The organism is Bacillus rugosus (assembly GCF_023238245.1).
GTDB lineage: Bacteria > Bacillota > Bacilli > Bacillales > Bacillaceae > Bacillus > Bacillus rugosus.
In genome coordinates this window covers 3167843-3283185 of the sequence record NZ_CP096590.1, presented here as the reverse complement: position 1 = coordinate 3283185, position 115343 = coordinate 3167843, and the positions used below count along the sequence as shown (strand labels likewise).

Annotated in this window: 124 protein-coding genes, 2 pseudogenes and 2 riboswitches (2 of these 128 running past the window's edge); of the genes and pseudogenes, 89 read left to right on the top strand and 37 right to left on the bottom strand. The window is 45.9% G+C overall.

The annotated features are described in order from the left end of the window. A protein-coding gene (locus M0696_RS16730; RefSeq protein WP_166848526.1) for an SMP-30/gluconolactonase/LRE family protein crosses the window boundary here: on the top strand, window positions 1-306 show its 3' portion. Its footprint begins 573 nt before the window's first position; 306 of the gene's 879 nt are visible here — the last part of the coding sequence; its start codon lies off the left edge, out of view; the stop codon is at window positions 304-306. A 35-nt stretch (window positions 307-341) separates the two neighbouring features. On the opposite strand, the gene M0696_RS16725 is transcribed toward M0696_RS16730, so the two are convergent. Further along, window positions 342-1133, bottom strand: a complete 792-nt coding sequence (locus M0696_RS16725; protein WP_166848529.1) for an SDR family NAD(P)-dependent oxidoreductase — start codon at window positions 1131-1133, stop codon at window positions 342-344. A 150-nt stretch (window positions 1134-1283) separates the two neighbouring features. Beyond that, window positions 1284-1423, top strand: a riboswitch (cobalamin riboswitch). A gap of 105 nt (window positions 1424-1528) precedes the next feature. On the opposite strand from M0696_RS16725, the gene M0696_RS16720 reads away from it, so the two are divergent. The 11 genes from M0696_RS16720 to liaR all read left to right on the top strand — a co-directional run bounded on the left by M0696_RS16720 (window position 1529) and on the right by liaR (window position 11542). After that, window positions 1529-2473: an ABC transporter substrate-binding protein gene (locus M0696_RS16720; RefSeq protein ID WP_166848532.1), complete on the top strand. Its 945-nt coding sequence runs from the start codon at window positions 1529-1531 to the stop codon at window positions 2471-2473. Continuing rightward, window positions 2436-3497: a FecCD family ABC transporter permease gene (locus tag M0696_RS16715; RefSeq protein ID WP_166848535.1), complete on the top strand. Its 1062-nt coding sequence runs from the start codon at window positions 2436-2438 to the stop codon at window positions 3495-3497. Before M0696_RS16720 ends, M0696_RS16715 begins: the two co-directional genes overlap by 38 nt. Next, window positions 3497-4822 (top strand): ABC transporter ATP-binding protein, encoded by a 1326-nt coding sequence (locus tag M0696_RS16710; protein WP_222142450.1) that lies wholly within the window; start codon window positions 3497-3499, stop codon window positions 4820-4822. Before M0696_RS16715 ends, M0696_RS16710 begins: the two co-directional genes overlap by 1 nt. A 21-nt stretch (window positions 4823-4843) precedes the next feature. Further along, the gene (locus M0696_RS16705; RefSeq protein WP_222142007.1) at window positions 4844-5425 is read left to right on the top strand and encodes a cob(I)yrinic acid a,c-diamide adenosyltransferase; all 582 of its coding nucleotides are present in this window, start codon (window positions 4844-4846) and stop codon (window positions 5423-5425) included. A 175-nt stretch (window positions 5426-5600) separates the two neighbouring features. Continuing rightward, the gene (locus tag M0696_RS16700) at window positions 5601-6869 is read left to right on the top strand and encodes an MFS transporter (RefSeq protein ID WP_166848540.1); all 1269 of its coding nucleotides are present in this window, start codon (window positions 5601-5603) and stop codon (window positions 6867-6869) included. Between the two features lie 161 nt (window positions 6870-7030). Then, window positions 7031-7411, top strand: coding sequence for a cell envelope stress-induced membrane anchor protein LiaI (gene liaI / locus M0696_RS16695; protein WP_248602188.1), 381 nt, complete (start codon window positions 7031-7033; stop codon window positions 7409-7411). A gap of 26 nt (window positions 7412-7437) precedes the next feature. Then, window positions 7438-8118, top strand: coding sequence for a stress responsive protein LiaH (liaH, locus tag M0696_RS16690; RefSeq protein ID WP_248602187.1), 681 nt, complete (start codon window positions 7438-7440; stop codon window positions 8116-8118). Between the two features lie 100 nt (window positions 8119-8218). Further along, complete coding sequence (gene liaG, locus M0696_RS16685; RefSeq protein WP_248602186.1) at window positions 8219-9091, top strand: LiaG family protein; 873 nt, start codon at window positions 8219-8221, stop codon at window positions 9089-9091. Window positions 9092-9124: 33 nt separating this feature from the next. Next, entirely contained in the window at window positions 9125-9850 is a 726-nt protein-coding gene (liaF, locus tag M0696_RS16680) for a LiaRS two-component regulatory system accessory protein LiaF (RefSeq protein WP_248602185.1), read from the top strand. Continuing rightward, complete coding sequence (gene liaS, locus M0696_RS16675; RefSeq protein ID WP_222142002.1) at window positions 9847-10932, top strand: two-component system sensor histidine kinase LiaS; 1086 nt, start codon at window positions 9847-9849, stop codon at window positions 10930-10932. The genes liaF and liaS overlap by 4 nt, the downstream gene beginning before the upstream one ends. Next, entirely contained in the window at window positions 10907-11542 is a 636-nt protein-coding gene (gene liaR / locus M0696_RS16670; RefSeq protein ID WP_003240766.1) for a two-component system response regulator LiaR, read from the top strand. The genes liaS and liaR overlap by 26 nt, the downstream gene beginning before the upstream one ends. Window positions 11543-11549: 7 nt before the next feature. Here liaR and gerAC read toward each other — a convergent pair whose 3' ends face one another. From gerAC to gerAA, 3 genes are read right to left on the bottom strand one after another with little or no spacing between them, the layout of a single operon-like run. After that, entirely contained in the window at window positions 11550-12671 is a 1122-nt protein-coding gene (gene gerAC / locus M0696_RS16665) for a spore germination receptor protein GerAC (RefSeq protein ID WP_248602184.1), read from the bottom strand. Further along, complete coding sequence (gene gerAB / locus M0696_RS16660) at window positions 12668-13765, bottom strand: spore germination receptor protein GerAB (protein ID WP_166848562.1); 1098 nt, start codon at window positions 13763-13765, stop codon at window positions 12668-12670. The genes gerAC and gerAB overlap by 4 nt, the downstream gene beginning before the upstream one ends. Continuing rightward, window positions 13734-15182 (bottom strand): spore germination receptor protein GerAA, encoded by a 1449-nt coding sequence (gene gerAA / locus M0696_RS16655; RefSeq protein ID WP_222142000.1) that lies wholly within the window; start codon window positions 15180-15182, stop codon window positions 13734-13736. The genes gerAB and gerAA overlap by 32 nt, the downstream gene beginning before the upstream one ends. 116 nt (window positions 15183-15298) lie before the next feature. Here gerAA and M0696_RS16650 point away from each other — a divergent pair, with 116 nt between their 5' ends. Next, the gene (locus M0696_RS16650) at window positions 15299-15484 is read left to right on the top strand and encodes a YvzF family protein (RefSeq protein ID WP_248602183.1); all 186 of its coding nucleotides are present in this window, start codon (window positions 15299-15301) and stop codon (window positions 15482-15484) included. Window positions 15485-15550: 66 nt separating this feature from the next. Beyond that, on the top strand, window positions 15551-16939 hold the full coding sequence (gene fumC, locus M0696_RS16645; protein ID WP_014115108.1) for a class II fumarate hydratase: 1389 nt from the start codon (window positions 15551-15553) through the stop codon (window positions 16937-16939). A 39-nt stretch (window positions 16940-16978) separates the two neighbouring features. Here the strand turns inward: fumC and M0696_RS16640 are convergent, their stop codons facing one another. After that, window positions 16979-17854 carry a TetR/AcrR family transcriptional regulator gene (locus M0696_RS16640; protein ID WP_166848574.1) on the bottom strand — a complete coding sequence of 292 codons (876 nt, stop codon included), beginning with the start codon at window positions 17852-17854 and terminating at the stop codon, window positions 16979-16981. 168 nt (window positions 17855-18022) lie between these two features. Here M0696_RS16640 and spxO point away from each other — a divergent pair, with 168 nt between their 5' ends. Next, window positions 18023-18187: an anti-adapter protein SpxO gene (gene spxO, locus M0696_RS16635; protein WP_003221681.1), complete on the top strand. Its 165-nt coding sequence runs from the start codon at window positions 18023-18025 to the stop codon at window positions 18185-18187. A 27-nt stretch (window positions 18188-18214) separates the two neighbouring features. Here the strand turns inward: spxO and cssS are convergent, their stop codons facing one another. Next, a complete protein-coding gene (cssS, locus tag M0696_RS16630) occupies window positions 18215-19570 on the bottom strand; it encodes a two-component system sensor histidine kinase CssS (protein WP_166848577.1) in 1356 nt (451 codons plus the stop codon). Next, window positions 19567-20244, bottom strand: coding sequence for a two-component system response regulator CssR (gene cssR / locus M0696_RS16625; protein WP_166848580.1), 678 nt, complete (start codon window positions 20242-20244; stop codon window positions 19567-19569). The genes cssS and cssR overlap by 4 nt, the downstream gene beginning before the upstream one ends. Window positions 20245-20521: 277 nt before the next feature. Here cssR and M0696_RS16620 point away from each other — a divergent pair, with 277 nt between their 5' ends. Beyond that, window positions 20522-21895, top strand: coding sequence for a S1C family serine protease (locus M0696_RS16620; protein ID WP_222141998.1), 1374 nt, complete (start codon window positions 20522-20524; stop codon window positions 21893-21895). Between the two features lie 42 nt (window positions 21896-21937). On the opposite strand, the gene mrgA is transcribed toward M0696_RS16620, so the two are convergent. Continuing rightward, complete coding sequence (mrgA, locus tag M0696_RS16615; RefSeq protein ID WP_166848603.1) at window positions 21938-22399, bottom strand: metalloregulation DNA-binding stress protein MgrA; 462 nt, start codon at window positions 22397-22399, stop codon at window positions 21938-21940. 76 nt (window positions 22400-22475) lie between these two features. Further along, a complete protein-coding gene (locus M0696_RS16610) occupies window positions 22476-23330 on the bottom strand; it encodes an oxidoreductase (protein WP_248602182.1) in 855 nt (284 codons plus the stop codon). A gap of 133 nt (window positions 23331-23463) precedes the next feature. On the opposite strand from M0696_RS16610, the gene M0696_RS16605 reads away from it, so the two are divergent. The 4 genes from M0696_RS16605 (at window position 23464) to M0696_RS16590 (ending at window position 27320) form a co-directional block, all read left to right on the top strand. Continuing rightward, a complete protein-coding gene (locus tag M0696_RS16605; RefSeq protein WP_248602782.1) occupies window positions 23464-25272 on the top strand; it encodes a M3 family oligoendopeptidase in 1809 nt (602 codons plus the stop codon). Between the two features lie 251 nt (window positions 25273-25523). Continuing rightward, complete coding sequence (locus M0696_RS16600; protein ID WP_166848605.1) at window positions 25524-25961, top strand: YusW family protein; 438 nt, start codon at window positions 25524-25526, stop codon at window positions 25959-25961. Window positions 25962-26177: 216 nt separating this feature from the next. After that, the gene (locus M0696_RS16595; RefSeq protein ID WP_166848608.1) at window positions 26178-27005 is read left to right on the top strand and encodes an ABC transporter ATP-binding protein; all 828 of its coding nucleotides are present in this window, start codon (window positions 26178-26180) and stop codon (window positions 27003-27005) included. A 69-nt stretch (window positions 27006-27074) separates the two neighbouring features. Beyond that, window positions 27075-27320: a YusU family protein gene (locus tag M0696_RS16590; protein WP_166848610.1), complete on the top strand. Its 246-nt coding sequence runs from the start codon at window positions 27075-27077 to the stop codon at window positions 27318-27320. Window positions 27321-27340: 20 nt separating this feature from the next. Here the strand turns inward: M0696_RS16590 and M0696_RS16585 are convergent, their stop codons facing one another. After that, the gene (locus M0696_RS16585) at window positions 27341-28228 is read right to left on the bottom strand and encodes a LysR family transcriptional regulator (protein WP_222141997.1); all 888 of its coding nucleotides are present in this window, start codon (window positions 28226-28228) and stop codon (window positions 27341-27343) included. Window positions 28229-28360: 132 nt separating this feature from the next. Between M0696_RS16585 and M0696_RS16580 the strand changes: the two genes are divergently transcribed. Both M0696_RS16580 and M0696_RS16575 read left to right on the top strand, forming a co-directional pair. Then, a complete protein-coding gene (locus M0696_RS16580; protein WP_248602181.1) occupies window positions 28361-29101 on the top strand; it encodes an SDR family NAD(P)-dependent oxidoreductase in 741 nt (246 codons plus the stop codon). Window positions 29102-29119: 18 nt separating this feature from the next. Next, window positions 29120-29503 carry a tautomerase family protein gene (locus M0696_RS16575; RefSeq protein ID WP_248602180.1) on the top strand — a complete coding sequence of 128 codons (384 nt, stop codon included), beginning with the start codon at window positions 29120-29122 and terminating at the stop codon, window positions 29501-29503. Window positions 29504-29539: 36 nt separating this feature from the next. Here M0696_RS16575 and mdtP read toward each other — a convergent pair whose 3' ends face one another. The 4 genes from mdtP to M0696_RS16555 form a co-directional block, all read right to left on the bottom strand. Then, window positions 29540-31156 (bottom strand): multidrug efflux MFS transporter MdtP, encoded by a 1617-nt coding sequence (gene mdtP / locus M0696_RS16570; RefSeq protein ID WP_222141995.1) that lies wholly within the window; start codon window positions 31154-31156, stop codon window positions 29540-29542. A 1-nt stretch (window position 31157) separates the two neighbouring features. Further along, window positions 31158-31628, bottom strand: coding sequence for a MarR family transcriptional regulator MdtR (gene mdtR / locus M0696_RS16565; RefSeq protein WP_222141994.1), 471 nt, complete (start codon window positions 31626-31628; stop codon window positions 31158-31160). Window positions 31629-31787: 159 nt separating this feature from the next. Then, on the bottom strand, window positions 31788-32120 hold the full coding sequence (locus M0696_RS16560; protein ID WP_166848625.1) for a spore coat protein: 333 nt from the start codon (window positions 32118-32120) through the stop codon (window positions 31788-31790). 12 nt (window positions 32121-32132) lie between these two features. Beyond that, entirely contained in the window at window positions 32133-32378 is a 246-nt protein-coding gene (locus M0696_RS16555; protein ID WP_003222768.1) for a hypothetical protein, read from the bottom strand. 94 nt (window positions 32379-32472) lie between these two features. Between M0696_RS16555 and M0696_RS16550 the strand changes: the two genes are divergently transcribed. Then, window positions 32473-33381 carry a proline dehydrogenase family protein gene (locus tag M0696_RS16550; protein ID WP_248602179.1) on the top strand — a complete coding sequence of 303 codons (909 nt, stop codon included), beginning with the start codon at window positions 32473-32475 and terminating at the stop codon, window positions 33379-33381. 24 nt (window positions 33382-33405) lie between these two features. Here the strand turns inward: M0696_RS16550 and M0696_RS16545 are convergent, their stop codons facing one another. Beyond that, window positions 33406-33552, bottom strand: a complete 147-nt coding sequence (locus M0696_RS16545; protein WP_003240817.1) for a YuzL family protein — start codon at window positions 33550-33552, stop codon at window positions 33406-33408. Between the two features lie 174 nt (window positions 33553-33726). On the opposite strand from M0696_RS16545, the gene M0696_RS16540 reads away from it, so the two are divergent. The 19 genes from M0696_RS16540 to sufB all read left to right on the top strand — a co-directional run bounded on the left by M0696_RS16540 (window position 33727) and on the right by sufB (window position 50526). Then, window positions 33727-36096 carry a 3-hydroxyacyl-CoA dehydrogenase/enoyl-CoA hydratase family protein gene (locus tag M0696_RS16540; RefSeq protein ID WP_248602178.1) on the top strand — a complete coding sequence of 790 codons (2370 nt, stop codon included), beginning with the start codon at window positions 33727-33729 and terminating at the stop codon, window positions 36094-36096. Window positions 36097-36106: 10 nt separating this feature from the next. Continuing rightward, window positions 36107-37282: an acetyl-CoA C-acetyltransferase gene (locus M0696_RS16535; protein WP_248602177.1), complete on the top strand. Its 1176-nt coding sequence runs from the start codon at window positions 36107-36109 to the stop codon at window positions 37280-37282. Window positions 37283-37296: 14 nt separating this feature from the next. Further along, window positions 37297-39081, top strand: a complete 1785-nt coding sequence (gene fadE / locus M0696_RS16530; RefSeq protein ID WP_248602176.1) for an acyl-CoA dehydrogenase FadE — start codon at window positions 37297-37299, stop codon at window positions 39079-39081. Between the two features lie 108 nt (window positions 39082-39189). Further along, window positions 39190-39546, top strand: coding sequence for an arsenate reductase family protein (locus tag M0696_RS16525; protein ID WP_166848637.1), 357 nt, complete (start codon window positions 39190-39192; stop codon window positions 39544-39546). A 66-nt stretch (window positions 39547-39612) separates the two neighbouring features. Next, on the top strand, window positions 39613-39996 hold the full coding sequence (gene gcvH, locus M0696_RS16520) for a glycine cleavage system protein GcvH (protein ID WP_166848640.1): 384 nt from the start codon (window positions 39613-39615) through the stop codon (window positions 39994-39996). A 55-nt stretch (window positions 39997-40051) separates the two neighbouring features. Further along, complete coding sequence (locus tag M0696_RS16515; protein ID WP_166848642.1) at window positions 40052-40288, top strand: YusG family protein; 237 nt, start codon at window positions 40052-40054, stop codon at window positions 40286-40288. A gap of 77 nt (window positions 40289-40365) precedes the next feature. Further along, window positions 40366-40728 carry a toprim domain-containing protein gene (locus M0696_RS16510; RefSeq protein ID WP_014115086.1) on the top strand — a complete coding sequence of 121 codons (363 nt, stop codon included), beginning with the start codon at window positions 40366-40368 and terminating at the stop codon, window positions 40726-40728. A 1-nt stretch (window position 40729) separates the two neighbouring features. Next, complete coding sequence (locus M0696_RS16505) at window positions 40730-41050, top strand: thioredoxin family protein (protein WP_003222787.1); 321 nt, start codon at window positions 40730-40732, stop codon at window positions 41048-41050. Window positions 41051-41155: 105 nt separating this feature from the next. Further along, window positions 41156-41500 (top strand): SCP2 sterol-binding domain-containing protein, encoded by a 345-nt coding sequence (locus M0696_RS16500; protein ID WP_166848644.1) that lies wholly within the window; start codon window positions 41156-41158, stop codon window positions 41498-41500. 114 nt (window positions 41501-41614) lie between these two features. Continuing rightward, window positions 41615-41721: riboswitch (SAM riboswitch) on the top strand. Between the two features lie 107 nt (window positions 41722-41828). Further along, entirely contained in the window at window positions 41829-42854 is a 1026-nt protein-coding gene (metN, locus tag M0696_RS16495) for a methionine ABC transporter ATP-binding protein MetN (protein WP_166848646.1), read from the top strand. After that, window positions 42847-43515, top strand: coding sequence for a methionine ABC transporter permease MetP (metP, locus tag M0696_RS16490; RefSeq protein WP_064816396.1), 669 nt, complete (start codon window positions 42847-42849; stop codon window positions 43513-43515). The genes metN and metP overlap by 8 nt, the downstream gene beginning before the upstream one ends. Window positions 43516-43528: 13 nt before the next feature. Continuing rightward, a complete protein-coding gene (gene metQ / locus M0696_RS16485; RefSeq protein WP_166848649.1) occupies window positions 43529-44353 on the top strand; it encodes a methionine ABC transporter substrate-binding lipoprotein MetQ in 825 nt (274 codons plus the stop codon). Between the two features lie 84 nt (window positions 44354-44437). Next, window positions 44438-44815 carry a carboxymuconolactone decarboxylase family protein gene (locus M0696_RS16480; RefSeq protein ID WP_166848651.1) on the top strand — a complete coding sequence of 126 codons (378 nt, stop codon included), beginning with the start codon at window positions 44438-44440 and terminating at the stop codon, window positions 44813-44815. A gap of 192 nt (window positions 44816-45007) precedes the next feature. Further along, the gene (locus M0696_RS16475; protein ID WP_003228600.1) at window positions 45008-45145 is read left to right on the top strand and encodes a YuzK family famiily protein; all 138 of its coding nucleotides are present in this window, start codon (window positions 45008-45010) and stop codon (window positions 45143-45145) included. A gap of 193 nt (window positions 45146-45338) precedes the next feature. Continuing rightward, complete coding sequence (gene sufC / locus M0696_RS16470; protein WP_003222801.1) at window positions 45339-46124, top strand: Fe-S cluster assembly ATPase SufC; 786 nt, start codon at window positions 45339-45341, stop codon at window positions 46122-46124. Window positions 46125-46141: 17 nt separating this feature from the next. Further along, complete coding sequence (gene sufD, locus M0696_RS16465) at window positions 46142-47455, top strand: Fe-S cluster assembly protein SufD (RefSeq protein ID WP_166848654.1); 1314 nt, start codon at window positions 46142-46144, stop codon at window positions 47453-47455. Then, window positions 47455-48675, top strand: coding sequence for a cysteine desulfurase SufS (gene sufS, locus M0696_RS16460; protein ID WP_248602175.1), 1221 nt, complete (start codon window positions 47455-47457; stop codon window positions 48673-48675). Before sufD ends, sufS begins: the two co-directional genes overlap by 1 nt. After that, the gene (sufU, locus tag M0696_RS16455) at window positions 48665-49108 is read left to right on the top strand and encodes a Fe-S cluster assembly sulfur transfer protein SufU (protein ID WP_248602174.1); all 444 of its coding nucleotides are present in this window, start codon (window positions 48665-48667) and stop codon (window positions 49106-49108) included. Before sufS ends, sufU begins: the two co-directional genes overlap by 11 nt. A 20-nt stretch (window positions 49109-49128) precedes the next feature. After that, a complete protein-coding gene (gene sufB / locus M0696_RS16450) occupies window positions 49129-50526 on the top strand; it encodes a Fe-S cluster assembly protein SufB (protein WP_003222811.1) in 1398 nt (465 codons plus the stop codon). 87 nt (window positions 50527-50613) lie between these two features. Here sufB and M0696_RS16445 read toward each other — a convergent pair whose 3' ends face one another. Both M0696_RS16445 and M0696_RS16440 read right to left on the bottom strand, forming a co-directional pair. Next, complete coding sequence (locus M0696_RS16445; protein ID WP_248602173.1) at window positions 50614-50886, bottom strand: hypothetical protein; 273 nt, start codon at window positions 50884-50886, stop codon at window positions 50614-50616. Beyond that, entirely contained in the window at window positions 50886-51035 is a 150-nt protein-coding gene (locus M0696_RS16440) for a spore protein (RefSeq protein WP_166848661.1), read from the bottom strand. Before M0696_RS16440 ends, M0696_RS16445 begins: the two co-directional genes overlap by 1 nt. A 158-nt stretch (window positions 51036-51193) precedes the next feature. Between M0696_RS16440 and M0696_RS16435 the strand changes: the two genes are divergently transcribed. From M0696_RS16435 to M0696_RS16405, 7 genes are all read left to right on the top strand, one after another. Continuing rightward, on the top strand, window positions 51194-52318 hold the full coding sequence (locus tag M0696_RS16435) for an NAD(P)/FAD-dependent oxidoreductase (protein WP_248602172.1): 1125 nt from the start codon (window positions 51194-51196) through the stop codon (window positions 52316-52318). A 94-nt stretch (window positions 52319-52412) separates the two neighbouring features. Then, a complete protein-coding gene (locus tag M0696_RS16430; protein WP_166848666.1) occupies window positions 52413-52787 on the top strand; it encodes a nucleotide excision repair endonuclease in 375 nt (124 codons plus the stop codon). 215 nt (window positions 52788-53002) lie between these two features. Next, window positions 53003-53989, top strand: a complete 987-nt coding sequence (gene frlB / locus M0696_RS16425) for a fructosamine deglycase FrlB (RefSeq protein WP_166848669.1) — start codon at window positions 53003-53005, stop codon at window positions 53987-53989. Between the two features lie 80 nt (window positions 53990-54069). Beyond that, on the top strand, window positions 54070-55338 hold the full coding sequence (locus tag M0696_RS16420; protein ID WP_248602171.1) for an ABC transporter substrate-binding protein: 1269 nt from the start codon (window positions 54070-54072) through the stop codon (window positions 55336-55338). Window positions 55339-55395: 57 nt separating this feature from the next. Next, window positions 55396-56274, top strand: a complete 879-nt coding sequence (locus M0696_RS16415) for a carbohydrate ABC transporter permease (protein ID WP_166848674.1) — start codon at window positions 55396-55398, stop codon at window positions 56272-56274. A gap of 3 nt (window positions 56275-56277) precedes the next feature. Next, window positions 56278-57180 (top strand): carbohydrate ABC transporter permease, encoded by a 903-nt coding sequence (locus M0696_RS16410; protein ID WP_222141988.1) that lies wholly within the window; start codon window positions 56278-56280, stop codon window positions 57178-57180. Between the two features lie 13 nt (window positions 57181-57193). Next, window positions 57194-58048 carry a fructoselysine 6-kinase gene (locus M0696_RS16405; RefSeq protein WP_222141987.1) on the top strand — a complete coding sequence of 285 codons (855 nt, stop codon included), beginning with the start codon at window positions 57194-57196 and terminating at the stop codon, window positions 58046-58048. A 24-nt stretch (window positions 58049-58072) separates the two neighbouring features. Here the strand turns inward: M0696_RS16405 and frlR are convergent, their stop codons facing one another. Next, window positions 58073-58801 (bottom strand): transcriptional regulator FrlR, encoded by a 729-nt coding sequence (gene frlR / locus M0696_RS16400; protein WP_248602170.1) that lies wholly within the window; start codon window positions 58799-58801, stop codon window positions 58073-58075. A gap of 180 nt (window positions 58802-58981) precedes the next feature. Between frlR and M0696_RS16395 the strand changes: the two genes are divergently transcribed. Continuing rightward, window positions 58982-60085 (top strand): ABC transporter ATP-binding protein, encoded by a 1104-nt coding sequence (locus M0696_RS16395; RefSeq protein ID WP_166848686.1) that lies wholly within the window; start codon window positions 58982-58984, stop codon window positions 60083-60085. A gap of 32 nt (window positions 60086-60117) precedes the next feature. On the opposite strand, the gene M0696_RS16390 is transcribed toward M0696_RS16395, so the two are convergent. Then, window positions 60118-60984, bottom strand: coding sequence for an endonuclease I family protein (locus tag M0696_RS16390; protein ID WP_166848689.1), 867 nt, complete (start codon window positions 60982-60984; stop codon window positions 60118-60120). 81 nt (window positions 60985-61065) lie between these two features. After that, window positions 61066-61137: pseudogene (locus M0696_RS16385) on the bottom strand (hypothetical protein); the annotation flags it as partial. A gap of 491 nt (window positions 61138-61628) precedes the next feature. Here M0696_RS16385 and allC point away from each other — a divergent pair. The 7 genes from allC to pucE all read left to right on the top strand — a co-directional run bounded on the left by allC (window position 61629) and on the right by pucE (window position 69754). Further along, window positions 61629-62867: an allantoate deiminase gene (gene allC / locus M0696_RS16380; protein WP_166848691.1), complete on the top strand. Its 1239-nt coding sequence runs from the start codon at window positions 61629-61631 to the stop codon at window positions 62865-62867. A 16-nt stretch (window positions 62868-62883) separates the two neighbouring features. Continuing rightward, window positions 62884-64134, top strand: coding sequence for a (S)-ureidoglycine--glyoxylate transaminase (gene pucG, locus M0696_RS16375; RefSeq protein ID WP_166848694.1), 1251 nt, complete (start codon window positions 62884-62886; stop codon window positions 64132-64134). A 433-nt stretch (window positions 64135-64567) separates the two neighbouring features. Beyond that, entirely contained in the window at window positions 64568-65560 is a 993-nt protein-coding gene (locus M0696_RS16370; protein WP_248602169.1) for an XdhC family protein, read from the top strand. After that, complete coding sequence (gene pucB / locus M0696_RS16365; protein WP_222141984.1) at window positions 65557-66174, top strand: xanthine dehydrogenase accessory protein PucB; 618 nt, start codon at window positions 65557-65559, stop codon at window positions 66172-66174. Before M0696_RS16370 ends, pucB begins: the two co-directional genes overlap by 4 nt. Next, entirely contained in the window at window positions 66171-67004 is an 834-nt protein-coding gene (gene pucC / locus M0696_RS16360) for a xanthine dehydrogenase subunit C (protein ID WP_222141983.1), read from the top strand. The genes pucB and pucC overlap by 4 nt, the downstream gene beginning before the upstream one ends. Then, window positions 67005-69242: a xanthine dehydrogenase subunit D gene (pucD, locus tag M0696_RS16355; RefSeq protein ID WP_248602168.1), complete on the top strand. Its 2238-nt coding sequence runs from the start codon at window positions 67005-67007 to the stop codon at window positions 69240-69242. Continuing rightward, the gene (gene pucE / locus M0696_RS16350) at window positions 69233-69754 is read left to right on the top strand and encodes a xanthine dehydrogenase subunit E (RefSeq protein WP_166848709.1); all 522 of its coding nucleotides are present in this window, start codon (window positions 69233-69235) and stop codon (window positions 69752-69754) included. The genes pucD and pucE overlap by 10 nt, the downstream gene beginning before the upstream one ends. A 290-nt stretch (window positions 69755-70044) precedes the next feature. Here pucE and M0696_RS16345 read toward each other — a convergent pair whose 3' ends face one another. The 7 genes from M0696_RS16345 to pucR all read right to left on the bottom strand — a co-directional run bounded on the left by M0696_RS16345 (window position 70045) and on the right by pucR (window position 77198). Then, window positions 70045-70143 carry a YjcZ family sporulation protein gene (locus M0696_RS16345; RefSeq protein WP_032732263.1) on the bottom strand — a complete coding sequence of 33 codons (99 nt, stop codon included), beginning with the start codon at window positions 70141-70143 and terminating at the stop codon, window positions 70045-70047. A 397-nt stretch (window positions 70144-70540) separates the two neighbouring features. Then, window positions 70541-70657, bottom strand: coding sequence for a YjcZ family sporulation protein (locus tag M0696_RS16340; RefSeq protein ID WP_166848712.1), 117 nt, complete (start codon window positions 70655-70657; stop codon window positions 70541-70543). A gap of 305 nt (window positions 70658-70962) precedes the next feature. Beyond that, window positions 70963-71313, bottom strand: coding sequence for a hydroxyisourate hydrolase (gene uraH, locus M0696_RS16335; protein ID WP_248602167.1), 351 nt, complete (start codon window positions 71311-71313; stop codon window positions 70963-70965). Beyond that, window positions 71313-72797 carry a factor-independent urate hydroxylase gene (gene pucL / locus M0696_RS16330; RefSeq protein WP_248602166.1) on the bottom strand — a complete coding sequence of 495 codons (1485 nt, stop codon included), beginning with the start codon at window positions 72795-72797 and terminating at the stop codon, window positions 71313-71315. Before pucL ends, uraH begins: the two co-directional genes overlap by 1 nt. 20 nt (window positions 72798-72817) lie before the next feature. After that, the gene (locus M0696_RS16325; protein WP_248602165.1) at window positions 72818-74101 is read right to left on the bottom strand and encodes a nucleobase:cation symporter-2 family protein; all 1284 of its coding nucleotides are present in this window, start codon (window positions 74099-74101) and stop codon (window positions 72818-72820) included. Between the two features lie 5 nt (window positions 74102-74106). Beyond that, window positions 74107-75456: a nucleobase:cation symporter-2 family protein gene (locus tag M0696_RS16320; RefSeq protein WP_248602781.1), complete on the bottom strand. Its 1350-nt coding sequence runs from the start codon at window positions 75454-75456 to the stop codon at window positions 74107-74109. Between the two features lie 146 nt (window positions 75457-75602). After that, window positions 75603-77198, bottom strand: coding sequence for a purine catabolism transcriptional regulator PucR (pucR, locus tag M0696_RS16315; protein WP_248602164.1), 1596 nt, complete (start codon window positions 77196-77198; stop codon window positions 75603-75605). A gap of 176 nt (window positions 77199-77374) precedes the next feature. Between pucR and M0696_RS16310 the strand changes: the two genes are divergently transcribed. Beyond that, on the top strand, window positions 77375-78718 hold the full coding sequence (locus M0696_RS16310) for an allantoinase (protein WP_248602163.1): 1344 nt from the start codon (window positions 77375-77377) through the stop codon (window positions 78716-78718). Window positions 78719-78732: 14 nt separating this feature from the next. On the opposite strand, the gene M0696_RS16305 is transcribed toward M0696_RS16310, so the two are convergent. Next, window positions 78733-79998, bottom strand: a complete 1266-nt coding sequence (locus M0696_RS16305) for a glycosyltransferase (RefSeq protein ID WP_248602162.1) — start codon at window positions 79996-79998, stop codon at window positions 78733-78735. A gap of 114 nt (window positions 79999-80112) precedes the next feature. Between M0696_RS16305 and M0696_RS16300 the strand changes: the two genes are divergently transcribed. From M0696_RS16300 to yunB, 6 genes are all read left to right on the top strand, one after another. After that, complete coding sequence (locus tag M0696_RS16300) at window positions 80113-80460, top strand: YunG family protein (protein ID WP_248602161.1); 348 nt, start codon at window positions 80113-80115, stop codon at window positions 80458-80460. A 37-nt stretch (window positions 80461-80497) separates the two neighbouring features. Further along, window positions 80498-81346, top strand: a complete 849-nt coding sequence (locus M0696_RS16295) for a DUF72 domain-containing protein (protein WP_222142447.1) — start codon at window positions 80498-80500, stop codon at window positions 81344-81346. Between the two features lie 17 nt (window positions 81347-81363). Continuing rightward, complete coding sequence (locus M0696_RS16290) at window positions 81364-82185, top strand: sulfite exporter TauE/SafE family protein (protein WP_222141975.1); 822 nt, start codon at window positions 81364-81366, stop codon at window positions 82183-82185. A gap of 19 nt (window positions 82186-82204) precedes the next feature. Continuing rightward, window positions 82205-83593: a bifunctional metallophosphatase/5'-nucleotidase gene (locus M0696_RS16285; RefSeq protein ID WP_222141974.1), complete on the top strand. Its 1389-nt coding sequence runs from the start codon at window positions 82205-82207 to the stop codon at window positions 83591-83593. A gap of 63 nt (window positions 83594-83656) precedes the next feature. Then, complete coding sequence (locus M0696_RS16280) at window positions 83657-83962, top strand: YunC family protein (RefSeq protein ID WP_166848738.1); 306 nt, start codon at window positions 83657-83659, stop codon at window positions 83960-83962. A gap of 71 nt (window positions 83963-84033) precedes the next feature. Continuing rightward, window positions 84034-84801: a sporulation protein YunB gene (yunB, locus tag M0696_RS16275; protein WP_222141973.1), complete on the top strand. Its 768-nt coding sequence runs from the start codon at window positions 84034-84036 to the stop codon at window positions 84799-84801. Window positions 84802-84828: 27 nt separating this feature from the next. Here the strand turns inward: yunB and lytH are convergent, their stop codons facing one another. Then, window positions 84829-85809 carry an L-Ala--D-Glu endopeptidase gene (gene lytH / locus M0696_RS16270; protein WP_166848743.1) on the bottom strand — a complete coding sequence of 327 codons (981 nt, stop codon included), beginning with the start codon at window positions 85807-85809 and terminating at the stop codon, window positions 84829-84831. 234 nt (window positions 85810-86043) lie between these two features. Between lytH and lipA the strand changes: the two genes are divergently transcribed. Further along, window positions 86044-86940 carry a lipoyl synthase gene (lipA, locus tag M0696_RS16265; RefSeq protein WP_003222888.1) on the top strand — a complete coding sequence of 299 codons (897 nt, stop codon included), beginning with the start codon at window positions 86044-86046 and terminating at the stop codon, window positions 86938-86940. A gap of 15 nt (window positions 86941-86955) precedes the next feature. On the opposite strand, the gene M0696_RS16260 is transcribed toward lipA, so the two are convergent. Continuing rightward, window positions 86956-87591 (bottom strand): YhcN/YlaJ family sporulation lipoprotein, encoded by a 636-nt coding sequence (locus tag M0696_RS16260; protein WP_166848746.1) that lies wholly within the window; start codon window positions 87589-87591, stop codon window positions 86956-86958. 111 nt (window positions 87592-87702) lie between these two features. On the opposite strand from M0696_RS16260, the gene M0696_RS16255 reads away from it, so the two are divergent. From M0696_RS16255 to nucF, 3 genes are read left to right on the top strand one after another with little or no spacing between them, the layout of a single operon-like run. Beyond that, window positions 87703-87978 carry a YutD family protein gene (locus M0696_RS16255; RefSeq protein WP_003228682.1) on the top strand — a complete coding sequence of 92 codons (276 nt, stop codon included), beginning with the start codon at window positions 87703-87705 and terminating at the stop codon, window positions 87976-87978. Between the two features lie 24 nt (window positions 87979-88002). Next, window positions 88003-88437 carry a DUF86 domain-containing protein gene (locus M0696_RS16250; RefSeq protein ID WP_222141972.1) on the top strand — a complete coding sequence of 145 codons (435 nt, stop codon included), beginning with the start codon at window positions 88003-88005 and terminating at the stop codon, window positions 88435-88437. 28 nt (window positions 88438-88465) lie between these two features. Then, on the top strand, window positions 88466-89236 hold the full coding sequence (gene nucF / locus M0696_RS16245; protein ID WP_248602160.1) for a 5' nucleotidase NucF: 771 nt from the start codon (window positions 88466-88468) through the stop codon (window positions 89234-89236). Between the two features lie 23 nt (window positions 89237-89259). On the opposite strand, the gene M0696_RS16240 is transcribed toward nucF, so the two are convergent. Continuing rightward, window positions 89260-89760: a phosphatidylglycerophosphatase A family protein gene (locus tag M0696_RS16240; protein WP_222141970.1), complete on the bottom strand. Its 501-nt coding sequence runs from the start codon at window positions 89758-89760 to the stop codon at window positions 89260-89262. Between the two features lie 152 nt (window positions 89761-89912). On the opposite strand from M0696_RS16240, the gene cotNH reads away from it, so the two are divergent. From cotNH to M0696_RS16215, 5 genes and pseudogenes are all read left to right on the top strand, one after another. Further along, window positions 89913-90932, top strand: a complete 1020-nt coding sequence (cotNH, locus tag M0696_RS16235; protein WP_166854598.1) for a spore coat-associated protein CotNH — start codon at window positions 89913-89915, stop codon at window positions 90930-90932. A 200-nt stretch (window positions 90933-91132) separates the two neighbouring features. Next, window positions 91133-92434 carry a homoserine dehydrogenase gene (locus M0696_RS16230; RefSeq protein WP_166848757.1) on the top strand — a complete coding sequence of 434 codons (1302 nt, stop codon included), beginning with the start codon at window positions 91133-91135 and terminating at the stop codon, window positions 92432-92434. Continuing rightward, window positions 92434-93492, top strand: a complete 1059-nt coding sequence (gene thrC, locus M0696_RS16225; RefSeq protein ID WP_166854599.1) for a threonine synthase — start codon at window positions 92434-92436, stop codon at window positions 93490-93492. The genes M0696_RS16230 and thrC overlap by 1 nt, the downstream gene beginning before the upstream one ends. Further along, window positions 93489-94418 (top strand): homoserine kinase, encoded by a 930-nt coding sequence (gene thrB, locus M0696_RS16220; protein ID WP_166848760.1) that lies wholly within the window; start codon window positions 93489-93491, stop codon window positions 94416-94418. The genes thrC and thrB overlap by 4 nt, the downstream gene beginning before the upstream one ends. A 108-nt stretch (window positions 94419-94526) precedes the next feature. Beyond that, window positions 94527-96498, top strand: a pseudogene (locus M0696_RS16215) (S9 family peptidase). Window positions 96499-96539: 41 nt separating this feature from the next. Here M0696_RS16215 and M0696_RS16210 read toward each other — a convergent pair. Further along, the gene (locus tag M0696_RS16210; RefSeq protein WP_010886606.1) at window positions 96540-96875 is read right to left on the bottom strand and encodes a NifU family protein; all 336 of its coding nucleotides are present in this window, start codon (window positions 96873-96875) and stop codon (window positions 96540-96542) included. 99 nt (window positions 96876-96974) lie between these two features. Between M0696_RS16210 and M0696_RS16205 the strand changes: the two genes are divergently transcribed. Then, on the top strand, window positions 96975-97301 hold the full coding sequence (locus M0696_RS16205; RefSeq protein WP_102702869.1) for a YuzD family protein: 327 nt from the start codon (window positions 96975-96977) through the stop codon (window positions 97299-97301). 25 nt (window positions 97302-97326) lie between these two features. Here M0696_RS16205 and M0696_RS16200 read toward each other — a convergent pair whose 3' ends face one another. Continuing rightward, window positions 97327-98394 carry an NAD(P)/FAD-dependent oxidoreductase gene (locus M0696_RS16200; protein ID WP_222141967.1) on the bottom strand — a complete coding sequence of 356 codons (1068 nt, stop codon included), beginning with the start codon at window positions 98392-98394 and terminating at the stop codon, window positions 97327-97329. A gap of 262 nt (window positions 98395-98656) precedes the next feature. On the opposite strand from M0696_RS16200, the gene M0696_RS16195 reads away from it, so the two are divergent. The 4 genes from M0696_RS16195 to M0696_RS16180 all read left to right on the top strand — a co-directional run bounded on the left by M0696_RS16195 (window position 98657) and on the right by M0696_RS16180 (window position 101664). Further along, on the top strand, window positions 98657-98893 hold the full coding sequence (locus tag M0696_RS16195) for a YuzB family protein (protein ID WP_003222913.1): 237 nt from the start codon (window positions 98657-98659) through the stop codon (window positions 98891-98893). A gap of 138 nt (window positions 98894-99031) precedes the next feature. Beyond that, on the top strand, window positions 99032-100246 hold the full coding sequence (locus tag M0696_RS16190) for a NupC/NupG family nucleoside CNT transporter (RefSeq protein WP_166848772.1): 1215 nt from the start codon (window positions 99032-99034) through the stop codon (window positions 100244-100246). A gap of 122 nt (window positions 100247-100368) precedes the next feature. Further along, window positions 100369-101223, top strand: coding sequence for a diaminopimelate epimerase (gene dapF / locus M0696_RS16185; RefSeq protein WP_166848775.1), 855 nt, complete (start codon window positions 100369-100371; stop codon window positions 101221-101223). A 78-nt stretch (window positions 101224-101301) separates the two neighbouring features. After that, a complete protein-coding gene (locus tag M0696_RS16180; protein WP_166848776.1) occupies window positions 101302-101664 on the top strand; it encodes a HesB/IscA family protein in 363 nt (120 codons plus the stop codon). A gap of 54 nt (window positions 101665-101718) precedes the next feature. On the opposite strand, the gene guaC is transcribed toward M0696_RS16180, so the two are convergent. Further along, window positions 101719-102699 (bottom strand): GMP reductase, encoded by a 981-nt coding sequence (guaC, locus tag M0696_RS16175; protein WP_248602780.1) that lies wholly within the window; start codon window positions 102697-102699, stop codon window positions 101719-101721. 277 nt (window positions 102700-102976) lie between these two features. Here guaC and M0696_RS16170 point away from each other — a divergent pair, with 277 nt between their 5' ends. After that, window positions 102977-103117: a hypothetical protein gene (locus M0696_RS16170; protein WP_019715591.1), complete on the top strand. Its 141-nt coding sequence runs from the start codon at window positions 102977-102979 to the stop codon at window positions 103115-103117. A gap of 41 nt (window positions 103118-103158) precedes the next feature. On the opposite strand, the gene yumC is transcribed toward M0696_RS16170, so the two are convergent. Beyond that, window positions 103159-104157 carry a ferredoxin--NADP reductase 2 gene (gene yumC / locus M0696_RS16165; RefSeq protein WP_010329948.1) on the bottom strand — a complete coding sequence of 333 codons (999 nt, stop codon included), beginning with the start codon at window positions 104155-104157 and terminating at the stop codon, window positions 103159-103161. 331 nt (window positions 104158-104488) lie between these two features. Here yumC and M0696_RS16160 point away from each other — a divergent pair, with 331 nt between their 5' ends. The 4 genes from M0696_RS16160 (at window position 104489) to spsC (ending at window position 107158) form a co-directional block, all read left to right on the top strand. Continuing rightward, the gene (locus M0696_RS16160; protein ID WP_248602159.1) at window positions 104489-105709 is read left to right on the top strand and encodes an NAD(P)/FAD-dependent oxidoreductase; all 1221 of its coding nucleotides are present in this window, start codon (window positions 104489-104491) and stop codon (window positions 105707-105709) included. A gap of 172 nt (window positions 105710-105881) precedes the next feature. Continuing rightward, window positions 105882-106025, top strand: a complete 144-nt coding sequence (locus M0696_RS16155) for a YuiA family protein (protein WP_166848785.1) — start codon at window positions 105882-105884, stop codon at window positions 106023-106025. A 52-nt stretch (window positions 106026-106077) separates the two neighbouring features. Further along, window positions 106078-106398, top strand: coding sequence for a YuiB family protein (locus tag M0696_RS16150; protein ID WP_166848788.1), 321 nt, complete (start codon window positions 106078-106080; stop codon window positions 106396-106398). A 103-nt stretch (window positions 106399-106501) separates the two neighbouring features. Then, window positions 106502-107158 carry a stationary phase survival protein SpsC gene (gene spsC, locus M0696_RS16145; RefSeq protein WP_166848791.1) on the top strand — a complete coding sequence of 219 codons (657 nt, stop codon included), beginning with the start codon at window positions 106502-106504 and terminating at the stop codon, window positions 107156-107158. Window positions 107159-107186: 28 nt separating this feature from the next. On the opposite strand, the gene M0696_RS16140 is transcribed toward spsC, so the two are convergent. Further along, window positions 107187-107663, bottom strand: a complete 477-nt coding sequence (locus M0696_RS16140) for a divergent PAP2 family protein (RefSeq protein WP_166848794.1) — start codon at window positions 107661-107663, stop codon at window positions 107187-107189. 157 nt (window positions 107664-107820) lie between these two features. Here M0696_RS16140 and M0696_RS16135 point away from each other — a divergent pair, with 157 nt between their 5' ends. Further along, entirely contained in the window at window positions 107821-109323 is a 1503-nt protein-coding gene (locus M0696_RS16135; protein ID WP_248602158.1) for a leucyl aminopeptidase, read from the top strand. A 143-nt stretch (window positions 109324-109466) separates the two neighbouring features. Beyond that, entirely contained in the window at window positions 109467-110795 is a 1329-nt protein-coding gene (locus M0696_RS16130; RefSeq protein WP_166848800.1) for a Na+/H+ antiporter family protein, read from the top strand. Window positions 110796-110865: 70 nt separating this feature from the next. On the opposite strand, the gene M0696_RS16125 is transcribed toward M0696_RS16130, so the two are convergent. Continuing rightward, complete coding sequence (locus M0696_RS16125; protein ID WP_222141961.1) at window positions 110866-111468, bottom strand: biotin transporter BioY; 603 nt, start codon at window positions 111466-111468, stop codon at window positions 110866-110868. Between the two features lie 101 nt (window positions 111469-111569). Here M0696_RS16125 and M0696_RS16120 point away from each other — a divergent pair, with 101 nt between their 5' ends. From M0696_RS16120 to dhbC, 4 genes are all read left to right on the top strand, one after another. Next, entirely contained in the window at window positions 111570-112166 is a 597-nt protein-coding gene (locus M0696_RS16120; protein WP_222141960.1) for a sulfite oxidase-like oxidoreductase, read from the top strand. 212 nt (window positions 112167-112378) lie between these two features. Beyond that, window positions 112379-113245 (top strand): ferri-bacillibactin esterase BesA, encoded by an 867-nt coding sequence (gene besA, locus M0696_RS16115; RefSeq protein WP_166848809.1) that lies wholly within the window; start codon window positions 112379-112381, stop codon window positions 113243-113245. 201 nt (window positions 113246-113446) lie between these two features. Further along, complete coding sequence (locus M0696_RS16110) at window positions 113447-114232, top strand: 2,3-dihydro-2,3-dihydroxybenzoate dehydrogenase (RefSeq protein WP_222142446.1); 786 nt, start codon at window positions 113447-113449, stop codon at window positions 114230-114232. Between the two features lie 25 nt (window positions 114233-114257). Further along, window positions 114258-115343, top strand: the 5' portion of a protein-coding gene (gene dhbC / locus M0696_RS16105) for an isochorismate synthase DhbC (RefSeq protein ID WP_222141959.1). The gene runs 111 nt beyond the window's last position; 1086 of the gene's 1197 nt are visible here — the first part of the coding sequence; its start codon is at window positions 114258-114260; its stop codon lies off the right edge, out of view.

Sequence of the window (115343 nt, the reverse complement as noted above, 5' to 3'; positions counted from 1 at the left end):
GAAGGATTGCCGGACGGCATGACAATCGACCAAAATGGCATGCTGTGGGTGGCGCTGTTTGGCGGCAGCCGTGTGGTTCAGATTGACCCGTTTCAGAAAAAAGAAATCGATTCAATCAGCGTGCCGGCTAAATATGTCACGTGCTGTGCGTTCGGCGGCAGAGACTTAAAAACCCTTTACATCACAACGGCAACTGAAAAAATGACAGAAAAGGAAAGATACGAGCAGCCTCACGCGGGAGGACTGTTTTCAGCAAAGTTGGAAACAGGCGGTTATCAGCCGGTTCCATTCGCTGGAAATGTATAAAAAAACGCATCCGAAACGGATGCGTTTTTTGCATATTAGAGAGAGCGGATAATGCCGCCTTCCACACGCTGTGCCGTGCCGTTGATGGCGGATGCGGCGTCGGATGCGAGGAATACGATCGTGTTGGCGACTTCTTCTGCTGTCGCGTATCGCTGAATAAGAGAAGTCGGCTCATTGACTTTAAAATAGTCTTTAATGAATGTATCTGTATCCTGTCCGGCTGCTTTTGCGGCACCTTCCATGTAGGATGCCACGCCCTCTGTCCAAGTAGGTCCCGGAAGCACTGAGTTTACTGTTACATTCGTGCCTTTCGTCATTTCAGCCATCCCTCTTGAAAGGCTGATCAGCGCCGTTTTTGTCATGGAGTATGGAATCATTGTTGGAAGCGGTTTGATGCCTGCTTCACTTGCGATATTTAAAATGCGGCCGCTGTTTTTGGCAAGCATTTTTGGAAGGAAGTAACGGCTTGTCCGAACCGCGCTCATCACGTTCACTTCAAAATATTGATTCCACTCATCATCTGTCACATCGGCAAAATCCTTTACCTCGAAGAAACCAAGGTTGTTGACAAGGATATCGATATCGCCGATTTCGTTTACTTTTTCAATAAAAGCTGCTGCTTCATCTGTTTTTGACAAATCGGCAGCCGCGCCGTGCACCGTTCCGTATCCAGAAAGCTCTTCAATCGTGCGATCGACAGTCTCCTGTTTGCGTCCGTTGACAATCACTGCCGCTCCCTCTTGCAGAAAGCTTTTTGCCGCGGCTTTCCCGATGCCGGAAGTCGAGCCGGTGATTAAGACGAGTTTGTCTTTTAGCTTTAAATCCATAAGATCATTCCTTTTTATTGATGATGGTATTAAGTATACAAGAACAAAATTAGTGTTTACGAGGATTTTGCTCCCATACATCAACGGGGAAAAGTCATTCAGGGCGATATACAAGCCTGTCAGTCATATAGTATAATTACTCCGAAAAAAGGATACGAATGTCAAATAGGTGCCGGTCTGTGAACAACAGCCGGCTTAATAGGGAAACCGGTAAAAGCCGGTGCGGTCCCGCCACTGTAATTGGCCATAGCGTCAAGAGCCAGGATACCTGCCTGTTTGATCAGCACGAAGTCTGCGAGGACAGATGATGTGTAAACAATAGGCTTTTTTTTGTTGTTTACAGCATCTTTACCATCGTAGAGATGCTTTTTTTAGTTCACTTAGGAGGAAAGGTTATGAAAAAACTAGCCGGAATATGGACTGCGCTTCTGCTGGCTGCCGTTATGATAGCAGGCTGTGGCAATACTGCGGATCAGAAGGATTCCAAGGCAAAACAAAAGACAGAAGCGTTCCCTGTCACCATTGATGATGCGTCGAATCAAGATGTGACCATCACAAAGGAGCCGAAAAAGATTGTATCATTAATGCCGAGCAACACAGAAATTACATACGCTCTCGGCCTCGGCGACAAAGTGGTCGGTGTTACCACAAACGATACATATCCAAAGGAAGTCAAAAAGGTTGAGAAGGTCGGAGATATGAATGTAAACGTTGAAAAAGTCATTTCTCTAAAGCCGGACCTCGTTCTTGCCCACGAGTCTTCCATGTCAGCGTCAGCTGATGCCATCAAACAGCTGAAGGACGCGGGCATTACGGTGCTGACTGTCAATGATGCACAATCATTTTCCGAGGTGTACAAATCAATCGAAATGATCGGAGAAGCTGCCGGGGCAGAGAAAAAAGCCGATCAGCTCGTGAAAAGCATGAAATCAGATTTGCAGGATATTAAAGAAAAAGCAAAAACCATTTCAAAAGACGAAGAGAAAAGCGTATTTATCGAGGTTTCTCCTGACCCTGACATTTACACAACCGGAAAAGACACGTTTATGAATGAAATGCTGAATGTCATCCATGCTAAAAACGCAGCAGCGGACCAAACAGGCTGGGTGCAAATGACAGACGAGGCGATCGTAAAACTCAATCCTGATGCTATCGTTACAACAGACGGAGTGAAAGCGAAAGCTGTGGAAAAACGTGACGGCTGGAGCGACATCAATGCTGTGAAACATCACCGTGTGTATGATGTGGATCCTGATCTCGTGACACGTTCCGGTCCCCGTCTGATCGAAGGGGTCGAAGAACTTGCGGAAAGCATTTACCCGGATACGTTTAAGGAATAATCGTTATGCCGCATATATCATCGGTTTCTTATTTTTAGCCGTGAGCGTCACCTTAGGAATTTCTTGCGGCAGCCTGCAAATTCCTATTCCCGCTATCTTTCGTGTCTTTTGGCATGAAGGCTTCGGCGGTTCTATCGGCTCTGGTGACCCGATGTACACAAATATTATGCTGAATATCAGACTGCCGAGAGTTGTGCTGGCCGCCCTTGTGGGGGCGGCTCTTTCTATCGCAGGGGCCGCTTTTCAGGGGCTGTTGAAAAATCCGCTTGCTGATCCCTACACGCTCGGTGTTTCATCAGGTGCTTCAGTCGGAGCGGTGGTAACCCTGTTCTTTAGCTTGCAGCTTCCTGTCATTGGAGGGTTTACACTCCCGGTTGTGAGTGTAGCCGCGGCACTTGTCACGATTGCGGCGGTCCTTTCCTTCAGCCGCCTCGTCCATGCTTCGATGTCTGTTTCCACCCTCATTTTGACCGGTGTCATCATCAACTCATTTTTGGGCGCATTTATTTCTCTAATCATTGCCCTGACAGGCGACAACCTGCTTCCGATTGTGCACTGGCTGCTTGGCAGCGTCTCGATGAGGGGCTGGAGCTATGTTATTCTGTTTCTGCCGTTTTTTCTTATGGGAACGATTATACTGATCATCAATGGAAGAGAGCTGAATGTGATGACATATGGAGAAGACAAAGCAAAGCTTCTCGGAGTCAGTGTCCAGCAGAGAAAAATGCTGATTTTGATAGCAGGCTCTCTTTTGACGGGAAGCGCTGTGGCTGTGTCAGGCACGATCGGCTTTGTCGGTCTTGTGATCCCGCATATCACAAGGCTATTGTGGGGAACGGACCATCGGCACTTACTGCCGCTGTCCGCCTTGCTCGGAGCAGGTTTTCTCGTTTTAGCCGATCTGCTTTCCAGAACGATCATTGAGCCGATTGAACTGCCGATTGGGATTATTACGTCTTTGGCGGGGGCGCCTGTTTTCGCTCTTATTTTAATTCGGCAGCACCGCGGGGGGAAAAGCTTATGATAAAGGCAGAAGGGCTATCGGGAGGATATGGGGACAGCAGGCTGATCAACAATGTCAGCCTAACAGTGGGGAAGGGGGAATTTCTTGGTATACTCGGCCCTAATGGGAGCGGAAAAACCACCCTTTTGCACCTGCTGACAGGTACGCTGCCTGCCAAGAAAGGCAGTGTTCATCTGGCTGGCAAACCACTGGCAGATTATAAACCGAAGGAACTGGCGCAAATCATGGCCGTCCTGCCGCAAAAAACGGATCAAGCCTTTACCTTTACCGTCAAAGAAACGGTAGCCTTCGGCAGATATCCATTCCAAACAGGACTGTTCAGACAGCAGACTGAAAAGGATGAAGCGATTGTACAGGAAGCAATGGAGCAAACAGGAGTGGCCGCTTTTGCGCAAAAATCGATCCGCGATCTAAGCGGAGGGGAACAGCAGCGGGTGTATTTAGCCCAGGCTTTGGCGCAGCAGCCGCGAATTTTATTTTTGGATGAGCCGACCAATTTTCTTGACCTGGCTTATCAAAAAGAACTGCTTGATCTCATCAGACGCCTGACAAGAGAAAACGGATTGGCAGCTGTCAGCGTTTTTCATGATCTGAATACCGCAAGCCTGTACTGTGATGAGCTCTTGTTTATGAAAAACGGTACAGCCGGGCCTAAGCAAAAACCGGAATATGCTCTCACAGAACATCACATAAAGGCGGTGTACGATACAGATGTCACCGCCTTGTTTCATCACAGCTTGCCTAAACCGATGATTGTGATTCAGCCTGAAAAAGACAGCGTAAAGCAGCGGCCTATCCCATTTGAAGCATTGCTCCAAGCGGGGAGCGATGCCATTCTGCTGCAAACGGAAATCCCGCTTCGTACATTGTCCTCAGCGCCTATAGGTGCAGGGTTCTCGTGGAGCAGGACGCTGATCCATAAACGGCTGGAAGTTCAGGAAGATCCTGTAGAAGGGCTTGCGGTTTATGTGTCAGAAAACGGTTTTCATCTGCCGGAAACGTGTGCGATGGCTTCTCCAAAAAGGCTTGACCGCTTCGTGTATCAGACGTATGAAGATGGAGAGATATCCATTACAATATGCGTCATGACCAGCTTTTCGATCTGGATTTTGATCAACGGCTATGCGGCAGATCAATTCTTCGTCAAAGCTCTTATGGCCGCCGAAGCCGAACGGATGAAAGTGCTGGGAGACGGACGGGCAGAGGGTGATATTCTCATCGCCGCAACACAAACTGAGCAATCTCAAAACACAGAACAGCTGAATCAATTGATACAGAAAGGGACAGCTGAATGTGTAAAAAAGGCGGCAGAGCTGTTTGAATAAGTCTGTAAAGGAGACTGATGTATGAAACTATATACAAAAACAGGCGATAAGGGACAAACGAGCTTAGTTGGAGGCAGAACAGACAAGGACAGCCTCCGCGTCGAAAGCTACGGCACGATTGACGAGCTGAACAGCTTTGTCGGGCTTGCTTTGGCAGAGCTTTCCGTGCAGCCCGGCTTTGAAGATTTAACAGCCGAACTGCTGACCATCCAGCATGAGCTGTTTGACTGCGGAGGCGATCTGGCAATCGTCACAGAAAGAAAAGACTATAAACTAACGGAAGAATCCGTTTCCTTTTTAGAAACGCGCATTGATGCCTATACTGCAGAAGCACCGGAACTGAAAAAATTTATTCTTCCGGGCGGATCGAAGGGTGCTTCGCTTCTCCATGCGGCGCGCACCATTACAAGACGGGCGGAACGCCGAGTGGTGGCGCTGATGAAATCGGAGGAGATCCATGAAACAGTGCTGCGTTATCTCAATCGTCTGTCTGACTATTTCTTTGCCGCCGCACGGGTTGTGAATGTGAGATGCGGCATTGACGATATAGAATATGAAAGAAGTGCTATTGTGTTTCGGGACCAAAACAGCAGCAAATCATAAAAAAAGAAAACGAAAGCCGGCGTGTTCAAATACGTGCCGGCTTTTTTGTTTTTCATTCTGTCAATCTCCTATTTTACGACAAAAAATGAACCTTATGAATTATTGACTGAAAAATGGAAAAATGAGATATTGTAACAAATAGATGTAAAAAATAGGCAGTGGGGGGCTCTGATAGATGGTGAATTTAATTGAAAGTGATAGCATCTGGAAGAGAAATTTCAATTATCTTTTTTTCTCAAGAATAGTTAAGATATCCGGCGATATGTTCGCATTTAATTCAATATTATGGTTTTTAATTTATGACGGCAAAGGTGCGATCGGCACTGCTTTATTGATTGCTGTTACTTTTTTGCCGGAAGCAGTGCTAGCGCCTGTGACGGGCCCTTTCATGAAACAGAATACGCTGAAGTTTTGGATGTACTTTTCAGATCTGACGAGGGCTGCGATTGTATTGATTATTCCTCTTTGTCATTTTGCGGGCTTCTCTCCGCTGTGGTTTGTCATGACACTTATGATTGTGCATTCTGCTACAGGGGCTGCCTACAATCCCGCCTCCATAGCTTTGATTCCCCAAATCGTAAATGAACAGGGCATTCAAAAAGCAAACGCTGTGCTCCAATCCTCCGCTCAAATTGTCCGGCTCGGAGCTGTCACGTTATGCGGCGCTTTTCTTACATTTATCAGCCCTTCTTATACAATGCTTATCGCACTTGTTCTCTATTTGGTTTCTGGTTTACTCGTCCTTTTTATTAAGTACACTGCGGTTGAATCTCAGTCAGAGTCTGCTGCTGTTAAGCAGCGAGGCACATATATCGGCAGACTGAAACGCGGTTTTACACTCGTGAGAAGACATCAGATTTTATATCCGCTCGCCATTTATTGTATCTTTATGAATTTCGCGGCTGCCCCTTGGGAAGCGCTCTCAGCCGTTTACGTTGCGGAAGATTTAAACGGCCAGCCGATCGTTTACTCGCTTTTAAAGGCCACCACCGCCGCAGGCGCCTTTTTATTGGGATTTGTGCTGGCGAAAGTCAAAGTAAACAGATACGGCCTGTTATTTGTAACTGCCGGCATTATTGAAGGATTCGCTTTCTTTATTACCGGTATGAATACCTTTTTGCCGCTCGTCTTTCTCGCTGCGTTTACCTTTGGCGCCGCAGTCAGTGCTGTTAATGTTCCAGAGTACACGATTATCCAGACATCTGTGGATAGTGAGGATCAGCCGCAGGTCTACGCCGTTATACATATGATCTCAAATATTTCCATACCTGCCGGCGCTGTCATTTGCGGGTATGCAGCAAACGCCTTTGGTTCAGGACCTGTGATCGCTGTTGGAGGGGTTGTCGAAATTATTGCGGGTATCGGCATTTTGCTGTTCACAAAGCTGGCTAAAGCAGAACGGTCCGACCTGATCAAAGAAAGGGAAGCAAGTGTTCATCTATAAAGGGTTTTGAAACGCCATGCCTCGTGCATGGCGTTTTTTTGTGTCCATAGGTCTGGCACGAGATACGACTCCGGTCTTATATAAAAATCAATCTCTGATTCGTTTTGCGCAAATGCTAATTTGTTTAAGATGAAGACAAGGAAAACGAAAGGAGGATCTGCATGAAGATAAACAAGAAAACAATAGGCGGATTCTTATTAATTGTATTTGGGATCTCCGTCTTTTTTGGAGGAGGAAGCTTCGGCTTTATCATCCCGCTCGCCATCGGGAGCTTAATGACATACGCAGGAATCAAAAGATTTGCTGCAGGAAAAACGATCACAGGAATTATCTTGGGCGGTATCGGAGCGATCATGCTCATCTGTTCACTTCCGTTTGTCGTCGGAATTGCGCTGGCGGGCGCTATGGTGTATTACGGCTGGAAGCTCATGAAAAACGGATCAGCTGATAACGGTGTGTCATCTTTTGATCCTGAACCGGCTTCGGCTGCCTACCAATCTCATTTTGATGACGAATGGGAAGAATTTTTGAAGAAAAAATAATATCAGCATATTAGGAGGAATCAGGTATGGTATTAAAAAGAATCAGAGACATGTTTGTTGCGTCAGTTCATGAAGGTCTTGATAAAATGGAGAACCCAAAGGTGATGCTGAATCAATATGTCCGTGATATGGAAAGTGACATTGCAAAAGCAAAACAAACAATTGTGAAACAGCACACGATTGCCTATCAATTCAAGAAAAAATATGAGGAAGCAGCTGAAGTGGCTGGAAAACGCCAAAATCAGGCACAGCTTGCATTTGACGCAGGTGAAGAAGACCTGGCGAAAAAGGCGCTGACTGAAATGAAGTATTTAGAAGGGAAGGCGGCTGAACATAAAGCGTCCTATGAACAAGCGAACAGTCAGCTGGCTGATCTGAAAGAACAGCTGGCTGCACTTGAAACAAAGCTGCAGGACGTAAAGGATAAAAAGCAGGCGCTGATTGCCCGGGCAAATGCCGCGAAAGCAAAAGAGCATATGAATACGACCTTTGACAAAATTGACAGCGAAAGCGCGTATCGTGAATTTTTGCGTATTGAAAACCGTATTGAAGAAATGGAAACCCGCGCGGATTATTCAAAGTCAGCTGAAGCCGGCACAGAACTCACACGCAAAGAATTTGCAGACGATGTAGAAGCAGAGATTGAAAAAATGCGGACGCTCTCGCTGCAAAAATCAGATCAGGCATCACCAGCAGCAAATGAATAAGCGGAACGGGGAAGGATTTGCGGTCAAGTCCTTCCCTTCCGCACGTATCAATTCACAGGCTTTTCCTTTATAATAGAATGAATGAGAAGGATGAAATCGAATGAAAAAAATGCTGGGCAAACTGTTGATCACTGCCGGTATTCTAATATTTTTCGCCGTCGTCGTAAAAGACGTGTTTGCTGCAGGCTTGGGTTTCGTAAACGGCACAGAAGCCGATTCAGCCAGCGCATCGCCGCGGGACATCGACAGCGTAGTCATTGTGTCAGATAACAAGGATGTCCGGATCATAGCAGAAGAACGAAATGACATATCAGCAGGCATTTCAGGAGACTCAGGAAAGTTATTTGTTACTGAAAACGGAAGAAAGCTGGAGCTGACCGCAAAGGAAAAAGAATTTCAATTTTTGAATGGGTTTAACCGTTCTTTCCTTGTTGTCCGTATTCCATATGAGTATAAAGGGGATCTGACGGTACGCACCTCAAGTGGTGACGTGTCAGTGGACGGGGATCATCATCTTGCGCTTACCGGATTGAACGCAGTGTCTGCGAGCGGAAATATGAGAGTGACGAACGTCCGCCTTCAAGATCTGAAAGTAAAGGGATCATCCGGAGATGTTTCCATTACAAATACCACCTCTAAAACAGCCGGCATTGACTTAGCTTCAGGAGACGCAAACTTGGCTGATGTATCAGGCTCTCTTGATGTAAAGATGACTTCAGGAAACCTTGATGCGGCACTGAAAAAGGTAACGGGTCCTGTATCTGTCACACTGACAAGCGGTGATGCGGATTTGAGCCTTCCCCAAAACGGCAGCTTTACAGTCACTGCAAAATCAGCGAGCGGGGACGTCAGTTCGCCGTATTCATTTGCTGATACAGCACATAAAGAACATCATCAAATCACAGGCTCGCAAGGAAGCGGCCGGCACCAAATCGATATCAAAACGGACAGCGGGGATCTAACGATACGGTAGCATTAGGCAGAAGAAAGGAGGCGGACACCAGGAATGACAAAAAAACAGCTTCTCGGATTGATCATTGCTTTATTCGGCATCAGCATGTTTTTGCAAATTATTGGAATAGGCGATCTGCTGTTTTGGCCGCTCTTTTTTCTGATTGCCGGCTATTTCTTAAAAAGATATTCCCGTGATTGGCTCGGTTCCGTCATGTACATCTTTGCCGCATTTCTATTTTTGAAAAACCTCTTCAGCATAACCTTTAATTTATTCGGCTATGCGTTTGCCGCATTTTTGATTTATGCCGGCTACAGGCTTGTCAAAGGAAAGCCAATATTTGAACCGAATGAAAAACGGATCGATCTCACTAAAAAAGAACGGCATGATCCGCCAAAAGATGAGAAACATCCTGACATGCGCAGCTTTTTTATCGGAGAGCTGCAAATGATGAAGCAGCCGTTTGATCTGAATGATTTAAATATCTCTGGTTTTATTGGTGATATCAAAATCGACTTGTCTAAAGCGATGATTCCCGAGGGGGAAAGTACAATCGTCATTAGCGGAGTCATCGGAAACGTTGATATATATGTACCATCAGACCTTGAAGTGGCCGTCAGCTCGGCTGTGTTTATCGGAGATATCAATCTGATCGGCTCGAAGAAAAGCGGATTAAGCACGAAGGTATATGCCGCGTCATCCGATTTCAGCGAGTCAAAGCGCCGTGTCAAAGTGTCCGTTTCCTTATTTATCGGTGATGTGGATGTGAAGTACGTATGAGAAAAAAACTGCTTGCCAGCCTTCAGTGGCGCGCCATCCGCATGACAACGGGGATCAGCCTGCTTCTTTTTGCCTGTTTGATTTCCTTTATGATGTTTTATTATCGGCTCGATCCGCTTGTTTTGCTGTCATCAAGCTGGTTCGGAATTCCGTTTATCCTGATATTGCTGCTGATCAGCGTGACGGTCGGTTTTGCCTCAGGGTATATGTACGGCAACCGGCTGAAGACAAGGGTTGATACATTAATCGAATCGATTTTAACGTTTGAAAACGGCAATTTTGCTTATCGAATTCCGCCGCTTGGAGATGATGAAATCGGCCTGGCCGCCGATCAGCTGAATGAAATGGCGAAGCGCGTCGAGCTTCAAGTCGCTTCCTTGCAGAAACTTTCCAATGAACGTGCGGAATGGCAGACGCAAATGAAGAAGTCGGTTATATCAGAAGAACGCCAGCGATTGGCAAGAGATCTTCATGATGCAGTCAGCCAGCAGCTTTTTGCAATATCAATGATGACATCAGCTGTGTTGGAACATGTCAAGGATGCTGATGATAAAACGGTCAAGCGAATCAAGCTGGTCGAGCATATGGCAGGTGAAGCCCAAAATGAAATGAGGGCGCTGCTGCTCCATTTAAGGCCTGTTACCCTTGAAGGAAAAGGGCTGAAAGAGGGGCTTACGGAGCTTTTGGACGAGTTCCGGAAGAAACAGCCGCTTGATATTGAGTGGGATATTCAGGACACGCCGATATCCAAGGGGATGGAAGATCATTTGTTCAGAATCGTTCAGGAGGCCCTTTCAAACGTATTCAGACATTCAAAAGCCTCAAAAGTATCCGTGATTCTGGGCGTAAAGAACAATCAGCTCCGGCTGAAGGTGATTGATAACGGAAAAGGCTTTAAAATGGATCAGGTGAAAGCATCCTCATACGGCTTGAACTCTATGAAAGAACGTGCAAGCGAAATCGGCGGGGTCGCCGAAGTGATTTCAGTTGAAGGAAAAGGCACACAAATCGAAGTGAAGGTTCCGATTTTTCTGGAAGAAAAAGGAGAGAACGAACGTGATTCGAGTATTATTGATAGATGATCATGAAATGGTCAGAATGGGGCTCGCGGCTTTTTTGGAGGCGCAGCCCGATATTGAAGTCATCGGCGAAGCATCTGACGGCAGCGAAGGCGTACGTCTTGCTGCGGAACTGTCGCCTGATGTCATTTTAATGGATCTTGTCATGGAGGGCATGGATGGCATTGAAGCCACGAAGCAAATTTGCCGGGAGCTTCCAGACCCGAAAATTATAGTGCTCACAAGCTTTATTGATGATGACAAAGTGTACCCGGTCATTGAAGCTGGCGCGCTCAGCTATCTATTGAAAACCTCAAAAGCGGCGGAAATCGCCGATGCCATCCGTGCCGCAAGCAAGGGAGAGCCAAAGCTGGAATCAAAAGTGGCGGGAAAAGTTTTATCCCGGCTGCGCCACTCAGGTGAACACGCGCTCCCGCATGAATCGCTTACGAAACGGGAGCTCGAAATTCTCTGCCTGATCGCAGAAGGAAAAACAAACAAAGAAATAGGCGAGGAACTGTTTATCACCATTAAAACAGTCAAAACCCATATCACCAATATTTTATCAAAGCTGGATGTCAGTGACCGGACACAGGCAGCGGTATACGCACACCGAAATCACCTCGTAAAATAGGTGTCCGCTATTTATTCGCGCCTTTCGTCCCGAAGTCTCTGACAACCACATTGACCCGGTAGTCTATTTCCGCATTGCTGAAATAATCATCATCCCATTTTCTTGAGATCTTTTTCCACTTTTGAGGATAATGAATTCTAACCTCGTTTCCCAGCCCTGTTACATCTGCTTTGATATCTTTCTGCAGTTTGCCTGTAATAAATGCTGTTACTGTTTCTTGTAATCGTTTTTCGACTGTCTTTTCAATATCTTTGATATATGAATCCTTAAATGAATCTTCATTCGGATTCCAGTCCTCTGATAAACGACCTTCAATATTGCGTGTGACGGTGAATTTGAACTTTCCGTCCTTGTAGTCTGTCTTGATCTTGCGATGGCTGGAGTACACTTCATAAGAAAAAAGATTGCCATTATGCCTCATATCAATGACGCCTCCTTCGACAGTGCCTGTAAACAAGTTAATATTTTGTACCTCACCCGGTGTTAAATTCCGGTTCCATAATTTATCTTTGATGATAGTAGCCCCGTTTATCGCGAGTTTGCCGTTTTCCTCACCGACATGAGGGATGAGGAATGAATCGTCAGAGGTCAAGTGTTCTGAAATCTCACCCAATGTAACAGGCTCCATCATTCTGATCGTCACCGAGTTATTCTCTGTCAGATCATAAATCACATTAGATGCGGGCTCTCCTTGATCATTCATTTTAAATATATCCTTAGTTCTGCCATCGGTGACAAAGACGTACGAACTCCTCCTTGTTCCGTTGTCTCTGACAAACTGGTTAATGATCGCGTCCATTCCAATATGGTCCGAAATCACGCTTTTGGAAAGCAGAATGAGACGCAAATGCTGTGAAAACGTAGGGTTATGTTTTAATGCAGATGTTCTCATCATTTGATGGACAGTTTCACCCTTAGTGACAGCAAGCTGTGTTGGGTCAGACGAAGAGCCTTCCTTGGTACTGATTCTTTTCGGCACGAGAATCTGCTGTGTCAGTTCTAAATTTTTGTCATCCGGCCTGTCTAAGCCAACACCGATGATCAGGCTTAATTCCTCAATATTCCGGCTGTCCCAGCATCCGGTCAGCAATAGGGTGCATATAAACATACTTAAAATCCGGATTTTCATTTTGCTGTAAACCTCCTTTTGAGAGCTACAATGAAAAACAGAATGAAGGGAAGCAGAAATAGGCCGACGAAAATGTATCCAAGATAATCGCTATACATCATGACCTGATTGGCGTCATCCGGCCATAGAGAAAAATAATAGACAGCCGCGCCGATGAGCACCATGCTTTTTTTAGTTGATAATCCGAACGTCTTCTTCAGCCCGTTAGCTGCAAAATATCCGTAAATGACAAACGTTGTGAAAAATTGGATGATCCAGACGACCAGCAAAAACGATTCAAACCGTTCAATGAATATTCCTTTGAGCTCAAAGGACTGAAAGAGAGAAATCGTCGGCCAGATCAGCGTTTTCACCTCAGGAGCGGTCAAAGCCCCAACAACGATGATATACGTCAGGATATATAACATAATCGGAATCAGAAAGCCGAAAGCCGCGTATCTGAATGTGTATTTCTTTTTCTTCATATGTTCAGGAAGAAACAGCATTATTTCCATTCCTAAGAAAGAAATGGAGACAACAGTCAGGGAATTCGCAATGGGTCCAAGACCTTCGCCTAAAACAGGGCGCAAATTACTGATGTCAAAAATTTTAAAACTGATCCCAAACACAATCAGTAAAATAATAATCGTTACCATTAAATAAAAGGGAAACAGCCGCGACACATCACTTAACCCTCCAACAATTAAATAAATGCCGCAGCAGATAAAGGTTAAAATAATGACCTGAATCGGCGTCTTCTCCAGCAGGAAAAACTTTACCATTTCAGCCATCGCCCTGGTTTCAAAGCTGGCCACTCCGATAAAATAACAGCAGATCAAAAGGCCGAAGATGCTGCCGATCCATTTCCCAAGCCCTTCCTGCAAATACTCAAATAGAGAAGAGTACTGATGTTTTTTTTGAATGAGCGTGTTTAAATAAATGAAAAGGATAAAAATGACACCTTCTAATATCAGCGATATCCAGCCGTCAGGAGTATTAGCCTTAGTGGTCAGCGCTCGCGGCAATGTTAAAAGACCGGCACCAAGCATCGTATTTGCAATAATAGCAATACCTTGGAAGGTATTAAGTTTCAGTGGAGTCTGTTTTTGGCTCATTTGGATTATTCGCCTCTTTTGGTTTGTTTTTAATTGGGAGACGGATAATGGAATCATCCGTATTTTTCAGGCTGAAGAATCCGTTTGGCGAAAAATACGGAGATCCAAAGCTCGTTTGTCTCGTTAGATGCGTATAAATCACAAGCATAAATAAAATAATCCCGTACAGCCCAAGAATAGCGGCGGAAAACATCGAAATAAAACGCAGCACCCGGAAAGACAGACCCATTCCGTATTGGGGAACGGTAAAGGATGCAAGGGCAATGACGCTGACAACGATGACCATAATCGAACTGACGAGATTCGCCTCTACCGCCGCCTGTCCGATGACAACGCCCCCGACGAGCCCGATTGTCTGGCCGAGCGGATTGGGGAGGCGGAGCCCGGCTTCCCTCAGCAGCTCAATGGTTACTTCCATCAGCAGAGCTTCAAATATCGGCGGAAACGGCACGTTTTCCCTGTTTGCCGAAATCGTGACGGCGAGCGCGGTCGGCAGCAGCCCTTGATGGAAGGAAACGAGTGCGATATAAATCGATGACAAAAACAAGGTGATGAAGATAGAAGCAAAACGCAGTGACCGGATAAGAGATGCTGAAATCCAGCGTTCATAGTAGTCATCTGGTGACTGCATCAGGATACCGAGAGAAACCGGGACCAGCAGCACAAATGGTGAACTGTCGACCAAAATGGCCACACGGCCGTTAAACAGGGCCGACGATACCTTATCGGGTCTTTCAGTATTTTGAATCTGCGGAAACGGCGAATATTTATTATCTTCAATGAGCTCCTCAAGCGTTCCGCTGTCCTGGATATCCTCCAGTTGGACATTTTTAAGCCGCGCTTTTACTTCTTTTATGACGAACTTTTTTGCTTTGCCCTCAATGTACATAATGGCCGCCGGCTTCAGCTTGTTTTTGCCGATCATGATTTTTTTGGTGATTAACTTCGGATGAGAGGTTCTTTGTCTAATCAAAGCGAGATTTGTATCGATATCCTCTACAAACGCAACTTTTGGTCCGCGAACCACTTTCTCAGTTGTCGGCTCTGTCAGGCTTCTTGTTTTTTTCTTTCCTGTAGATAGAATATAGACTTTGTCCAATCCGTTGATAAACACAGCGCACTTACCGCTGAGAATGGACTCGACCGTTTTTTTCGCGGTTTCAACAGGTCTTGCGTCAAGCTGGTCAAGGCGTTTTTTGACTTGGTCAAGCGTAAGGGTATCTTCATCTTTGATTAAGGTTTTAATCGATTCTGCAACCTTCTTCTGATCATTCAGTTCACTAAAATAGAGATAGTAAAAAACAAGACCGTTGGAGAGCATTTTTTTGTTTTTCACCAGATCATCGTTTTCTTTTAATTTTGGAAGTACCAATGCTAAATTATCGTGTATATATTCCTTAAACTCTGTTTGTTCCAACGAGGTCACCTCTTATCCAAAACCTTAGTAGAGGTTATCTTTTCCTGTTAAAAAAATGATATACTGTGTTAGAGTATTTCATGGTGTAAGTTTTTTATGAAAGCGGAGGATACGAAGTGGCACAGGTAAGGCTTGCTGGAAAACAAGAAGAAATAGAACAGCTCATCAAATCATTTGAAAAGCATTATGATGTCTCTTATACATCAAAGGAGTATGGCAGGACGAATCCGAAGTACAAATATTCAAAGGGTTCCCGTGTGTATCTTGAATTAAAATTAAAATCTGCCAAGATCGAAAAATAAAAAGGATTTTTTATTTTACTGGCGAATTATGATCTATTGAAGCAACCGTTATGGAGGGATACATAAATGGAATACAGAATTGAACGAGACACCATGGGAGAAGTAAAAGTTCCTGCTGATAAATTCTGGGGCGCCCAAACACAGCGAAGCAAGGAGAACTTTAAGATCGGTTCTGAAAAAATGCCGATGCGTGTTGTGAAGGCGTTTGCAATATTAAAACGAAGCACAGCTCTTGCTAATAAACGCCTCGGCAATCTGGATGCGGAAAAAGCGGAAGCGATTGCAGCGGTTTGTGATGATGTGCTCAAAGGCAAATACGATGACAACTTCCCGCTTGTCGTATGGCAGACAGGAAGCGGCACACAAAGCAATATGAACATGAACGAAGTGGTAGCCAACCGTGCGACTGCTTTATTAAAAGAAAAGAACTCTGATCAAACGATTCATCCAAATGATGACGTGAACCGCAGCCAAAGCTCAAATGACACATTCCCGACTGCGATGCATGTTGCCGCTGTTTTGGCTGTTTACGAGCAGCTTGTGCCTGCGCTTGACCAGCTTCGCAATACATTGGATGAAAAAGCGAAAGCATACAATGATATTGTCAAAATCGGACGCACGCACCTTCAGGATGCAACGCCTCTGACGCTCGGACAGGAAATCAGCGGATGGGTTTACATGCTGGACCGTTCGAAGGAAATGATTTTGGAAGCAACAGATAAAATGCGTGCGCTTGCAATCGGTGGAACGGCTGTCGGAACGGGAATCAACGCTCATCCAGAGTTTGGAGAGCTTGTCTCAGAAGAGATCACAAAACTGACCGGCCAAACGTTCAGCAGCTCGCCGAATAAATTCCACGCGCTCACAAGCCATGACGAAATCACTTATGCGCATGGTGCCTTAAAAGCGCTTGCGGCTGATCTAATGAAAATCGCAAACGATGTCAGATGGCTTGCAAGCGGACCTCGCTGCGGCATCGGGGAGATCGTCATCCCTGAAAATGAGCCGGGCAGCTCCATTATGCCTGGTAAAGTCAATCCGACACAAAGTGAAGCATTGACAATGATCGCAGCTCAAATCATGGGGAACGATGCGACAATCGGCTTTGCAGCGAGTCAGGGGAACTTTGAACTGAACGTGTTTAAGCCTGTGATCATTTACAACTTCCTGCAATCTGTGCAGCTGCTGAGTGACGGCATGAATTCATTCCATGATAAATGTGCTGTCGGTATTGAGCCAGATAAAGAAACCATTCAGGAAAACCTGTCAAATTCATTAATGCTTGTTACGGCGCTGAACCCGCATATCGGATATGAAAATGCGGCGAAAATCGCCAAGCTCGCCCATAAAGAGGGATTGACGCTGAAAGAAGCGGCTTTGAAGCTTGAATTGCTGACAGAGGAGCAATTTAACGAAATGGTTAAGCCGGAAGATATGGTAAAACCAAAGGCGTAATAGAAAGAAAAAACGGCTGCTTTATAAGCAGCCGTTCTTCTAAATATGTTGCTGTTTTAATAGATATTTAAGCTGCTCCGCATCTTTGGCGAGAGCTTCAGACTCCGTCAGATTATGGATCATTCCTTTTATGATCGCCAGCTTCGGTGTTTTTTTCTTCATTTCTGCTTCAAGTATGTCCAAGCTCTCCGATAATTCAAGAGAGGAGTTTGTGTTTAAGCTGTTAATTTTGTCACGAAGGCTTTTCACAATCGATTCAGTCAGCGGGTCAGGCCGTCCGTGCGTAAGAGGCCCAAATAAAGAGCTTGCCTCTTCCAATGTGATGAAAGGCTTATCGTTTCGTTCAGACATGCCTTTTACCATATCATCAATTCTATTAATAATGATATCAGCTAATTGATCCGGCTTCACAGTGTAGCCAAGCAAAATCATGCATTCCAGGTAAATCTGGCTGATGCCCTCTATTAAAAAACAAAGCTCTGCAGTATACGGTTCCGCTTTTTTTCCGTAAATGTTCAGCAGGCTGTCGATATGAAATTGAAGTGAGGACTGGCGGATTTTTTTGGCGCATTGAGCCACTTCCTCTGTGTAAGGCAGAGAACCTTCCTTCATCTGCATGCCGATAAAATCCTTGTGTTCCAGGATGTTTTCATAGAGCACGGTAAGCTGTTTGCGGTAAGCTGTTCTGGGGCTGTCGCCCTTCGTTTTAATATTTAAAATTCGGGTAAACGTTTTATCATAATAGTAGTTCAGCATAGACAGAAGAAGCGCTTCTTTCGAAGGAAAATAAATATAAAAAGCGCCTTTAGATATTTTGCATTCTTTTGCGATTTCCTGAACTGATGTTGAGTTGTATCCTTTTTGGGCAAATAGTTTTAAGGCTGTTTCAATAATCAGCTTTTCTTTTTCCTTCAATGGTTCCACCCTTTCGGCGCCCGGAGGCCTGAACAGGATATGACCATATAGTCACACCTTCTGTTATAAAATTAACCTTATTGTAACTTGTTTTTTTATCATGTATTATTTATATTATAAATTGAGATGACCGAATGGTCAAAGCTCAAGCGAAAGGGTGAATCTAAAATGAGAGAATTGGACGAAATGATCAGCCGCTTGCGAAACAGAGGAATCAAAGTGGAGAAAGTCAAATATCCGAAGCAGACCTTGTCAGAGAAAAAATGGGTTCATCAATGCAAACAGCCGCTCAAAACAAACTACAGAGATTTTAACGGCTATTCTTTCACATGAAAAATAGACTGCAAAAACATCTACAGTCTATTTTGGCACTGCTATGCGGTATGTTACACCCGTTTTGTCATTTTCAATTGAGATAGACGCCTTATGAAGAGTTAAAATTCGTTTTACGATGCTGAGACCAATGCCGAATTCGCCTTTCTTCCCTTTATTAAAAGGCTCATAGAGGCTGGAAAGCATCTCATCTTCAATATGAGGACCGTCATTTTTAATGGTGATCACGATATTCCGATCATCTTGTTTCATGCTGATTTCTATTTTTGTCTCAGCATAGCGGATTTGATTTTCTAGAATATTCTCGAGGAGTTTGTTCCATTGCTCTGGATCGCCCGGCATCAGAATGTCTTCCTCTACATCAATTTCCCACAATAATTCTTTCCGCGCCCACTTCAGTCTATCGATGACTTCTTCTGTCACTTCCACGATACTGAACATGTCATGCTGCACTTTTTGCTTCGCTAAATAATCCAGCTTCGTTAAATATAGTAAATCCTTTATTTTTTTCTCCAGCTTAAGAGCTTCGCCTTCAATGACATCAACTGTATTTTCAAGATCTCCTTTAGGAAAAATCCCGTCTTTAATCGATTGCGTATAGCCTCTGATGACCATAACCGGCGTTTTTAAATCGTGAGAGATATTTTGCAATAGGGTTCTTTCTGTTTCGTCCTTTTGCACAAGCTTTTGGCGCATCTCTTCGATGGTATGGCCTAATTTGCCGATCTCATCTTTCCGATCCACTTTGACTGGGTCATCCCAATCCTGTTCGGAAATCCGTTTGACGTGCTTTTCAAATGACACGAGAGGTCTTGATAAATACTTCGCAAGCCAAATGGCCGGAATCCAGCTTAATAAAATGACAACAGCTATAATAAACAGAAGCTGTTTGAACAGGGTATAGGCCAGATCGTCGCGATAAGAATCAAGCGCGTAAGAGAGCATCATAGCCGATTGTCCATTGACGGAAAGTCCCTTTTTAATGACAAAAAACACTTTCTCTCCATTGATGTCGGCGCTGTAACGTTTCTTTTTGACCTCCTGTTTATCGGCCAGCTTGTACACCTTATGGATAAACGAAGACGAGAGAATGCGTAAATCCCTGTCTGAAGAAGCATCTTCATTTTCAGGCAGAAGCACGTGCTGTACGGAGCGAACGGTTGTCGGTGCCGTGGCTTCTTCGCTGTAATAGCGCCGTTCAATTGAACCCGGCAGGCGGTACTCCGTCAGAACATGCTGTTCATTTTCAATCGTCGTATACGTTTCATTGGTAAAGAAATCGCGCAGCGTGTTTGAAAATAACAAAAGCAGTAAAAGAGATATCCCTAATAAGATGCCGGATATGACAACCCATATTTGAAACGAGAGAGGCTTGTTTTTCATGATGTCATCATCCTGTAGCCGAACCCGTAAATCGTTTCCACCTTCAATTCAGGCATCTTTTTGCGCAGTCTCCGGACGAGGTCATCAACGACCCGGTCTGTTCCGAAGTAGTCATGCCCCCATACGTTTACCAGAATATCCTCACGTGAGTATGGATGTCCTTTATGATGGATAAATAATAGCAGCAGATCAAATTCCTTCGACGTCAAATTGATGATATTTCCGTTTTCATCATAGACCTCGCGGGCGTCTTCAGCGACTCGATACGAGGAGACGGCGATTTCATTCTTTTGTACAGGCGGAGCTTCCTTATAAACGAGCTGCAGTAGCTTCTGCACACGTATAATCAGCTCCCGCGGCAGAAACGGCTTTGAAATATAGTCATTGCTGCCAAGCTCTAAGCCAAGCACTCTGTCAATATCTGCGTCTCGGGCGGAAATGAAAATGACCGGCACGTCAGGATCTTTCGCTTTAATTTCTTTTATTAATGTATAGCCGTCGGTATCCGGCAGCATGATATCGAGAATCCACAGGTGGGGAGACGGCGTCATTTTCTTTCTGGCGTCTTCACCTTTCGTAAAAGATGTAATGTTCCAGCCCTCATTCTCTAAATACTTCGTCAGCAGTTCATTCAGGTTATCCTCATCTTCAACTAGATAAATGGTGTATGACAAGGCTCTTCACATCCTTTCAACGTCATTATAAACTAGTTTTAACATACGGCAGGCAATTTTCATAATTTCACATATTCTTTTCATTTTTATCCCACAATGTTTGTTTATGATATGTATAAGGGAAGAAAGGAAGAGAAAAAGAGCGAGGAAGATGAAGGATGATCAAACATATTCTATTTTGGTGCTTTGCTTTTCTCCTCATTATTGGGACAATTGAACTTGTACATGCGATTAATATGTAACGATAAATGAAAAACCGTTAAAGGAGTGTAAGAACATGGATTATCGACGTGATGACCAAAACGATAAACATCAATCAGCATCTTCACATATAGAACATCAGAATACAGAAAACAAGCAGACTGAACATCCTGAACAGGAATTGCTTGACGCGCCTGTTTCGTATGAAGCTGGAAGGCAAGAAGCGGCTAGTGCTTTAGAAATGGAAAAGGCAGAAACGGCTGTGAAAAAAGAAAAGAAGCGGAGAGCCGCTTGGCTGAGTCCGATTTTAGGCGGAATTATTGGCGGGGGCCTGATGCTTGGCATCGCGCCTTATCTGCCGTCAGACCAAGATCAGACGACCGAGGCTGTTTCCGCAAATAAACAGGTACAGTCAGATAATTTTACAACGACCCCGATAACTAACGCTTCAAACGTCGCTGATATGGTAGAGGATTTAGAGCCGACGATTGTCGGAATCTCAAATATTCAAACCTCGCAAAATAACACATTCGGCACGGGAGGCGGCTCCAGCTCAGAAAGTGAAAACGGAACCGGGTCAGGCGTTATTTTCAAAAAAGACAGCAATAAAGCGTATATCATTACAAACAACCATGTCGTTGAAGGCGCAAATAAATTGACTGTCACACTATACAACGGAGAAACGGAGACTGCTAAGCTTGTAGGCAGCGATACGATAACTGATTTGGCTGTCCTGGAAATCAGCAGCAAAAACGTCAAAAAAGTGGCGAGCTTCGGTGACTCTTCACAGCTGCGCACGGGCGAAAAGGTCATAGCCATCGGAAATCCGCTCGGACAGCAGTTTTCTGGTACTGTGACACAAGGCATCATCAGCGGACTGAACCGGACGATTGATGTGGATACAACACAAGGTACGGTGGAAATGAACGTGCTCCAAACTGATGCAGCGATCAACCCGGGGAACAGCGGAGGCCCGTTAATTAATGCAAGCGGCCAAGTGATTGGCATCAACAGCTTGAAGGTAAGCGAAAGCGGCGTGGAATCACTTGGATTTGCGATCCCAAGCAATGATGTCGAGCCGATTGTTGACCAGCTGCTGGAAAACGGGAAAGTAGACCGTCCGTTTTTAGGTGTGCAAATGATTGACATGTCACAAGTTCCTGAAACGTATCAGGAAAATACGCTAGGCCTGTTTGGAGATCAATTGGGCAAAGGTGTTTATGTAAAAGAAGTTCAATCAAATTCACCGGCGGCAAAAGCCGGAATCAAATCTGAGGATGTCATTGTCAAACTAAATGGTAAAGACGTGGAAAGCAGCGCAGATATCCGCCAGATCCTTTATAAAGACTTGAAGGTCGGAGATAAAACGACAATTCAAGTGCTGCGGAACGGAAAAACGAAAACGCTAAACGTGACACTGACTAAGCAGACAGAAAGCAGCTCAAGTTAAGCGGTAATCAAAAAGCTGAACCCGAAAAGGGTTCAGCTTTTTTTATCCTAAGTATGCGGAAAGCATCCACACTTGTTTTTCAACTTCATCAATTAATCCGACAAACAAGTCCGCTGTCGCATTATCTTGATTTTCTTCAGCCAGGCCGATCACGAACTTAGATTCACTGCTGATTTGTTTGTAGTCGTTTACCAAAGCTTGTACCATTTCTGATGCGGCTGTTTCATTTCCGCCGTCTGTGATAGATGCATGCTCAGTGTATTCTTTCAATGTGGCAACAGGCTGTCCGCCGATCGCCAGCAGGCGTTCAGCGATGGTATCAACTGTTTCAGCCGCGTGGTCATACAATTCTTCAAATTTCTCATGCAATGTAAAGAAATGCGGCCCTTTTACATACCAATGGAAACGATGGAGCTTAGAGTATAAAAGAAACCAGTTTGATAATTGGGTGTTCATTGAATTCTCAACTAATGTTTGATTTGTTTTTGCGTTTTCAGTTTTCATAAGTTACGTCCTCCTTGTGATCTGTTAATTTAATTATATCACGTATCAAATAAAAATCAATACTAAATTATAATAATTATAATTTAGATGAACCGAATAGTTTTTTCTTCAGGATAGATTCCCACGCAGACCAAGGAAAAATCGATCGGAATAACAGGGTAAGCTTGATGCCTTTTCCGATCGGGTATCGCAATTTCTTTAAGTGCTGCTTTGTTGCCAATTGATAAATGAGGTCGGCAACCTCTTGGGGATCTCCACTTTCATCTGCGTTTTTTTCAACGTAGGAAAGGATCTTTTTATAGTATTGATGATAGGCTGAATCGTCAGCAGGCACCGACATATAATTTGATAATGATGTTGACCAGATCGATGTCTTGTATGAGCCTGGCTCAATCAAAGCGGTTTGGATACCGAACGGAAGCAGTTCCACACGCAGGCTCTCAGAAAAACCCTCCAATGCATGCTTGGAAGATGCATAAGGGGACAGCGCGGGGAATCCGGTCAGGCCGCTGATGCTGCTCACGTTTATAATCTTTGCTTCGCTATGCTTTCTTATGTAAGGCAGAACGGTTTTTGTCACATGGATTACTCCGAAGACATTTGTTTCAAATTGTTGTCTGAAATGTTCCATCGGCACATCCTCGACAAATCCTCCGTAAGCCGTTCCGGCGTTGTTGACGAGAAGATCAATAGGAGCGTAAGCACTAATGGCTTTTCCGAATGAGGCTATCGATTGCCCATCTGTGACGTCGAGAGCGGTAATAAGAATAGAATCAGACACATTGTGTGCTGCAGCCAATTCCCGAAGTTGGTCAGCTTTCTCAGGCTGTCTTGTTGTGGTAATCACGAAAAATGACTTGGCGAGCTTTACGGCTGCCAGTTGGCCAAAGCCTTTTGACGCTCCTGTTACGATCGCGATTTTTTTATTCATCATATACCTCCTATTTAACTGCTACAGCTATTGTACAATCATGAACGGAAAATGACGCCTATAAAAGAAATTTTTATACAATAATTCAGAATTGTTCTATAATAAAACGAAAGAAGGAAAGGGGTTTTGTATGATGGCGCTGCAAGGGGTAGACCAAAGATGGGATCTTGATTCATTTTTTAAGGGCGGGAGCCAATCAGAAGAATTCAAAGGGTATATCGAACAGCTGTCACAAAGTCTGTGTGCATTTCAAGACATGACTGAGGCGTTTCAGGTGCCTGAATCGCCTGAAGATGCGGAAGGACTGATTGCTTTGCTTGATTTATTCGAACAGACATCTGTCAAGCTTCAGCAGGCCGGTGCTTTTGTTGCTTGCCTTCAGGCCCAGAATATCAGTGATCAAAAGGCTACTGAGCATCAGTCACTCATGAATCGGCTTTCTGCAGATTTTCAATCATCCCTCGTCACATTAGATCATAAACTGGTGGCCATTGAACAAGACGTGTGGAATGAATTGTTAACAAACCCGGGATTACGCGATGTATCGTACATATTAAATGAAAGAAGACAGAGGGTTGCCGAAAAGCTTAGCCCGGGTAAAGAAAAACTGATTGGAAACCTTGCGGTGGACGGATATCATGCTTGGAGTGACTTATACAATATGATTGTCGGAAATATGACGATACCGTATGAGGAAAACGGTGTGAATAAGCAATTGTCTGTCGGTCAGGCGGAAAATGTGATGGACCATCAAGACCGCGCTGTCAGAAAAACGATATATGAACGTTTGCATAAAGCTTGGGAAAGCAAGCAGGATATTTTCAGCAGCACGCTCAATCATTTGGCAGGCTTCCGGCTTGAAACCTATAAAGCGCGCGGCTGGGAGAATGTCCTGAAGGAGCCGCTGCAGATCAATAGGATGAAAAAAGAAACACTGGATACGATGTGGCAGGTCATCACTGAAAACAAGCAGCCGTTCGTTCAGTTTTTGAACCGGAAAGCATCCATGCTCGGCCTTGAAAAGCTTAGCTGGTACGATGTTGAGGCCCCAATTGTTTCTGACGGAAAGGTCTATTCATATGATGAAGCCGCAAATGTCATTGTCAGCCAGTTTTCAACGTTTGGCAAAAAGCTGTCCTCTTTCACAGAAAAAGCCTTTCGGGACCGTTGGATTGAAGCGGAAGACAGGAGCGGAAAAAGAGTTGGCGGCTTTTGCACGAGCTTTCCGGACAGCGGAGAATCACGGATTTTCATGACGTTTTCGGGAAGTGCCTCAAATGTCTCCACGCTTGCACATGAGCTCGGACACGCGTTCCATCAGGAAGCGATGCTCAATGTCAGGCCGTTAAACCGGTCTTACGCCATGAACGTTGCGGAAACAGCCTCAACGTTTGCTGAGATGATTGTGGCGGACGCGACTGTCCAGCAGGCGGAGACGAAGGAAGAAAAGCTTGTCCTCCTAGAGGATAAAGTACAAAGAAGCGTTGCATTCTTCATGAATATCCACGCAAGGTTCTTATTCGAAACGCGATTTTACGAAGAAAGAAAGCGGGGAGTCGTCCCGGCCGGCCGTTTGAATGAGCTGATGGAAGAGGCGCAAAAAGAGGCATACTGCAATTCGTTAGGAGAGTACCATCCGCTCTTTTGGGCATCAAAGCTGCACTTCCATATCACGAGGGTGCCGTTTTACAATTTCCCTTATACGTTCGGCTATCTGTTTTCTCTCGGCATTTACGCACTGGCGCTTGAAGAAAAAAACGCGTTCGAAGAGAAGTATATTGCGTTATTGCGCGATACGGCTTCTATGACCGTGGAAGATTTGGCGATGAAGCATTTAGGTGCTGACATCACGAAGCGCGATTTCTGGGAGAATGCCATCAAGCTGGCTGTGCGTGACGCGGAAGCCTTTTTGCAACTGACTGAATCTTTTCAGCGTGATTGAGAAAGCCGAGCATCGGAGCAGGCTTTCACAGGATGTGATGACGGCGGCTTTTAGGCAGGACGCCTGGGGTGTAGCCGCCGTTCCAATCATTATTGAGCACCGACGCACAGCCCTGGCAACGAATGCGAGGAGTTGTCGACACACTGAAGCCGGTGGCGTTATACGCCCCGGCTTTTTCAATTCTTCTCTGAATGAGGATTTCATTCTCTGGATATACCTAAAATAAATGGAATCCTACAGGGGGGAAACATATGCGTTTGATCAGAGCAGCCGGGGCTGTTTGTCTCGCAGTGGTTCTGATTGCTGGCTGCCGTCTCAATGAAGATCAGCAGCAGGCAGAAGGAGAGAATACATCCGTCACCCAGCAGAAGTCCGTTCCTTACAGCAATTTCTCGCTTCGCGTGAGCTACGGGGATGGTGAGCATAATCGTTATGAAAGCATATATACAAAAAACGGGACTCAGGAAACAGCGGAAGTACAGGATAAGCTCTCCGGTGTCAAACAGGAGGGAGAAGAAGCATTAGATGAGATGAAAATGATCCTGAGCGAGCTTTCCGTGACAGACCAAATGGCAGAAACAGAAGTGATCAACAGTGTGCTGGCAGCATTTAATCTGGACAGCCATTATGATCATATCGACTTAAAACTGAAGCTGAAAGACGGATCAGTAAGAGAAATTAAGAAATAACCTGTGATAAAAAACCCATAAACGCCAATTATGTCCAAAAAACTAATTGAAAATGATTTTCAAAGTCATTGTTTTCTGCTACAATGAGGGATATATGACCATATCAAATGGCTGAATATCGAATCACTTGCATTGATGACAATTGACTTTAAACGCATGTATATAGAAAACGTGCAATACATAGTGCTGCTAAAAAGCCAGCAAAAAGGAGCGGTTATGGGTATGAGTGCAATTTCTACAGAAACGCTGAGCTTAGGATACGGGGATGCCGTTATTATTGATGAGTTGAATTTAACAATTCCCAAAGGTGAAATTACCGTATTTATTGGCAGCAACGGCTGCGGAAAATCGACACTTTTACGTTCATTAGCGCGTCTGATGAAGCCGAGAGGCGGTTCAGTCCTGCTGGAAGGAAAAGCGATTGCCAAGCTTCCGACGAAGGAAGTCGCGAAAGAGCTCGCAATCCTGCCACAGGGTCCTTCGGCTCCAGAGGGGCTGACGGTGCATCAACTGGTGAAGCAAGGAAGATATCCTTACCAAAACTGGCTGAAACAGTGGTCAAAAGAGGATGAGGCAGCAGTTGAGAGAGCGCTTAAAGCAACAAAGCTTGAGGACATGGCTGACCGCGCCGTCGATTCTTTGTCAGGCGGACAGCGCCAGCGGGCTTGGATCGCGATGACGCTTGCGCAGGAAACGGATATTATCCTTTTAGACGAGCCAACGACGTATTTAGACATGACGCACCAAATTGAAATTCTTGATTTGCTGTTTGAGCTGAATGAAAAGGAAGAGCGGACGATTGTTATGGTTCTCCATGACTTAAACTTGGCGTGCCGCTATGCGCATCATCTTGTGGCTATAAAGGATAAACGTATTTATGCTGAAGGCCGTCCGGAAGAGGTCATCACTTGTGATCTTGTGCAAAATGTGTTTTCTATGAACTGTCAGGTCACACAGGACCCGCTGTTCGGAACGCCTCTTTGCATCCCTCACGGCAGGGGCAGATGCATTGTCCAGGAAGCGGCTTTCACATCACATGGATAAATAACGCCAGCGAAAGGAGCTTTCACCCTAAGAAAGCTCCTTGCTGTTTTTTCGAAAGGAAGATGGAAAATGGAACAAAAACTTCAGGAGCAGCTGGATGGATTGCTGGAGAAGTATACGGAGCTTCTGCTTGGTGAAACAAACAATGAGCTAAAAGAAGAAGTGAAGCAATGGATTTTGTACACGCATATAGCCAAAAGCATGCCGCCGCTTGCTAAGCATTGGAATGCGACATATCCTGACGCGAAGCAGGGCATTAAAGATATCATTCAGCATATAAAGGAATTAAATGAAACCCATCGAAACAAACAATAGCTAACAAAGCAGTCTGCCAATTATAGCAGACTGCTTTTTTGTGATGCTGCCGTTTTATCGGGCGTAAAGGAATCCATAAAGGTCTGCAGCGCGCTGCTGATAAACGAATCTTTTCGGACAATAAATTCTGTTTTCATCTGTCTGAGAGCTTCAGGCAGCGGGTACAATCGAATCGACCCTTCAGCCTCGTGTTTCTGTACAACCGTTCTCGGCAGCAATGAGATGCCCAGACCTGCTGTAACCCCGCCGATAATCGCTTCAAGTGTCCCAAATTCCATAATGACAGGCTGTGTGACACCGACAGAGTGCAGCCATTTTTCAAGTGTCTCTCGATACGAGCAGCCTGTGCTGTAAACGAGAATCGGCTTTTTGATAGCTTCTTCCGCATCAGAAATGGAGGCAGCCGAAACAACCACTGGCTCTTCCTCAAATGCAGGATAGGATTCGAGCTCAGGATGATTGCATTCGCATCCGATAAACGCGCCATCCAATTCATACCGGAGAACTTTATCTAGGAGGAATTGTGTATGTCCTGTTGTTAAAGACAACTGGACGTTTGGGTGTTCTTCATAATAAGAAGCCAGAAGCTTCGGAAGCCTCACCGCAGCGGTTGTCTGAGTGGAGCCAATCATAAGCGGCCCGCTTGGCTCTATGGTAGATGAGAGCGCTTTAGACGCTTCATCCAGCAGGCCGATAATTTTATTTGCGTAGTCGAGCAGCAGTTTTCCGCTTGCAGAAAGTGTCATGCCCCGATTGTGACGCAAAAACAGAATGGTGCCCAGCTCAGCTTCCAATTGCTGAATTCTGGCCGTGACATTGGATTGCACATAGCCAAGCTGCAGGGCGGCTTTCGTAATGGAGCCTTCACGGGCTACCATTTGAAACACACGTAAATCTCCGCTTTCCATTTTGAATTCCTCCGTTCTTTGCTATCAATTTGACTGATATCAAGTATCTTTAACAATCATTATACGTAACATCAAACCTGGATTACAATGGAATCAGCAAGATATGTTAATCAACAGAGAGGAGTGGCGGCAATGAATGTAATGAACAAAATAGCTCTTGTAACGGGGGGCGGCACAGGAATCGGGAGAGCAGCCAGTATGGAATTGGCAAAACGCGGAGCGATTGTTGTGGTGAATTATTCACGTTCACAATCCGAAGCGGAGGAAACAGTGGAAATGATTCAAAAAGCTGGCGGGCAAGCCATCGCCAGCCGAGCGGATGTATCAAAAAACAGCGAAGTGCAGGACATGGTTCAAAGGATCGTAAAAACACACGGCACGATTGATGTTTTAGTCAACAATGCAAGCATTACACGGCACATTCCAATGGATGATCTTGAAGCTGCGACAGAAGAAATTTGGGATGAGTTATACGCTGTCAATGTGAAAGGAATGTTTTTCTGTGCGCGAGCAGTGGTTCCGTTCATGAAAAAAAGCAAGGTTGGAGCGATCGTAAATGTCGGCAGCATCGCGGGATTAACCGGGGCGGGCTCGTCTATGCCTTACGCAGTATCAAAATCGGCAGTGCATGGTTTAACGAAATCATTGGCCCACGGCTTAGCGCCCGAAATCAGAGTGAGCGGTGTAGCACCGGGAGCTGTCGCAACAAGATGGTGGGCTGGCCGAGAAGAAAAAATGAAAAGCATGATTGGCACTTTGCTGTTACAGCGTATTGCTGAACCGGATGATGTCGCCAAATTGATTTGTTCTCTTATTGAACAGGAATCACTCACAGGCCAAATCATCACAATTGACAGCGGACAGACGCTGTAAAGAGAGGGGGGCGGAGAAATGCCTTTTGTACAAATTCATTTGCGGGCGGGAAGAAGCGAAGCATGGCTCCAAAAACTAAGCAGAACCATTCACCAATCGATGACCGAAGAAATCAATGTGCCGAAAGATGACTATTTTCAAGTCATCAGGCAATATGAAAACAGTGAATTTTATTATGATCCGTCTTATCTGCAGGTCGAGCGTACAGATGAACTGATCTACATTCATTTTACGTTGAAAGATTCAAGAACAACTGAACAGAAAAAAGCGCTTTATCGCTCAATCGCAAGCCGAATTCATTCAGAGCTTGGTGCAAGAAAAGAAGATGTATTTATCATGCTGGCTGGAAACCAGGATGAGGATTGGTCCTTCGGAAATGGAAGGGCTCAGATGATCGAATAAAAAAAGCCCGCGGATTGGCACCCGCGGGGCGTTCTATTAATGGGAAGGTGATTCAACGGCTTGTGCCGCTTTCTCCTTAACTTGTTCTTCCGTTTTCTTGTTTGATAGCTTGATAGGTTTTAAGAACAAGGTAAATACGGCTCCGACTGCGATAAAAATCAGGCCTGTATAAAACACGCTGTGGAGCGAATCCATCAACGATGTTTTTAAAATCGGCATAATATGGGATGAGAAAGCCGCAGGGATTTGTTTGATTGCGTCCGGACTGAACAGTGATTGCAGCAGTCCTTGCGGGTTTGTATCAATCATACCCTTTAGCTGGGCGGCAAATGAGCTTGCCTGTGCCGGAAGTGAGTCTAAGTACGGCACCAGTTTATCTGTTAATAAACTTCCGGATCTCGCATTCATCACGGCTCCCAGCATGGTAATGCCGAATGTTCCTCCGATAGAACGGAAGAATTGGCTGGATGAGGTGACAACCCCAAGCTCCTCCTTCGAAAAGCTTTCCTGTAAAGCGAGTGTCAGAATCGGCATAACCAGACCCATTCCCAGACCAATAATCGCCATATACGATGTAGCGATAAGCTTGCTCGTATCAAGATCCAATGTCGTTAACAACAGGAATCCTCCGGCCATAACCAGCATACCTGTTATGATTTGCGGTTTAATGCCGACTTTGTAAACAAGCTGGCCGCCGATAATGCTTGTAATAATCATAGAGATCATCATCGGTGTCATAATCGTTCCTGATTCAGACGCACTTACACCGACAATTCCCTGCATAAAGAAAGGAACGAACGTAATTGCACCAAACATTCCGATACTCATAAAGAAGCCGATCAGGTTTAAAAATGTAAATGTTCTGTTTTTAAATAGATACATTGGCAGGATAGGCTCTTTTGCTTTTGACTCTACAATAATAAAGCTGATAATGCCGATCAGCGCGAGTGCGAACAAGCCAAGAATCTGCCATGACCCCCACGCATAATCTTTTCCGCCAAAACTTAAGGCGAGAAGGAGGCTGACAACCCCGACAATCATCGTGAAAATACCAGCGATATCGAAGTTGATTGGGCCAGTCTGCTGGCGGCCCTGTAATCCTCTGGCAATAAAAATAACCGCAATAATTCCGACTGGAAGGTTAATATAGAAAACCCATTTCCAGTTTAGCGAGTCTACAATCCAGCCGCCGATTTGCGGGCCAATCACTGAAGCTAGCCCGTAAATTGCGCCAAAGACCCCTTGGAATTTGGCACGCTGTTTTCCTGTGAACAAGTCACCGATGACAATCATCGCCATCGGCATCATAATGCCTCCGCCGATTCCCTGCAGTCCTCGGAAGATAATCAATTCTGTCATATTGTTGGCCATTCCGCACAAAGCAGAAGCTGCCATAAAAATAATCAAACCTGATACATAGACAATGCGGCGTCCCAATAAATCGGCCAGTTTACCGGCAATTGGAACAATGGTTGTAGATGTTAACAAATATGCAGTTGTCAGCCAGGTCATCATGCTCAAACCGCCCAGATCACCGACAATTTTCGGCATGGCCGTTCCTACAATGGTGCCGTCAAGAGCTGAAAAAAACATGGCAATAATTAAGCCTGTTATTAATAACGTTCGTTTTGATTGTTTGCCTTCACTACTCATTTCATCCGTTTCCTTCTTTCATGTTTTGCTTTTCATCAGTTTCCGCTGCAGCCTTTGCGAGCTTTTCTGTAATATGCGCCGCGTGAAGCATTTCTTCCTCCGTCAAGAAGGAAAGGTATCGCGCCATAATGGCTTTTCTGCCCGCCAAAACCTCCTCAAACTTTCTGTCTCCTTCATCAGTAAGACTGATATCAATCACTCGCCTGTCTTTTGTGTTGTGTGTTCTGGCGATGAGATTTTTTTGTTCAAGGCGGTCAGCCATTAACGTCACAGCGCTTGGCTTAACCTCCATACGCTCGGCAATTTCAGATATTTTGAGGCTGCCGTGTTTTTTTAAGCTGGCCAGCACAAACAGCTGCGCTGGGGTGACACCTTGTTTTTCCATGCTTTCTAGCATTTCAGGCTGTATCTTTTGAAAGAGCGCCTGAAGCGATAATTGAATATCGGACATTAACCGATCCGCACTCTTCATATTCATTTCTCCTCTGTTACATACACTGTATTTATATTTTGATGACAAAATAGTTAATGTCTATTAAATATAAATAAGTATTAATGAAAAGTCAACTGATTTTTACACAAAAAAAGGATAGATGCCCGGAAGAACATCGTATCCTTTTTGCTGATGTTGTTATTGCTGATAAGGAGACTGCTGCTGAATGGTCTTCTGGAATTTTTGATAGGATTGCTGCAGCTTTTGGGCATCCTCTGCTTCAACAGAATACCATCCATATTGGAACATGAGGTCATACAGTTTTCTTTGCGCTTTTTGTGACTCATCAAAAATGGATTGAATATCTTGATAAAGAGACTCGTGGCTGAATTCGTGCAAGGCTGTGCAATAAGCGGTTGTCATGTATTTTTCTGTTGTCAGCAATTCATTGACGAAATCTCTGTCATTCATCTCCGAAGTTGTCGGTACAGGTGTCTGCGGGTTGCTGATTTTCTGATTTTGCTGATTCATTCTGGCGCCTCCTTATTGGATGTAGCCGGACTGCTGTTGGCCTGGCTGCAGGTGCTTTAATATTCTTTGATAGTGATCATGATGCATGTGTCCGACGCGGTCGAGTTCTTGTTTTAATGATTGATCCTGGCACTGCTGCGCCATGAAATGCGCTTTTTTCATTGCGAGCAAATTCCAGTTCAGCATGTCATTCAGATACAAATGATCCTTTGTCGAAATAACGGAAGGCGGCATTTGGGATTGCTGCTGATTGTCCATTGTGATCCTCCTTTGAATTCTGTTCATTTTATAGTTTCCTTCAGGCTGGGATTTATATACAGGTGTTTTGAAGATGAAGGCAGGAGGGAGTCGAATGTTGAGACATGTGTTTTTATTCTTATCTAAAAATAAAACACTTACCAAGTTCGCCAAAGCATACGGAACCCGGCTTGGAGCACGAAGGTTTGTCGCCGGAGATACAATTGAATCGGCGGTTAAGACCGTCAAAAGGCTAAACAGAGCCGGTTTGTGCGCAACAATTGATTATTTAGGCGAGTATGCCGCTTCAGAAAAAGAAGCAAATCAAGTCGCAGAGGAATGCAAGAAAGCCATTCATGCCATTGCAGAACATCAATTGGACTCAGAGCTTTCATTAAAGCTGACCTCGATCGGGCTCGATCTTTCAGAAGAACTTGCCCTATCTCATTTGCGTGCCATTCTATCCGCTGCGAAGCAATATGGTGTTGCTGTGACGATTGATATGGAAGACTATTCTCATTATGAACAGACACTCGCTATCTACAGGCAATGCAAACAGGAATTTGAGATGCTCGGCACGGTGATTCAGGCGTATCTGTACCGGGCGGCAGAAGATATCAGACATATGCGCGATTTAAAGCCGAATCTCCGACTTGTGAAAGGCGCTTATAAAGAATCTGCGGCTGTAGCGTTTCCAGACAAAAAAGGAACAGACCTTCATTTTCAAAACTTAATAAAGCTGCAGCTGTTAAGCGGAAACTACACGGCTGTCGCCACACATGACGATGACATCATTGCGTTTACGAAACAGCTCGTTGCTGAACATCATATCCCAGCGTCACAATTTGAGTTTCAAATGCTGTACGGCATCAGACCGGAGCGGCAGAAGGAACTTGCCAAGGAAGGGTACAGAATGCGTGTGTATGTCCCATATGGAACTGACTGGTTCAGCTACTTTATGAGAAGAATTGCCGAACGGCCCGCCAATGCAGCGTTTGTGTTAAAAGGGATCTTGAAAAAGTGAAAGCAGCCGCGGGAAGCAGCTGCATTATGATTGTTCCATGTTATGTTTTTTATACTGCTGATTTTGACTTGTCCGTTTTCCGCCGCCGTAATGCTGAGTCGGACCGGCATCTCCCTTTACGCTCGCCGCGCTGACTGCCGCTGAAGACGGATTTTTTTTCTCTCGCACCATTCCCTTCACCTCCGGGCTTAAGTTGCCCGTCTTTTATAGGATTCATACAAAAAAATAACAAATTAGCTATTGAAGTCGAACCGGAAATCTTTTAAGATGAAAGAAGAAACGGGTTTCATTTTTTTTGGTCGAAAAATGAATGACTATTCATTCAATGTTCAAGGGGGATATCTCATGCACAAACACATTCGGAAGGCAGCCGTTTTAGGATCGGGGGTAATGGGTTCCGGGATTGCGGCGCATTTGGCTAACATCGGAATTCCTGTCCTGCTGCTTGATATTGTGCCGAACGATTTGACAAAGGTAGAGGAAAAAAGGGGACTGACGAAGGACAGTCCGGAGGTGCGCAGCAGGCTGAGCAGGCAGGCGGTGAAAAAACTGCTGAAACAAAAGCCCGCTCCCCTCACATCGGTGAAAAACACCTCCTATATCACACCAGGCAATCTGGAGGATGATGCAGCAAAGCTGAAAGAAGCAGATTGGATTATTGAGGTCGTTGTCGAAAATCTAGATGTTAAAAAGCAAATTTTCGCACTTGTGGATGAACACCGGAAGCCTGGAAGCATTGTCTCAAGCAACACCTCCGGCATATCAGTGCAGGAAATGGCTGAAGGCCGGTCGGATGATTTTAAGGCCCATTTTCTTGGAACGCACTTTTTCAATCCCGCCCGCTATTTAAAGCTGCTGGAGATCATTCCGATTAAGGAAACGGACCCTGATATTTTAAAGTTTATGACAGCCTTCGGTGAAAATGTCCTCGGTAAAGGCGTTGTTACAGCAAAGGATACACCGAACTTTATCGCAAACCGCATCGGAACATACGGGCTTCTCGTCACAGTCCAGGAAATGCTGAAAGGCGGCTATCAGGTTGGGGAAGTTGATTCAATCACAGGCCCGCTGATCGGCAGACCGAAAAGCGCGACCTTTAGAACGCTTGATGTTGTCGGGCTCGATACATTTGCCCACGTCGCCCGAAATGTGTATGACAAAGCGGATGGAGACGAAAAAGAAGTATTCCGCCTGCCGGTTTTTATGAACGATATGCTGGAAAAAGGGTGGATCGGAAGCAAGGCAGGCCAAGGCTTTTATAAAAAAGAAGGAAAAACGATTTATGAGCTTGACCCAGTAACGCTTACTTATGGCGAGCGGACAAAAATGAAATCACCGGCACTTGAAGCGGCAAAACAGGCAAAAGGGACAAAAGCGAAAATGAAAGCGCTTATTTATTCGGAGGACAGAGCCGGCAAGCTGCTGTGGAATATCACATCTCAAACCCTTCTTTACTCAGCCGAACTGCTTGGTGAAATTGCCGATGATATTCATGCGATTGACCAAGCCATGAAGTGGGGATTCGGCTGGGAGCTGGGCCCGTTTGAAATGTGGGATGCCATCGGCCTCAGGCAGTCGGCGGAAAAGTTTGAACAGCTTGGAGCAGATATTCCTGGCTGGATCAAAGACATGCTGGACAAAGGAAATGAAACCTTCTACATCAGAGAGAACGGAACGGTATTTTATTATGACCGCGGCGAATACAGAGCCGTAAAAGAAAACAAAAAACGGATACATTTACAAGCGATCAAGGAAACAAACGGCGTGATTGCGAAAAACAGCGGAGCTAGCTTGATCGACATTGGTGATGATGTGGCCCTTCTTGAATTTCATTCGAAGAGCAATGCGATCGGCCTCGATATCATTCAAATGATCAACAAAGCGTTAGAGGAAACAGAGCGGAACTACAAAGGCCTTGTCATCGGGAATGAAGGGAAAAATTTCTGCGTCGGTGCGAATCTTGGCATGATCCTAATGGAAGTCCAGGATGACAACTTTTTGGAAGTTGATTTCGTGATACGTCGTTTCCAAGAGACGATGATGAAGATCAAATACAGTGCGAAACCAGTTGTCGCTGCCCCATTTGGTATGACGCTCGGCGGAGGAACAGAGGTGTGTCTTCCGGCGGCGCGTATTCAAGCAGCAAGCGAAGCTTATATGGGGCTTGTGGAATCAGGCGTCGGCCTCATCCCAGGCGGAGGAGGAAACAAAGAGCTGTACATTAACCATCTTCGCCGCGGTCTTGATCCAATGAATGCGGCAATGAAAACATTTGAAACGATTGCGATGGCAAAAGTATCCGCTTCCGCCCAAGAGGCTCGAGAGATGAACATTTTAAAAGAAACGGATCACATCAGCGTGAATCAGGACCACCTGCTGTACGATGCAAAGCAGCTGGCCGCATCGTTATACGATACCGGTTGGCGGCCGCCTATAAAAGAAAAGGTCAAGGTGGCGGGAGAAACCGGTTATGCCGCACTCTTGCTTGGCGCCGAGCAAATGAGGCTGTCCGGCTATGTATCTGAGCATGATTTCAAGATCGCGAAAAAACTTGCTTACGTCATTGCCGGCGGAAAAGTGCCATTCGGTACAGAGGTTGATGAAGAGTATTTATTGGAGATCGAGAGAGAAGCGTTTTTGAGTTTGGCAGGAGAGGCAAAATCTCAAGCGAGAATGCAGCATATGCTTGTGAAAGGTAAACCTTTACGGAATTAGGAGGGAGCTTATGAAAGAGGCAGTCATAGTGTCAGGTGCAAGAACACCGGTTGGGAAAGCAAAAAAAGGATCGTTGGCCACCGTTCGCCCGGATGATTTGGGAGCGATTTGCGTGAAAGAAACACTGAAACGGGCAGGCGGCTACGAAGGCAATATTGACGATTTGATTATCGGCTGTGCAACCCCTGAAGCGGAACAGGGGCTAAATATGGCGAGAAATATTGGCGCACTTGCGGGACTGCCGTACACGGTACCGGCAATTACAGTCAATCGCTACTGCTCTTCAGGTCTTCAGTCCATCGCATATGCGGCGGAAAAAATTATGCTAGGCGCTTACGATACAGCGATCGCCGGCGGAGCAGAATCCATGTCGCAGGTTCCGATGATGGGGCATGTGACCCGTCCGAACCTCGCATTGGCAGAAAAGGCGCCGGAATATTACATGAGCATGGGACACACAGCCGAGCAGGTCGCGAAAAAGTACGGCGTCTCCCGCGAGGATCAGGATGCGTTTGCTGTTCGCAGCCATCAGAACGCGGCAAAAGCCCTTGCAGAGGGGAAGTTTAAAGATGAGATTGTTCCAGTCGAAGTGACGGTGACAGACATCGGAGAAAACCATAAGCCTCAGGAAAAACAGTTTATGTTTTCTCAGGATGAAGGAGTTCGCCCGCAAACGACGACAGACATCTTAGCAACTTTACGCCCGGCTTTTTCCGTTGACGGAACGGTTACTGCGGGCAATTCCTCGCAAACGAGTGACGGAGCGGCGGCAGTTATGCTGATGGACCGGGAAAAAGCTGATGCACTGGGCTTGGCGCCGCTTGTGAAATTTCGTTCCTTTGCAGTAGGCGGCGTGCCGCCGGAAGTGATGGGAATCGGTCCGGTAGAAGCCATTCCGCACGCCTTGAAGCTTGCGGGGCTTCAACTGCAGGACATCGGCTTGTTTGAACTGAACGAAGCTTTTGCATCACAGGCCATTCAAGTCATCCGGGAGCTGGGAATAGATGAAGAAAAAGTGAATGTCAACGGGGGCGCAATCGCACTCGGACACCCGCTTGGCTGTACGGGTACAAAGCTTACACTCTCATTGATTCATGAAATGAAACGGAGAAACGAGCAATTTGGAGTCGTCACAATGTGTATCGGCGGCGGGATGGGAGCGGCCGGTGTATTTGAATTATGCTAAAGGGGGAAAAAGAAATGGCAAAAAAAGCGGCTGAAGTACAAAAAGGCGGCGGTTTCTTAATCGAGGATGTCACATACGATCAAATGTATACACCGGAAGATTTCACTGATGAGCATAAAATGATTGCGAAAACAACAGAGGACTACATCGAGCAAGATGTTCTCCCTCATATAGATGACATCGAAAACCATCAATTCGAGCATTCCGTCAGGCTGTTGAAGAAAGCGGGCGAACTTGGGCTGCTTGGCGCTGATGTGCCTGAGGAATACGGAGGGCTCGGTCTTGATAAAATCAGCTCGGCACTCATCACTGAAAAATTTTCGCGTGCGGGAAGCTTTTCGCTTTCTTATGGCGCGCATGTCGGCATCGGATCCTTGCCGATTGTCTTTTTCGGAACAGAAGAACAAAAGAAAACATATTTGCCTGGGCTCGCTTCGGGCGAAAAGATCGCGGCTTATGCACTGACTGAGCCGGGCTCTGGATCTGATGCGCTTGGAGCAAAAACGACAGCCGTACTGAATGAAGCGGGAACCCATTACGTGTTAACCGGGGAAAAACAGTGGATTACTAACTCTGCCTTTGCTGATGTATTTGTCGTTTACGCTAAGGTGGACGGCGAAAAGTTCTCGGCCTTTATTGTAGAAAAAGATTTCCCGGGAGTATCCACGGGCCCGGAAGAAAAGAAAATGGGGATCAAAGGATCATCGACAAGAACGCTCATTTTAGATCAGGCTGAAGTGCCAAAAGAAAATCTGCTTGGAGAAATCGGCAAAGGGCATCTCATCGCCTTTAATATTTTAAACATCGGCCGCTACAAGCTGGCGGTTGGCACAATCGGTGCATCTAAGCGGGTAATCGAGCTGTCTGCAGCATACGCAAATCAGAGGCGCCAATTTAAAACGCCAATTGCGAGCTTTTCATTGACACAGGAAAAAATGGCGACAATGGCTTCAAGGCTGTACGCAATGGAAAGCTCTGTCTACAGAACCGTGGGGCTGTTCGAAGACAATATGAGTCAGTTTACGGCCGAAGATCTCAAGGACGGCCGGCAAATTGCCAAATCAATTGCCGAATATGCAATCGAATGCTCTCTTAATAAAGTATTTGGCTCTGAAACACTTGATTATATCGTAGATGAAGGCGTGCAGATTCATGGAGGCTACGGTTTTATGCAGGAGTACGAAGTAGAAAGAGCCTACAGGGATTCGAGGATCAATCGAATTTTTGAAGGCACAAACGAAATCAACCGGTTAATCGTGCCAAGCACTTTCCTGAAAAAAGCGTTCAAAGGCGAACTGCCTCTATTTGAGAAAGCGCAGTCGCTGCAGGAAGAACTCATGATGATTATGCCTGAAGAGCCTGGCAGCGGCGTTTTAGAGCAGGAGAAATATATCGTTAAGCAAGCCAAAAAAATCGCGCTGTTCGCTGCCGGTCTCGCTGCACAAAAATACGGAAAAGCCATCGATCGCGAACAGGAAATTCTCGTCAACGTCGCGGATATTGTCAGCAATGTGTACGCAATGGAGTCAGCCGTGCTCAGAACGGAAAAAGCCATTGCCGCACAAGGCGCAGAAAAAGCGGTGCAAAAGGTGCTGTATACTGAAATTTTCGTTCAGGAAGCCTTTAACGAAATTGAAGCGCACGCGAAGGAATCTCTTATCGCAATGGAAGAAGGAGATTCACTCCGCATGATGCTTTCCGCTTTGCGCAAGCTGACGCGCGTAACTCCTAAAAACGTCATTCAGAAAAAACGCGAAGCAGCAGCGGGCGTTTTCGAGGCTGAAAAATATATTGTCTGATTGGCCAAGAGCTCCGCATGCGCGGAGCTTTTTTAAGAAGCACTGTTTTAGGTTTTTAAAACAAACTGTGTTAAAATAACCTCGATTATTTTATTGAGGGGGAAGAAGATGTCGTTAACTTTTTACTGGTACCCTAAATGCGGAACGTGCCGCAAAGCAAAGAAATGGCTTGAAGAGCATGGGAAAGAAATAAACGAAATACATATTGCAGAGCAGCCACCAAGCAAAGAAGAACTAAAAGCGATTTATGAAAAAAGCGGGCTGGATCTCAAGAAATTTTTCAACACGAGCGGCATGAAATACCGCGAGCTGAATCTCAAGGAAAAGCTGTATCACATGTCGGAGGACGAACAGCTTGAACTGCTGGCTTCAGACGGAATGCTGATCAAACGGCCGCTTACAACAGACGGCGAAAAAGTGACAGTCGGTTTTAAAGAAGACCAATTTGAAGAAAACTGGGCTTAATGTAAATTTTTTTTGAAAAGTGTGGTATCTTCTTATTGTAGTGCTGTAAAAAATGGAGGGATTCAATTGAGCATACCTAAAGATTTGCGTTACTCAGGAGAACACGAGTGGGTAAAAGTTGAAGGAGAAAAAGCCAGAATCGGAATTACGCATTTTGCCCAGTCCGAGCTAGGCGACATCGTGTTTGTCGAGCTTCCTGAAGTCGGCGCTGAAATCAAAGCGGACGAGCCGTTCGGCAGCGTTGAATCCGTTAAAACGGTATCTGAGCTTTATGCACCGATTAACGGAACTGTTGTGGAAGTAAACGAAGATCTTGATGACAGTCCGGAATTCGTTAACGAATCTCCGTACGAAAAAGCATGGATGATCGTCGTTAAGCCGTCTGACGCTTCTGAAATTGAAAAACTGATGACAGCAGAGCAATATGAAGAGATGACACAAGAAGACTAAAACAGGATAGCTGTAAAGGCAATTGGACACGCTAACGTTATGGGAGGTGTCCAATATGGCTTTCAGCAAACATAAGCTCGATGTCACCAATGATGTGACAGGCCGCTTTCAAAATGGCCGGCTCTCGTTATATCATGAAAATGAGATGATTGGCCAAATGACAAGCATGAATGAATATGAGCTTAAGTCCGGTTATTCCTTTGAAAATGAGAAATTTTATAAGACAGCTGATGTGGTCTCAGGAAACGACGAAAAATATGTGGATTGTGACTACGAAAACGGCTGGTGTTAATGTTGGCGGTGAATTTCACTGCCTTCTTTTACAATCTGAACGTTTCAAATATGACGCGGCAGGTGAAGAAGATGAAGATGGATGAGCTGGAAAAGGTTATGATTGTTGAAGGGAAAACAGATAAAGAGAAAATCGAAAGCGTCCTGAATGAACCAGTGCGCATTATCTGCACAAACGGAACAATCAGCCAGCTGAAGCTTGAGGAATTGGCTGACGAGCTTTACGATAAAGACGTCTATATATTAGTTGATGCTGATGAATCAGGTGAGAAATTAAGAAAACAGCTGAAAAGAGAATTTAACGAAGCCTGCCATCTACATATCGACAGAGCCTATAAGGAAGTGGCGGCTGCGCCCAGGCACCATGTCGCCTCTGTATTGCTGCGCGCGAATTTGAATGTCCATACTATTTTTCTTGAAAGAAAATCCCGAGGTGTATAGCATGAAAGAACTCCAAGAACATGAACTTGAGCACATTGCAGATGATGTGTATCTCCTTTACTTATATACTCCGTTTTGCGGCACCTGCCAGCTTGCAAGCAAAATGCTGACAGTGGTGAAAGAAATGCTGCCTGATGTCGCCTTCTATAAAAACAATGTCAATTACTCTCCGACATTCGCAAAAGCGTATCAAATAGAAAGCGTCCCTTGTTTTCTGCTGTTTAAAGGCGGAAAAGTGGTCGAAAGAGGATATGCGTTTCATTCGGTTTCTTATTTATATGAGCTGATCAAACAAAAATCATCTTCCGCATCCCATTTATGACATATTTCTCGGCACATTCCAATGAAATTGTCGTTCGTTTTATAAAGGGGTTCTTGCGCCAAAAAGAGAAATGTATGTATGACCAACAAATAGGAGGTTGTACATATGGAGAAAGCGGAAGTTTTAGAAGATGAGTATCAGCATCTGTTTTTAAAACCCCTTTTGAACGCTTCAACATTGCTCATTACCTTCCAAGGAGAAACAGAAGCCTTAACCGTCTCAATAAACGAACAGGGAGAAATGAAGAAAATTTCTCCGCCCCAAACGTCCAACCTGACCTTTTACGGAAACCAAACAGAAATCATTCATTTATTGCACGGAGATATTTCCCTTCAGCACCTGATTCAGAGCGGAAGCCTGAAAGTGAAGGGGTCATTCAGAGCCCTGTTAAAACTAGAAGCTATACTCTGGCTGACGAATGGGTTTTTTCAGAGAATTTTAAAGAATTAAAAAATAGGAAATTATTATAATAGTAAAAGTTGACATCATTTATTTTATTGACATTTAATCATTCGCCATGCTATTCTACATTAAGAATTTCCGGACGAAAAAGACTATATATTTCTCTTATCAAGAGAGGTGGAGGGAAGTGCCCTATGAAGCCCGGCAACCATCAACGCTGTTGAAATGGTGCCAATTCACACGAAGCGTTCAGCTTTGAAAGATGAGAGAAAGGCCATTTTATATAAGCCTTTCTGCTCAAGTGTGCAGAAAGGCTTTTCTTTTGCAGAAAAAACCCGGAAGATTTCTTAGAATAGTGTTAAGGCAGGTGATTGCTTTGATCAATCTTCAAGATGTTTCAAAAGTTTATAAGTCGAAACACGGAGATGTCAATGCTGTCCAAAATGTCTCGCTTTCCATCAAAAAAGGTGAGATTTTTGGAATTATAGGATATAGCGGAGCTGGTAAAAGTTCCTTAATCCGTCTGCTGAACGGCCTTGAGAAACCAACCTCAGGAACCGTGGAAGTGGCGGGAACCAAGATTAATGAAGTAAACGGACGCGCCTTAAGAAATGCACGCCATGAAATCAGCATGATTTTCCAGCATTTCAATTTGCTTTGGTCGCGCACCGTTAGAGACAATATCATGTTTCCTTTAGAAATTGCCGGGGTGAAAAAGAGTGAACGGATCAAGCGCGCCGATGAACTGATTAAACTGGTCGGATTAGAAGGAAAAGAAAAATCTTATCCGTCTCAGCTGAGCGGCGGGCAAAAGCAGCGTGTTGGAATCGCCAGAGCGCTTGCAAACAATCCGAAGGTTCTCCTTTGTGATGAAGCGACATCAGCATTAGATCCGCAAACAACAGATTCAATTTTGGATCTATTGTCCGATATTAATGAAAGACTCGGTTTGACGATTGTGCTGATCACGCACGAAATGCATGTCATCCGCAAAATCTGCAACAGAGTCGCTGTTATGGAAAACGGAAAGGTTGTGGAAGAAGGCGAAGTTCTCGATGTCTTCAAAAATCCGAAGGAAGACATGACAAAACGATTTGTTCAGCAGGTGACAGAGCCGGAAGAAACGAAAGAAACGCTTCAGCACCTTCTTGATGAAACAGGATCAGGAAAAATGGTTCAGCTCACATTTGTCGGTGATTCAGCTGAGCAGCCTCTGATTACAGAAATGATCAGAAACTTCAATGTCAGCGTCAATATTCTGCAAGGGAAAATCTCGCAGACGAAGGATGGAGCTTACGGTTCACTGTTCATCCATATTGATGGAGCCGAAGAAGAAGTGCAAAACGTGATCCGGTTCATTAATGACAAACAGGTGAAAGCAGAGGTGATCACGAATGTTTGAAAAATACTTCCCGAACGTTGATTTAACTGAGTTATGGAATGCGACATATGAAACACTTTATATGACGCTGATCTCTTTACTGTTTGCTTTTGTCATCGGGGTGATCCTCGGCTTGCTGCTTTTCCTGACAAGCAAAGGGAGCCTTTGGCAGAATAAAGCGGTCAACTCTGTGATTGCAGCCGTTGTCAATATATTCAGATCAATTCCGTTCCTTATTTTAATTATTTTACTCTTAGGGTTTACGAAGTTCTTAGTCGGCACGATCTTAGGGCCAAACGCCGCATTGCCGGCGCTGGTGATCGGCTCGGCACCGTTTTACGCGCGCCTTGCTGAAATCGCATTGCGCGAGGTTGACAAAGGTGTTATTGAAGCCGCTAAATCAATGGGCGCCAAAACGTCTACGATTATTTTCAAAGTGCTGCTTCCGGAGTCTATGCCGGCCCTTATTTCTGGCATCACGGTTACAGCCATTGCTTTGATCGGCTCAACGGCAATTGCCGGAGCCATCGGTTCAGGCGGCCTTGGAAACCTTGCGTACGTAGAAGGATATCAGTCTAATAATGCTGATGTTACCTTCGTTGCAACTGTATTTATTTTAATCATCGTCTTTATTATTCAAATCATCGGTGATTTAATAACAAATATTATAGATAAACGATAAGGGAGGATTTACATTGAAAAAGCTATTTTTGGGTGCATTACTGCTTGTATTTGCAGGGGTTATGGCTGCCTGCGGATCAAATAACGGCGCTGAATCCGGCAAGAAAGAAATTGTGATTGCAGCGACAAAAACACCGCATGCGGAAATTTTAAAAGAAGCTGAACCATTATTGAAAGAAAAAGGCTACACGCTGAAAGTGAAAGTGCTTAGTGATTACAAGATGTACAACAAAGCTTTAGCTGATAAAGAAGTGGATGCGAACTACTTCCAGCACATTCCTTACCTTGAGCAAGAAATGAAAGAAAACACAGATTACAAGCTTGTGAATGCCGGAGCTGTTCACTTAGAGCCATTCGGTATTTACTCTAAAAAATACAAATCGCTGAAAGACCTTCCAAACGGTGCGACAATTATCCTGACAAACAATGTCGCTGAACAAGGCCGTATGCTTGCAATGCTTGAAAACGCAGGATTAATCACACTTGATTCTAAAGTGGAAACAGTTGACGCAACATTGAAGGACATTAAGAAAAACCCGAAAAACCTTGAATTCAAAAAAGTAGCGCCTGAATTAACGGCAAAAGCATATGATAACAAAGAAGGAGACGCGGTCTTCATCAATGTAAACTATGCGATCCAAAATAAATTAAATCCTAAAAAAGATGCGATTGAAGTAGAATCAACGAAAAACAACCCATACGCTAACATCATTGCAGTAAGAAAAGGCGAAGAAGATTCAGCAAAAATCAAAGCGCTGATGGAAGTTCTTCATTCTAAAGAGATCAAAGACTTCATCGAGAAAAAATACGACGGAGCTGTGCTTCCTGTATCTGAATAAGACTGAAACCCCGGATGAGAAATCCGGGGTTTTTTTCGGGTATTTTCATAAAAGCTGTTCATAATAAAAAGGAATGTTAAACAGATGGAGGGATCTTCTTTGAATCAAGACAGAGGAAGCATGCAGGACGCGCTAAAACAGTATAAATTAGGTTTAGGCACATTTGAACAAAAGATGCCGCTGATGGGAAGAAAGTTTAACGAGTTTACTGAACAATGCTTTGCCGGCAATTCTCTGACTGAAAGAGAAAAACAGCTGATCGCCCTCGGAATCGCCATCAATGCACAGGATGAATATTGCATGATCTATCACACAAAAGGCTGTCTTGATGAGGGAGCGACAGAAGAAAACATTCTCGAAGCAGTCAGTGTGGCAGCGGCATTTGGAGGCGGCGCGGCTCTCAGCCAAGGCGTGACAGTTGTCCAGCAGTGCATCGAGGAATTTGGAAACACCACGCATTAAGAGAAGGAATATTCCGAAAAACAATTCTCATTTGATCTAAAAGGATGCTTTCGTCTCATCTGCCGTTATTTCAAGCCATATCCTTTTTGCAGCATCCATCGCAAGGCTGATACAATAGAAGCAAATATATGAAGGGATTGATTCATTATTTGCAACAGCCAGGATAGACTGAACCTCGATTATACGTCTGAAATGGAAAAAGCGATGCAGCTGTCTCACGGAATTGGATACGAGGAGTACGGACGCCGGCTGGAAACAAGAATGAAAGTAGAGCGGCAGAGAGAGCTTGATTATGAAAAGAGCAAGCGGATTTCTGCGGGAGCTTATTGAGAAAATCAATCTTTTAAAAAAGGGTGGGAATCCACTCTTTTTCTTTTTCAATCGCTTTAATAAAGTGCTGATCTTTGTTAAACTTGAGGAATGTGCAAGGCATGATAAAAAGTTGTATTTACTTTTCATTTGTTATAAAATTAGAATGAGAATAAAATGAGAATAATGATTATATATTTTTGGAGGTATAGATATGGCTGCTTCAACATTAACGATCAAAGATCTTCACGTTGAAATCGAAGGGAAAGAGATCTTAAAGGGTGTAAACCTTGAAATAAAAGGCGGAGAGTTCCACGCTGTAATGGGACCGAACGGAACTGGTAAATCCACTTTATCAGCTGCTATTATGGGGCATCCTAAATATGAAGTAACAAAAGGCAGCATCACGCTTGACGGCAAAGATGTACTGGAGATGGAAGTGGACGAGCGTGCGCAGGCAGGTTTATTCCTTGCGATGCAGTACCCAAGTGAAATCAGCGGTGTGACAAACGCCGACTTCCTTCGTTCAGCAATCAACGCGCGCAGGGAAGAAGGCGATGAAATTTCTCTTATGAAATTCATCCGCAAAATGGACGAAAACATGGAGTTCCTTGAAATGGACCCTGAAATGGCTCAGCGCTACCTTAACGAAGGCTTCTCAGGCGGGGAGAAAAAACGCAACGAAATCCTTCAATTAATGATGATTGAACCGAAAATCGCCATCCTTGATGAAATCGACTCAGGTCTTGATATTGATGCACTGAAAGTTGTATCTAAAGGGATCAACAAAATGCGCAGCGAAAACTTCGGCTGCCTGATGATCACTCACTATCAGCGCCTGTTAAACTACATCACTCCAGATGTTGTTCACGTTATGATGCAAGGCCGCGTTGTAAAATCCGGCGGTGCAGAGCTTGCACAGCGTCTTGAAGCAGAAGGTTATGACTGGATCAAACAAGAACTTGGCATTGAAGACGAAACTGTAGACCAAGAAGCGTAAGCGTTAGGGGGATTAACATGACACTAGGTACAAAACTATCCGTAGATCAGGAGTATCTCAAAAGCTTTTCCGAGAAGCATCAAGAACCTGCCTGGCTGAAAGACCTGCGCTTACAGGCTCTTGAACAAGCTGAGGATCTGCCGATGCCGAAGCCTGACAAAACAAAAATCACAAACTGGAACTTCACGAGTTTCGCGAAGCATACAGTAGATACTGAACCGCTTTCTTCATTAGAAGATTTAACTGATGAAGTAAAAGCGCTGATCGATGTTGAAAACGAAGATAAAACATTATATGTACAGCGTGACCAGACGCCGGCATACCTATCTCTTTCTCAAGAATTGAAAGATAAAGGCGTCATCTTCACTGATATTCTGACTGCTGCACGCGAGCACAGCGACTTGGTGGAGAAATACTTTATGAAGGACGGCGTGAAGGTTGATGAGCATAAATTAACTGCTCTTCACGCAGCTCTTGTTAACGGAGGAGCATTCCTTTATGTTCCGAAAAATGTTCAGGTGGAGACGCCGGTTCAGGCTGTTTATGTCCACGAAAGCAATGATACGGCTCTCTTCAACCACGTGCTGATTGTGGCTGAAGACCACAGTTCTGTAACGTATGTTGAAAACTACATCAGTACTGTAAACCCGAAAGACGCTGTCTTCAATATTATCAGTGAGGTCATCACAGGTGATAATGCCAGCGTGACATACGGTGCGGTGGATAATCTGTCTAGCGGTGTGACAACATATGTTAACCGCCGCGGTGCTGCTCGCGGACGCGACAGCAAAATTGAGTGGGCTCTGGGCCTGATGAACGACGGCGACACGATTTCCGAAAACACAACAAACCTTTACGGTGACGGCACATACGGCGATACGAAAACGGTTGTTGTCGGAAGAGGAGAGCAAACAGAGAACTTTACAACACAAATCATCCATTTCGGTAAAGCTTCAGAAGGTTATATCTTGAAGCACGGTGTGATGAAGGATTCCGCTTCTTCTATCTTTAATGGAATCGGCAAAATCGAACATGGCGCTTCTAAAGCGAATGCGGAGCAAGAATCACGTGTGCTGATGCTCAGTGAAAAAGCACGCGGCGACGCAAACCCTATTCTTTTAATTGACGAAGACGATGTAACTGCAGGACATGCGGCATCTGTCGGCCGTGTGGACCCTATTCAGCTTTACTACCTGATGAGCCGCGGAATTGCGAAAGAAGAAGCAGAACGCTTAGTCATCTACGGATTCCTTGCACCGGTAGTAAACGAACTTCCGATTGAAGGCGTTAAGAAACAATTAGTTTCTGTTATCGAAAGGAAAGTGAAGTAATGAATATCACGGATATTCGTGAACAGTTCCCGATCCTTCACCAGCAAGTGAACGGACATGATCTCGTTTATCTCGACAGCGCGGCGACTTCTCAGAAGCCGCGTGCTGTCATTGAAACACTGGATAAGTATTATAACCAATACAATTCCAATGTTCACCGGGGCGTCCATACACTTGGAACCAGAGCGACAGACGGTTATGAAGGAGCGCGTGAAAAAGTCCGCAAGTTTATTAACGCGAAGTCAATGGCTGAGATTATTTTCACAAAAGGCACGACCACATCACTGAATATGGTGGCGTTAAGCTATGCGCGCGCCAACCTGAAACCGGGTGATGAAGTGGTCATCACCTACATGGAGCATCATGCGAATATCATTCCGTGGCAGCAGGCTGTCAAAGCGACTGGCGCCACATTAAAATATATTCCGCTGCAGGAAGACGGAACGATTTCTTTAGAAGACGTCAGAGAAACGGTCACAAGCAACACAAAAATTGTTGCAGTGTCTCATGTATCTAACGTTCTCGGCACGATCAACCCGATTAAAGACATGGCGAAAATTGCCCATGATAATGGGGCTGTTATTGTGGTGGACGGTGCACAAAGCACGCCTCACATGAAAATTGATGTGCAGGATCTCGATTGCGACTTCTTTGCGCTTTCTTCCCATAAAATGTGCGGCCCTACCGGTATTGGTGTGCTGTACGGAAAGAAAGCCCTGCTGGAAAACATGGAGCCTGCCGAATTCGGCGGTGAAATGATCGACTTTGTCGGGCTTTATGAATCAACTTGGAAAGAGCTTCCGTGGAAATTCGAAGCGGGTACGCCGATTATTGCAGGAGCAATCGGTCTCGGTGCCGCAATTGATTTTCTCGAAGAGATCGGTCTTGATGAAATCTCCCGCCACGAGCACAAGCTTGCAGCTTATGCACTTGAACGCTTCCGCCAGCTTGACGGCGTAACTGTTTACGGACCGCAAGAGCGTGCCGGACTTGTCACATTTAATCTCGATGATGTTCATCCTCACGATGTGGCAACCGTACTTGATGCGGAAGGGATCGCTGTCAGAGCCGGCCACCATTGCGCGCAGCCGCTGATGAAATGGCTGGATGTAACTGCTACTGCAAGAGCAAGCTTTTATCTGTATAATACAGAGGAAGAGATTGATAAGCTTGTGGAAGCTCTTCAAAAGACAAAGGAGTATTTTACAAATGTCTTTTAATGCAAACTTAGATACATTGTACAGACAGGTGATTATGGATCATTACAAAAACCCGCGCAACAAAGGGGTTTTGAATGACAGCATCGTCGTGGATATGAACAATCCGACATGCGGCGACCGAATCAGACTGACAATGAAGCTTGACGGAGACATCGTGGAAGATGCGAAATTTGAAGGGGAAGGCTGTTCCATTTCAATGGCATCCGCTTCGATGATGACTCAGGCGATTAAAGGGAAAGATATTGAAACAGCCCTTTCCATGTCTAAGATTTTCTCGGATATGATGCAAGGGAAAGAATATGATGAGTCTATAGATCTCGGGGATATTGAAGCCCTTCAAGGCGTTTCAAAATTCCCGGCCCGTATCAAATGTGCAACCCTGTCATGGAAAGCACTTGAAAAAGGAGTCGCAAAAGAAGAAGGCGGCAATTAAAAGGATTGGAGTGAAAATGGATGGCTAAAAAAATGCCTGATATTGGTGAATACAAGTATGGTTTTCACGACAAGGACGTTTCCATTTTCCGTTCAGAGCGCGGATTGACAAAAGAAATCGTAGAAGAAATTTCTCGCATGAAAGAAGAGCCTCAATGGATGCTTGATTTCCGCTTGAAATCACTCGAGCATTTCTACAACATGCCGATGCCTCAATGGGGCGGAGATTTAAACTCACTGAACTTTGACGAAATTACGTACTACGTAAAACCGTCTGAGCGTTCAGAGCGTTCTTGGGATGAAGTTCCTGACGAAATTAAGCAAACATTCGACAAGCTCGGTATTCCTGAAGCTGAACAAAAATACCTTGCGGGTGTTTCTGCTCAGTACGAATCTGAGGTTGTATACCACAACATGAAAGAAGATCTTGAAGCGCAAGGCATCGTCTTTAAAGACACTGACAGCGCGCTGAAAGAGAATGAAGATATCTTCCGTGAGCACTGGGCAAAAGTGATCCCGCCGACTGATAACAAGTTTGCGGCGCTTAACTCAGCTGTTTGGTCCGGCGGATCTTTCATCTACGTGCCTAAAGGCGTGAAGGTTGAAACACCGCTTCAAGCTTACTTCCGTATCAACTCTGAAAACATGGGTCAGTTCGAACGTACACTGATCATCGTTGACGAAGAAGCAAGCGTTCATTATGTTGAAGGCTGTACTGCCCCTGTTTACACAACAAACTCACTTCACAGTGCGGTCGTTGAGATTATCGTGAAAAAAGGCGGCTACTGCCGTTATACAACGATCCAAAACTGGGCGAACAACGTTTACAACCTAGTAACGAAGCGTACAGTCTGTGAAGAAAACGCAACAATGGAATGGATCGACGGCAACATCGGTTCTAAACTGACAATGAAATATCCGGCTTGTATCCTTAAAGGCGAAGGCGCGCGCGGTATGACGCTATCTATCGCTCTTGCGGGTAAAGGCCAGCATCAGGATGCAGGTGCGAAAATGATTCACCTTGCACCAAACACATCATCTACAATCGTATCAAAATCGATTTCAAAACAGGGCGGAAAAGTAACGTACCGCGGAATCGTCCACTTCGGACGCAAAGCGGAAGGCGCCCGCTCTAACATCGAGTGCGATACGCTTATTATGGATAACAAATCAACTTCAGACACAATTCCTTACAATGAAATCTTAAATGATAACATTTCATTGGAGCACGAAGCGAAAGTGTCTAAAGTATCTGAAGAGCAGCTCTTCTACTTGATGAGCCGCGGTATTTCTGAAGAAGAAGCAACTGAAATGATCGTAATGGGCTTCATCGAGCCATTCACAAAAGAGCTTCCAATGGAATACGCAGTTGAAATGAACCGTTTGATTAAGTTCGAAATGGAAGGTTCAATCGGTTAATTTTTTATAAAAAGGACGTGGCTGGTTTTCAGTCGCGTCCTTTTTTGTATCCAGAAGAAAAACCGCTGGCCGAGAAGCCGCGGTTTCTTACTCTTCGATCTCCTGATTGATAATTTGTTTTACAGATGTATTGCTGTTGTGTTCCCTGTTCATCTCTTGTAAACGAGTATAAGCCGTGTCGAATTCCTCTTTTGACATCTGTTTTGCAGCTAATGCAGAGCATAAAATGGCAAAGGCGATCGGCATTGTATTAATGTGAATATCGATATGGACTTCTGAATTGCCGCTGTTTTCGATCATAGATCCATTGTTAGGCATCTCTTGAGTATATCTGTTGATAGGAATGATATTCTCGTTCATTACTCTTCTCCGTCTTGTGATTGCGCTTGTGCCTGATCCTGATCTGTATTCACGTTAACCACGACTTTTGCATTGCCGCTGTTTTCAACTTTAGCCACTGCTACATTGCGCTTTTTGTTTTCTTCATTTTCATGATGATTTTCGCTCATGGTATCATCCTTTCTCTATTGATAGTGACAGGATATTCAATAGAAGAGTGAAGAGATTGGACGAACTTCGCGGTTTTTCCACATTGGGGCAAAAGGTCGAAGGAAAGCACTCTATTTGGTAAAATGAATAGACATTATAATAGAAAAGGTGTTTGCTTATGAAATCGTACATCATCGTCGGCGCAGGAATTCTCGGCGCGTCGACTGCTTACCATCTTGTCAAATTGGGTGCCCGGGTCACGGTGATTGACCGAAGGGAAACTGGACAAGCGACTGGCGCGGCGGCCGGGATCGTCTGTCCTTGGCTTTCCCAGCGGCGCAATCAGGATTGGTATCAGCTTGCCAAGGGAGGAGCACGGTATTATACGGATTTAATCCATCAATTGGAACAAGACGGAGAAACAGATACAGGATATAAGCGTGTCGGTGCTATCAGCATTCATACTGATGCGTCAAAGCTTGATAAGATGGAGGAGCGGGCGTTTAAGAGACGGGAGGATGCGCCGGAAATCGGCGACATTACACGCTTGTCGGCAAGTGAAACGAAAAAGCTGTTTCCGATTTTAGCTGACGGCTATGAATCAGTTCATATCAGCGGTGCCGCCCGTGTGAACGGAAGAGCGCTGTGCCGGTCGCTTTTAGGCGCTGCAGAGAAACGAGGCGCAAAGATTATCAAAGGAAATGCGTCCTTGCTTTTTGAAAATGGAACGGTCACCGGTGTACAAACAGATACGCAGCAGTTTACGGCTGACGCCGTGATTGTGACAGCGGGGGCATGGGCCAATGAGATCATGAAGCCTCTTGGCATTCATTTTCAAGTGTCCTTTCAGAAAGCGCAGATTATGCATTTTGAAATGACGGACGCGAATACTGGATCGTGGCCGGTTGTGATGCCGCCGAACGATCAGTACATTCTTTCGTTTGATAACGGCAGAATTGTAGCCGGCGCCACGCACGAAAACGATGCCGATCTTGATGATCTGCGTGTGACAGCCGGAGGACAGCACGAAGTATTGAGTAAAGCGCTAGCGTCAGCACCGGGTCTCGCTGATGCTGCTGCCATTGAAACAAGAGTGGGCTTCAGGCCGTTTACACCAGGATTTCTGCCAGTTGTTGGCGCTGTACCGGACGTTCAAGGCCTTTTTGCCGCTAACGGTTTAGGCGCTTCGGGATTAACGATGGGGCCTTTCTTGGGTTCAGAGCTCGCAAATCTAGTTCTCGGAAAGCAGACAAAAATCGACCTTAGCCCTTATGATCTAGCCGAAGCGTTGCATAATAAGTAAAAGCATAACAAACAAATATAATAAGCTGTTCTAGCTTTTCTTTTCTGTCTGTGTTAGCATTTACCTTTAATGAAAAAGAGGACGTGAACTGATTTTGATAAAAATTGATATACCTGCACCAAATGTCACCATCACCGAACGACAGCAGTCAGCTAATGATAACGAGCCGAAAATAAAGGCGATTCACGGATTCATCGACTTTCACCAGATACCAAGGGATAAAGGCGGCATCTTCATGTTTTACAACATTCATGACGAGCTGCTGTTTGTCGGTAAAGCTAGAAAGTTAAGACAGAGAATTAAGAAGCATTTTGAAGACACTGTCTCACCGATCAAACATCACAGAGACGAAGTATATAAAATTGAAGTATGTGTAGTCGATGATCCAATGGAAAGAGAAATTTACGAAACGTATATCATCAACACACAGCACTCGAAGTACAATATAGACAAGGTATTCTTTAAATAAGAAGCCAGTCTGCGGATTGAACAGCGAAGCCAGAGCTTATGTTAAGCTCTGGCTTTTGATTTGGGCATTTTTCCGCAAATCGACCCTTTGTCTATCAGTTGAGTAAATTATTGAGAAATTTCAGAAAATAATATTGACAATCCCAGTCGCGGACTTTAATATAACAATATATAATGTTATATAACGTTATATAATAAAAATGAGGAGTGAAGGATTTGAGTCAGGTCACAGCAAAAGTAAATCGTGAGGTTCAAGCTTTCTTGCAGGATTTGAAAGGGAAAACCATTGACCATGTATTCTTTGTCGCATGCGGAGGGTCTTCGGCTATTATGTATCCGAGTAAATATGTGTTTGACAGGGAGTCAAAATCAATCAACTCCGACCTTTACAGCTCCAACGAATTTATTCAGCGTAACCCTGTTCAGCTTGGTGAAAAGTCTCTTGTTATCTTGTGTTCGCATTCGGGAAATACTCCGGAAACAGTCAAAGCTGCTGCGTTTGCAAGGGGCAAAGGCGCACTTACGATTGCGATGACGTATAAACCGGAGTCTCCTTTAGCACAGGAAGCGCAATATGTTGCCCAGTACGATTGGGGTGATGAGGCACTTGCAATCAATACGAACTATGGCGTTCTGTATCAAATCGTTTTCGGCACCCTGCAAGTATTAGAAAACAATACGAAATTTGAACAAGCAATTGAAGGTTTAGATCAATTGCAAGCTGTGTATGAAGAAGCCCTTAAGCAGGAAGCTGACAACGCACAGCAATTCGCAAAAGCTCATGAAAAAGAAAGCATTATTTATACAATGGCAAGCGGTGCAAACTACGGTGTCGCTTACTCCTACAGCATCTGCATTCTCATGGAAATGCAATGGATTCATTCCCACGCCATTCATGCCGGAGAATATTTTCACGGACCGTTTGAAATTATTGATGAATCCGTGCCGTTTATCATCCTGCTCGGTTTAGATGAAACTAGACCTCTTGAAGAGCGGGCGCTTACCTTCTCGAAAAAGTATGGCAAAAAGCTTACTGTGCTTGATGCCGCATCTTACGATTTCACTGCAATTGACGATTCAGTTAAAGGCTATCTTGCTCCGCTCGTTCTCAACCGTGTGCTGAGAAGCTATGCGGACGAGCTTGCAGAGGCGAGAAATCATCCTTTATCTCATAGAAGATACATGTGGAAAGTTGAGTATTGATCTGAAACTGAGGAACCATTATGCATTAGACTATAATGTTATATAACATTATAGTCTAATGTCCAGAGGAGGCCAACCCTTTGAAGAAAATGTTGTTGTTCTTGATCATTGCAGCTGTCAGTATGCTCACCATTGCGGGCTGTTCGAGCCAGAGCAGTTCAGCGGATGGAAAGGTGACATTGAAATTTTTCCACAGATGGCCGAAGGAGCCGGAAAAAAGTTATTTTGAAGAGGTTGTTAAGGAATTTGAAAAAGAGCATCCGGATATCGACATTCAAATTGAAGCCGTTTTGAATGACTCCTATAAAGACAAAATTAAGGTTATGCTGGGAACCACCAGCCCTCCTGATATTTACTTCTCTTGGAGTGACGAGTTTGCTTTTAAGTTCATCAGAGGCAATAAAGCACTTGATCTCTCGTCCTACTACAAAAATGATACAGATTGGTCATCACAGCTCGTTCAATCGCAAGTTACACCATTTACTTATGAAAACAAGCAGTATGGTGTACCGTGGCAAATGGACGCTAAATCATTCTTCTATAATAAAGACATTTTTCAAAAGCTGAACCTTGATCCCCCAAAGACATGGGATGAATTAATTGATGTATCAAAAAAGCTGAAAGAAAATGGCTACACACCGATCAGTTTCGGAACAAAGGCGACTTGGACAATCTCGCACTACATCGGCACGCTCAATCAGCGGATGGTAGATGAAAAAACACGGGAAAAGGACTATAACGCCAAAACAGGTGAATTTACTGATGAAGGCTATGTAAAAGCGCTTGAAAAGCTTCAGGAGCTGATGCCTTACTTCAATAAACATGTAAACTCCGTCGATCATGAATATGTGAGACAGCAATTTAAGAGCGGAAAGTCGGCGATGATATATGCGGAAACAGCGGAAATCAAGCTGGTTGAACCGGTGAATCTGGGGATGTTCCCATTCCCTGAAATCAGCGGGCAAAAAGGATCTTCAAAAGCGTTAACGGGAGCGCCAGAAGGGTTCATGATTGCCTCAAAAACAAAACATCCGAAGGGAGCGATGGAATTTTTGCAGTTTCTGACGTCGAAAAAAATGGGTGAAAAGCTCGTCAAAGATGTCGGGAAATACAGTGCGGTGCAAGGAACGGCTACCGAAGAAAATTCTACAGCTATTCAGCGTGAAGCGGTTCAGCAAATTGTTGATGCCAAATCAATGGTTCCATGGTTTGATATGGATGTCGATGTTGAAATCGCAGATGCGTATTTAACGAGTGTCCAGCAAATGCTTGGCGGCGACATGACACCGGAGCAGGTGATGAAAGCCGTTCAAAAAGCAGCGAAGCAAGTGAAGGCGTCAGCTGAATAAATCAAAGAAAAGGTGAAGCTTCGCACCTTTTCTTTTTATAAAGGAGATGAGATATCCTTGGTCAATCAGAATAAAATAATCCCCTATTTGTTTTTGGTGCCCGCTCTCGTTTTTTTACTTTTCGTTTATATCCCGATTTTTGAGAATGTCTTCCTCAGCCTATTTCAATGGAGCTCTTTTTCTCCGGAAAAAACGTTTATCGGATTGAGAAACTATGTTGAATTATTTCATGATCCTGTCTTCTATCAGGCACTTACCAATAATGTGCTTTACGCAGTGATCTCAATTGTATGCCAGGTATTTGGCGGTTTGATTTTGGCGGCGGTGCTTGAGGATAAGCTGGTCAGAAAATGGTCGCCGTTTTTTCGTACCGTTTTCTTTTTGCCGGTTGTCATCTCCATGACGGTGATTGCGCTTTTGTTTGATTTTATTTACAACCCTGAGACGGGGCTTTTAAATCAGCTGCTTCAGGCGGTCGGTCTTGATCAGCTGACGAGAGCCTGGCTCGGGGATGACAGCACGGCTATGCTTTCTGTTATTTTTGTGTCTCAATGGCAATCTGTCGGTTATATTGCGATGCTGTACATTGTGTCGATTCAAAAAATACCGGATGAACTGTATGAAGCGGCCCGGCTTGACGGAGCGGGAAAAATTCAGCAGTTTTTTCATATTACCGTTCCCCAGACGAAAGAGATGTCTTTTGTTGCGGTGGTTATGACGCTGACCGGCGCCTTTACAGTATTTAATGAACCGTACATATTGACAGGCGGCGGGCCGGGAAACGCCTCAGAAGTATTAAGCACGTTTTTATACAAAAGCGCCTTTACAAAGGATATGATGGGCTATGCCTCAGCGATTGCCACCGTTGTGTTACTCATTACGCTCGCATTGTCGCTCATGCAAATGAAGTTCTTTAAAACCGGAAAGGAGGACTAACAGATGCTGCCTCAGAAGGAGACAGATTCGTTCAGATTGGAGCCTGTGCCAGACCGGCACATTGAGATGAAAAGAAAGCCTAGACGAAAATGGTACATCGGAGAAACGTCTGTGTGGGTTTTTCTATTTCTATATCTTATTGCGATCGCCTATCCGCTTCTATGGATGGTGATGAGCGCCTTTAAAAACTCGGACGATATTTTTGAGCATAGCTGGTCGCTGCCGTCTTCATGGCATCCGGAAAATTTTGTGTCCGCCTGGAATCAGGGGATTTCTTCTTATTTTATGAACAGTGTCATCGTCACGGCGCTTACGTGTGTGATCACTGTCTTTATCAGTGCATGGGCGGCGTACGGCCTTTCCCGGTTTGAGTTTAAAGGAAAAGGATTCTTTTTGGTGCTTTGTCTTGGCGGTTTGATGCTGACGCCGCAGGTCAGTCTTGTGCCGCTTTATTCTATTATTCAGTCGCTGGGCCTTTACAATACGTATTGGGCGTTAATCCTGCCGTATGCGGCTTACCGGATCCCATTCACCATCATTTTGATCCGATCCTATTTTCTTTCTGTTTCCAAAGAATTGGAGGAGGCGGCTTATTTAGATGGGTGCACGAGTTTTGGAGTATTTTTCAGAATTTTCTTACCAATGAGTGTGCCGATTTTGGTGACATCCGGCATTTTGACGGCTTACCATACGTGGAATGAGTTTATGTTTGCGATTATCTTCATAGATGATGAGAATTTGCGGACCATTCCAGCCGGGCTGATGCAGTTTAGAGACGCGCTGCAGACAGATTGGGGCGTCCTGCTGGCGGGATTAACGATTTCAGCTGCGCCGATTATTATTCTATTTTTATTGATGCAGAAATATTTTGTCCGCGGGATTGCAAGCGGAAGTGTAAAAGGATAAAGGAGGAAGCACAATGAAATTGATTGCGGTTGGAGATAACGTTGTAGATTACTATCAGGACCAAGAAACGTTCTATCCGGGAGGAAATGCCTTAAACGTCGCAGTGCTTGCCAAACGGCTCGGGCATGAGGCTTCGTATATCGGGATCGTTGGCAATGACGAAGCAGCGGCACATCTTTTGAACGTACTGAAAATGGAGAAGGTCAATGCGGATTACATCCGCCAGGCGCACGGAGAAAACGGAATGGCGATTGTCACCCTTGATGAACAGGGGGACCGTATTTTTGTCAGATCAAATAAAGGCGGCATTCAGTCCCGGCTTCGGCTCGCGTTCCAGCAGAAAGATATAGCCTTTATCAGCGGGCATGATCTGCTGCATACCAGTGTGTACAGCAGACTTGAGAACGATCTTCCGCAACTGTGCGGGCTGATCCCGGTCTCCTTTGATTTTTCAACTAATCGGGAAAATGATTATTTGAGGAAGGTCTGTCCTTATGTGACGTATGCGTTTTTTTCAGGAAGCGATTTGAGTGAGTCGGAGTGCGGCGAGCTTGCTGAAAAAGCTCATAAGTATGGAGCGAAAATCGTGTGTATGACTCGCGGGGGCCAAGGAGCAATCCTGTCTTCGGGTGACCGAATCTACCATCAGCCGATTGTGGAAACTGATATAATAGATACACTTGGAGCGGGAGATTCTTTCATTGCGGGTTTTTTGACTGCTTTTTGCGAGAAGCAGGACATAATGCACGCTTTGCGCCAAGCGGCGGAAACGGCTGCGAAAACATGTGGTGTGTACGGGGCTTTCGGTTATGGCCATCCTTTTCGCTTGGAGGATGGGGGAAGCAGTGAAAAAACGAGAATACTATAAGCAGTGTCTCGTTTTTTATGCCTGTTATGTGTAGGGACTGTTGATCGTAAAAGTGACACGGTTTGTGTGCATCAGAAACAGTGAGCAATAGATTGGCTGGTCGTTTGATGTAAAAGCCGTTTTGTCGATTTCAAACAGTGCATCCCCGATATCGCAATCCAGGTATTTGCTTTCCTCCTGCTGGGCATATACGACATTTAATAGCTTCGTATTGTACGTGGGTACAACTTTGTATTGCTGTTTCAAAATATCATGCATGGATACGCCGTCAGCAATAAAGGTATCAATGCCGGGAAACAAATCCAGCGGATAATGCGTCACTTCAAAGGAAAGCGGCTGATCATCGTTATATAAAATCCGTTTTAATTCAACGACAGGGCTCTCGGGATTGATTTGCAGCTTTTCGGCAATGGGTTTTGCCGCAGGAATGATCTCATGGGACAGCACCTGATGCTTCGGTTTTTTGCCGGTTGATTCCATAAATTCTGAGTAGCCGTTTACAGCGATCAGCTCTCGTTTTAATTTAGGGCTTTTAACGAACGTTCCCTTTCCCTGCTGCCTGATCAGATAGCCTTCCTCGACTAAATCGAGAATGGCTTTCCTGACGGTAATACGGCTGACATTATACTTGCTGCAAAGCTCGTTTTCGGTAGGCAGCTTGGCAGCTGGGGAATACACGCCCTTTTTGATGTCATCAGTGATGATTTGTTTTAGCTGAATGTATAAAGGTGTAGAACTTCCGTTGTTTAACAAAGGGTAGCCTCCTTTTAACCTATTATTCATATTATAATGTATTATGACGTTATAATACAAATTTACACTTTTATTTTAGAAATATAGCAAAAATAGGAATCGATTACTCTAAAAATAACAGAAAGACCAAGTTGTTTCCAGTGACGAAATAACAGATCAAAAGATAGGGGGACATTATTGGTGGCTTCGTTAACATTTGAGCATGTCAAAAAATCATATCACTCACAATTAACGGTGAAGGACTTTGATTTAGATGTAAAGGATAAAGAGCTTTTGGTGCTGGTGGGGCCGTCAGGATGCGGAAAATCGACCACGCTGCGGATGGTGGCGGGATTGGAAAGCATCTCTGCAGGAAACCTCCTCATCGATGGGGAGCGGGTCAATGATCTCCCGCCGAAAGAACGTGATATTGCGATGGTATTCCAAAATTATGCCCTTTATCCACATATGACGGTTTTTGATAATATGGCGTTTGGATTAAAGCTCAGAAAGATGCCGAAACAGGAAATTGCCGAGCGAGTCCATGCGGCAGCAAGAATTTTAGAGATTGAGCATTTGCTTAAGAGAAAACCGAAGGCGCTCTCCGGCGGGCAGCGGCAAAGAGTGGCGCTTGGCCGATCGATTGTGAGGGAGCCGAAGGTCTTTTTAATGGACGAGCCGCTTTCCAATCTGGACGCAAAGCTGAGAGTGACGATGCGGACAGAAATCAGCAAGCTTCACCAGCGTTTAGAGGCTACTATCATTTATGTCACGCATGACCAGACCGAAGCGATGACAATGGGCGATCGGATTGTCGTAATGAATGAAGGGGAAATCCAGCAAGTGGCGAAACCTCACGACATTTATCATTACCCGGCAAATTTGTTTGTCGCAGGCTTCATCGGCTCCCCTGGAATGAACTTTCTGAAAGGCGTTATTGAAGAACAGCATGGAGAGCTGTTTTTCACAAACCCCTCGATCAGGCTTCATATTCCTGAAGAAAAAGCGAAGCGGCTTAAAGAAAAGGGATATGCGGAAGAACAAGTGATTACCGGTGTCCGGCCGGAGCATATCACACAAATGACAGAAAATGATCAGCTGTTTGATTCAGTGTTTAAAGCAAAGGTAGAAGTGAATGAAAATCTGGGATCAGAGCTGATTGTGCATGTCACGGCAGGGGACGAGCGGCTCACGGTCCGCCTGGACGGAAACACGCGAATCGCCGCAGGCGATTCGATCCAGCTGGCAGTGAAAATGGATCACGTCGTTTTTTTCGATGCGGAGACAAAAGAGGCTGTGTATTAGAAAAGGTGCTCCTAAACAGGAGCACCTATTTCTTATGGCCAAATCTCGTCCGCCCATTCGGGGTGGTCGATAAATGGATTGCGGTTGTGCTGATATTTCTCATAAATGATTTCATTTCTTTTTCGCTCGCGGTCATCAACAGGGTCTTGCTTATTCCATTCGAGCAGGACAGATTGTTTTCCGTGATAAGGAGCTGAGCCGTTGCCTGTTTTATCATTCAGTTCAAGATCAGGGTATCCGTCATCACCTTCATAACGGACAGCCATGTAAAACAGCATGCGGGCGACATCGCCTTTCACATCATCGCGGGGCTCCCATGAATCTCCGTCATAATAATTTCCGGGCGCTTTCGCATGTTCTGTGCCGCCGTTGTCAAAATCCATATTTCCTCTTGCGCTGTTGACTTGAACATCAGCCGGGCGCAAATGATGAATGTCGGTGCCAGGCCCCTTGCTTGTACCAAAGTCACCATGGGATTTCGCCCAAACGTGCTCGCGGTTCCAATCGCCGACATTGCCGCCGTTCAGGTTTTTCGACCGGGATTCATTCGTATAGAGCAGGATGACGTTATTTGGGTTTCTCGGGTCTTCATCGGTTTCTTTCAGCGCGTTCCATACCTCGCTGTAGGACAGCATTGTGTGCCCGCTGATGATGCGGTGCAAGGCGTTTTTTAGCGATTCTCCTGTTTTTCCTTCAGTCCCTTCATAATAGGTATCTGTGTCAGTGTAGGGTGCAGCGGGGGCGGCTAATGAGAGAAGGCCCCCGGTTCCTGAAGGGGAAGACGCGAATCGGTCATTCAGGCTCAATGCGGTCTGCGGGCTTGCTGAAGCGGCGGGTGCAAACCATCCGGAAATCAGTAATACACAAATGAGCGGCAGAAACCATGCTTTTTTTGTCATCACTTGCCCTCCTTTTATCAGATCATATCTATTATCTAAAATTGAAACAAAGGATAGAAGTGTCATTTTGTATATTTTTCATTAAAATTGTAAATTAGTCCCTTTGGAGGAAGCGGATATCCACTGTTCCAATATCTTTAGGCCCCGTTTTTGCTTCAGCTGAGATTTGGCAAGGCCTGTTCCCTCTTCAATTGATGTGGTATGTCCGAATAAATAGTAACGCAGTCCCGCATTCATGATGACTTGCTTTCTATCATAGTCTACCTAGGCTTCCTAGCTGCCGGGGATCGCCTTGATTTTTCTGCCTGTACGGCCGGACTCATAGTTTGATGCAAAGCTGCTTCGTTCGCCTTTAATCCATAGTCCTCTGGTTTTAAAATAAACGATTCCGTTTTGTTCTCATTGATTGTAAACATGAAGCTGTTGCAGTGAACAGGGACTCTGTTGCATATTGGCTCTCTCCCTTACCGTGTTTTCTATTGACTTTACATGAAAATGACACTGAGAGGTAGGGAGGTTCTGGCCGATCTAGTTCCGAATGGATATTGTGACTAAAAAATAAACGATTTTTTGGTTAATCTGTCAATGAACTATCGAGTTCCCCCTTCTATAATGAAGTCACCATAACGGCCAGGGGGGAGTACATGGAAAAGCAGAAGCTTTCAGTCAAAAACAGCATCACAGATTATATTGAATGGCTCGCCCAATACGGCGCATCTGCGGACGGCGGCGTAACGAGGCTTTTGTACACAAAAGAGTGGATGGACGCGCAGCTCGCCGTGAAAACGGAAATGTCTTCATTTGGGCTTGAAACAAGATTCGACGATGTCGGAAATGTGTTTGGAAGGCTTTCGGGCACCCAGTCTCCAGATGAAGTGATTGTAACCGGTTCACATATCGATACGGTCATCAATGGGGGAAAGTATGACGGCGCCTATGGCGTTCTTGCGGCAATGCTCGCGATAAAGCAGCTCAAAGAAACGTACGGAGCGCCGAAAAAAACACTCGAAGCAGTCTCCTTATGTGAGGAGGAGGGGAGCCGTTTTCCGATGACCTATTGGGGATCGGGGAATATGACGGGCGTTTTTTCAGTAAAGGATGCAGGAGAACCGAGAGACGAATTAGGCGTCTCTCTGCAAACAGCGATGTATGAGAGCGGTTTTGGCAAAGGCGTGTTCCAGTCAGCGTATAGGACAGATATCAGCGCTTTTGTTGAGCTTCATATTGAACAGGGGCAGACATTGGAAATGTCAGGGCGGGACCTCGGCATTGTGACAAGTATTGCGGGTCAGAGGCGATATCTCGTCACGCTGGAAGGGGAATGCAATCACGCGGGAACCACCTCCATGAAATGGCGAAAGGACCCGCTTGCAGCCAGCAGCCACATCATTCATGAACTGCTGCTGCGGTCGGAAGAGCAGCCGGATGAGCTCCGCCTGACATGCGGAAAAATAACGGCAGAGCCTAATGTAGCCAATGTCATACCGGGCCGCGTGCAGTTTTCAATCGATATTCGCCATCAGCATCAGCACGTGCTGGAGCAATTTCATGAAGACATGGCTGCTTTGATCAACGGCATTTGCCATCAAAAAGGGATTCGCGCCGTAATTGATGAATATATGCGGATAGAGCCTGTGCCAATGGACGAAAGGCTGAAGGCTGCGGCTTCTGAAACAGCGGCAGAAATTGGCATCAGCTGTGAAGAAATGGTGAGCGGAGCAGGGCATGACGCGCAAATGATCGGAAGGCGCCATCCAGCTTGTATGCTGTTTGTGCCAAGCCGCGGCGGGATCAGCCACTCACCGAAGGAATATACCTCAGCCAGACAGCTTGAGATCGGCGTCCGCGCATTGATTGATTTATTATACAAACTGGCTTATTGATAAAGGAGGAATGGCTGTGTCAGGCAGAAAAGAATTATGTACCCCGTTAAGAACGATTATGACGCCGGGTCCTGTTGAGGTTGATCCGCGTGTATTAAGAGTGATGAGCACTCCGATTGTCGGCCAATTTGATCCGGCGTTTACGGATATCATGAATGAAACGATGGAGATGCTCAGGGAGCTGTTCCAAACGAAAAACCGTTGGGCATACCCGATTGACGGCACTTCACGGGCGGGAATCGAAGCGGTGCTGGCGAGTGTGATTGAGCCGGGAGATGATGTCCTCATTCCCATTTATGGACGCTTCGGCTATTTGCTGACTGAAATCGCTGAGCGGTATGGGGCGAATGTTCATACACTTGAGTGTGAATGGGGAATGGTTTTTGACCCAGATGACATCATACGGGAATTGAAAAAAGTGAGGCCGAAAATTGTGGCCATGGTGCATGGGGAAACATCCACAGGGCGAATTCACCCGCTGAAAGCAATCGGCGAAGCCTGCCGAGCCGAGGATGCATTGTTTATTGTCGATGCAGTTGCGACGATTGGCGGCTGCGAGGTCAAAGTCGATGATTGGAAGATTGACGCAGCCATCGGCGGCACGCAAAAATGCTTGTCTGTTCCATCGGGGATGGCGCCGATTACATATAATGAGCGGGTGGCAGATGTGATTGCGGCTCGTAAAAAGGTGGAGCGCGGCATAGCGACAAAAGCTGACAGGTCGACGCTTTCGGGAAACCGGCCGATCACAAGTAATTATTTTGATTTAAGCCAGCTTGAGGATTATTGGAGCGAAAGACGGCTCAATCATCATACAGAAGCGACGACGATGCTGTACGCTTTGCGTGAGGGTGTCAGGCTGGTGCTTGAAGAAGGTCTTGATGCCCGCTTTGAGCGGCATCGCCATCATGAGACCGCATTATCAGCAGGGATTAAGGCAATGGGGCTGAAGCTGTTTGGAGATGACACCTGCAAAATGCCTGTTGTCACTTGTGTAGAAATCCCCGGTGGCGTTGACGGCGAGTCTGTCCGCCGCATGCTGTTGGCGCAATTCGGAATCGAAATCGCCAGCTCATTCGGCCCTCTGGCGGGAAAGATCTGGAGAATCGGCACGATGGGCTACAGCTGCAGAAAAGAAAACGTGCTGTTCGTGCTTGCCGGGTTAGAGGCAGTACTACTCAGACATGGCGCAGGGATCGAAGCAGGAAAAGCGCTCCAAGCGGCGCTTGATGTGTACGAAAACGCCGGCCGCCAGGCGGCGGTATAAAGAAAAGCTTACGGGAAGTCCGCAAGCTTCAGCGTGTCGACAAACCCTCGCATTCGTTGTCAAGGCTGCGCTTCGGTGCTCACGAATTTCAACATTCGCTGTGCTCTGATGCTCGCCTTTCCTAGACTTCAAGGGTTTTCAATCACGCTGAAAAGATGACAAAACCCTAAAACTATAAACCGTTTTAGGATTTTGTCAACAATCGAAGCTTGTGGGAACGCCGCAAGCTTTTTTAGTGATACGATTTTTCGCTTTTTCTCCAATCTGTTTTTCTTCGTTTGACCCTTTTTACAAATCCTCTTTCCCCGTGTTGCATTTTCTGACGAAGCATGAGTCATTTTTCCTTCCATCAGCTATTCTTTATACAAGTTACCTATAAAATCATGCTGAACTTGTTGTTTTTTAAAGCGATTTTTCAGAGGAGGATGCAGCGTTGGGAAATTTGCACATGATGTTAGATGCGCTCCTGGAAGATCAGGATGAGGCTGTGCTGGCGACAATTGTTCAAGTTGAAGGCTCAGCGTATCGAAAAGCAGGCGCTTCTATGCTCTTTAAGAGTAATGGCGAACGGGTCGGCTTGCTGAGCGGAGGGTGTGTGGAAGAAGATTTACTCCACAGAATCAGTGAACTGGGCGATCAACTGACGTCAGCGCTGATTCCATATGACATGCGGGCGGAGAACGATCTTTCCTGGGGTATGGGAGCAGGATGCAACGGCATGATTCATATTCATGCGGAGCGAATCACTCAGGAAAAGAGACGGCACTATGAAAGAGTGAGGGACTGCCTTCATACAGGCAAAGCTGTCACAGCCGTTACGCAGCTTGACTCCTCCCGTTATATGTTTCTGTCCGAGAACGGGCATTTTGGGAACTGGCCGGACGCGCCTCTGCAAGACATTCAACGTACCGCTTCAACGCTTCATTTACCGCATTTTGATCCATCAACCAACATGTTTATTCAACGGATTGAACCGAAGCCGCGTCTCATTTTGTTCGGAGCGGGACCGGATATTGTGCCGCTTGCCAATTTGGCGGCTGATACAGGGTTTTCGGTTATCGTGACAGATTGGCGTCCCGCTTATTGCACATCCTCTCTTTTCCCAAAAGCGGATCGGCTGATCACCGCTTTTCCAGAACAAATGCTCAGTGAATTTCAGTTTTACCCGCATGATGCAGCTGTTGTGGCAACTCACCATTTTCAGCACGATCAAGCGATCATCAACTTCTTATTTGCTCAACATCTTCATTATATCGGACTATTGGGTTCGTCAAACCGTACCAAACGGCTGCTGAATGGAAAACAGCCCCCGGCTCACTTTTACAGTCCGGTCGGGCTGAAAATCGGTGCGGAAGGCCCCGAGGAAATTGCCGTCAGCGTTGTCGCGGAAATCATTCAAACAAGAAAACGGCTGGCGGTTGTATGAGAAACCCCTATATTATCGGAGTGTTTCTCGCTGCCGGCAAAAGCAAAAGGATGGGCCAAAACAAGCTGGCTTTACCGTTAAAAGGAGGAACCATCGGCTCGCTTTCTTTGCAAACCGCTCTTTTGTCCCATCTTGATCACGTGTTGATTATCGAGAGAACTGAACATGCTTCCCTTGAGTGGATGGGGGCGCCATATCACTCGCCGCCTTTTCGAGAACGCTGGAGCCTGCACGTTTGTCAAGAAGCTGAAAAAGGCCAAGGTCATTCAGTCAGCAGCGGGGTGAGAAAAGCAGAAAGCATGGGAGCGGACGGCGTTGTCATTTTATTAGCCGACCAGCCTAGGCTTTCCGTCGATCATCTCAATGCCCTTGTGGCAATGGCTCCTGTGTCATTTGCCGTGTCTTCATCTTTAGGCGCGCTCACCCCGCCAATCTATTTCTCATCGGCTTGTTTTCCTTATGTAAAGGAGTTAAAGGGAGATGAGGGGGCTCGCAGTCTCCTGAAAAGCGGGCAGCTTGGAACAGGAGCCGTTTTGGAAGCGAAGACAAGCGCGGAGTTGAAGGACATTGATACACCGGAGGAATACGACATAGTGAGGAGGCTGGTGATTTGAACGGCCAAGTGACAAAAGCAAGGATGAATATTCAATTATGGAGGCCGGCAGCGCTCGATGAGGCGTATTCGCTTTTGGAGCAGCTTGCCCCGGATGTGTGTGCCGCATCGGGCAGCACACTGCTTCAGCTTCAGTGGGACAAAGGGATTCTTCCGAAACAGCATCTCGTCAGTCTTGAAGGAATTAACGAGATGAGAGGAATCAGCGCCAGTGACACACACGTGTCGATCGGAGCGCTCACAACACTGAATGAATGCAGAAAGAATCCTTTAATCAAGAGTACGCTCGGTTGTTTCAGCGATGCTGCTTCCGCTGTCGCCGGACCCGGAATCCGCAGCCGGGCCACGATTGGCGGCAACATCGCGAGTAAAATCGGGGATTTGATTCCGCTCTTACTTGTGCTTGATGCTGAGCTTATCGTATATCAAAAGGAGCTGATCAGGTTGCCGCTTGGCGATTGGCTCATAGATGAAGACTTTAGAAATGCCATCGTCACGCGTGTCAACATTCCTCGTGTGGAGGGAGAGCGTGTGTTTTACCACAAGCTCGGAAGGCGCCGGGCTTTTACAGGCGCTGTTGCTGTTGCAGCTGGACATTTTTTGAAAGACGGTGGCATTCGCCTCGCCGCTGGCCATGCTGATATCACACCGGAAAGATTAGTGGAAAGCGAAGCGAAATGGATGGCGCCAGGGTGGAATCCGCACGAGATGTACGAAACACTTATCCATGAGCTGCCGTTTGCCGCGGATGCTTTTATGTCAGCGGCATACAGAAAAAAAGCTGCTGCCAACGTCATCATGGCAGAGCTGATGGCTGAGGGAGGGGAATAAATGATCATCAACAAACCGTCGAGAATCAGGCCGGATGGAAGAGGAAAGGTCACAGGGAAACTGAAATATATGACAGATCTCACCTTTCCGGGAATGCTGTATGGCAAAGTACTGAGAAGCGCTTATCCTCATGCGGAGATCATGTCGATTTGCACCATGAAAGCTGAAGAAATGGAAGGTGTGCGGGCAGTTGTCACTTATAAAGACGTTCCCGGTTTAAATAGATTTGGCATTGTCATCCCTGACCAGCCGGTTTTATGTAAGGACAGGGTGCGGTATGTCGGCGATGCGATCGCCGCAGTGGCTGCAGAAACGGAGGAGAGCGCGGAAGCGGCGCTGGAGCTGATTCGTGTTGAGTATAAAGAGCTGGAGGTCATTGATTCACCAGAAAAAGCGCTTCGGCCGGGTGCGCAAAGACTGCATGAGGACGGGAATATCCTGCACCGCGCGTTTTTTTCACACGGCGATGTGGAAGAAGGATTTCAAGCATCTGACACATTCCTTGAAGAAACTTATGAGCTGCCGCGGCAGATGCATACGTATATGGAAACGGAAGGAGGCGTAGCCGTTCCGGAGGACGGTGGGGGATTTACGATGTATGCAGGAACGCAGCACGGCTATAAAGACCGTTTCCAGCTTGCCCGTATTTTTAACATTTCTGAAGAAAAGATCAGGGTTGTGTCGAGTCCGATGGGCGGCTCGTTCGGCGGGAAGGATGAGCTGAATATCCAGCCGTATGCCGCGCTTTTGGCCTTGAAAAGCGGACTTCCTGTCAAAATTCATCAGACCAGAAAGGAATCTGTACGTTCAGGCATTAAGCGCCATCCGATGAAGATTACGATAAAAACGGGTGCGGATCATGCGGGGAAGCTTTTGGCTCATGATGTGAAAATTGTGGCAGACACAGGCGCTTACGCTACGCTCGGACCGGCCGTTCTTGACTTTTCTGTCGAGCATGCCGTGGGACCGTACCGTATTCCAAATATCCGGACTGAAGGAATATCTGTGTTTACGAACAACGGGGTGGCGGGAGAATTTCGGGGCTTTGGCGGCAATCAAATCACATTTGCACTCGAAACCCATCTAGATCGTCTCAGCAGCATGGTCGGAATCCACCCGCTGGAGCTGAGAAGAAAAAATATTAGAAAACCGTATGACTTAGGGCCGCTAGAGCATCAGATTGCACCGACTGACGGAGCGGCGCAGGTGTTGAATGCCATTTCTGAATCTCCCATTCTCATAAGAAAACACCAGAACCCCGGGTATATACGGAGAGGCACGGGAGCGGCAATTGCGATGCACGGCGGCGGGCTGGGATATGGCCGAATAGATTCAGCAGGAGGCCGTTTGTCCCTTTCAAGTGATGGCAAAATCACAGCTTCATTCGGATTTGAAGAATGCGGACAGGGGATCTTAGCCGCAATCGAACATATTGTCACCGAGGAGCTGGGCTGTGCCGCAGAGGATGTTTCCATTGTCATCGGGGATACCGCAAAAGTGCCGAAATCAGGCTCGTCCACCGCATCCCGCGGCACAAGCATGGTGTGGCATGCGATCCAGCGTTTGAAGAAGCCATTTCTTTCTCAGTTGAAAAAAAGGGCGGCAGAATGGAGCGGCTGTGTGGCGGAAAACCTTATTCTCGGTGCAGCGGGTTTACGTGATCAATCCACAAAGGAGCTCGTGGTGACGTATAGAGAGCTGGCTGAAAAAGGCCCTTTGGCAGAGGAAACCGCATTCGATTTTCCGGCAACGCCTGATCCTGTGGCGGGCGGCCATTTTCTCTATTCATTTGGCGCGGCGGCTGTTGAGGTGGAGGTTGATCTATTAACAGGCGATATCAAAGTGATAGATTGTGAGCACGCCATTGCGGCAGGTCCGGTTGTTAGTCCGCAAGGCTATCAGGGGCAAATTGAAGGAGGCGCTGCCATGGCGCTCGGCTACACGCTGATGGAGGAAGCCAAAATGACGGACGGCCATTATGCGGTGGAAAATCTCGACCAGTATATCATTCCCGGTGTAAAGGATGTTCCTGATATGAAGCTGACCGCGATAGAAGAGCTGATAGAAGGTGATTCTCACGGCCCGCGCGGCGTCGGTGAAATCGGAACGATCGCCATCACCCCAGCGATTGTAAAGGCTGTGCACGATGCGGTCGGATGCTGGATAAACAAGCTGCCGATTTCAAGAGAAGAGCTTCTGAACGCGATAGACAGAAAGGGGATGAAGCAATGGACATAATAAAAGCTGGCCCATTCCCTTTAAAAAAGGAACAGTTCCGAATGACCGTGAACGGGCAGGGGCTTGAGGTTGCAGCCGTCCCCACGGCACGTCTGAGTGACCTGCTTAGAAAGGAATTTCAGCTGACCGGGACAAAGGTGTCCTGTGGAATCGGCCGCTGCGGAGCATGCTCCATCTTAATCGACGGGAAGCTTGCCAATGCGTGCATGACGATGGCCTATCAAGCAGACGGCCGCTCTATCACAACCATCGAGGGGCTTCAAAAAGAAGAACTGGATATCTGCCAAACTGCTTTTCTCGAAGAAGGCGGCTTCCAATGCGGCTACTGCACCCCAGGCATGACGATTGCGCTTAAAGCGCTGTTCGAGGAAAAAACGCATCCCACAGATGAAGAGATAGAAGAAGGGCTCGCGGGAAATTTGTGCCGGTGTACCGGGTACGGCGGGATTATGCGGTCTGCTTGCAGGATCAGAAAAGTGTTGAGCGGCGGGAAAAGAGAGTCCGGTTTTTAAAAGCCGGGCTTATTAGTCTTTTCAATTTATTTTCGAATTGTAATATATCTAAAGAGCAGCCGGAGGTCAATTGTCGGTTCTTTTGCTGGAGCATTGTGGACTCAGCCAGTGGGGGTGAGCACTGTGGATATTTTGAAGATGCAGATTTGTAGCAAAAGTTTATATTTCTCTGGTTCAGAAACTTTGTCAGAGAGATTAGTTAATCACATAGCAAAACGCCATAAAATTTCTTATGGCGTCTATCGAAAAGGGAGGTGCTCATAAAACGGAGGAGCTAGGCAATGTTAAACTTAATAACCACCAAAGAAAGAAGTACCAACAATGATTAACAGAATGAATAGCACCACGATCAAAGCGAAGGAGCTACCATAACCGTTTGAGTAACCCATATTGCCACCTCCTTGAGTGAGGATAGTATAAGATATGCCGAACGATCATTTTCGACATAGATTTAAGTCTAAAAAAGAGAAAATGAATATTTTGTCTAAATGTGTAAGAGAGAAGGCGTTGACTTTAGTATGTGGTTTCGGAACCAACTTAAAGAAAACCAACAAAACACATTTCATATCGCTTCAGATCGTCTTAAAATCTGAAAAACGATTACTCCTATAATCCCTTCTAAAACGGAGGGTCTTTTTTTATGTCTCAAAAACAATTGAATCTAATACGATGTTTATATTTCTCTTTCAGAACCTTTGTCAGCACACCGTTAGTTAATGAATATAGCAAAACGCCATAAAGATTTCTCATGGCGTCTAGCCCAAACAGGGAGGTGCTTATAACATACTAAATTGGAACGCCTTCTGGAAAACCACCAAAGAAAGAGGTTCCAACGATGATTAACAAAATGAATAGCACCACAATCAAAGCGAAGGAGCTACCATAACCATTTGAGTAACCCATATTGCTACCTCCTTAAGTGAGAATAGTATAAGATATGGCAGACGATCATTTTCGACAAAGATTTAAGTCTAAATAAGAAAAAATGAATCTTTTGTCTGAAGGCTTGATAGAGAACGCATAATCAAAAACGATTAAAACAGTTAGGATAAGAAAATGAAACCTGTAGTATGACCCAAATTGCTGCGTACTGTTTTCAAACGTAATTCTCAGGACCTTTCTCAAAATAGAGAAGGTTTTTTATTTATGCGGTGCTGCCAGCTAACCCCTACACATATTAAAGTCAGCATCACCGGCGGGCTACCTCTTTAACTCCCCCTATACACCTGATAACCAAACGGCGACAGCAAAAGCGGGATGTGATAATTCGCATCTGAATCTGCTAGATGAAAACGGACGGTAACTATGGTTAAAAACGGCTGGTCGGCCGTATTCACATTTTTACTGGCAAAATAGTCTCCTGCATGAAAGTCTATCACATACTCTCCAGACACCAGCTCTTCACCAGCCAGCAGCGGAGCATCGACTCGGCCGTCATCGTTGGTGAAGGCCTCTTTAACAAGGATGATCTCTTCGCCCAGCCGCTTCAAGTCAATTTTTACGTTCGCCGCGGGTTTGCCGCAGGTTAAATCTAAGATATGGGTTGTCAGATTTCCCATCAGGCCTTCAGGCTCCCTAATGCTTCAGCGGCTTTCTGTTTTTCTTTCTCGGCGTCTTCTTTTGTCACGGTAAAGCGCTGGAAACCGAATGGCGGGCGCGGTTCGGTGTAGACTTTTCCTTTCGACCCTGGGATCTCTTCAACGACCGTGTCCCATGTGTGATTTTGGGATTGGAAGCTGACAACCGTGAGCTGCGGGAATCTCATTAGTATTCTGCAGCCGATATGATAGATTAAATTTTGGATTGAAGGGGTTTCGAGCTCGTGAAAAACGGTGCTCGCCAGGTCGCGAACTTGTTCGGCCGCAACATAGCGGGCGGGATCCGTGGCACGTGCGTCATCTGTATTTTCATACTGCCAGCTGATGTTTAAATAGACAAATAGAGGACGGTTGCCGTCTTCCGGGAGAGTTGTATATTCGTCTCGAATAAAGCCGACGAAGGAGTTGCCGCTCACCTTGACGAGCTGAAGATCCATGATTTCGCTGTACTGCTCTGTGATCGTTAAAGTATCCCCGGTTCGTTCTGCTTTCAGCACAGACCGAGCGCGTTCATTGCGTGATCTTCTAAAGACGAGGTGGCTTGTGCCGAGTTCTTGCTCCTCGTATGCAGGCATCGCCTCAAACGGAATGTCTTCGCCTGTCAAAGTGATCGTGTCCATATGAGAATAAGTATCTAAAAATCGGTGAGCCATATAGTGTAAGAATCCCTCGGTTGTCGTCCCTTCATAGGAAGCGAGATGGCGCTGAATAAAGTTTTTCATTGAGTCTGTAGCCACGACGAGTGTATTATCTCCGTCTATAAATGATGGCAGAAAGGCATCTCCGCTAATTTCGCATGTCACATCAATTCCGACGACAGTATTGTCTCTCCCTGTAAAAGAAGACTCTGGAATTTCCCGTACACCTGTGAGCGGCTTTAAAAACGTTCGGTATGCAAATACATTTCCTTTGCCATAAGACATAGTTCTATTCATTTGCGTCTCTCCTTTTTCAGTTATGATGTCCGCCAGCCGAAAGCGGGCGATGCGGTAAATTTCTTTAAGGGCCTGCTGGAACTCCGTTTCTCGTTCGTTCTCAAGCCTTTCCAGCAGGGCTTGGTGAATGTCCTGTTTCGTTGTTCCCTTTACAGCTAAAATAAAAGGAAAGCCGAAGCGTTCATAGTAGCATTCATTCAGCTTGAGAAACTCCTCGTATTCCTCTTGTTCAAGTTTACTGAGCCCCGCGTTTTGCTGCTCTCTTACCGAGGTAACACTCATTGTTTTCTTTGTTCCGAGCCGGGGGTGCTTGTTGATTAAATCAAGCTGTGTCTGGCGGTCCGCGGCTTTTACAATGCCGGTCATTTTGTGGTGAAGATCAGATAGGGAAGAATATGGCCGCAATGCCGCGGCTTTCTCCGCAATCCATGAAGAGTGTTCAAAAATAGATCCAAGCGTGTCTGTCAGTGTTTGTATGTCCATTTGGTTCAGGTCATCCATTGTGAACATTGGCATCTTCCTTTACGTTTTTATTTCACACTATTTGGCTGATTGGTTTGAAAAAAAGCGTGCAGTGCAATTGCCGACAAACTGCCGATTACAATTCCGCTTCCAGCCAAGACTGAGGCCGCGCCCGGAAGAGATGAAAACAACGCGGGAACGGTTGTGGCGCCGAGCCCTAAGCTGACGGAAGAGGCGATGATCAGAAGGTTGCCTTGCGTATCGAAATCGACAATAGAAAGCATTTTGATCCCGTAAGAAATGACCATGCCGAACATGACAATCATCGTGCCGCCGAGAACTGGGGCTGGAATCACTGTTGTCAATGCCGCGGCTTTTGGAACCAGTCCAATCCCCATCAGCATGATTCCTGTGATGACAATAACGTTGACACTTTTCATTTTTGAAAGCTGAACGATACCGACATTTTGCGAGAAGGCTGTATAGGGAAACGCGTTAAATAAGCCGCCAAGCATAATCGCAAGCCCTTCCGCCCGGTAGCCTTTTTCCAGATCTTTCTCCGACAGCCTGCGGTTTGTGATATCGGCGAGAGCAAAGTAAACGCCTGTCGATTCAACCAGGCTGACAATGGCAACGAGAAGCATCGTGACAACAGCCGGCAGCTCAAAAGTTGGCGGGCCGAAATAAAACAGAGACGGAACATGAAGCCAGGACGCCTCCACGATGTCAGAAAAATCGACTTTTCCCATAAAGAATGCGGCCGCTGTTCCTGCGATAAGGCCGAGCAAAATCGCTATGGAGCGGATAAAGCCGTTAAAGAAGAAAAACAGCAATAAGATAAAAGCTGTGACGCCAAAGCCGAGGAACACGTTGTCAAGTGAACCGAAGTCTTTGCTTCCTTCACCGCCTGCCAGGTTATTCATTGCCGTCGGAATCAAGCTGATGCCGATGATCATGACAACTGAACCGGTCACGACAGGCGGAAAAAAACGGACAAGTTTTCCGAAGAAGCCCGCGGCTAAGACGACAATCAGTCCTGCGGCGATAATGGCGCCATATATGGCTGAGACACCGTATGTGCTGCCGATGGAAATCATCGGTCCGACCGCGGTAAACGTACATCCGAGCACAACGGGGAGGCCGATTCCGAAATACTGGTTTTTATAGAGCTGCAAAAGAGTCGCCGCCCCGCACATGAACAAATCAATCGCAATTAGGTACGTCAGCTGCCCCGCATTCAGCCCAATCGCCGCTCCGACGATCAGCGGAACGAGAATCGCTCCCGCATACATGGCAAGCATGTGCTGAAGTCCTAGCATCATCAGTTGAAAGGCATTGTGCTGTTCCTTCATCTTTTTTACACCTCTTTTTCTAATGCGAGTGTATGGTCTAATACCGGAAGTTCAGTTTTCTGTGCTGTTTTTTCTTTTTTGCCGCGCAAGCTGAAAAATACATTCAAAAAAATGGCGGTCAGGCTTCCTGTGATAGTGCCGTCACTGACCAGAATCCGGATTGGAGCGGGGAATTCAGCGAAAATACCGGGCACCGTGCTGGCGCCGATGCCGAGTGCGATTGAGCATGCGATGGTCAGCAGGTGATATTGATTTTTGAGATCCGCTGTGCTGAGCATTTTGACGCCTGACGCAATCACCATGCCGAACATGACGACGGTCGCGCCGCCAAGCACAGCAGCAGGAACGGCAGAAGCAAGGGCTGCAATCTTCGGAATCAGTCCGAGACAGACAAGGATACAGCCTGCGGTAACGACGATATTTCTCGTTTTTACCTTTGTCAGCTGCAATAAGCCGGCGTTTTGCACAAAGGTATTATAGGGGAAGGCGTTGAGCAGTCCGCCGATAAGAATGGCGATTCCTTCCGCTCGGTAGCCTTTGACTAGGTCTTTTTCGGTTAAAGATTTGTCACATATCTTTCCGATAGCGTAGAAGACGCCGGTTGATTCCACAATAATGACGATTCCGACGATCAGCATCGTTAAGATTGGGCCGATTTCAAATGAAGGGGCTCCGAAATAAAACGGCTTCGGGATTTGAAAGAGTGGGGCTTCAGCGACTGCAGAAAAGCTGACTTTACCCATGATGGCTGCTGCCGCTGTTCCGGCAGCGATTCCAATCAGAACGGACAGCGTTCGGGCGAATCCTTTGAGAAAGCGGTTGAGGATTAAAATCAGGACAAGGACGCCGACAGAGAGAAGAAGGTTTTCAAGTGAGCCGTATTCGGGGTTGGCGCTGCCGTTTATTTTTTCGCCGCCAGCCATATTTTTCACACCTGTCGGAACAAGTGAAAGGCCGATTAAGGTTACAACGGTACCTGTTACGACAGGAGGAAATAACGCGGTCAGCTTGCCGAAAAAACGTGCAAACATAAAGATGAAAACTCCTGTCGCGATGATTGAACCGTAAATCGCTTGAACGCCGTAATTCGCGCCTATTGCAATCATCGGGGTGACGGCCACAAATGAACTGCCGAGCATGACGGGTAGCCCGATGCCGATGTGTGCTCCGCGCAAGGTTTGCAAAAGTGTCGCGACGCCACACGTTAACAGGTCAATCGCCAACAGGTAAGACAGCTGTTCAGGTGTTACATTCAGCGCCCTGCCGACAAGCAGGGGCACTAAAATCGCACCTGCATACATGGCCAGCACATGTTGCAGTCCAAGAGTAAACACCGCGAACGATTTTTGTTTCACCATAGTCCCTCCTTTTATATGTGAACTTTAGTAACATGATAGCGTGCCGATTATCGGGTGTCATTGGATACAGTAGCCGAAAAAGACAGGTGCTATTGCTGAAAGTGACGAAAAACGATTCGGTTTGTAAGAGAATGTGACAAACATTAGCTGATCAGCCGCTGCATCCGTAGGGCAAGCCGCAAACGCATCGTCGTCTCAGGATCTTTTAAGCTTTTGCCCAGCAGCTCCTCACATTTTTCAAGGCGGTAGATGACCGTATTACGATGAACGTACAGACGCTTTGCCGTCTCAGAAATTTGGCAGTGTGTTTCTAAATAGACGGACAGCGTATGAAGCAGGCTTTGGTCCTCCTGCTGTTTTTCAGCAAGGCTTTGAAGCGTCGAGTTGTAAAACTTCTTCAAATCTTCAACAGGAAGCAGGCGGAGAAGCTCAGGCACATCTTTGGCATGATACACTTGAATAAACTCCGTGCTTCTTGACAAATGCCCTGATTGCAGAGCGTCTGAAGCTTCTGTGAACGCGTCGGGAACGTCAATGAGCCTTTGGCATATATTGCTGATGCCAAAGGACACAGTCCGTTTAAATTGCGCTTTGACCTGTGTTTGAAACTGTTCTAAAAAGCTGATCACCGAGGCGTGCATTTCACTCCAGCTGTCTGTCGCCTCGATCAGAATAATGCCGACATTTCCTTTAATAAAGAGGTGAGGCGGAAACGGGAAGGCTGATAATTCGCCTTCAAGAAATTCGAATACGCCGTCGGAGGCGAGCTGATTTTCTGTAAAGCTGATCGATTCGTCATTGCGGTCGAGTTTTCCGGCAATGCACATGTACTTTTGATCCCAGCGAAGCTTAAACTCCTTCGCCCGGTTTTTGATTTCGTCGTCTGAAGAAAATGAGCGCTCAATAAAATTGCTGAAAAATTCATTGCGCGCACGCCGGCCGAATTGCTTCAGCGCATTTTCCTTCAGCAGTTCAAAGGAAATCACGTTGGCTGCTTGCTCAATGGTGAGAATCAACCCTTTGTCGCCAGCCTGCACCATGTCCGGTATCAGCAGGTAGCCGCAGTTTTTTTCGTGATTATAAATAGGAAGAACAGAATACGTTTTTCGATCCGAGAACGTAGAGAAACAAGTGAAAAACGGCCCGGATACGGTATTCAGGGTGCTTTTCAGCTTTACGGTTTCAAATGAAATCTGATGGGATGCTGACAGTATTTTGGCATGCTGGTCAAGAAGCAGCACGGGCAGCTGAAGAAGGTCTGACACCTTTTTAAGGAGAGATTGCAGCCCCTTTCCGCTCATAATGTGGTTTGTGAATTTTTTGTGTGCGTAAATGGCTTGCTGCAGCTCGTTAGAACGCATATCGAGAATGTGGCTGAGTGTTGCATTTACAATATCGCCGAGGCGGATGTGTTCTGGAAGCTCAATGATCGGAAACGCGTATGAATCGGCCAGCTCGATGATTTCTTTCGGGATATCCTCCAGGTAGCGCTTTGTTTTAATGCCGAGGCCCGCACAGCCGCGTTTTGCCATTTGCTGAATCAGTTCAGATAACTGGTGCGGGTGATCCTTCAGGTGATACGCGGTAGTGACGAGTAATTCGTTCTTATGCAGAAAGTCTGCGATATCCGGAGCGTCCATCATATTGACATGCTGAACCTCTCTTTCTCCTCCTGCTTTTCCCGCGATTAAATTGGCGTTTTTATAAGCCGGTATTTTCATCACATCAAAAATATTCATAGAGCATTCTCCTTTTCTATAAAAAATATTGGTTAAGATGAATAATTTTCAATAGGAATTCTAGCGGTTTTGCTGATGTAATACGATCATAGTAGCAGTAAACTGTTGAAAATAGAACTGATTGTGTTACATAAACTGACATGGAAAATCGTCAACTTTACATAGGGGGGATCAATATGGCGTACGATATGGTGATAAAAGGTGCGAAAGCAGTTACGCCAGACGGCGTTAAAGAAGCTGATATTGCTGTTCAAAATGGTGTCATTGCCGAGATTGGTTCAGCCATTGAAGCAAGCGGGGCAGCAATGATCCAGGCAGACGGCCAATATGTGTTTCCGGGTGCGATAGACTGCCATGTTCATTTCAATGAACCGGGCAGAGAGGACTGGGAGGGGATTGAAACAGGTTCCCAGATGATGGCAGCAGGCGGCTGCACCACTTATTTTGATATGCCGCTCAATTGCATTCCATCAACTGTGACGGCAGAACACCTTCTCGCAAAAGCCGAACTCGGCAGGCAAAAGTCAATCGTGGATTTTGCGCTATGGGGCGGCCTTGTGCCCGGTCACATCGATGACATCCGCCCAATGGCTGAAGCGGGAGCGATCGGGTTTAAAGCATTTTTATCAAAATCAGGCACAGACGAGTTCCGCTCTGTTGATGAACGAACCTTGCTCAAAGGCATGACAGAAATCGCGGCTGCAGGAAAAATCCTCGCTCTTCACGCCGAGAGCGACGCGATCACAAGCTATTTGCAGATGGTTTTGGCCAATAAAGGAAAAGTGGATGCAGATGCGTACGCCGCCTCTCGCCCGGAGGAAGCCGAAGCTGAAGCGGTGTATCGCACGATTCAGTATGCGAAGGTGACGGGCTGTCCGGTTCATTTTGTCCATATCAGCACGGCGAAAGCGGTCCGGCTGATCAGAGAGGCGAAACAGGAAGGGCTTGATGTTTCGGTCGAAACATGCCCGCATTATGTCTTGTTCAGCCATGACGATTTACGGCAAAAGGGCTCTGTTGCAAAATGCGCGCCTCCGCTCCGGTCACGGGAGTCGCAGGAAGCGCTGATCGAGGCGCTCATTGCGGGGCACATTGACATGGTTTCCTCAGACCATTCCCCTTGTCGTCCATCCTTAAAGCGGGAGGATAATCTCTTTTTATCATGGGGCGGAATCAGCGGCGGACAGTTCACTTTATTAGGAATGCTGGAATTGGCTCTTGAACATCAAATTCCGTTTGAAACCATCGCTGAATGGACAGCGGCTGCACCTGCGAGACGATTCGGACTTCAGAAAAAAGGGCGGCTTGAAGCGGGATGTGATGCGGATTTTGTCCTCGTCAGCATGGAGCCGTACACTGTCACAAGAGAATCGATGTTTGCGAAGCATAAGCATAGCATTTACGAAGGACATACATTCCCCTGCGGCATTTCGGCTACATACAGCAGGGGCCGGTGTGTGTACAGTGGCAGGGACAAAACAGAAAGAGCAATTGAGGGAGCGCTGATCGTTCCATCGTAAAAAACCCGGCAGATTTATTTTGCCGGGTTTTTTTCCTCTAGTTTTTCTTCAATAAAATCCGCAGTATGTCTAACTCCATCTTCTTTAACTATAAGAGAGGCAGCTTCAGATGCACGTTGAGAATACGTATGGTTTGAAACCAGTTCATTGATCTTGGAAACGAAGGCTTTAACTGACATATCCCTTTCTTTCAGAGGGGCAGCAGCCACTCCGATGTCTCGCATTTTTCTTGCCCAAAAAGGCTGATCCCCTGAGAATGGGCATATTACCATAGGTTTGCCGGCCTTCAATGCCGCGGCCGTCGTCCCAGCCCCTCCATGATGAATGACAGCTTGTGATTGAGGAAAAATCCAGTCATGAGGAATGGAGCCGGCTGTAAAAATATGAGGTGAATCTATCGTCTGTTTAATCCCGCTCGAGCCCGTCAGCAAAATGGCACGCTGCCCGGTTTCTTTGAATGCTTGCTGAAGCATGTCCAGAATGTGATCCGGGTTTCGTAATGGCATACTGCTAAAGCTAACCGTAAAAGGCGGCCCCGCTTCTAAAAAACGCAATAACTCAGGTGGAGGGGTCCAGGCATCTTCGTCTAAAAACCAGAATCCTTGCATAGAAACATGGCCTTTCCATTGTTGGTCAAAGGGAATGATGGAAGGACTGCACCCATACAGAACAGGAATATGCTTTCCATTCAGTATGGAATCATCCTTAAAAACAGAACGTTTATCAGGCAGGCTAAGTGTCTCATGTCTCCACTTGTTAATCAGCGAAAAAAACGCTGCGGTCAATAATCGATTCATTTTAAAACTGGCTCTGTTAAGGGCTCCGTTCTGCATGGCAAACGGTAAGACAGGGTTTGTAAAAAGACGGGTGGGAGCTATAACAGGAACGGGATGAGCGATAAAGGCAGGGATGTGCAGGGCTTCGGCTATATCATAACCGCCAAATACTTTAGGATGATAAATGATTGCATCAGCATCTTTAGAGGCCGCCCATATATCGTCTAACATTTGTTCCATCATCGGATAAATGACGGTTTTCATTTGGCTGACAATCGATATCAGATTCCCTTTCAGCATGTTTTTTCCCTCTTCTGATTGCGTCAAATCTGCGTAATCAGCTCTGATGGCTGAAAAGGTGAGCCTGTTTTTCTCGGCTAGATCTTTGAACGCGCCTCCAGTGCAAATCGTTATATGATGTCCGCGTTTGGATAATTCTTTTCCTAATACGATAAAAGGCTGTACATCGCCCCTCGTACCGATCGTAAGCAGGTTGATTTTCATGATTCGCCTCCGGAATGTCATTCATTACCACTAATTTATCATACATAAGCATCTGATCAGTTTTTAAAATGCAATCAACGTGGTATCTTTTTTAAATGGGAGGCGGCGGAGGCAATGAAACATGTCACATACATACTAAAGCAATCTTGGTCGCGCCATACGAGCTCTAAATGGACAGAAGAATGTCCGGCATGCGGCCAATGCGGAGTGACAGCATTGGTGATTCAGGATCAATTCGGCGGCGCTATTTTCAAAACAAAAGTCGGTGAGAGCTGGCATTTTTATAACAGCATCAATGGCGTGATGTACGATTTTACGAGTGAACAGTTTCAGGCGCCGCTTGAATATCAGCACATTCCTTCTTCAAGAGAAGAAGCGTTTTTAGATACGAATGAGGAACAATACCAGCATCTTCATTCAGCATTTTCCCGCCATATGAACAGCATTTCCGAGGAAACCTGAAAACACGTGTGATAAACTGGGAGAGAGGTGAATGATTGTGATTTATATCGGACTGACGGGATGGGGGGATCATGACAGCATCTATCCGCCGAAAACGGCCAGCCAGAAAAAATTGCAGGCCTATTCCTCCCATTTTCCGATCGTTGAATTAGACGCGAGCTTTTACGCAATTCAGCCGGCGCGAAATAATGAAAAGTGGGTGAAGGAAACGCCGGAAACCTTCCAATTTATCGTGAAAGCGTATCAGGGTATGACGGGACATCAGCGCGGAGAAATTCCCTTTGACTCAAAAGAGGAGATGTTTGCCGCGTTTAAGGTCTCTTTAACCCCATATTTACATAGCAATAAGCTTGCCATGGTGCTGTTTCAATTTCCGCCATGGTTTGACTGCAAGAAGGAGAATGTCGCTTATTTGAGATGGTGCAAGCACCAAATGGGCGATATCCCATGTGCGCTTGAATTCAGAAACCGCTCCTGGTTCTCTCCGCCATTTTATGAGCAGACGCTTTCATTTATGAAAGCGGAAGGCTGGATTCACAGTGTCTGTGATGAACCGCAAATCGGAGAAGGAAGCGTTCCGACTGTATTGCGCGCGACCGATGAAAACAAAACGCTCGTCAGGTTTCACGGGCGCAACAAGCAGGGCTGGATGAAGCCTGATGGCGGGAAAAACTGGCGGGAGGTCAGGTACCTATACCGCTACAACCAACAGGAGCTGGAGGATTGGAAAAAGCACCTGAATGAATTGCAGCAGCAATGTAAGGATGTTTTTGTCCTGTTCAATAACAATTCCGGCGGAGACGCCGCGGATAACGGCAAGCAGATGCTTGAACTGCTTGATATCGAGTACAGCGGACTTGCTCCGAGACAGCTCGATTTATTTTAGAAAAGAGGTTTTGATTGATGTCGTTTGTGATTTTGGTCGTACTGGGATTAATCGCAGGTACGGTTGGAAGTCTGATTGGGCTTGGCGGCGGAATTATCATCGTGCCGTCTCTTATGTTTCTAAGCGCAGTGACGCCGCTGTTTCAGGATGTAACGCCGCAGGTCGCAATTGGAACTTCGCTTTTGGTCATTATTTTTACGGGTCTTTCTTCAACTTTGGCTTATATTAAATATAAAACCGTTGATTATAAGAGCGGGCTCATTTTCTTTATCGGTTCAGGTCCCGGCAGTATTATTGGGGCTTACGTGTCAAAGCTGTTCAATTCAAACTCGTTTTCCATTTGGTTTGGCATTTTTATGATTCTTATCTCATTATCCTTAATGCTGAAGGCGAAAGCCCGGCCGGTCAATAAAGCTCATAATGGGATTATTCGGACATTTCAGGATGATGCAGGTGAGCCTTATACGTACTCATATCAGGCCCCCATTGGCATTGCGATTGCCTTTGTCGTCGGCTTTTTAGGGGGGCTTTTCGGAATAGGCGGCGGATCGCTCATGGTTCCGGCGATGATGCTGTTATTCCTGTTCCCGCCGAAGGTTGCGGTGGCAACGTCCATGTTTATTATTTTCCTGTCCTCTATGACAGGATCTGTTTCACATGTTATTTCCGGGCACGTCAATTGGCTGTATGCCCTCGCACTTGTGCCTGGTGCTTGGTTCGGCGGAAAGCTTGGCGCCGCCATCAACAGAAAAATGCAGACGAAAACGATCGTAATGATCATGCGGATCGTATTGATTTTGATCGGCTGCCAGCTCATTTATGAAGGCATTTTCAGCTGAACGATTAGGGAGAGATAATATGAAGGAGAAGCTCCGCTTATATCATACAAATGATTTGCACAGCCATTTTGAAAACTGGCCGAAAATTGTAGATTATATCGAGCAGAAAAGAAAAGAGCATCAATCAGACAGCGAAGAGACGCTCGTTTTTGATATTGGCGATCATCTTGATCGTTTTCAATTCGTGACAGAGGCGACTTTCGGAAAAGCGAATGTCGATCTCTTAAACCGTCTTCACATTGATGGAGCGGTGATCGGCAATAACGAAGGGATTACGCTTCCGCATGAAGAGCTCGCAGCCTTATATGATCATGCTGAATTTCCCGTTATCGTCTCGAATCTGTATGACAAAAATGGAAACCGTCCGTCCTGGGCTGTTCCTTACCATATCAAAACATTGAAAAACGGTATGTCCATTGCTTTCTTAGGCGTAACTGTGCCGTATTATCCCGTTTATGACAAACTGGGATGGACAGTAACAGACGCCCTTGAAAGCGTAAAGGAAACCATTCAAGAAGTGAAAGGGCAGGCTGATATCATTGTTTTACTGTCGCATTTAGGCATTCTTGATGATCAGGCGATGGCTGAAGCTGTACCTGAGATTGATGTGATCCTCGAATCGCACACCCATCATTTGCTTGAAGATGGACAAGAGGTAAACGGCGTATTACTTGCCAGCGCCGAGAAATACGGGCATTATGTCGGCTGTGTAGAAATCACGGTGGACAGCATACAGCGAAGCATCATCAGCAAAACAGCGTCAGTACAGAATATGGCGGAATGGACAGGAGAATCAGCAGAAACAAAAGCGTTTCTTCATGAAAAAGAACATGAAGCCGAGGATAAGATGTCCGAGGCCGTTGCGGAGCTCGCGCAAGATGCTGAGGTGAAGTGGTTTGAAGAATCAGAGCTGCCTTTGCTTTTGGCATACGCATTAAAGGAATGGTGCGGGACGGACATCAGTATGGTGAATTCCGGTGTCATTCTCGGTCCGCTGAAAGCGGGTCCTGTGACGAAGCTGGATTTGCACCGCATCTGCCCTCATCCGATCAACCCGGTAGCTGTCCGCCTGACGGGAGAAGAACTGAAAGAGACCATTGTCCATGCGGCTTCCGAACAAGTGGAGCAGCTCCGGATCAAAGGACTCGGCTTCCGCGGAGAAGTAATGGGAAAAATGGTGTACGCGGGTGTTGATGTAGAAACGAAACGGCTGGATGACGGAATCACGCATGTCACACGGATCACGCTGAACGGGGAAGAGATTGAAAAACATAAACAATACTCTATTGCGGTGCTTGACATGTTTACGCTCGGCAGACTGTTTCCGATCATCCGCGACGCCGCAGAAAAAGAATATTTTATGCCGGAGTTTTTACGGGATCTGCTCGCTTGGAAGCTCGCGCAATAAGGAGGTCAGCCCACAACAAGCTGTGCCCTTCATCATAAAGTGAAGATGAAGGGAGTGGTTGACGTGGTAAATCTGACACCAATCATGATAGAAGGACAGCCTTTTACAGCTGTGACAGTGAAGCTTCCAAAAACGAATTTTATGGCGGTCACAAATGATCACGGATACATTATGTGCGGCGCGCTTGATGTGGCGCTGCTGAATGAAAAATTAAAGGAGCGGGGCATTGTGGCGGGGCGCGCAGTTGGTGTACGCACCATTGACCAGCTGTTAGATGCACCTTTAGAATCCGTCACGTACGCCGCGGAAGATCTCGGCATCCATGCCGGCATGAGCGGCAGAGAAGCACTTTTAAAAATGGCGAAATAAAATAATTTGGCCCGGCTATTACTATGTCCCCTCTTACAAGCATACATTGTGATATGTAAGGGGGGATTTTCTTGCCAAGATATCGCGGCCCTTTTCGCAAGAGAGGACCTTTGCCTTTCCGGTATGTGATGCTTCTGTCAGTTGTCTTTTTTATCCTGTCAACTACAGTCAGCCTTTGGATGATCAATGGCTCGATCAAACCTGTTTTAATGAGCATCGGGGAGATGGAAACGAAGCGTATAGCGACAGAGGTGATCCAGGATTCGATTGAGGATTATATGTCTGACAGTGAGAATATGAAAGATATGTTTCAAATGAATTCTGATGAAAACGGAAACTTAACGACAATCGATTTTAATACACAGGTCGTAAACAGTGTGAAAACAAAAGTAACAAAGCAGCTTCAAGCTCATCTGAAAGAGATGGAAACCCACACCGGACACAGCGGCGCCAGTGAAAATATTATGATCAACATTCCGCTGGGACAGGTAACCGGCAACAGCCTACTCGGAAACCTCGGGCCGAAAATCCCAGTCCGGTTCAATTTAATCGGTGACGCTTTTACAGATGTCAAAACCAAAATCAAGCCGTATGGCATAAATAATGCACTTATTGATATCAGCATCTTTGTTGAAATTAAAGTGAAGGTCATCATTCCGTTTGCAAGCAAAACCGCTGTCGTCACAAATAATGTTCCTGTATCGATTAAAGCAGTACAGGGCGAAGTGCCGCAGTTTTATAACGGAAGCGGCGGCTCAGGTGTCACGCCTTCTGTCCAGCTCCCAAGCACAAAAGAAGAGGACAGTGCCGAATCGAAAAATGAAAAAAGCAGCAAATAAGCCGCCTGTCGAAGAGGCGGCTTTTCGTTATTTCTTTTTTTTGTATTCATACCGCTCCCACGCTCGCAAATGCGGGTACGGATCAAACGACCATTCGGTTTTTCCGTTATCTTTATACATCCCGTAGTGAAGGTGCGGCGGGAACTTACCAGCTGTTCCCGGCGGGCCGTATCCTGAGCTGCCGACAGATCCGATCACTTGGCCAGGCTCAACGATTTGTCCTGTTTTAATCCCTTTGGCAAACCCATTGAGATGGGCAAAATAATGATACGTATTGTTAATGTCTCTGATGCCGATTCTCCATCCTCCGAAGCGGTTCCAGCCCTTCATTTCAACTACGCCGTAACAGGTTGATTTGACAGGAAGGCCGTAATGGGCAAAGATATCCGTGCCTTCATGAATCCGTCTCCCCCCGAAGCCGCGGGCATCACCCCATGTGCTGCGATAGCTGTAATCGGTTCTGATCGGAAGCGGAAACGCATGCTCGCCCAGATCAATATGACCGTAAGCTTTAAACAGTTTCATGAATTCAGATATGATCCCGACCGTCTGATCACGCCTGTAATAATTCCAAAGCCCGATACGGATATTGTCCTCATCTGTGCCATACGACAGCAAGTATTGGCTGAATGTATACAAAATATCTTCGTCATTGCTGACCTCGGCTTTTCCATCTCCGTCACCATCCATTCCGATTCCGTCAAACACTTTAATGCTTAACGGCGCATCGTCTTTCGGATTCGGGTTTTCAGGCCCGCTCCAGATTTCATCCGGTATATAGATGCTGATGATTCCCGCTTTGTCAGGCAGATCTTTTCGGTTGCTTCGCACATTTTCCTCGTACTGGTCTACTGCGGCGAGCGCATACCAAGGAATCTGCGTCACAGCTTCGACTTTATGATATAATTCCATCCGTTTTGACAGTACTGGATCTGAAAGCTTTTTTCCAGATGCCGAAGGCTCATACGCAAACAAAAGGAGAAGAAGAGCGGATAACAAAACTTTCACAAAATAATCTCCTTTCATATTGAATACACATAGTTTGCGGCAAGCTGGCTTAAAAATGTCAGTAATGATCTTCCCTTGTCGAGAAATTTTTCCTATGTTAAAGTGTCTAAAGAAAAGACTTTCTTTAGTTAGAAAAACATTATTTTTGTTGCAGAAATAAAACCTGCACCTTTCTCGTTTTCAGAATGTTTCGTGTCAGAAATTGAGTATATTGGATATTGGAGATGATGGGAATTGGCAAAGAAAGACGAACACCTCAGAAAGCCCGAATGGCTCAAAATCAAATTAAATACAAATGAAAACTATACAGGGCTCAAAAAACTTATGCGGGAAAACAATCTGCATACCGTATGCGAAGAAGCAAAATGTCCGAATATTCATGAATGCTGGGCGGTCAGACGTACAGCGACATTTATGATTTTAGGTTCTGTTTGTACAAGAGCATGCCGTTTCTGTGCTGTCAAAACGGGCCTTCCGACTGAGCTTGATCTGCAGGAGCCGGAACGCGTAGCGGATTCTGTTGCGCTTATGAATCTGAAACACGCGGTCATTACAGCTGTTGCGCGTGACGACCAGAAAGACGGCGGGGCAGGCATTTTCGCGGAAACTGTCCGTGCGATCCGCAGAAAAAGCCCGTTCACAACAATTGAGGTGCTGCCGTCTGATATGGGCGGAAACTACGATAACCTGAAAACCTTGATGGATACACGCCCAGACATCCTGAATCACAATATCGAAACGGTTCGCCGCCTGACGCCAAGAGTCCGCGCGCGCGCGACGTACGACCGTTCGTTGGAATTTTTGCGCCGTGCGAAGGAAATGCAGCCTGACATTCCGACAAAATCAAGCATCATGATCGGACTCGGCGAAACGAAGGAAGAAATTATTGAAGTCATGGACGACCTCTTGGCAAACAACGTGGATATTATGGCAATCGGCCAATATCTGCAACCGACGAAAAAACACTTGAAAGTCCAAAAATACTATCACCCTGATGAATTTGCTGAATTAAAGGAAATCGCGATGCAAAAAGGCTTCAGCCACTGCGAAGCCGGCCCGCTTGTCCGTTCTTCTTACCATGCGGATGAACAGGTGAACGAAGCATCTAAAAAGCGCCAAGCACAAGCATAATGCCAAAACGCCAGATCATCTGGCGTTTTTGTCATTCCTATCGATTTTCATGTCCTGACGGGTTTCTCCGTTGGCATTTTCATTTTCTGAGACGGGGTTTCCTTGCGGGGAGGTTTTCATTTCTTGAATCGTCCCCGACATGATCTCTCTGATATCCCTTGAACCGGATCCGAGATTGCTGTAATTTTCGATTGACTGCATATGGTTTGGATTATCGGAAATATACACATGATAGTACCGCGGTATCACAGAAGCAGCGGTTTTCTTCACCTGATCGGCGGTCAGTTCGCGATCTTTTGAATCGGTTTTATACACGACAAGCGCTTCTTGATCGGTCACCAATGTTGCAGCATCTTGAATATGGGGGAGCTGAACCGTTAAACTTGATATCATGTGAGCGGTTTCTTCCCGGTTCATCACCGGCGTTTTCTGCTGTTCGCCGTCAAATTGTTCTTTTTGATAGCGGACATAGCCAAATTGTTCATTCTCATCATGCCGGTTAAAAGCCTCGTTGCGATCAGATACATGAATTGGTCTGGTTTGATTCTGCGTCTGATTCCTGACATTTTGCCCGGCATTGTCCAATCCTGCACCTCCGCACCCGGATAAAAGCACGGTCAACAGGCAGAGGCTGACAGCAGTTCGTTTCATTTAAATCCCTCCTCATGTGTAGGGTAGCCAAATTGCATGATTTATTCTTTAGCAATTGATGGGGACGGGGCAATGAATTATGATAGGAATGAGTGAAAAAGAGGTGAGATCATGATTCTTATTCAAAATGCCGAATTTGAATTGGTGCACAATTTCAAAGACGGCTTCAATGAAGAGGCTTTTAAAGCCCGCTACTCCGATATTTTAAATAAATACGATTATATTGTGGGAGACTGGGGATACGGTCAGCTCAGGCTCAAGGGCTTCTTTGACGACCAGAATCAAAAGGCAACCTTCGAAACGAAAATCAGTACATTGGATGAATACATTTACGAATACTGCAATTTCGGCTGTGCGTATTTTGTCTTGAAACGGATCAGAAAATAAATATACACAAAAGGGGATGCTGTCATGTATTTTGTTGACAGAAATAAGATCGAGCAAACACTCGGGTTCTTTGAGCACCAGCTGTCGTTTTTTAACTCGCAACTAGACTGGCAGTCTGAAATCGGGGGACTGGCACTTGAGCGTATAGGCCATCTGTTAATCGAATGCATTTTGGATACAGGCAATGACATGATTGACGGTTTTATTATGCGGGACCCGGGCAGCTATGATGACATTATGGACATACTTGTTGATGAAAAAGTTGTCACGGAACAAGAGGGAACTGAGCTTAAGAAATTGATCGCCTACCGCAAAACATTGGTTCAGCAGTACCTGCTCGCTGACAGCGACGAGCTTTACAGGCTGATCACGGCACATCAGACAGCTCTTCAAAACTTCCCGAAACGGATCAGAAGCTACTTGGAAACAGAGCTTGGTCCTGTTTCTGCGTTTAAATAACAACTGGAAAGCCACAGGAGTGTTGGAAATGAAAACATATAAAGGGTATTTAATTGATTTAGACGGAACGATGTACAATGGCACGGAAAAAATTGAGGAAGCGTGTGAATTTGTCAGAACGCTGAAAGATCGCGGCGTTCCTTATCTTTTCGTGACAAACAATTCTTCGCGGACACCGAAGCAGGTAGCGGACAAGCTTGTGTCTTTTGATATTCCCGCAACGGAAGAGCAGGTCTTCACGACCAGCATGGCGACTGCCCAGCATATCGCCCAGCAGAAAAAAGACGCGTCTGTATATGTGATCGGGGAAGAAGGCATCCGCCAGGCGATTGAAGAAAACGGCCTGACATTTGGCGGGGAAAACGCGGATTATGTCGTTGTCGGTATTGACCGTTCCATTACATACGAAAAATTTGCTGTCGGCTGCCTGGCAATCAGAAATGGCGCCCGCTTTATTTCTACAAACGGAGATATTGCGATCCCGACTGAAAGAGGCCTCCTGCCTGGAAACGGCTCACTGACATCTGTATTAACCGTATCCACAGGCGTACAGCCGGTATTTATCGGCAAGTCGGAATCAATCATCATGGAGCAGGCGATGCGCGTTCTAGGCACAGATGTATCCGAAACACTCATGGTCGGCGACAACTACGCGACCGACATTATGGCCGGCATTAACGCCGGTATGGATACGCTGCTCGTTCACACAGGCGTAACGAAAAGAGAGCATATGACAGACGATATGGAAAAACCGACTCACGCCATTGACTCTCTGACTGAATGGATTCCATACATTTAAAAAGGGCACCCAAAAGGGTGCCCTTATTCTGTATGCCGCGCACGGTGTGCGAGCCTGCTTGAGGCCGCGGCGGAAATCGCGCCGACGATGTCATCTAAAAAGGTATGGCATTCGCCGGTTGATTTATCATTTAACTGTTTAAGGATTCCGGGTTTTTCTTTGTCGATGTAACCATAGTTCGTAAACCCGATCGATCCGTAAATGTTCACGATGGAAAATGCCAGAACTTCATCTACTCCGTATAGGCTTTCATCGGTTTCCAGCATCGTTTGCAGCGGTTCAGACAGTTTTTTCTGCTCAGCAAGAACATCCAATTCAATGCCCGTTAAAATCGCGTTTTGCACCTCGCGTTTTGCGAGAACGCGATTGACGTTCAACGTGCATTCATCAATGGTTAAATCCGGATGATATTTTTTCTGCAGAAAAAAGACAAGCTCGGCAATGTCTGATACCTCAACGCCGCGCTCCTTCATCCGTGCTCTTGCTTTTGCTTCCATCTGATTGATTTGTTCGTTTTCTGACATCAGCTTCACCCAATCTTTTTTACTAGTTTATACAAAATGTTTGAGATGTTTACGACTTTTTCTTGCGCCTTCGTCGGATTAAAATATGTATTCATAATTCCGGACGTGTATGACTACGATGTGATGAGCCCTAATTCAACAGGCAGGTGATCATTGTGAAAGGTACAATAAAAGAAAAATACGGTATTCACATCAGGCAGCTTTCGATGTACCAGCACACATATCAATGCTTTCAGACACCGAATTCATTCTTTCTGATTGTCCCCGTTTCCCAATTCTCAGAGACAGAGCTGGCAGAGCTTTATTACATGAGTCAGTATTTACAAGAACAAAGTGACCCATACGTTTCGGTTTTTATCTTTACAAAAGAAGGTGAGCTGACGTTTGAACATGAGGGGAAAACGTACGCTCTGCTGAAGGCGGCACCCCCTTTTTCAAACCGTGCGTTCTCCATTGGACAGGAGCTGGCGGAATTTCACCGAAAAGGCAGAGGGTATCCGTATGAAGTGAAGGCAGCCGGAAGAATCGGCCAGTGGAAGGATCTGTGGGGAAAACGCATTGATCAGCTGGAGGTGTTTTGGCAGCGAAAGGTTCATACCCCACCTCATGAGCCATTCGATAAAAAAATGATCGAATCATTTCCATATTATTTAGGGCTGTCAGAAAACGCGATACAATATTTAGTGGACACTGAGCTGGATGACAAGCCCCAAGCCGCTGATTCAGGAACGATATGCCATCAGCGGATGGAAAGACATACATGGTCACCCGAATCCCTGATCAGGATTCCTGCGGATTGGGTATTTGACCACGCCTCACGTGATTTGGCTGAATATATGAGGCATACGTTTTTGCATCACAGACAAGATTTTAATCAACAAGGCTTTCACTTTTTGCAGGAATACGAACAAGTTACGCCGCTGTCTTCGTTTTCAAAACGTCTATTATACAGCCGCCTGCTCTTTCCGCTTCATTATTTTGAAATCGTGGAGAGCTACTACATGTCATCAGAATCAGAAAAGCATTATTGCGAAGAGCAGCTTGACTTCATTCTTAGTGACTGCGGACGCTATGAGCAATTTCTCAATACAGCGCAGGAATTCATGAACATGCGGGCGCAAAAGCCATTTGTTCCCCGCGTGAACTGGCTCGGTAAAGGCAGCCCAAGGTGAGGAGAAAATCTGACAAAAATAATTAGAAAATAAAGAATCTTGTCATATCAATATGTTAAGCGTTTACATTCTTAAAATTCAGCCGATTGCTATCTTGTCAAAACAGGAGTGGGCTTATATAATGTTTGTAACTTATATGTCTGTGTTGAGTTAACAATTGTCTTTTTCAAGAGGACAATCAAAAGAAAGGTGGAGTTTTTTTGAAAGCAATTCGTGTAGGGCTTTTAGGTTTAGGTACCGTCGGAAGCGGTGTCGTTAAAATTATTCAAGACCATCAGGATAAGCTGATGCATCAGGTCGGCTGTCCGGTTACGATAAAAAAAGTGCTTGTAAAAGATCTAGAGAAAAAGAGAGAAGTAGATTTGCCGAAGGAAGTGCTCACGACAGAAGTGTATGATGTCATTGATGATCCAGATGTTGATGTCGTCATCGAGGTGATCGGCGGAGTTGAACAGACAAAACAATATTTGGTCGACGCGCTGAGATCGAAAAAGCATGTTGTCACAGCAAACAAAGATTTAATGGCTGTGTACGGATCCGAGCTGCTTGCGGAAGCGAAGGAAAATGGCTGCGATATCTACTTTGAAGCCAGTGTTGCCGGCGGGATTCCGATTCTGCGCACGTTAGAGGAAGGCCTCTCATCAGACCGAATTACAAAAATGATGGGGATCGTGAACGGAACAACGAACTTTATCTTAACAAAAATGATCAAAGAAAAAAGCCCTTATGAGGAAGTGCTCAAGGAAGCGCAGGATCTCGGCTTTGCCGAAGCTGACCCGACTTCAGACGTGGAAGGGCTAGACGCCGCACGGAAAATGGCAATCTTGGCGCGCCTCGGCTTCTCAATGAATGTCGATCTGGAAGACGTCAAAGTAAAGGGTATCTCTCAAATTACAGATGAGGATATCAGTTTCAGCAAACGCCTAGGCTACACGATGAAACTGATCGGGATTGCTCAGCGTGATGGCAGCAAAATTGAAGTCAGCGTACAGCCGACATTGCTTCCTGATCACCATCCGCTTTCTGCTGTGCATAATGAGTTTAACGCCGTTTATGTATACGGAGAGGCCGTCGGTGAGACGATGTTCTACGGGCCGGGAGCCGGAAGCATGCCGACTGCGACATCTGTTGTTTCTGACCTTGTCGCGGTTATGAAAAACATGCGCCTCGGCGTAACTGGCAACAGCTTTGTCGGACCGCAATACGAGAAAAACATGAAGTCGCCGTCTGACATTTACGCACAGCAATTCTTAAGAATTCACGTCAAAGACCAGGTCGGTTCATTCTCGAAAATTACGTCTGTGTTCTCGGAACGGGGCGTAAGCTTTGAAAAGATCCTGCAGCTGCCGATTAAAGGTCATGATGAGTTAGCGGAAATTGTAATTGTCACGCACCATACATCAGAAGCTGATTTCAGTGATATCCTGCAAAACCTAAATGATTTGGAAGTCGTTCAAGAAGTTAAGAGCACATATCGTGTAGAAGGGAACGGTTGGAGCTAATGTGGAAAGGGCTTATCCATCAATATAAAGAATTTTTACCTGTAACAGATCAAACACCGGCGCTTACATTACATGAAGGAAACACACCTCTTATTCACCTGCCGAAACTGTCTGAGCAGCTCGGAATTGAGCTTCATGTCAAAACAGAAGGCGTCAACCCTACGGGATCATTTAAAGACCGCGGAATGGTCATGGCTGTGGCGAAAGCAAAAGAAGAAGGCAACGATACGATTATGTGCGCGTCAACAGGAAACACGTCTGCTGCTGCAGCTGCTTATGCAGCCCGAGCTAACATGAAATGCATCGTCATCATCCCGAACGGAAAAATCGCGTTCGGAAAACTCGCTCAGGCTGTTATGTACGGAGCCGAGATTATTGCAATCGACGGAAACTTTGACGACGCGCTTAAAATTGTCCGTTCCATCTGTGAGAAATCACCGATTGCCCTTGTCAACTCAGTCAACCCTTACCGCCTTGAAGGCCAAAAAACAGCAGCCTTTGAAGTGTGCGAGCAGCTGGGCGGAGCACCGGATGTTTTAGCGATTCCGGTCGGAAACGCAGGCAATATCTCAGCGTATTGGAAGGGCTTCAAGGAATATCATGAGAAAAAAGGCACAGGCCTTCCGAAAATGCGCGGGTTTGAAGCTGAAGGCGCAGCGGCAATCGTTCGCAATGAAGTAATTGAAAATCCGGAAACAATAGCAACAGCCATCCGTATCGGAAACCCGGCAAGCTGGGACAAAGCTGTAAAGGCAGCTGAGGAATCCAACGGGAAAATTGACGAAGTCACTGATGATGAAATCCTTCACGCTTATCAGCTGATCGCCCGTGAAGAAGGCGTGTTTGCAGAACCGGGATCTTGCGCTTCCATCGCCGGCATTCTGAAACAGGTGAAATCCGGAGAAATTCCGAAAGGCAGCAAGGTTGTCGCTGTGTTAACAGGAAACGGACTGAAAGATCCGAATACAGCGGTCGACATTTCAGAAATCAAGCCGATCACACTGCCGACGAATGAAGACAGCATCCTTGAATATTTAAAAGGAGCGGCCCGTGTATGAACGAAGCCGACATGCTGTTCACTGTCACTGTTCCCGGAAGCACGGCTAACCTAGGCCCCGGCTTCGATTCGGTTGGAATGGCGCTCAGCAGATATTTGAAGCTGACCGTCTTTGAGAGCGACAAATGGTCTTTTGAAGCTGAAACAGAAACAGTCGCCGGAATCCCGGCGGGTACAGATAATCTGATCTATCAAGTGGCGAAACGGACAGCAGATTTGTATGGCAAAGAAATGCCTCCTGTCCATGTAAAGGTGTGGAGTGACATCCCGCTCGCACGCGGCCTTGGCAGCAGCGCTGCAGCGATTGTAGCAGCCGTTGAACTGGCTGATGAATTATGCGGCTTAAAGCTGACTGAAGCGGACAAGCTGCATTTAGCCAGTCTTGAAGAAGGACACCCGGATAATGCGGGCGCTTCTCTCGTTGGCGGACTTGTCATCGGCCTTCATGAAGATGACGAGACACAAATGATCCGCGTCCCCGATGCTGACATTGATGTTGTCGTTGTCATTCCTTTTTACGAAGTGCTGACAAGAGACGCAAGAGACGTACTTCCGAAAGAGTTTCCGTATGCGGACGCTGTAAAAGCAAGTGCAGTCAGCAATATACTCATTGCTGCCATCATGTCCAAGGATTGGCCGCGCGTCGGAAAAATCATGAAGAAGGATATGTTCCATCAGCCGTACCGGGCGATGCTTGTCCCTGAGCTGTCAAAAGTAGAACACGTCGCCGAGATGAAGGGCGCATACGGAACGGCTCTCAGCGGGGCAGGCCCGACGATTCTCGTTATGACTGAAAAAGGAAAGGGAGAAGAGCTCAAAGAACAGCTCGCGCTTCATTTCCCTCATTGTGAAGTCGACGCTTTGACCGTTCCGAAAGAGGGAAGTATAATAGAGCGAAATCCTTTATATCAAGTGAAAAGTGTATAGATCATGCCAAGCGTCCCTCAGCATCAGCGGAGGGCGCTTTTTTTCTGCTGGAGATAAAGGAGTTTTTATTTAGAAAAACGAAATAGTTGTAAAAAGGAGGAGATGAACATGAAAAAGCTGATAACCGCAGAAGACATCACAGCGATTGTCTCTGTAACCGATCCTCAATATGCCCCAGACGGCACCCGTGCCGCATACGTGCAGTCACAAGTGAATTCCGAGAAAGATTCGTATACATCAAATATATGGGTCTATGAAACGAAAAGCGGCGGGTCTGTTCCTTGGACACATGGAGAAAAGCGATGCACGGATCCAAGATGGTCTCCGGACGGGATCACGCTTGCCTTTATTTCTGATCGTGAAGGTGATGCAGCACAGCTGTATATCATGAGCGCTGAAGGCGGGGAAGCGAGAAAACTGACTAATATCCCGTATGGCGTGTCAAAGCCAATATGGTCCCCGGATGGTGAATCGATCCTTGTCACTGTCAGTTTGGGAGAGGGAGAAAGTATTAATGATCGTGAAAGCGGAGCCGGACAGCTTTGAACCTGTTGAAGTTCAAGGTCTAGCCTATAAACGGGACGGCAAAGGACTGACGAGAGGTGCGTATGCCCAGCTTGTGCTTGTCAGCGTGAAGTCTGGCGAAGTAAAGCAGTTGACAAATCACAAAGCCGATCATGGTGATCCTGCTTTTTCTCCTGATGGCAAATGGCTTGTTTTCTCAGCTAATTTGACTGAAACGGATGATGCCAGCAAGCCGCACGATGTCTGCATGATGTCGCTGGATACTGGAGATCTCAAGCAGATTACGTCTCATCGCGGCTCATTCGGACCAAGCTCATTTTCACCGGACGGAAGGTATCTTGCTTTGCTTGGACATGAAAAGGAATATCAGAATGCAACGTTCGAAAAGGCATGGCTCTATGATATGAAACAAGACAACCTTACATGTCTGACTGAAATGCTTGACGTTCATTTAGCAGATGCGCTCATTGGAGATTCACTGATCGGAGGTGCCGAACAGCGCCCGGTTTGGACGAAAGACAGCCAAGGGTTTTATGTCATTGGCACAGATCAAGGCAGTACGGGGATCTATTATATTTCGATTGAAGGCCTTGTGTATCCGATACGTCTCGAAAAAGAGTACATTAATAGTTTTTCCATTTCACCTGACGAACAACACTTTATTGCCAGTGTGACAAAGCCGGACAGACCAAGCGAGCTTTACAGCCTCCCGCTTGGGCAGGAAGAGAGACGGCTGACTGGTGCGAATGACAAGTTTGTCGGCGAGCATACGATTTCAATACCTGAAGATATTCAATATGTCACAGAAGACGGCGTGACGGTGAACGGCTGGCTGATAAAACCTGCACAGGCGGAAGGTGAAACATCATATCCTCTTATTCTCAACATACACGGCGGTCCGCACATGATGTACGGACATACATATTTTCATGAATTTCAGGTGCTGGCGGCGAAAGGGTACGCAGTGGTTTATGTCAATCCGAGAGGAAGCCACGGTTACGGGCAGGAATTTGTGAACGCCGTCAGAGGAGATTATGGAGGAAAGGATTATGAGGATGTGATGCAGGCTGTGGATGAGGCTATCAAAAGAGATCCACAGATTGATCCTGAACGGCTTGGTGTCACGGGCGGGAGCTACGGAGGCTTTATGACCAACTGGATCGTTGGACAGACGAACCGCTTTAAAGCTGCCGTCACCCAGCGCTCGATTTCAAACTGGATCAGCTTTCATGGCGTCAGTGATATCGGCTATTTCTTCACAGACTGGCAGCTAGAGCATGACATGTTTGCTGACACAGAAAAGCTCTGGGACCGTTCTCCTTTAAAATACGCAGCAAACGTGGAGACACCGCTTTTGATCCTGCATGGCGAGCGAGATGACCGGTGCCCGATCGAGCAGGCGGAGCAGCTATTTATCGCTTTGAAAAAAATGGACAAGGAAACCATGCTCGTCCGTTTTCCGAAAGCGTCGCACAATTTGTCACGCAGCGGTCATCCGGGACAGCGGATCAAGCGACTGAATTATATCAGCTCATGGTTTGATCAATATCTCTAATAAAAAAGCCAGGCTGATTAACTATCAGCCTGGCTGCTTTATTAAAAGACTTGTTCTACTTCAACGACACCCGGCACTTCTTCAAGAAGAGCGCGTTCAATTCCGGCTTTCAGCGTAATTGTTGAACTTGGGCAGCTGCCGCATGCGCCTAGAAGACGAAGCTTAACGATACCTTCATCTACGTCTACAAGCTCACAGTCACCGCCGTCACGAAGTAAAAACGGACGAAGTTTGTCCAGCACTTCCTGCACCTGTTCTTTCATTTCAACTTCAGTCATGACATTCGCTCCTTTCGTCGTCATAAAACCATTATATTCAGTGTAACAATAAAAATCTATTGTTTGGTTTGCAAAGTTGCTTTCCCTATTATAGCACATTCAGACTTGAACACAAAAACGGTTTTTTTCTATAAAAACGTCTTTTGGCTCTGTATACTGAAAGAAAGGACATACATAGAGAGAAGGAGGCGTTTACCTGTGACAAAACCAGTCATGCTCAGTGTGTACGGAGCAGAAACCGTTTGTGCAAGCTGTGTCAATATGCCGACGGCTAAGGATACATACGAGTGGCTCGAGGCTGCGCTGAAAAGAAAATATCCAAATCAGCCTTTTGCGATGCAATACATCGATATTTATGAGCCGCCTGACAATGAACATGCAAAAGAGCTTGCGGAAAAAATCAGAAATGACGAGTATTTTTATCCGCTTGTTCTTGTAGAAGACAAAATTGTTGGTGAAGGCAATCCAAAATTAAAAGACGTTTATGAGGAAATGGAGAAGCATGGGTATACAGAAAACCGCTGACAGGATCAGCGGTTCTTCTCTATCATTAACCATTATGGTGTTTGTACATCCACAGCAAGCCGGATTTCAACATACGCGGGACACGGCCGATCAGCGGGCGGTCAGCAACAAGACCGAAGCCGGCTTTTTTACCGAGTGAACCGAGAACGCCTTTCAGCTTGAACTGCGGCATTGATTCTGGAAGGGCTTCTCCATTCCAGCGTTTTTGCAAGATTTGGACAATCTGCTCTGCTTGAGCCTCTGCCAGCTGGGCGCTCGGTGCATGAGGGAGGCTGGCGCAATCGCCGACAACGTACAGATGTTCATCACCAGGAAGATTGTGATGAGGCGTTAATACGATACGCCCTTGTGCGTCCTTTTCAACATCTAAGTCTCTAACGACTTTGTTCGGCTGAATGCCAGCTGTCCACACGATGGCGTCTGCAGAAACCGGTTCATCGTGGTTATACACAACGCCTTCTTCAACTTTTGTGATATTTGCCCTGTTAATAATGCGGACACCGTGCTCTTCGAACCAATTTTGCACATATTTACTCAAACGCTCGGGAAAGCTTGATAAAATGAGATTACCGCGGTCGAACAAAATAATGTTCAGGTCATCACGGCTTTCTCTCAGTTCACTTGCAAGCTCAACGCCGCTTAAGCCCGCTCCGACAATGGCGACAGTGGCATTAGCGCTCAGGTTATTCAGCTTTTGATAGGTTTCGCGGGACTGATCGATGGTTTGAATGCTGTAGGTGAATTCAGGCGCTCCCGGCACGTTGTGATATTTGTCCTCACAGCCGAGCCCGATCACAGCGTCATCGTAAGAAATCGGTTCACGATCTTGGAACAGTACTTGTTTTTGTGCAATATCAATTGAAGAGATATCACCGTATTGGACATCCAGGCGAGGGTGCTCTGGGAATGACACTCTGATATGATGGTCAGAAATTGTGCCTGCGGCAAGGGCATAATATTCTGTTTTCAAGCAGTGATAAGGATTTCTGTCAATTAACGTGATTGAAACATCTTCAGGCAGCTGGTTTGGCAATAAGCGATGAAGAACACGCATGTTCCCGTAACCTCCGCCGATCAAGACCAATTTTTTCATTTGAATTCCCCTTTAATCCGAAGAGTATGATAGACACATTGAAGAAAATACGAACTATGTAAAATAACATCTAGAATTATATCGAATTTGATCTAAAATCACAATAATAGTTTGAAAATAACCTACAAATTAGCCTGAAAGTGCAAATTAGTAAAACGTTATTTGTGAAATGATATGTTACGATAATAATTTTTGAACAATCCGTTGTCTTTGACGAATGATAAAAAATTCGCGATAATGGACATATGTGAGGTGAAACCGCATGAATCCAATGATTGAATTTTGTGTCAGCAATCTGGCTCACGGCTCTCAGGAAGCCCGGGCGATTTTAGAGAAGGATCCCAACCTGGATGTCCTTGAATACGGCTGCTTAAGCTACTGCGGGACGTGCATGGAGTCGCTTTTCGCCCTTGTAAACGGAGAAGTCGTCATGGGTGAAACGCCTGCTGAGCTTGTTGAGAATATATATACATTTATTGAAGAAAATCCAATGTTTTAAATGAAAAGGGCCTGGACAGGCCCTTTTTTATTTTGCCGTACAAAAGAACTAAAAAAATGTGTAGACATCAAAAAATATTATTGTTATCGTATAAAAGATATTTTTTTAAATAAAATTTTAAGAGGTGTAGGTGTATTCATGAGTGTTCTGTGGGGACTGCTCGGCGCAGTTGCGATCATTGCTATCGCGTTTTTATTTTCAGAAAAGAAAAGCAATATTAAGATAAGAACCGTCATCGTTGGTTTATGCACACAGGTGGCGTTTGGATACATCGTGTTGAAATGGGAAGCGGGACGCGCTGTTTTTTTATGGTTTTCAAGCCGTGTACAGCTTCTGATTGATTATGCGAATGAAGGAATCAGCTTTATTTTTGGACCGCTTCTGAAAGTCGGCGACAGTCCTGCATTTGCATTAAGTGTACTGCCCGTTATCATTTTCTTCTCAGCACTGATTGCAGTTTTATATCATTTGAAAATCATGCAGCTTGTTTTCCGTGTCATTGGCGGCGGATTGTCGAAGCTCCTAGGGACAAGCAAAACGGAATCTCTTGCGGCTGCTGCTAATATTTTTGTAGGACAATCAGAATCTCCGTTAGTGATCAGACCCCTGATAGCCGGTCTGACGCGCTCTGAATTGTTCACGATTATGACGAGCGGTCTATCGGCTGTTGCGGGTTCGACCTTGTTTGGATACGCGCTACTCGGTATTCCGATTGAATACTTGCTTGCGGCCAGCTTTATGGCTGCTCCCGCGGGTCTTGTCTTTGGTAAATTGATTATTCCCGAAACTGAAAAGCCGCAAACCGTAAAAAGCGATTTTAAAATGGATGAAGGTGAAGGCGCAGCCAATGTCATTGACGCAGCTGCAAAGGGAGCTTCAACCGGACTGCAAATTGCCTTAAACGTTGGAGCGATGCTGCTTGCGTTCGTTGCATTAATCGCTGTAGTAAACGGTATTCTCGGCGGAGTATTCGGCTTGTTCGGTTTAAAAGGTGTCACATTAGAATCTCTTCTGGGTTATGTGTTTTCCCCAATCGCCTTTTTGATTGGTGTGCCTTGGCATGAAGCATTGCAGGCGGGAAGCTATATCGGCCAGAAATTGGTGCTTAATGAGTTTGTCGCTTATTCTAACTTCGGTCCGCACATCGGCGAGTTTTCTAAGAAAACCGCTACCATTATCAGTTTCGCGTTATGCGGATTCGCCAATTTTTCATCAATTGCGATAATGCTCGGTACGCTTGGCGGTTTAGCGCCTAGCCGCCGTTCGGATATCGCACGCCTCGGTCTGAAGGCTGTTCTTGCGGGAACATTAGCCAATCTGCTCAGCGCAGCCATTGCCGGCATGTTTATATAAACGATAAAAGCTCCTTGCGACAATGCAAGGAGCTTTTATGTATGAAAAACGGGGGATAATTGTATTGTGTCCGTTTATAATAGCTTTTATACTAAGAAAAAGAAAAAAAGTTGGAGGCACCTATGAACTCATTTCGATTTACCAAAATGCACGGCCTGGGAAACAGCTATATCTACGTGAATCAATTTGAAGAACAGCTTCCGGAAGAAAAACTGTCTGAGATTGCCGTTCAGGTTTCTTCTGTTTATACAGGGATCGGTTCCGACGGAATGATCCTGATATGCCCTTCAGATCAAGCGCCTGTCAAAATGCGGATTTTTAATAATGACGGGTCTGAAGGGAAAAACTGCGGCAACGGCCTGCGCTGCGTCGCAAAATACGCTTATGAGCATAAGCTGGTTGAGAAAACATCTTTTCTGATTGAAACCCTCTCCGGGCTTGTGAAAGCGGAGGTTCAAGTTGAAAATGGGAAAGTGAACGTGGTCACTGTCGATATGGGCGAACCGCGCCTGACAAAAAACGAGCTTCCGATGCTTGAAGGCGGAGAAGAGCACACGATCAATGAAACGATGACATTTGGTGAAGTTGAACTAACAGGCACTGCCGTTTCAATGGGAAATCCCCATATCGTTTTTCCGATCGCTGACATTGAACAGGCACCCCTGACGACACTGGGACCGGTGATTGAGAAAGATCCGAGATTTCCAGAAGGCATCAATGTAGAATTCGTCGAAACCGTGAATGAACATGAACTGCATTTCCGCGTCTGGGAACGGGGATCAGGCATTACTCAGGCATGCGGGACAGGAGCATGTGCAGCGGCCGTCGCATCTGTGTTAAATGGCGTATCAAAACGAAATCAGGACATCACGGTGCATTTAGCAGGCGGAGATCTAGTGATTAATTGGAAAGACAACGGCCATGTGATGATGACAGGGCCGGCTGAAACTGTTTGTGAGGGCGTCTATTTCTTGTAAAACACCTTGTTTGAGAATTGGACCAATCATGTTTATAATAAAAGACAACATCCGGTTTTTAAAAGGAGGTTTACAAAAATGAGCAACCCGGTAACAATTACAGAAGCAGCAGCTTTGCATATAAAAGATATGATGAAAGAGCATGAAGAAGAAAACGCGTTTCTGCGTGTCGGCGTCAAAGGAGGCGGCTGCAGCGGCCTTTCTTACGGCATGGGCTTTGAGCACGAAAAGGGCGAATCAGACAGCATGTTTGATCAGCACGGGATCGCTGTACTTGTTGATAAAGAAAGCCTTGACATCATGAACGGCACCGTGATTGATTATAAGCAATCCATGCTCGGCGGCGGCTTCACCATCGACAATCCAAATGCCATCGCTTCATGCGGCTGCGGTTCTTCTTTTAGAACAGCGACGAATACAGGTACACCTGAAGAGTGCTAACAACAGAAAACGGCAAGTCAAGCTGGGAACCGCTGACTTGCCGTTTTTTTATTTTTAACATTTATCCCCATTAAAAATCGAATTCTTCACAATCACATAATCCACATTGCGGATCGCGTCAAGTTTCGTTCCGCCTGCATAAGAAATAGAAGATTGAAGATCCTGTTCCATTTCAATCAGCGTATCCTTGATTGAGCCTTTATGTGCCACGTGCATTTTCTTGCCTTCTACATTTTTCTTTTCGCCTTTTTGGAACTCAGAGGCTGAGCCGAAGTACTCTTTGTATAGCATTCCGTCTTTTTCGACCGTTTGGCCTGGTGATTCTTCGTGTCCGGCAAATAGTGAACCGATCATGACCATCGTTGCGCCAAATCTGATTGATTTTGCGATGTCGCCATGTGTGCGGATGCCGCCATCCGCGATAATTGGTTTGCTGGCTGCTTTGGCACACCAGCGCAGCGCTGCTAATTGCCAGCCGCCTGTGCCGAAGCCGGTTTTGATTTTCGTAATACATACTTTTCCCGGTCCGATGCCAACTTTAGTGGCATCCGCTCCCGCATTTTCAAGTTCTCTGACCGCTTCCGGCGTTCCGACATTGCCAGCAATAACAAAGCTGTCCGGCAAATGTTTTTTAAGGTGCTGGATCATTTCAATGACCGCATTTGAATGGCCATGAGCGATATCAATTGTCACGTATTCAGGAGTCAGATTTGCTTCTGTCAGTTGGCGGACAAATTCATACTCCTCATCTTTGACGCCCACGCTGATAGAAGAGAATAATCCGCGTTCGTTCATATCTTTAATAAATTCAATTCGTGTTTCAGGTTCAAATCGGTGCATCACATAAAAGTAACCATTTTCGGCTAATTGAATGGCTAGTTTTTCATCTATAATCGTCTGCATATTGGCAGGAACGACGGGCAATTTAAATGTACGTCCGCCTAAACGTACGGATGTATCACATTCTGAACGGCTATTTACAATGCATTTTGCAGGAATTAGCTGAATATCTTCGTAATCAAATACATTTTCCATCATTTTCACTCCTAAAAACGAATATTTAAAAGAATACTATATGAAACGTTCGCCTTCTATAATGTACTCTGTTTTATTTAGGATGTCAAACGTTTTTATTTTCTTACAGGTATGTGCAAGTGCCGAAGCTTGTCATGCTCGGTGAGTTTGGGTATCATAGTCTTAACGAAAAGTCTTAGAGAGCGGATTAAAACGCGAATGATATACGTTCAGCAAAGCTTGGTCGTTCAGCACCAGGCTTTCTTTATGAGATGGACATGTGAAAGGAGCGAATGAGATGACGCAAAACGAAGGAAAAACACCGAAGTCCCAAAAGATCCAAGACCGCATTATCATGACAATGATCTGGATCGTCGCAGCCCTTGTGATTGCGCTGGTAATTGGAACTGCGATGAACTATCTAAATATCTTCAAATAAAAAAAAAAGGAGCTGTGTCGCTGACACAAACTCCTTTTTTATTACTTATTTTCAAAAAGACTTGTTGAGTGAAGAGGCTGTACGCGGGCTTTCGGATCCATGTAAGCCTTGGCGTTGTTCACTGCTGTCGGAGCCTCGCCGAAGCCGCTTGCGATCAGGTTGACTTTTCCTTCGTATGTGCAAATGTCACCTGCTGCAAAGAAGCCTTCGATATTTGTTTCCATTGTTGATTTGACGACAATAGAATTTTTCTCGATGTCTAGACCCCAGTTTTTGATCGGGCCAAGAGATGAAACGAAACCGTAGTTGACGATTAAGTCATCGATTTCTAAAATCTCTTTGCGGTCGCCTTTGACTTCTTCAAGCACAAGCTGTTCAATTTTGTCTTCTCCGATCAGCTCCGCAGGGACGAATGGTGTTAGGACATTAACCTTCGACGCATGAAGGTTTTCCACACTGTGCTCGTGCGCGCGGAACTTATCGCGGCGGTGAATGATGGATACTTCTTTTGCAATCGGCTCAAGCATAAGCGCCCAGTCAACCGCTGAATCTCCGCCTCCAAGAATCGCAACGCGTCTGCCGGCGAATTTTTGCAAATCGTCAACGAAGTAGTGAAGGTTTTTGCCTTCATACTGCTCGGCATTTTCAAGTTCCAGCTTTCTCGGTTTGAATGCGCCGTTTCCTGCAGTGATGATCACTGTTTTGGAGTAGTGGATTTCTTCATTTGTCACAAGCTTAAACACGCCGTCCGCTTGTTTTTCAACAGATTCAACCGCTTGCTCCAGGCAAATGGTTTGGTCGAATTTCGCCATTTGCTCTTTTAGGTTATTGATTAGCTCTTGTGCGCGGATTTTTGGGAAGCCCGCTACATCGTATATATATTTTTCAGGGTATAGGGCGCTAAGTTGTCCGCCGAGCTGAGGCAGGCTTTCGATAATTTTGACGCTTGCCTGTCTCATGCCTCCGTAAAAAGCGGTGAATAAGCCGACCGGTCCCCCGCCTATAATTGTAATATCATAAACCTTTGTATCCTCTCGCATACGAAAATTGCCTCCTAAATGAAAATTGTTATTAATTATACCATATTGCCGTTCAAATTGACGAGTCAGCAGAAAAAATGTAAGTGTATCGCGTGCGCACCCATTCTTGAAAATATTTCCGCAAGCCGATACGATGATAACCAAATGATTTGATCTTTTTCTGAATGTTTCTTGGGCCAGCCGGATAAATATAATAGTAGTGCTATGCGTGAGGACTTCACAAAAAACTTTTCAATATATTTCATAAAATCCCGCCAATAAGCTGAAGCTAACACAAATGATGATTTTATTATGCGTCTAACAAAAGCAAAAAAAAGAGAAGGTGGATGTGATGGCATTGAATAAGCCCAAAATCGTGATTTTAGGTGCTGGATATGGCGGATTGATGACGGTAACTAGGCTGACAAAGTTTGTCGGACCGAATGATGCTGATATTACGCTTGTGAATAAACACAATTATCATTATGAAACGACATGGATGCATGAAGCGAGCGCGGGTACGCTCCATCATGACCGCTGCCGTTATCAGATAAAAGATGTAATCAACCAGTCGCGGGTCAATTTTGTACAGGATACCGTAAAGGCAATCAAAATTGATGAGAAAAAAGTTGTGCTTGCGAATGGTGAGCTGCAGTACGATTATTTAGTCATCGGACTCGGCGCGGTGCCCGAAACGTTCGGTATTAAAGGTTTGAAAGAATATGCGTTTCCTATCGCCAACATCAACACGTCGCGTCTGCTGCGGGAACATATTGAGCTGCAGTTTGCGAGTTATCATACGGAAGCGGAAAAACGGCCGGACAGGTTAACGATCGTTGTAGGCGGAGCCGGATTTACGGGAATTGAATTTCTCGGCGAGCTGGCAGCCCGCGTGCCTGAGCTCTGCAAGGAGTATGACGTTGATAGGAGTCTCGTCCGCATTATTTGTGTAGAAGCAGCGCCGACCGTTTTGCCTGGCTTTGACCCTGAGCTTGTTGATTACGCCGTTCATTATCTGGAGGAAAATGGAGTTGAGTTTAAGATCGGCACGGCTGTACAAGAATGTACACCGGAAGGAGTCAGAGTCGGGAAAAAAGATGAAGAACCAGAGCAAATCAAATCGCAAACCGTAGTATGGGCGGCTGGTGTCCGAGGCCATCCGATTGTGGAGGAAGCCGGTTTTGAAAATATGCGCGGCCGGGTCAAAGTCAATCCTGACCTTCGCGCACCCGGACATGACAACGTCTTCATTCTCGGTGACAGCTCGCTATTTATGAATGAAGATACGGAGCGCCCGTATCCGCCGACTGCGCAAATTGCAATGCAGCAGGGAATAACGGTTGCCAAGAACCTTAGCAGGCTCATTAAAGGCGGAGAGCTTGAGCAATTCAAGCCGGACATTAAAGGAACGGTGGCTTCTCTTGGCGAGCATAACGCAGTTGGGGTCGTTTATGGCAGAAAGCTGAAAGGCACACCGGCTTCGTTTATGAAAAAAGTCATCGATAACCGCTCGCTGTTTTTGATCGGCGGACTCGGACTGACGCTGAAAAAAGGCAAGTTCAAGTTTTTCTAAAAACCCGCGGAAGCGGGTTTTCTTTATTAAAAAACGCCAAAATAAAAAGATAACGAGAGGAAAACAAGTATGTTTCCGCTTACATCAAAAGATTTGTCACATGATCTGACTTTATTATTGACAGCTTGATATGATATATTATCAGAAAATTAAGAAAAAAGGGGATGATCAGATGAAAACTGCATCGACAACCGCTTCACATGCATGCCCATTTTGCTCAGGGAAAGGGTATTTTCAATTGATCCTCGGCGGTTCAGAAACTTGTCCGTCTTGTCAGGGGACAGGAAAAGACAGTCATTCTTTTTCCAGACGTTGACTTTATTTCAGCCCCCGCGTTACACTAAAAACAACGCAGGGGGTGGGATAGGTTGATTAGTCTGCCAGTCGTAATCATCTCAATTGTTTTGTTTTTTGTCTTGTTTTTTGGAATCGGTTTCTTATTAAACATGCTGCTGAGAATGTCTTGGATTATGGCTGTGATTTATCCGATTGTATGCCTTTTCATTATCAGCAAGGAAAAGCTGATCAGCTATATCCAGTCGCCGGGAGAATCCTTTGCCGGCCTGTTTCATCGTATCGTATCTTTAGCTGCTGCTGATGTGCTGATTTTAGCCAGCGGTTTGGCTGGCGCCATCGTGTCGGGTATAGCGATCAACATGCTCAGAAAAAGAGGATATCAAATGTTTTAAATGCCGCTTTCTTCTAAAGAAAGCTTTTTTTGTGCTTTCTGCTCATTCACCATTTTGAATATTGCTCTGTCCAATTGGGAACAATGATTCGGAGGAGAGGTGAATGATATTGATTATGATCAGACGTTTGCTGATGACCTGTTTATTTCTGCTTGCATTTGGCACAACATTTTTATCAGTGTCAGGAATCGAAGCGAAGGACTTGTCAAAATGGGTGCAGGAACATCAAGAAAAGCACTTGAAGCATGCAGGACTGACATTAAAATCATTGCAGCAGAAAAAAACACAAACCATGTCAGCGGCCAAGGATAAAACAAAACCGTTAGAAGAAGCGTTTGACTGGAACGAGTATCCGGTTCAAAGAGTAACAGCAACAGGGTACACAGCAGGAGCTGAATCGACGGGTAAACAGCCCGGCGATCCATTATACGGGCTTACATATTCAGGTGTGAAAGTGAAACGGGATTTGTACTCCACTGTTGCCGCTGATCCATCCGTTTTCCCGATCGGCACGATTTTATTCATTCCGAACTACGGTCTCGGAGTTGTGGCCGACACAGGATCAGCTATTAAGGGAAACCGCCTTGATCTGTACTTTGAAACCGTCAAAGATGTGTACAATGAATGGGGCAAAAAAACCCTTGATGTATATGTGATTAAAAAGGGAACGGGAAAGGTCACCGAGGATGAGCTTGAGAAGCTCAATGAAACAAAATCTTTGCAGGTGTTCAGAAATCAATATAAAACTGTGAAAGAATAAAACGCTCCAGCAAAAGCTGGAGCGTTTTTTACATGAAAAAGTAAGCGAGTATCAATGTCAGAAAAATACCTGTTAAGCCTCCGAAAAAAACCTCGATCGGCTGATGTCCGAGAAGCTCTTTCAGCTTTTTTTGCTTTTCTTTATCTTCAGCTTTCGGGAAGTCCTTTGCTTCATTTACGAAGCGGTTAAAATCAATGACAAGCTTATTGATGACTGTTGCCTGTTCACCGGCGTGACGTCTGACGCCAGTTGCGTCAAACATGGTAATGACGGCGAAAATGGCAGAAACCGCAAAGAGTGAGGAGCCTAATCCATGCTCCAAGGCTACGCCTGTAGAAAGCGCAGTGACCGCTGCGGAGTGAGAGCTCGGCATGCCGCCTGTGCTTGTGACCAGCGACCAGTCCAGTTTTCTGGACACGATAAACTGTATGGGCACTTTGATGACCTGAGCAAAAATAATTGCGGCCAGGCTTGATAATAAAGGAAAATTCATTAAAAGTTCCATCGGCGACATCCTTTCTATTTAAAAAATCCTTCGTGTTTCAAAAGAAAAAAGCAAGTCTTAGACTGTTGTTTGATAAAATAAGTGTAATGGAAAGAATGTTTTTCCTATTATACCATTGTTCAATACAAATACCCATTACGTTAGGAGTGTAAGCTTCATGTTTTATGCGGTTCAGCAATTAGAGCATACAGAAACCCTTGTAGTCGGGCTTTTTCAAAAAAGCCAGCTGACAGGCAAAGCATTGGAAATTGATGAAATGCTGCAGGGCCATCTGACACAGCTTTTGAAAGATGGTGATGTCTCTTCAAAACCGAATCAAGTATCAAAAGTATTCCCTCCATCTTCTGCAGGTATGAAACGGATTTATTTCGTTGGTTTGGGGAGAGAAGCAAATTATTCGTTTGAACAGGCGAAGGAACGTTTTGCTCATATTTTTCAAGCCATTCATAAAGACCGAAGACAAGAAGCAGCTGTCCTGCTTGACACATTTATTTCTGAAGACGTGCCTCCAGCCGATGCCGCTCACGCTTTAGCTGAGAGCTGCCTGCTTGCTTCCTATGAGGTGCAGGATTATAAGCACAAATCAAATGAGCCTGATAAACAAATTGAAGCTGTGTATGCTGTCACAGATGAAGATACTCAGGAAGTGCAGGCGGGACTTCGTGTCGGGCAGGCATACGGGCAAGGGGCAAATTCCGCAAGAACGCTTGTGAATATGCCGGGAAACATGCTGACAGCGACTGACCTCGCTTCTTATGCAGAAGAGCTTGCGGCGAAATATGATTTTGAGTGTGAGATATTGGAGAAATCAGAGATGGAAGAGCTCGGCATGGGCGGAATACTTGCGGTAAACCAGGGTTCGACCGAACCGCCCAAAATGATTGTTTTGAAGTATCAGGGCAAAAAAGATTGGGAAGACGTTGTCGGACTTGTCGGAAAAGGGATTACCTTTGACACAGGCGGATACTCCATTAAAACGAAATCTGGAATAGTCGGTATGAAATCTGATATGGGAGGAGCAGCAGCGGTTCTCGGGGCAATGGAAACCATCGGAGAGCTTCGTCCCGAGCAAAACGTGCTGGCTGTTATTCCGTCAACCGATAATATGATCTCCGGCGGGGCGATGAAGCCTGATGATGTCATCGTATCATTAAGCGGAAAAACGATTGAAATCCTCAATACGGATGCTGAAGGAAGACTTGTGCTAGCAGATGGCATTACATACGCGAAACAGCATGGCGCTTCAGTTCTTGTTGATGTGGCTACGCTTACCGGCGGAGTCGTTGTGGCATTAGGAACAGAAACGACAGGCGCTATGACAAATGACCAAAGCTTTTATCAGCAGGTAGCTGATGCTGCGGAAGAGTGCGGCGAGGCCATCTGGCAGCTGCCGATAACAGAGAAGGATAAAAAGCGCGTGAAAAGCAGCCAAATGGCAGATCTCAGCAATTCACCGGGGCGCGAAGGACATGCGATTATGGCGGGAACATTTCTTGGTGAATTTGCTGAAACAACGCCTTGGGTTCATCTTGATATTGCAGGTACAGCGACTTCCAATAAAGCAACCTGCTTCGGGCCGTCCGGGGCTACCGGTGTAATGGCCAGAACACTGGCCACACTTGCGGAACGATTTACTTTGGAAGAAGATAAAGGTGAATAATGTTAAATCCCTGCTGCGGAATGCAGCGGGGATTTTTTCTTCCAAAATCTTTAGTTGACTAAAGTGTATCGGTTATGATACGATACGTTCGTACTTTATTTATCTACTACATTAGCAAACTAAAGGATTTTTGGAGGGGTATCATGAATGCAGTCGTCATCGCGGTGCTGCTTATGCTTGTCTTAAGCCTGCTGCGTGTCAATATTGTTATCGCATTAATTATAGGCGCTCTGGCCGGCGGGCTAACAGGCGGGCTCGGTCTTGGCGAAACGGTTAAAGCTTTTACTGACGGACTCGGAGGAAATGCCACCGTTGCAGTCAGCTATGCCATGCTAGGCGCGTTTGCTGCGGCTTTAACGAAAACGGGCCTTCCGGACGCAATGGTGGAAGCCTCCGTTAAATTAATCGGAAATAAAGAAGACACTCGTAAAAAAGCACTGTCCAAAGTGCTGATTGTACTGATTATTTTAATTATATCTTGTTTTTCGCAAAACGTGGTTCCGGTTCACATCGCATTTATCCCGGTGTTGATTCCGCCGCTTTTGAAAATCTTTAATGAACTTGAAATGGACCGCCGTCTGATCGCATGTGTGATTACATTCGGTTTAACGGCGCCTTATATTTTAGTGCCGGTCGGTTTCGGCCAAATCTTCCAAGGCATGCTCAAGGATAATATGGCAGATGCCGGATTAAACGTATCTCTCGGTGATATTCCTTACGCCTTAATGATTCCCGTTGCGGGTATGGTTGTAGGTCTGATTATATCAATCATTGTATTCCGTAAACCTAAAACATACGAAACAAAAGAAATATCTGGTACGAATCCTTCTCCATATACGAAAAAAAGCCTGGCTATCGCGGTGCTTGCCATCGCAGTGTCACTCGGCGTCCAGCTTTACTTATCTCAGACTTTGGGAGTAGAAGGGATGATTATGGGGGCGCTGGCAGGTCTGATTATCCTGTTTGTCAGCGGTGTGATGAAGCGTGATGAAGCGGACTCACTGATTACTGACGGAATGGTCATGATGGCCTTTATCGGTTTTGTTATGCTCGTTGCTGCCGGATTTTCAAATGTATTGACGAAAACGGGAGATGTCGAGTCACTGGTCAAAACAGCAGCTGGCATTATGGGGCACAGTCAGTTAGTGGGCGCATTGCTGATGCTCATTGTCGGCTTGTTCATTACAATGGGGATCGGTTCATCTTTTGCGACAATTCCAGTTATTACAACGATCTTTGTGCCTCTTTGCATGCAGCTCGGATTCAGCCCGATGGCAACGGTTGCGATTATCGGAGCAGCAGCTGCGCTAGGCGATGCCGGTTCACCTGCCAGCGATAGTACTCTTGGACCGACTTCAGGTTTAAGTGCAGACGGCCAGCATCACCACATTTGGGATACTTGTGTGCCGACATTTTTATTTTATAATATCCCGCTTATCATATTTGGCTGGGTTGCGGCGCTTGTTTTATAGGAAAAAGGCTCTCCTTTACTAGGGGAGCCTTTTCTCGTTATGATAAAAAAACCGTCCAATAGAACGGTTTTTATGTGGAAGATATGTGATTTCGGTTAAAGCCGGTTGCTTTATGAATAGAGCGGTAGATCGCAGGCGCTATAGACGCCAGTATCACAGCCATCACCGTGTCTTTTACCATAAACCAGGTCATAAAGCCCCAAGCCGTACCGTAGCTTACTGGCGTATGAATCCACAGCTTCAGTGCAAGATACATATAGGTAGTGCCGATGATATACATGATGGCTGTTCCGATAAGAGAAGCAATCAGAAATCGGATTTTACTCGGCTGAATTTTGCGTTCTAAGAACCATCCAGCTGCAAATGCTGCAGGGATGTATGAGATAATAAATCCGCCGCTTTTTCCCGCAAACGGTGCGAAGCCCGCTGAAAATTGAGCAAACACAGGCGCTCCTGCCAATCCGACAAGCGCATATACAATCATGGCAATACCTGCTCGTTTGCTGCCGAGAAGCAAGGCTGCCAAGAGACAGAAAAACGGTTGCATCGACAGCGGAATGCCGGCTACTTGTAAAAAGGGTGCCACTGATGTAATGTTGGCGCCGACGGCCATAAGTGCGGCGAACATGCCAATCAGCGCCATATCTCCCGCACGAAGTTTATGGTGTTTCATTGTTGTTCCCCCTTAGGTTTACATACACAATCATAGAGTAATAAAGAACGGAAAGATTGTCAACATGATTTTAAGTAAGGTTAACAAAAGGAGGGTTCTGTATGTATTTCGGAAAAATAAAACAATCCGATCAATCTGGGAGAGTCCCGCCAAATCAAAACGTCACAACCTCTTTTCCTGTGCTTCATACGGGAAATGTCCCATATTACGAGGATATGGCCAAATGGAATCTTCAAGTGTACGGATTGGTTGATCACCCGATGCTGTTAAGCTTTGAAGATGTCAAAGCCTTTCCTCAGTACGAATCGAAAAATGACATCCATTGCGTCACTGGCTGGTCACGGCTTGATAATGTGTGGCAAGGCGTGCGTGCTCGTGATATAGCGGAAAAAGCGGGTGTTAAAGATGAAGCGGGCTACGTCATTTTACATGCAGAAGAGGGCTGGACGACCAATCTGCCGCTCGATGATTTTTTGGCAGAAACCTCACTTCTGGCTTATGCGCATAATGGCGAGCCGTTAACGCCTGAACATGGCTTCCCGCTGCGAGGCGTGTTTCCGCATCTGTATTTTTGGAAAAGCGCTAAGTGGCTGCGCGGCATCCAATTTACAAAAGAGAATCACCCCGGCTTTTGGGAGCAGAACGGCTATCACATGAGAGGCGATCCGTGGCAAAATCAAAGGTTTACATGGGATTAAGGTTCTATTTCAAACAGGACAATCTGCATCTTTTCAGGTTTTTATTTCCATATTGGTAGTCTTCAGGTACCTTATTTGATGAAGGTGCCTTTTTTATTAAGGAAAAAGTTGACTTTCTCTGGAAGAAAACCTATTATTTGAGGTGTCTAGATGATAGTGAAAATCATTATCATATATTGTGATTTAGTTTAAGGAGAGGAATGTCGTACTGCATGAATGAGAAAACAGATCGGGCGAAAGGCGGGACACAAAACGCATTTACCATTCCTGGTACGGAAGTGCGTAGGATGTCTTCACGCAATGAGAACCGTGCCTATCAAATTTTTATCTCGAAACCGAGTACGCCGCCGCCGCCCGCTGGTTATCCGGTCATTTATCTGCTGGATGCCAATTCTGTCTTCGGAACGATGGCAGAAGCTGTTCGAATACAGGGGCGCCGTCCAGAAAAAACCGGGGTGATCCCTGCTGTAATCGTCGGCATTGGCTATGAGACAGCAGAACCGTTCTCTTCAGCGCGTCACCGGGATTTTACAATGCCGACAGCTCAATCGAAATTGCCGAAAAGGCCCGATGGAAAAGATTGGCCGGAGCATGGCGGAGCAGAGGGCTTTTTCAGATTTATTGAGGAGGATCTAAAACCGCAGATAGAACGAGATTATCAAATTGACAGAAACAGACAAACGATCTTTGGACACTCACTTGGCGGGCTGTTCGTGCTGCAGGTGCTGTTAACAAAGCCGGATGCGTTTCAAACGTATATTGCGGGAAGTCCGTCCATTCATTGGAATAAACCGTTTATTCTTGAGAAAGCGGACCATTTCGCCTCCCGCTTCAAGAAAAACAATCAACCTATCAATCTCCTGCTTGCGGCAGGAGAATTGGAGCAGCATCATAAAAGCCGGATGAACGATAATGCGAGAGAGCTTTACGAGCGGCTGGCCGTTTTATCAGAACAAGGCGTACGGGCAGAATTTTGCGAGTTTTCAGGAGAAGGACATATTTCGGTTCTTCCTATTTTGGTCAGCCGGGCGCTGCGTTTTGCGCTTCATCCCGACGGACCGCATATGTCAGTGGGCTGAGACATTCTCAGCCTTGCTTCTAAAAATAAAATATTCGTCACTGAAATTATATTTGACTGTCACATGACATTTGGATATGATTATTTTTATAATTGATAATGATAATCATTATCAGTGGATTGCGCTTTTCTTTTCAAGGCGCAGCAGTCTTTTTCGCTGGATGTCCGTTCGGCATCTGAAGCGAAGAAAGGAATTGATGATATGAATGCAATGGGTATAAAGGGCAAAATTGCTTTTATAACAGGGGCTGCCCAAGGGATAGGAGAAGCTGTTGCACGGACGCTTGCCGGTCAAGGCGCACATGTTGCGGCAGTTGATTATAATCCTGTAAAGCTGGAAAGGGTTGTGAGCAGCCTTAAAGCGGAAGGCTGCCATGCGGAAGCTTTTCCCGCGGATGTAAGAGACAGCGCGGCAATTGACGAGATTACGGCGCGCATCGAACGTGATATGGGGCCGATCGATATTTTGGTGAATGTAGCGGGTGTTCTTCGCCCGGGACTGATCCATTCACTTAGCGATGAGGAATGGGAGGCCACGTTCTCAGTGAATTCGACTGGTGTATTTAACGCCTCGCGTTCAGTCAGCAAATATATGATGGACCGGAGATCGGGTTCGATTACAACGGTCGGATCGAATGCTGCCGGTGTGCCGAGGACATCAATGGCGGCATATGCATCTTCAAAGGCTGCGGCTGTGATGTTTACGAAATGCCTTGGCCTTGAGCTTGCAGAATATAATATTCGCTGCAATATTGTGTCTCCCGGATCAACGGAAACAGACATGCAGTGGTCCTTATGGGCTGATGAAAACGGAGCGGAGCAAGTCATAAAAGGATCACTTGAGACATTTAAGACAGGAATCCCGCTCAAAAAACTGGCTCAGCCTTCGGATATTGCGAATGCCGTGCTCTTTTTGGTTTCTGGCCAGGCAGGGCATATTACGATGCATAATTTATGCGTAGATGGCGGTGCGACCTTAGGCGTGTAACTCAATTTAAAGGAGGTTCATGAGAATGTTGGAACAAAACGTTATATTCCAAACAAAAGCGGAGCATTTGCTTCATGAGTATCAGCCGGGGGCTTTTTTCTTAGCTTCTCCTCATCGCGTACTGTTAGCGAAAGGCATTAGTGAAATCGTACCGGAAGCAGACGGGCCAAACCAAATAGAAACCCTTTCCGGCCGTATTGCAGAGACGCTGAATCAAGCAAAGCAATCAGGGCAAAGCCGTCCGCTTGTTGTCGGAGCTGTTCCTTTTGATCATGTAAAAGCAGCTCGGCTCGTTGTTCCTGAAGAAGTGCGCTGGTCGGGACCGCTTCAATTTGATCATGCGGAGAAGGAACAGCAGCCGGCGCATACATACCACATAGAACCTGTTCCTGCACCAGAGGAGTATAAAAATGGTGTGGAAAAAGGACTGGCACGTATTGCCGATGGAACACTCAGCAAGATCGTCCTGTCCAGATCGCTGCATTTGACATCGTCTGAACCGATTCAGACGGATGAACTGCTTCGCCATCTAGCGCAGCATAACACACATGGCTACACGTTTGCCGCGGACGTGTCCGGCCAAGCGGAAACGTCTTCCCGCCGAACATTGCTCGGTGCAAGTCCGGAGCTTCTCGTGTCTAGAATGGGAACTCAGGTCGTTTCCAATCCATTAGCCGGCTCAAGGCCTCGCAGTGATGATCCTGATGAAGACCAGCGCCGGGCTGCTGAATTGCTTTCTTCTGCTAAGGATCTCCATGAACATGCGGTTGTGGCTGACGCGGTTGCGGCAGCGCTGCGGCCTTTCTGCCGGACGCTGGATGTTCCGGAGAAGCCTTCACTGATCAAAACGGAGACGATGTGGCATCTGTCCAGCGTGATTAAAGGAGAGCTATCCGATCCGTCCGTGACCGCATTGGAATTGGCAGCAGCGCTTCACCCGACACCGGCCGTCTGCGGAACACCGACTGATCTTGCAAGAGAAGCGATTCTAAGCATTGAACCGTTTGACCGCGGTTTCTTTACCGGTATGGTCGGCTGGTGTGACGATGCGGGTGACGGAGAATGGATTGTAACGATCCGGTGCGCAGAGGCAGAAGAACGCTCACTTCGC

Bases quoted from the DNA above. Each gene is read 5' to 3' on its own strand.
- M0696_RS16250 (WP_222141972.1), top strand. From the start codon at position 88,003: ATGTATTTTGTTGACAGAAATAAGATCGAGCAAACACTCGGGTTCTTT.
- guaC (WP_248602780.1), bottom strand. From the start codon at position 102,699: ATGGAAAATGTATTTGATTACGAAGATATTCAGCTAATTCCTGCAAAA.
- M0696_RS16545 (WP_003240817.1), bottom strand. From the start codon at position 33,552: ATGGTGCGAGAGAAAAAAAATCCGTCTTCAGCGGCAGTCAGCGCGGCG.
- M0696_RS16180 (WP_166848776.1), top strand. From the start codon at position 101,302: ATGAGCAACCCGGTAACAATTACAGAAGCAGCAGCTTTGCATATAAAA.
- thrC (WP_166854599.1), top strand. From the start codon at position 92,434: ATGTGGAAAGGGCTTATCCATCAATATAAAGAATTTTTACCTGTAACA.
- M0696_RS16390 (WP_166848689.1), bottom strand. From the start codon at position 60,984: ATGACAAAAAAAGCATGGTTTCTGCCGCTCATTTGTGTATTACTGATT.
- M0696_RS16290 (WP_222141975.1), top strand. From the start codon at position 81,364: ATGTCGTTTGTGATTTTGGTCGTACTGGGATTAATCGCAGGTACGGTT.
- M0696_RS16110 (WP_222142446.1), top strand. From the start codon at position 113,447: ATGAATGCAATGGGTATAAAGGGCAAAATTGCTTTTATAACAGGGGCT.
- spxO (WP_003221681.1), top strand. From the start codon at position 18,023: ATGAGAGAATTGGACGAAATGATCAGCCGCTTGCGAAACAGAGGAATC.
- M0696_RS16500 (WP_166848644.1), top strand. From the start codon at position 41,156: ATGGAGAAAGCGGAAGTTTTAGAAGATGAGTATCAGCATCTGTTTTTA.
- mrgA (WP_166848603.1), bottom strand. From the start codon at position 22,399: ATGAAAACTGAAAACGCAAAAACAAATCAAACATTAGTTGAGAATTCA.
- M0696_RS16260 (WP_166848746.1), bottom strand. From the start codon at position 87,591: ATGAAACGAACTGCTGTCAGCCTCTGCCTGTTGACCGTGCTTTTATCC.
- sufD (WP_166848654.1), top strand. From the start codon at position 46,142: ATGACACTAGGTACAAAACTATCCGTAGATCAGGAGTATCTCAAAAGC.
- M0696_RS16480 (WP_166848651.1), top strand. From the start codon at position 44,438: ATGGAGGGATCTTCTTTGAATCAAGACAGAGGAAGCATGCAGGACGCG.
- M0696_RS16405 (WP_222141987.1), top strand. From the start codon at position 57,194: ATGAAATTGATTGCGGTTGGAGATAACGTTGTAGATTACTATCAGGAC.
- M0696_RS16255 (WP_003228682.1), top strand. From the start codon at position 87,703: ATGATTCTTATTCAAAATGCCGAATTTGAATTGGTGCACAATTTCAAA.
- M0696_RS16560 (WP_166848625.1), bottom strand. From the start codon at position 32,120: ATGAATCAGCAAAATCAGAAAATCAGCAACCCGCAGACACCTGTACCG.
- M0696_RS16590 (WP_166848610.1), top strand. From the start codon at position 27,075: ATGGAACAAAAACTTCAGGAGCAGCTGGATGGATTGCTGGAGAAGTAT.
- M0696_RS16300 (WP_248602161.1), top strand. From the start codon at position 80,113: ATGAAACATGTCACATACATACTAAAGCAATCTTGGTCGCGCCATACG.
- M0696_RS16605 (WP_248602782.1), top strand. From the start codon at position 23,464: ATGGCGCTGCAAGGGGTAGACCAAAGATGGGATCTTGATTCATTTTTT.
- gerAB (WP_166848562.1), bottom strand. From the start codon at position 13,765: ATGAGCCAAAAACAGACTCCACTGAAACTTAATACCTTCCAAGGTATT.
- M0696_RS16135 (WP_248602158.1), top strand. From the start codon at position 107,821: ATGTTTTATGCGGTTCAGCAATTAGAGCATACAGAAACCCTTGTAGTC.
- liaH (WP_248602187.1), top strand. From the start codon at position 7,438: ATGGTATTAAAAAGAATCAGAGACATGTTTGTTGCGTCAGTTCATGAA.
- M0696_RS16310 (WP_248602163.1), top strand. From the start codon at position 77,375: ATGGCGTACGATATGGTGATAAAAGGTGCGAAAGCAGTTACGCCAGAC.
- M0696_RS16510 (WP_014115086.1), top strand. From the start codon at position 40,366: ATGGATGAGCTGGAAAAGGTTATGATTGTTGAAGGGAAAACAGATAAA.
- pucD (WP_248602168.1), top strand. From the start codon at position 67,005: ATGATCATCAACAAACCGTCGAGAATCAGGCCGGATGGAAGAGGAAAG.
- pucB (WP_222141984.1), top strand. From the start codon at position 65,557: ATGAGAAACCCCTATATTATCGGAGTGTTTCTCGCTGCCGGCAAAAGC.
- M0696_RS16125 (WP_222141961.1), bottom strand. From the start codon at position 111,468: ATGAAACACCATAAACTTCGTGCGGGAGATATGGCGCTGATTGGCATG.
- M0696_RS16575 (WP_248602180.1), top strand. From the start codon at position 29,120: ATGCCTTTTGTACAAATTCATTTGCGGGCGGGAAGAAGCGAAGCATGG.
- sufS (WP_248602175.1), top strand. From the start codon at position 47,455: ATGAATATCACGGATATTCGTGAACAGTTCCCGATCCTTCACCAGCAA.
- dapF (WP_166848775.1), top strand. From the start codon at position 100,369: ATGAACTCATTTCGATTTACCAAAATGCACGGCCTGGGAAACAGCTAT.
- allC (WP_166848691.1), top strand. From the start codon at position 61,629: ATGGAAAAGCAGAAGCTTTCAGTCAAAAACAGCATCACAGATTATATT.
- M0696_RS16345 (WP_032732263.1), bottom strand. From the start codon at position 70,143: ATGGGTTACTCAAACGGTTATGGTAGCTCCTTCGCTTTGATCGTGGTG.
- M0696_RS16140 (WP_166848794.1), bottom strand. From the start codon at position 107,663: ATGGAACTTTTAATGAATTTTCCTTTATTATCAAGCCTGGCCGCAATT.
- spsC (WP_166848791.1), top strand. From the start codon at position 106,502: ATGATATTGATTATGATCAGACGTTTGCTGATGACCTGTTTATTTCTG.
- M0696_RS16525 (WP_166848637.1), top strand. From the start codon at position 39,190: ATGTCGTTAACTTTTTACTGGTACCCTAAATGCGGAACGTGCCGCAAA.
- sufB (WP_003222811.1), top strand. From the start codon at position 49,129: ATGGCTAAAAAAATGCCTGATATTGGTGAATACAAGTATGGTTTTCAC.
- M0696_RS16160 (WP_248602159.1), top strand. From the start codon at position 104,489: ATGGCATTGAATAAGCCCAAAATCGTGATTTTAGGTGCTGGATATGGC.
- sufC (WP_003222801.1), top strand. From the start codon at position 45,339: ATGGCTGCTTCAACATTAACGATCAAAGATCTTCACGTTGAAATCGAA.
- nucF (WP_248602160.1), top strand. From the start codon at position 88,466: ATGAAAACATATAAAGGGTATTTAATTGATTTAGACGGAACGATGTAC.
- pucE (WP_166848709.1), top strand. From the start codon at position 69,233: ATGGACATAATAAAAGCTGGCCCATTCCCTTTAAAAAAGGAACAGTTC.
- fumC (WP_014115108.1), top strand. From the start codon at position 15,551: ATGGAATACAGAATTGAACGAGACACCATGGGAGAAGTAAAAGTTCCT.
- M0696_RS16620 (WP_222141998.1), top strand. From the start codon at position 20,522: ATGGATTATCGACGTGATGACCAAAACGATAAACATCAATCAGCATCT.
- M0696_RS16610 (WP_248602182.1), bottom strand. From the start codon at position 23,330: ATGAATAAAAAAATCGCGATCGTAACAGGAGCGTCAAAAGGCTTTGGC.
- M0696_RS16285 (WP_222141974.1), top strand. From the start codon at position 82,205: ATGAAGGAGAAGCTCCGCTTATATCATACAAATGATTTGCACAGCCAT.
- M0696_RS16435 (WP_248602172.1), top strand. From the start codon at position 51,194: ATGAAATCGTACATCATCGTCGGCGCAGGAATTCTCGGCGCGTCGACT.
- M0696_RS16155 (WP_166848785.1), top strand. From the start codon at position 105,882: ATGAAAACTGCATCGACAACCGCTTCACATGCATGCCCATTTTGCTCA.
- liaF (WP_248602185.1), top strand. From the start codon at position 9,125: ATGACAAAAAAACAGCTTCTCGGATTGATCATTGCTTTATTCGGCATC.
- liaI (WP_248602188.1), top strand. From the start codon at position 7,031: ATGAAGATAAACAAGAAAACAATAGGCGGATTCTTATTAATTGTATTT.
- M0696_RS16170 (WP_019715591.1), top strand. From the start codon at position 102,977: ATGACGCAAAACGAAGGAAAAACACCGAAGTCCCAAAAGATCCAAGAC.
- mdtR (WP_222141994.1), bottom strand. From the start codon at position 31,628: ATGAAGAGTGCGGATCGGTTAATGTCCGATATTCAATTATCGCTTCAG.
- fadE (WP_248602176.1), top strand. From the start codon at position 37,297: ATGGCAAAAAAAGCGGCTGAAGTACAAAAAGGCGGCGGTTTCTTAATC.
- thrB (WP_166848760.1), top strand. From the start codon at position 93,489: ATGAACGAAGCCGACATGCTGTTCACTGTCACTGTTCCCGGAAGCACG.
- liaS (WP_222142002.1), top strand. From the start codon at position 9,847: ATGAGAAAAAAACTGCTTGCCAGCCTTCAGTGGCGCGCCATCCGCATG.
- M0696_RS16410 (WP_222141988.1), top strand. From the start codon at position 56,278: ATGCTGCCTCAGAAGGAGACAGATTCGTTCAGATTGGAGCCTGTGCCA.
- M0696_RS16130 (WP_166848800.1), top strand. From the start codon at position 109,467: ATGAATGCAGTCGTCATCGCGGTGCTGCTTATGCTTGTCTTAAGCCTG.
- pucL (WP_248602166.1), bottom strand. From the start codon at position 72,797: ATGTTCACAATGGATGACCTGAACCAAATGGACATACAAACACTGACA.
- gerAC (WP_248602184.1), bottom strand. From the start codon at position 12,671: ATGAAAATCCGGATTTTAAGTATGTTTATATGCACCCTATTGCTGACC.
- M0696_RS16725 (WP_166848529.1), bottom strand. From the start codon at position 1,133: ATGGATTTAAAGCTAAAAGACAAACTCGTCTTAATCACCGGCTCGACT.
- M0696_RS16200 (WP_222141967.1), bottom strand. From the start codon at position 98,394: ATGAAAAAATTGGTCTTGATCGGCGGAGGTTACGGGAACATGCGTGTT.
- M0696_RS16700 (WP_166848540.1), top strand. From the start codon at position 5,601: ATGGTGAATTTAATTGAAAGTGATAGCATCTGGAAGAGAAATTTCAAT.
- M0696_RS16440 (WP_166848661.1), bottom strand. From the start codon at position 51,035: ATGAGCGAAAATCATCATGAAAATGAAGAAAACAAAAAGCGCAATGTA.
- uraH (WP_248602167.1), bottom strand. From the start codon at position 71,313: ATGGGAAATCTGACAACCCATATCTTAGATTTAACCTGCGGCAAACCC.
- M0696_RS16210 (WP_010886606.1), bottom strand. From the start codon at position 96,875: ATGTGCTATAATAGGGAAAGCAACTTTGCAAACCAAACAATAGATTTT.
- M0696_RS16340 (WP_166848712.1), bottom strand. From the start codon at position 70,657: ATGGGTTACTCAAATGGTTATGGTAGCTCCTTCGCTTTGATTGTGGTG.
- mdtP (WP_222141995.1), bottom strand. From the start codon at position 31,156: ATGAGTAGTGAAGGCAAACAATCAAAACGAACGTTATTAATAACAGGC.
- M0696_RS16720 (WP_166848532.1), top strand. From the start codon at position 1,529: ATGAAAAAACTAGCCGGAATATGGACTGCGCTTCTGCTGGCTGCCGTT.
- M0696_RS16190 (WP_166848772.1), top strand. From the start codon at position 99,032: ATGAGTGTTCTGTGGGGACTGCTCGGCGCAGTTGCGATCATTGCTATC.
- M0696_RS16305 (WP_248602162.1), bottom strand. From the start codon at position 79,998: ATGAAAATCAACCTGCTTACGATCGGTACGAGGGGCGATGTACAGCCT.
- metP (WP_064816396.1), top strand. From the start codon at position 42,847: ATGTTTGAAAAATACTTCCCGAACGTTGATTTAACTGAGTTATGGAAT.
- pucR (WP_248602164.1), bottom strand. From the start codon at position 77,198: ATGAATATTTTTGATGTGATGAAAATACCGGCTTATAAAAACGCCAAT.
- M0696_RS16195 (WP_003222913.1), top strand. From the start codon at position 98,657: ATGAATCCAATGATTGAATTTTGTGTCAGCAATCTGGCTCACGGCTCT.
- M0696_RS16550 (WP_248602179.1), top strand. From the start codon at position 32,473: ATGTTGAGACATGTGTTTTTATTCTTATCTAAAAATAAAACACTTACC.
- M0696_RS16555 (WP_003222768.1), bottom strand. From the start codon at position 32,378: ATGGACAATCAGCAGCAATCCCAAATGCCGCCTTCCGTTATTTCGACA.
- besA (WP_166848809.1), top strand. From the start codon at position 112,379: ATGAATGAGAAAACAGATCGGGCGAAAGGCGGGACACAAAACGCATTT.
- M0696_RS16705 (WP_222142007.1), top strand. From the start codon at position 4,844: ATGAAACTATATACAAAAACAGGCGATAAGGGACAAACGAGCTTAGTT.
- M0696_RS16535 (WP_248602177.1), top strand. From the start codon at position 36,107: ATGAAAGAGGCAGTCATAGTGTCAGGTGCAAGAACACCGGTTGGGAAA.
- yumC (WP_010329948.1), bottom strand. From the start codon at position 104,157: ATGCGAGAGGATACAAAGGTTTATGATATTACAATTATAGGCGGGGGA.
- M0696_RS16325 (WP_248602165.1), bottom strand. From the start codon at position 74,101: ATGAAGGAACAGCACAATGCCTTTCAACTGATGATGCTAGGACTTCAG.
- cssS (WP_166848577.1), bottom strand. From the start codon at position 19,570: ATGAAAAACAAGCCTCTCTCGTTTCAAATATGGGTTGTCATATCCGGC.
- M0696_RS16445 (WP_248602173.1), bottom strand. From the start codon at position 50,886: ATGAACGAGAATATCATTCCTATCAACAGATATACTCAAGAGATGCCT.
- M0696_RS16515 (WP_166848642.1), top strand. From the start codon at position 40,052: ATGGCTTTCAGCAAACATAAGCTCGATGTCACCAATGATGTGACAGGC.
- sufU (WP_248602174.1), top strand. From the start codon at position 48,665: ATGTCTTTTAATGCAAACTTAGATACATTGTACAGACAGGTGATTATG.
- M0696_RS16585 (WP_222141997.1), bottom strand. From the start codon at position 28,228: ATGGAAAGCGGAGATTTACGTGTGTTTCAAATGGTAGCCCGTGAAGGC.
- M0696_RS16475 (WP_003228600.1), top strand. From the start codon at position 45,008: ATGGAAAAAGCGATGCAGCTGTCTCACGGAATTGGATACGAGGAGTAC.
- M0696_RS16540 (WP_248602178.1), top strand. From the start codon at position 33,727: ATGCACAAACACATTCGGAAGGCAGCCGTTTTAGGATCGGGGGTAATG.
- M0696_RS16240 (WP_222141970.1), bottom strand. From the start codon at position 89,760: ATGTCAGAAAACGAACAAATCAATCAGATGGAAGCAAAAGCAAGAGCA.
- M0696_RS16595 (WP_166848608.1), top strand. From the start codon at position 26,178: ATGGGTATGAGTGCAATTTCTACAGAAACGCTGAGCTTAGGATACGGG.
- liaG (WP_248602186.1), top strand. From the start codon at position 8,219: ATGAAAAAAATGCTGGGCAAACTGTTGATCACTGCCGGTATTCTAATA.
- M0696_RS16600 (WP_166848605.1), top strand. From the start codon at position 25,524: ATGCGTTTGATCAGAGCAGCCGGGGCTGTTTGTCTCGCAGTGGTTCTG.
- M0696_RS16580 (WP_248602181.1), top strand. From the start codon at position 28,361: ATGAATGTAATGAACAAAATAGCTCTTGTAACGGGGGGCGGCACAGGA.
- M0696_RS16505 (WP_003222787.1), top strand. From the start codon at position 40,730: ATGAAAGAACTCCAAGAACATGAACTTGAGCACATTGCAGATGATGTG.
- M0696_RS16120 (WP_222141960.1), top strand. From the start codon at position 111,570: ATGTATTTCGGAAAAATAAAACAATCCGATCAATCTGGGAGAGTCCCG.